This window comes from Pseudarthrobacter sp. HLT1-7 (assembly GCF_059383435.1).
Genome location: NZ_JBWZCH010000005.1, coordinates 57,229 through 172,571 on the forward strand (window position 1 = coordinate 57,229; position 115,343 = coordinate 172,571).

103 protein-coding genes and 2 tRNA genes (1 of these 105 running past the window's edge) are annotated in these 115,343 nt (G+C 67.6%); 70 read left to right on the top strand and 35 right to left on the bottom strand.

Going from position 1 to position 115,343, the window contains the following annotated elements; genetic code table 11:
- From AC50X6_RS06420 to AC50X6_RS06465, 10 genes are all read left to right on the top strand, one after another.
- Positions 1-17, top strand: partial view of a bifunctional methylenetetrahydrofolate dehydrogenase/methenyltetrahydrofolate cyclohydrolase gene (locus tag AC50X6_RS06420; RefSeq protein ID WP_494965419.1) — the final stretch only. It extends 961 nt beyond the left edge of the window; the window shows 17 of its 978 coding nt (coding positions 962-978); its start codon lies off the left edge, out of view; the stop codon is at positions 15-17.
- A gap of 133 nt (positions 18-150) precedes the next feature.
- Positions 151-1,101, top strand: a complete 951-nt coding sequence (locus tag AC50X6_RS06425; protein ID WP_494965560.1) for an ABC transporter ATP-binding protein — start codon at positions 151-153, stop codon at positions 1,099-1,101.
- Positions 1,094-1,996, top strand: a complete 903-nt coding sequence (locus tag AC50X6_RS06430) for an ABC transporter permease (protein ID WP_494965420.1) — start codon at positions 1,094-1,096, stop codon at positions 1,994-1,996. The genes AC50X6_RS06425 and AC50X6_RS06430 overlap by 8 nt, the downstream gene beginning before the upstream one ends.
- Complete coding sequence (locus AC50X6_RS06435; RefSeq protein ID WP_494965421.1) at positions 1,996-2,841, top strand: ABC transporter permease; 846 nt, start codon at positions 1,996-1,998, stop codon at positions 2,839-2,841. The genes AC50X6_RS06430 and AC50X6_RS06435 overlap by 1 nt, the downstream gene beginning before the upstream one ends.
- A 22-nt stretch (positions 2,842-2,863) precedes the next feature.
- The gene (locus AC50X6_RS06440) at positions 2,864-3,220 is read left to right on the top strand and encodes a VOC family protein (protein WP_494965422.1); all 357 of its coding nucleotides are present in this window, start codon (positions 2,864-2,866) and stop codon (positions 3,218-3,220) included.
- Between the two features lie 197 nt (positions 3,221-3,417).
- The gene (locus AC50X6_RS06445) at positions 3,418-3,984 is read left to right on the top strand and encodes a hypothetical protein (protein WP_494965423.1); all 567 of its coding nucleotides are present in this window, start codon (positions 3,418-3,420) and stop codon (positions 3,982-3,984) included.
- Positions 3,985-3,994: 10 nt separating this feature from the next.
- Positions 3,995-4,828, top strand: a complete 834-nt coding sequence (locus AC50X6_RS06450) for an exodeoxyribonuclease III (RefSeq protein ID WP_494965424.1) — start codon at positions 3,995-3,997, stop codon at positions 4,826-4,828.
- Between the two features lie 21 nt (positions 4,829-4,849).
- Positions 4,850-5,893: a tryptophan--tRNA ligase gene (trpS, locus tag AC50X6_RS06455; RefSeq protein WP_494965425.1), complete on the top strand. Its 1,044-nt coding sequence runs from the start codon at positions 4,850-4,852 to the stop codon at positions 5,891-5,893.
- Positions 5,894-5,897: 4 nt separating this feature from the next.
- On the top strand, positions 5,898-6,572 hold the full coding sequence (locus AC50X6_RS06460; protein WP_494965426.1) for a 2'-5' RNA ligase family protein: 675 nt from the start codon (positions 5,898-5,900) through the stop codon (positions 6,570-6,572).
- A complete protein-coding gene (locus AC50X6_RS06465; protein ID WP_494965561.1) occupies positions 6,505-7,683 on the top strand; it encodes a YihY/virulence factor BrkB family protein in 1,179 nt (392 codons plus the stop codon). Before AC50X6_RS06460 ends, AC50X6_RS06465 begins: the two co-directional genes overlap by 68 nt.
- Positions 7,684-7,773: 90 nt before the next feature.
- Here the strand turns inward: AC50X6_RS06465 and AC50X6_RS06470 are convergent, their stop codons facing one another.
- The 4 genes from AC50X6_RS06470 to sdhC all read right to left on the bottom strand — a co-directional run bounded on the left by AC50X6_RS06470 (position 7,774) and on the right by sdhC (position 11,392).
- The gene (locus tag AC50X6_RS06470) at positions 7,774-8,556 is read right to left on the bottom strand and encodes a succinate dehydrogenase iron-sulfur subunit (RefSeq protein ID WP_326967968.1); all 783 of its coding nucleotides are present in this window, start codon (positions 8,554-8,556) and stop codon (positions 7,774-7,776) included.
- 1 nt (position 8,557) lies between these two features.
- On the bottom strand, positions 8,558-10,366 hold the full coding sequence (sdhA, locus tag AC50X6_RS06475; protein ID WP_326967967.1) for a succinate dehydrogenase flavoprotein subunit: 1,809 nt from the start codon (positions 10,364-10,366) through the stop codon (positions 8,558-8,560).
- Between the two features lie 153 nt (positions 10,367-10,519).
- On the bottom strand, positions 10,520-11,008 hold the full coding sequence (locus AC50X6_RS06480) for a succinate dehydrogenase hydrophobic membrane anchor subunit (RefSeq protein WP_494965427.1): 489 nt from the start codon (positions 11,006-11,008) through the stop codon (positions 10,520-10,522).
- Positions 11,009-11,011: 3 nt separating this feature from the next.
- Entirely contained in the window at positions 11,012-11,392 is a 381-nt protein-coding gene (gene sdhC / locus AC50X6_RS06485) for a succinate dehydrogenase, cytochrome b556 subunit (protein WP_494965428.1), read from the bottom strand.
- Between the two features lie 268 nt (positions 11,393-11,660).
- On the opposite strand from sdhC, the gene AC50X6_RS06490 reads away from it, so the two are divergent.
- The 26 genes from AC50X6_RS06490 (at position 11,661) to AC50X6_RS06615 (ending at position 39,762) form a co-directional block, all read left to right on the top strand.
- A complete protein-coding gene (locus tag AC50X6_RS06490; RefSeq protein WP_494965429.1) occupies positions 11,661-12,794 on the top strand; it encodes a mannose-1-phosphate guanylyltransferase in 1,134 nt (377 codons plus the stop codon).
- 94 nt (positions 12,795-12,888) lie between these two features.
- Positions 12,889-14,088, top strand: coding sequence for an amidohydrolase (locus tag AC50X6_RS06495; RefSeq protein ID WP_494965430.1), 1,200 nt, complete (start codon positions 12,889-12,891; stop codon positions 14,086-14,088).
- 442 nt (positions 14,089-14,530) lie between these two features.
- Positions 14,531-14,980 carry a MarR family winged helix-turn-helix transcriptional regulator gene (locus AC50X6_RS06500; RefSeq protein WP_494965431.1) on the top strand — a complete coding sequence of 150 codons (450 nt, stop codon included), beginning with the start codon at positions 14,531-14,533 and terminating at the stop codon, positions 14,978-14,980.
- A gap of 204 nt (positions 14,981-15,184) precedes the next feature.
- A complete protein-coding gene (locus AC50X6_RS06505) occupies positions 15,185-15,616 on the top strand; it encodes an organic hydroperoxide resistance protein (protein WP_494965432.1) in 432 nt (143 codons plus the stop codon).
- Complete coding sequence (locus tag AC50X6_RS06510; RefSeq protein ID WP_494965433.1) at positions 15,613-16,647, top strand: NADP-dependent oxidoreductase; 1,035 nt, start codon at positions 15,613-15,615, stop codon at positions 16,645-16,647. The genes AC50X6_RS06505 and AC50X6_RS06510 overlap by 4 nt, the downstream gene beginning before the upstream one ends.
- Positions 16,648-16,980: 333 nt before the next feature.
- Positions 16,981-18,090, top strand: a complete 1,110-nt coding sequence (locus tag AC50X6_RS06515) for a BMP family lipoprotein (protein ID WP_494965434.1) — start codon at positions 16,981-16,983, stop codon at positions 18,088-18,090.
- A gap of 168 nt (positions 18,091-18,258) precedes the next feature.
- The gene (locus tag AC50X6_RS06520; RefSeq protein ID WP_494965435.1) at positions 18,259-19,878 is read left to right on the top strand and encodes an ABC transporter ATP-binding protein; all 1,620 of its coding nucleotides are present in this window, start codon (positions 18,259-18,261) and stop codon (positions 19,876-19,878) included.
- On the top strand, positions 19,871-21,274 hold the full coding sequence (locus AC50X6_RS06525; protein WP_494965436.1) for an ABC transporter permease: 1,404 nt from the start codon (positions 19,871-19,873) through the stop codon (positions 21,272-21,274). Before AC50X6_RS06520 ends, AC50X6_RS06525 begins: the two co-directional genes overlap by 8 nt.
- Positions 21,271-22,614: an ABC transporter permease subunit gene (locus tag AC50X6_RS06530; protein WP_494965437.1), complete on the top strand. Its 1,344-nt coding sequence runs from the start codon at positions 21,271-21,273 to the stop codon at positions 22,612-22,614. The genes AC50X6_RS06525 and AC50X6_RS06530 overlap by 4 nt, the downstream gene beginning before the upstream one ends.
- Positions 22,611-23,042 carry a cytidine deaminase gene (locus AC50X6_RS06535; RefSeq protein ID WP_494965438.1) on the top strand — a complete coding sequence of 144 codons (432 nt, stop codon included), beginning with the start codon at positions 22,611-22,613 and terminating at the stop codon, positions 23,040-23,042. Before AC50X6_RS06530 ends, AC50X6_RS06535 begins: the two co-directional genes overlap by 4 nt.
- Entirely contained in the window at positions 23,039-24,361 is a 1,323-nt protein-coding gene (locus AC50X6_RS06540) for a thymidine phosphorylase (RefSeq protein WP_494965439.1), read from the top strand. Before AC50X6_RS06535 ends, AC50X6_RS06540 begins: the two co-directional genes overlap by 4 nt.
- A gap of 132 nt (positions 24,362-24,493) precedes the next feature.
- Complete coding sequence (locus tag AC50X6_RS06545) at positions 24,494-25,126, top strand: DedA family protein (protein WP_326967955.1); 633 nt, start codon at positions 24,494-24,496, stop codon at positions 25,124-25,126.
- A gap of 97 nt (positions 25,127-25,223) precedes the next feature.
- Positions 25,224-26,003: a DedA family protein gene (locus AC50X6_RS06550; RefSeq protein WP_494965440.1), complete on the top strand. Its 780-nt coding sequence runs from the start codon at positions 25,224-25,226 to the stop codon at positions 26,001-26,003.
- A 76-nt stretch (positions 26,004-26,079) separates the two neighbouring features.
- Positions 26,080-27,246 carry an adenosine deaminase gene (locus tag AC50X6_RS06555; protein WP_494965441.1) on the top strand — a complete coding sequence of 389 codons (1,167 nt, stop codon included), beginning with the start codon at positions 26,080-26,082 and terminating at the stop codon, positions 27,244-27,246.
- Positions 27,247-27,325: 79 nt separating this feature from the next.
- A complete protein-coding gene (locus tag AC50X6_RS06560; protein ID WP_494965562.1) occupies positions 27,326-27,991 on the top strand; it encodes a MazG nucleotide pyrophosphohydrolase domain-containing protein in 666 nt (221 codons plus the stop codon).
- A 118-nt stretch (positions 27,992-28,109) separates the two neighbouring features.
- The gene (eno, locus tag AC50X6_RS06565; RefSeq protein WP_326967952.1) at positions 28,110-29,390 is read left to right on the top strand and encodes a phosphopyruvate hydratase; all 1,281 of its coding nucleotides are present in this window, start codon (positions 28,110-28,112) and stop codon (positions 29,388-29,390) included.
- A gap of 179 nt (positions 29,391-29,569) precedes the next feature.
- The gene (locus tag AC50X6_RS06570) at positions 29,570-30,274 is read left to right on the top strand and encodes an FtsB family cell division protein (RefSeq protein ID WP_494965442.1); all 705 of its coding nucleotides are present in this window, start codon (positions 29,570-29,572) and stop codon (positions 30,272-30,274) included.
- A 221-nt stretch (positions 30,275-30,495) separates the two neighbouring features.
- Entirely contained in the window at positions 30,496-31,149 is a 654-nt protein-coding gene (locus AC50X6_RS06575) for a DUF501 domain-containing protein (protein WP_494965563.1), read from the top strand.
- Positions 31,146-32,090, top strand: a complete 945-nt coding sequence (locus tag AC50X6_RS06580; RefSeq protein ID WP_494965443.1) for a Ppx/GppA phosphatase family protein — start codon at positions 31,146-31,148, stop codon at positions 32,088-32,090. The genes AC50X6_RS06575 and AC50X6_RS06580 overlap by 4 nt, the downstream gene beginning before the upstream one ends.
- 115 nt (positions 32,091-32,205) lie before the next feature.
- Complete coding sequence (locus AC50X6_RS06585; RefSeq protein ID WP_494965444.1) at positions 32,206-33,618, top strand: S8 family serine peptidase; 1,413 nt, start codon at positions 32,206-32,208, stop codon at positions 33,616-33,618.
- A 38-nt stretch (positions 33,619-33,656) separates the two neighbouring features.
- Positions 33,657-35,126 (top strand): NAD(P)/FAD-dependent oxidoreductase, encoded by a 1,470-nt coding sequence (locus AC50X6_RS06590; RefSeq protein ID WP_494965445.1) that lies wholly within the window; start codon positions 33,657-33,659, stop codon positions 35,124-35,126.
- A gap of 109 nt (positions 35,127-35,235) precedes the next feature.
- Entirely contained in the window at positions 35,236-36,207 is a 972-nt protein-coding gene (locus AC50X6_RS06595) for an N-acetyltransferase (protein WP_494965446.1), read from the top strand.
- 20 nt (positions 36,208-36,227) lie between these two features.
- Positions 36,228-36,304, top strand: a tRNA-Leu gene (locus AC50X6_RS06600).
- Between the two features lie 564 nt (positions 36,305-36,868).
- A complete protein-coding gene (locus AC50X6_RS06605; RefSeq protein WP_494965447.1) occupies positions 36,869-37,678 on the top strand; it encodes a hypothetical protein in 810 nt (269 codons plus the stop codon).
- A 49-nt stretch (positions 37,679-37,727) separates the two neighbouring features.
- On the top strand, positions 37,728-38,264 hold the full coding sequence (locus AC50X6_RS06610; protein WP_494965564.1) for an MmyB family transcriptional regulator: 537 nt from the start codon (positions 37,728-37,730) through the stop codon (positions 38,262-38,264).
- 145 nt (positions 38,265-38,409) lie between these two features.
- Positions 38,410-39,762 carry an ABC transporter substrate-binding protein gene (locus AC50X6_RS06615; RefSeq protein WP_494965448.1) on the top strand — a complete coding sequence of 451 codons (1,353 nt, stop codon included), beginning with the start codon at positions 38,410-38,412 and terminating at the stop codon, positions 39,760-39,762.
- Between the two features lie 315 nt (positions 39,763-40,077).
- On the opposite strand, the gene AC50X6_RS06620 is transcribed toward AC50X6_RS06615, so the two are convergent.
- From AC50X6_RS06620 to AC50X6_RS06635, 4 genes are read right to left on the bottom strand one after another with little or no spacing between them, the layout of a single operon-like run.
- The gene (locus AC50X6_RS06620) at positions 40,078-40,851 is read right to left on the bottom strand and encodes an ABC transporter ATP-binding protein (protein WP_326968204.1); all 774 of its coding nucleotides are present in this window, start codon (positions 40,849-40,851) and stop codon (positions 40,078-40,080) included.
- Positions 40,848-41,933, bottom strand: a complete 1,086-nt coding sequence (locus tag AC50X6_RS06625; RefSeq protein ID WP_494965449.1) for an ABC transporter ATP-binding protein — start codon at positions 41,931-41,933, stop codon at positions 40,848-40,850. The genes AC50X6_RS06620 and AC50X6_RS06625 overlap by 4 nt, the downstream gene beginning before the upstream one ends.
- Positions 41,930-42,898 carry a branched-chain amino acid ABC transporter permease gene (locus AC50X6_RS06630; RefSeq protein ID WP_494965450.1) on the bottom strand — a complete coding sequence of 323 codons (969 nt, stop codon included), beginning with the start codon at positions 42,896-42,898 and terminating at the stop codon, positions 41,930-41,932. Before AC50X6_RS06630 ends, AC50X6_RS06625 begins: the two co-directional genes overlap by 4 nt.
- A gap of 9 nt (positions 42,899-42,907) precedes the next feature.
- Entirely contained in the window at positions 42,908-44,191 is a 1,284-nt protein-coding gene (locus tag AC50X6_RS06635) for a branched-chain amino acid ABC transporter permease (protein WP_494965451.1), read from the bottom strand.
- 523 nt (positions 44,192-44,714) lie between these two features.
- Between AC50X6_RS06635 and AC50X6_RS06640 the strand changes: the two genes are divergently transcribed.
- Positions 44,715-45,602: a Bax inhibitor-1/YccA family protein gene (locus tag AC50X6_RS06640; RefSeq protein ID WP_494965452.1), complete on the top strand. Its 888-nt coding sequence runs from the start codon at positions 44,715-44,717 to the stop codon at positions 45,600-45,602.
- A 184-nt stretch (positions 45,603-45,786) separates the two neighbouring features.
- Here AC50X6_RS06640 and AC50X6_RS06645 read toward each other — a convergent pair whose 3' ends face one another.
- Both AC50X6_RS06645 and galK read right to left on the bottom strand, forming a co-directional pair.
- A complete protein-coding gene (locus AC50X6_RS06645) occupies positions 45,787-47,025 on the bottom strand; it encodes an acetyl-CoA C-acetyltransferase (protein WP_494965453.1) in 1,239 nt (412 codons plus the stop codon).
- A gap of 20 nt (positions 47,026-47,045) precedes the next feature.
- The gene (galK, locus tag AC50X6_RS06650) at positions 47,046-48,197 is read right to left on the bottom strand and encodes a galactokinase (RefSeq protein WP_494965454.1); all 1,152 of its coding nucleotides are present in this window, start codon (positions 48,195-48,197) and stop codon (positions 47,046-47,048) included.
- Between the two features lie 46 nt (positions 48,198-48,243).
- Here galK and AC50X6_RS06655 point away from each other — a divergent pair, with 46 nt between their 5' ends.
- Genes AC50X6_RS06655 through AC50X6_RS06670 form a run of 4 tightly spaced genes read left to right on the top strand, consistent with a single transcriptional unit; the run spans position 48,244 to position 52,523 of the window.
- A complete protein-coding gene (locus tag AC50X6_RS06655; RefSeq protein ID WP_494965455.1) occupies positions 48,244-49,305 on the top strand; it encodes an aldose 1-epimerase family protein in 1,062 nt (353 codons plus the stop codon).
- A 4-nt stretch (positions 49,306-49,309) separates the two neighbouring features.
- Positions 49,310-50,608, top strand: a complete 1,299-nt coding sequence (locus AC50X6_RS06660; RefSeq protein ID WP_494965456.1) for an AI-2E family transporter — start codon at positions 49,310-49,312, stop codon at positions 50,606-50,608.
- 44 nt (positions 50,609-50,652) lie between these two features.
- On the top strand, positions 50,653-51,891 hold the full coding sequence (gene ilvA, locus AC50X6_RS06665; RefSeq protein ID WP_326968213.1) for a threonine ammonia-lyase: 1,239 nt from the start codon (positions 50,653-50,655) through the stop codon (positions 51,889-51,891).
- Between the two features lie 8 nt (positions 51,892-51,899).
- A complete protein-coding gene (locus AC50X6_RS06670) occupies positions 51,900-52,523 on the top strand; it encodes a rhomboid family intramembrane serine protease (protein ID WP_494965565.1) in 624 nt (207 codons plus the stop codon).
- Between the two features lie 388 nt (positions 52,524-52,911).
- Here AC50X6_RS06670 and greA read toward each other — a convergent pair whose 3' ends face one another.
- Both greA and AC50X6_RS06680 read right to left on the bottom strand, forming a co-directional pair.
- On the bottom strand, positions 52,912-53,406 hold the full coding sequence (gene greA, locus AC50X6_RS06675) for a transcription elongation factor GreA (protein ID WP_326968214.1): 495 nt from the start codon (positions 53,404-53,406) through the stop codon (positions 52,912-52,914).
- Between the two features lie 201 nt (positions 53,407-53,607).
- A complete protein-coding gene (locus tag AC50X6_RS06680) occupies positions 53,608-54,066 on the bottom strand; it encodes a DUF4307 domain-containing protein (protein WP_494965457.1) in 459 nt (152 codons plus the stop codon).
- A gap of 204 nt (positions 54,067-54,270) precedes the next feature.
- On the opposite strand from AC50X6_RS06680, the gene mca reads away from it, so the two are divergent.
- The 3 genes from mca (at position 54,271) to AC50X6_RS06695 (ending at position 57,909) form a co-directional block, all read left to right on the top strand.
- Positions 54,271-55,176, top strand: a complete 906-nt coding sequence (gene mca / locus AC50X6_RS06685; protein WP_494965458.1) for a mycothiol conjugate amidase Mca — start codon at positions 54,271-54,273, stop codon at positions 55,174-55,176.
- Between the two features lie 143 nt (positions 55,177-55,319).
- Positions 55,320-55,724, top strand: coding sequence for a hypothetical protein (locus tag AC50X6_RS06690; protein WP_494965566.1), 405 nt, complete (start codon positions 55,320-55,322; stop codon positions 55,722-55,724).
- Positions 55,702-57,909 (top strand): thioredoxin domain-containing protein, encoded by a 2,208-nt coding sequence (locus AC50X6_RS06695; RefSeq protein ID WP_494965459.1) that lies wholly within the window; start codon positions 55,702-55,704, stop codon positions 57,907-57,909. The genes AC50X6_RS06690 and AC50X6_RS06695 overlap by 23 nt, the downstream gene beginning before the upstream one ends.
- 58 nt (positions 57,910-57,967) lie before the next feature.
- Here AC50X6_RS06695 and trhA read toward each other — a convergent pair whose 3' ends face one another.
- Positions 57,968-58,630, bottom strand: coding sequence for a PAQR family membrane homeostasis protein TrhA (gene trhA / locus AC50X6_RS06700; RefSeq protein WP_326968238.1), 663 nt, complete (start codon positions 58,628-58,630; stop codon positions 57,968-57,970).
- A 212-nt stretch (positions 58,631-58,842) separates the two neighbouring features.
- On the opposite strand from trhA, the gene AC50X6_RS06705 reads away from it, so the two are divergent.
- From AC50X6_RS06705 to AC50X6_RS06715, 3 genes are all read left to right on the top strand, one after another.
- On the top strand, positions 58,843-59,604 hold the full coding sequence (locus AC50X6_RS06705; protein WP_326968239.1) for an isoprenyl transferase: 762 nt from the start codon (positions 58,843-58,845) through the stop codon (positions 59,602-59,604).
- A gap of 233 nt (positions 59,605-59,837) precedes the next feature.
- Complete coding sequence (gene phoH2, locus AC50X6_RS06710; protein WP_494965460.1) at positions 59,838-61,277, top strand: RNA 5'-3' helicase PhoH2; 1,440 nt, start codon at positions 59,838-59,840, stop codon at positions 61,275-61,277.
- Positions 61,278-61,542: 265 nt separating this feature from the next.
- Complete coding sequence (locus AC50X6_RS06715) at positions 61,543-62,103, top strand: Dps family protein (protein WP_494965461.1); 561 nt, start codon at positions 61,543-61,545, stop codon at positions 62,101-62,103.
- Between the two features lie 82 nt (positions 62,104-62,185).
- Here AC50X6_RS06715 and lepB read toward each other — a convergent pair whose 3' ends face one another.
- From lepB to AC50X6_RS06740, 5 genes are all read right to left on the bottom strand, one after another.
- The gene (gene lepB, locus AC50X6_RS06720) at positions 62,186-62,665 is read right to left on the bottom strand and encodes a signal peptidase I (protein WP_494965462.1); all 480 of its coding nucleotides are present in this window, start codon (positions 62,663-62,665) and stop codon (positions 62,186-62,188) included.
- A 5-nt stretch (positions 62,666-62,670) separates the two neighbouring features.
- Positions 62,671-64,275 (bottom strand): multicopper oxidase family protein, encoded by a 1,605-nt coding sequence (locus tag AC50X6_RS06725; protein WP_494965463.1) that lies wholly within the window; start codon positions 64,273-64,275, stop codon positions 62,671-62,673.
- Positions 64,276-64,352: 77 nt separating this feature from the next.
- Positions 64,353-64,883 carry a hypothetical protein gene (locus tag AC50X6_RS06730; RefSeq protein WP_494965464.1) on the bottom strand — a complete coding sequence of 177 codons (531 nt, stop codon included), beginning with the start codon at positions 64,881-64,883 and terminating at the stop codon, positions 64,353-64,355.
- An 80-nt stretch (positions 64,884-64,963) separates the two neighbouring features.
- Positions 64,964-65,608, bottom strand: coding sequence for a GNAT family N-acetyltransferase (locus AC50X6_RS06735; RefSeq protein WP_494965465.1), 645 nt, complete (start codon positions 65,606-65,608; stop codon positions 64,964-64,966).
- 46 nt (positions 65,609-65,654) lie between these two features.
- Entirely contained in the window at positions 65,655-66,491 is an 837-nt protein-coding gene (locus tag AC50X6_RS06740) for a hypothetical protein (RefSeq protein ID WP_494965466.1), read from the bottom strand.
- Between the two features lie 57 nt (positions 66,492-66,548).
- Between AC50X6_RS06740 and AC50X6_RS06745 the strand changes: the two genes are divergently transcribed.
- From AC50X6_RS06745 to AC50X6_RS06755, 3 genes are all read left to right on the top strand, one after another.
- Positions 66,549-67,106, top strand: a complete 558-nt coding sequence (locus tag AC50X6_RS06745) for a prepilin peptidase (RefSeq protein ID WP_494965467.1) — start codon at positions 66,549-66,551, stop codon at positions 67,104-67,106.
- Between the two features lie 325 nt (positions 67,107-67,431).
- Positions 67,432-67,821 carry an META domain-containing protein gene (locus AC50X6_RS06750; protein WP_494965567.1) on the top strand — a complete coding sequence of 130 codons (390 nt, stop codon included), beginning with the start codon at positions 67,432-67,434 and terminating at the stop codon, positions 67,819-67,821.
- A gap of 54 nt (positions 67,822-67,875) precedes the next feature.
- Positions 67,876-68,175: an NUDIX hydrolase gene (locus AC50X6_RS06755; RefSeq protein WP_494965468.1), complete on the top strand. Its 300-nt coding sequence runs from the start codon at positions 67,876-67,878 to the stop codon at positions 68,173-68,175.
- A gap of 96 nt (positions 68,176-68,271) precedes the next feature.
- Here the strand turns inward: AC50X6_RS06755 and AC50X6_RS06760 are convergent, their stop codons facing one another.
- A complete protein-coding gene (locus AC50X6_RS06760; protein ID WP_494965469.1) occupies positions 68,272-69,087 on the bottom strand; it encodes a helix-turn-helix transcriptional regulator in 816 nt (271 codons plus the stop codon).
- 73 nt (positions 69,088-69,160) lie between these two features.
- On the opposite strand from AC50X6_RS06760, the gene AC50X6_RS06765 reads away from it, so the two are divergent.
- The gene (locus AC50X6_RS06765) at positions 69,161-69,673 is read left to right on the top strand and encodes a VOC family protein (RefSeq protein ID WP_494965470.1); all 513 of its coding nucleotides are present in this window, start codon (positions 69,161-69,163) and stop codon (positions 69,671-69,673) included.
- Positions 69,674-69,788: 115 nt separating this feature from the next.
- Here the strand turns inward: AC50X6_RS06765 and AC50X6_RS06770 are convergent, their stop codons facing one another.
- The 3 genes from AC50X6_RS06770 to AC50X6_RS06780 all read right to left on the bottom strand — a co-directional run bounded on the left by AC50X6_RS06770 (position 69,789) and on the right by AC50X6_RS06780 (position 72,702).
- The gene (locus AC50X6_RS06770; protein ID WP_494965471.1) at positions 69,789-71,225 is read right to left on the bottom strand and encodes a class II fumarate hydratase; all 1,437 of its coding nucleotides are present in this window, start codon (positions 71,223-71,225) and stop codon (positions 69,789-69,791) included.
- A 72-nt stretch (positions 71,226-71,297) separates the two neighbouring features.
- Positions 71,298-71,912 (bottom strand): carbonic anhydrase, encoded by a 615-nt coding sequence (locus AC50X6_RS06775; protein ID WP_326968229.1) that lies wholly within the window; start codon positions 71,910-71,912, stop codon positions 71,298-71,300.
- A 10-nt stretch (positions 71,913-71,922) separates the two neighbouring features.
- The gene (locus AC50X6_RS06780; RefSeq protein ID WP_494965472.1) at positions 71,923-72,702 is read right to left on the bottom strand and encodes a DUF4245 domain-containing protein; all 780 of its coding nucleotides are present in this window, start codon (positions 72,700-72,702) and stop codon (positions 71,923-71,925) included.
- 238 nt (positions 72,703-72,940) lie between these two features.
- Here AC50X6_RS06780 and glpX point away from each other — a divergent pair, with 238 nt between their 5' ends.
- Together glpX and galE are read left to right on the top strand one after the other, a co-directional pair.
- A complete protein-coding gene (glpX, locus tag AC50X6_RS06785; RefSeq protein ID WP_326968241.1) occupies positions 72,941-73,963 on the top strand; it encodes a class II fructose-bisphosphatase in 1,023 nt (340 codons plus the stop codon).
- A gap of 206 nt (positions 73,964-74,169) precedes the next feature.
- On the top strand, positions 74,170-75,141 hold the full coding sequence (galE, locus tag AC50X6_RS06790) for a UDP-glucose 4-epimerase GalE (protein ID WP_494965473.1): 972 nt from the start codon (positions 74,170-74,172) through the stop codon (positions 75,139-75,141).
- A 163-nt stretch (positions 75,142-75,304) separates the two neighbouring features.
- On the opposite strand, the gene AC50X6_RS06795 is transcribed toward galE, so the two are convergent.
- The 5 genes from AC50X6_RS06795 to AC50X6_RS06815 form a co-directional block, all read right to left on the bottom strand.
- The gene (locus AC50X6_RS06795) at positions 75,305-76,291 is read right to left on the bottom strand and encodes a lipid II:glycine glycyltransferase FemX (RefSeq protein ID WP_494965474.1); all 987 of its coding nucleotides are present in this window, start codon (positions 76,289-76,291) and stop codon (positions 75,305-75,307) included.
- Between the two features lie 4 nt (positions 76,292-76,295).
- Entirely contained in the window at positions 76,296-77,588 is a 1,293-nt protein-coding gene (gene manA / locus AC50X6_RS06800) for a mannose-6-phosphate isomerase, class I (RefSeq protein WP_494965475.1), read from the bottom strand.
- An 89-nt stretch (positions 77,589-77,677) separates the two neighbouring features.
- Entirely contained in the window at positions 77,678-79,324 is a 1,647-nt protein-coding gene (locus AC50X6_RS06805) for an LCP family protein (protein ID WP_494965476.1), read from the bottom strand.
- A 10-nt stretch (positions 79,325-79,334) separates the two neighbouring features.
- Entirely contained in the window at positions 79,335-79,865 is a 531-nt protein-coding gene (purE, locus tag AC50X6_RS06810) for a 5-(carboxyamino)imidazole ribonucleotide mutase (protein ID WP_494965568.1), read from the bottom strand.
- Positions 79,866-79,951: 86 nt separating this feature from the next.
- Entirely contained in the window at positions 79,952-81,100 is a 1,149-nt protein-coding gene (locus AC50X6_RS06815; RefSeq protein ID WP_494965569.1) for a 5-(carboxyamino)imidazole ribonucleotide synthase, read from the bottom strand.
- 323 nt (positions 81,101-81,423) lie between these two features.
- Between AC50X6_RS06815 and AC50X6_RS06820 the strand changes: the two genes are divergently transcribed.
- Positions 81,424-81,987, top strand: a complete 564-nt coding sequence (locus tag AC50X6_RS06820; protein WP_494965477.1) for a GtrA family protein — start codon at positions 81,424-81,426, stop codon at positions 81,985-81,987.
- A 36-nt stretch (positions 81,988-82,023) separates the two neighbouring features.
- On the opposite strand, the gene AC50X6_RS06825 is transcribed toward AC50X6_RS06820, so the two are convergent.
- Complete coding sequence (locus AC50X6_RS06825; protein WP_494965478.1) at positions 82,024-82,728, bottom strand: TIGR03089 family protein; 705 nt, start codon at positions 82,726-82,728, stop codon at positions 82,024-82,026.
- A 349-nt stretch (positions 82,729-83,077) separates the two neighbouring features.
- Here AC50X6_RS06825 and AC50X6_RS06830 point away from each other — a divergent pair, with 349 nt between their 5' ends.
- From AC50X6_RS06830 to AC50X6_RS06840, 3 genes are read left to right on the top strand one after another with little or no spacing between them, the layout of a single operon-like run.
- Complete coding sequence (locus AC50X6_RS06830; RefSeq protein WP_494965479.1) at positions 83,078-83,620, top strand: WhiB family transcriptional regulator; 543 nt, start codon at positions 83,078-83,080, stop codon at positions 83,618-83,620.
- A gap of 29 nt (positions 83,621-83,649) precedes the next feature.
- Positions 83,650-87,042: a glycosyltransferase family 2 protein gene (locus AC50X6_RS06835; RefSeq protein WP_494965480.1), complete on the top strand. Its 3,393-nt coding sequence runs from the start codon at positions 83,650-83,652 to the stop codon at positions 87,040-87,042.
- On the top strand, positions 87,035-88,855 hold the full coding sequence (locus AC50X6_RS06840) for a DUF5719 family protein (RefSeq protein WP_494965481.1): 1,821 nt from the start codon (positions 87,035-87,037) through the stop codon (positions 88,853-88,855). Before AC50X6_RS06835 ends, AC50X6_RS06840 begins: the two co-directional genes overlap by 8 nt.
- A 448-nt stretch (positions 88,856-89,303) precedes the next feature.
- Here AC50X6_RS06840 and AC50X6_RS06845 read toward each other — a convergent pair whose 3' ends face one another.
- Complete coding sequence (locus AC50X6_RS06845) at positions 89,304-89,825, bottom strand: metallopeptidase family protein (protein WP_494965482.1); 522 nt, start codon at positions 89,823-89,825, stop codon at positions 89,304-89,306.
- Positions 89,826-89,931: 106 nt separating this feature from the next.
- On the opposite strand from AC50X6_RS06845, the gene AC50X6_RS06850 reads away from it, so the two are divergent.
- The 5 genes from AC50X6_RS06850 to AC50X6_RS06870 all read left to right on the top strand — a co-directional run bounded on the left by AC50X6_RS06850 (position 89,932) and on the right by AC50X6_RS06870 (position 95,308).
- Complete coding sequence (locus tag AC50X6_RS06850) at positions 89,932-90,321, top strand: DUF3499 domain-containing protein (RefSeq protein WP_494965483.1); 390 nt, start codon at positions 89,932-89,934, stop codon at positions 90,319-90,321.
- 82 nt (positions 90,322-90,403) lie between these two features.
- Positions 90,404-90,652: a hypothetical protein gene (locus tag AC50X6_RS06855; protein ID WP_494965484.1), complete on the top strand. Its 249-nt coding sequence runs from the start codon at positions 90,404-90,406 to the stop codon at positions 90,650-90,652.
- A 224-nt stretch (positions 90,653-90,876) separates the two neighbouring features.
- Complete coding sequence (gene ahcY / locus AC50X6_RS06860) at positions 90,877-92,364, top strand: adenosylhomocysteinase (protein ID WP_494965485.1); 1,488 nt, start codon at positions 90,877-90,879, stop codon at positions 92,362-92,364.
- Positions 92,365-92,492: 128 nt separating this feature from the next.
- Positions 92,493-93,755 carry a L,D-transpeptidase gene (locus tag AC50X6_RS06865; RefSeq protein ID WP_494965486.1) on the top strand — a complete coding sequence of 421 codons (1,263 nt, stop codon included), beginning with the start codon at positions 92,493-92,495 and terminating at the stop codon, positions 93,753-93,755.
- A gap of 197 nt (positions 93,756-93,952) precedes the next feature.
- The gene (locus AC50X6_RS06870; protein WP_494965487.1) at positions 93,953-95,308 is read left to right on the top strand and encodes a TIGR01906 family membrane protein; all 1,356 of its coding nucleotides are present in this window, start codon (positions 93,953-93,955) and stop codon (positions 95,306-95,308) included.
- On the opposite strand, the gene AC50X6_RS06875 is transcribed toward AC50X6_RS06870, so the two are convergent.
- Together AC50X6_RS06875 and AC50X6_RS06880 are read right to left on the bottom strand one after the other, a co-directional pair.
- Positions 95,289-97,118: an AMP-dependent synthetase/ligase gene (locus tag AC50X6_RS06875; protein WP_494965488.1), complete on the bottom strand. Its 1,830-nt coding sequence runs from the start codon at positions 97,116-97,118 to the stop codon at positions 95,289-95,291. The genes AC50X6_RS06870 and AC50X6_RS06875 overlap by 20 nt on opposite strands.
- Before the next feature lie 58 nt (positions 97,119-97,176).
- Complete coding sequence (locus tag AC50X6_RS06880) at positions 97,177-98,904, bottom strand: dolichyl-phosphate-mannose--protein mannosyltransferase (RefSeq protein WP_494965489.1); 1,728 nt, start codon at positions 98,902-98,904, stop codon at positions 97,177-97,179.
- 221 nt (positions 98,905-99,125) lie between these two features.
- Between AC50X6_RS06880 and rsmI the strand changes: the two genes are divergently transcribed.
- Both rsmI and AC50X6_RS06890 read left to right on the top strand, forming a co-directional pair.
- A complete protein-coding gene (rsmI, locus tag AC50X6_RS06885) occupies positions 99,126-99,974 on the top strand; it encodes a 16S rRNA (cytidine(1402)-2'-O)-methyltransferase (RefSeq protein WP_494965570.1) in 849 nt (282 codons plus the stop codon).
- 219 nt (positions 99,975-100,193) lie between these two features.
- Complete coding sequence (locus AC50X6_RS06890; protein ID WP_494965490.1) at positions 100,194-101,714, top strand: NAD-dependent succinate-semialdehyde dehydrogenase; 1,521 nt, start codon at positions 100,194-100,196, stop codon at positions 101,712-101,714.
- A 67-nt stretch (positions 101,715-101,781) separates the two neighbouring features.
- Here AC50X6_RS06890 and AC50X6_RS06895 read toward each other — a convergent pair whose 3' ends face one another.
- Genes AC50X6_RS06895 through AC50X6_RS06905 form a run of 3 tightly spaced genes read right to left on the bottom strand, consistent with a single transcriptional unit; the run spans position 101,782 to position 107,034 of the window.
- Positions 101,782-104,421: a transglutaminase TgpA family protein gene (locus AC50X6_RS06895; RefSeq protein WP_494965491.1), complete on the bottom strand. Its 2,640-nt coding sequence runs from the start codon at positions 104,419-104,421 to the stop codon at positions 101,782-101,784.
- A complete protein-coding gene (locus tag AC50X6_RS06900) occupies positions 104,418-105,875 on the bottom strand; it encodes a DUF58 domain-containing protein (protein WP_494965492.1) in 1,458 nt (485 codons plus the stop codon). Before AC50X6_RS06900 ends, AC50X6_RS06895 begins: the two co-directional genes overlap by 4 nt.
- A gap of 13 nt (positions 105,876-105,888) precedes the next feature.
- Complete coding sequence (locus tag AC50X6_RS06905) at positions 105,889-107,034, bottom strand: AAA family ATPase (RefSeq protein ID WP_494965493.1); 1,146 nt, start codon at positions 107,032-107,034, stop codon at positions 105,889-105,891.
- Between the two features lie 243 nt (positions 107,035-107,277).
- On the opposite strand from AC50X6_RS06905, the gene AC50X6_RS06910 reads away from it, so the two are divergent.
- The 5 genes from AC50X6_RS06910 to AC50X6_RS06930 all read left to right on the top strand — a co-directional run bounded on the left by AC50X6_RS06910 (position 107,278) and on the right by AC50X6_RS06930 (position 113,646).
- Positions 107,278-108,216, top strand: coding sequence for a TatD family hydrolase (locus AC50X6_RS06910; protein ID WP_494965494.1), 939 nt, complete (start codon positions 107,278-107,280; stop codon positions 108,214-108,216).
- Between the two features lie 282 nt (positions 108,217-108,498).
- Entirely contained in the window at positions 108,499-109,704 is a 1,206-nt protein-coding gene (locus tag AC50X6_RS06915) for a resuscitation-promoting factor (protein ID WP_494965495.1), read from the top strand.
- Positions 109,705-109,898: 194 nt separating this feature from the next.
- Entirely contained in the window at positions 109,899-110,738 is an 840-nt protein-coding gene (gene rsmA, locus AC50X6_RS06920; protein WP_494965571.1) for a 16S rRNA (adenine(1518)-N(6)/adenine(1519)-N(6))-dimethyltransferase RsmA, read from the top strand.
- Between the two features lie 78 nt (positions 110,739-110,816).
- Positions 110,817-111,779 carry a 4-(cytidine 5'-diphospho)-2-C-methyl-D-erythritol kinase gene (locus tag AC50X6_RS06925; RefSeq protein ID WP_494965496.1) on the top strand — a complete coding sequence of 321 codons (963 nt, stop codon included), beginning with the start codon at positions 110,817-110,819 and terminating at the stop codon, positions 111,777-111,779.
- A gap of 37 nt (positions 111,780-111,816) precedes the next feature.
- Positions 111,817-113,646, top strand: coding sequence for an ABC-F family ATP-binding cassette domain-containing protein (locus tag AC50X6_RS06930; RefSeq protein ID WP_494965497.1), 1,830 nt, complete (start codon positions 111,817-111,819; stop codon positions 113,644-113,646).
- Between the two features lie 711 nt (positions 113,647-114,357).
- On the opposite strand, the gene AC50X6_RS06935 is transcribed toward AC50X6_RS06930, so the two are convergent.
- Positions 114,358-114,972, bottom strand: coding sequence for a TetR/AcrR family transcriptional regulator (locus AC50X6_RS06935; protein WP_494965572.1), 615 nt, complete (start codon positions 114,970-114,972; stop codon positions 114,358-114,360).
- 191 nt (positions 114,973-115,163) lie between these two features.
- On the opposite strand from AC50X6_RS06935, the gene AC50X6_RS06940 reads away from it, so the two are divergent.
- Positions 115,164-115,235, top strand: a tRNA-Gln gene (locus AC50X6_RS06940).
- The last annotated feature ends 108 nt before the right edge of the window (positions 115,236-115,343 follow it).

Consider the following 115,343-nt stretch of genomic DNA (forward strand, 5'->3'; position numbering starts at 1 on the left):
ATACCCCCCGGACATAACGGAACGGCAATCGTCTGGATTTTTTGCGAATTAACTCTTTCATAGTTCGACCGTTTCCACTACCGTGTTCGGGTGCCTGAACTCGTCTCGAAGCAAACCTCACGCCAGGAAGCCGCACCCAAGGAAGCGCAGTTGAACAGCCCTGCCAACACCGGCCCGCCGCAGTACGTCATCACCGCCGAAAACCTGACCAAGCGCTACGGCGAGGTCACCGCCGTCGACGGCATCTCCTTCTCGGTGCCCGCCGGCGAGGCGTTCGGCCTGCTCGGACCCAACGGGGCCGGCAAATCCACCACCATGAAGATGATCGGCGGGGTGTCCCAGCGCACCTCCGGAAAACTCAGCATCATGGGTCTGGATCCGGACCAGCACGGCCCGGAAGTCCGCGCGCAATTGGGCGTCGTCCCGCAGCAGGACAACCTGGACGAGGAGCTCAAGGTCCGGGACAACCTGCTGGTCTACGGCCGCTACTTCGGTCTGCCCATGAGCTACCTCAAGCCCAAGGCCGACGAGCTGCTGGAGTTCGCCCAACTCACGGACAAGGCAAAATCCAAGGTGGATGCGCTTTCCGGCGGTATGAAGCGCAGGCTCACCATCGCGCGGTCCCTGATCAATGAGCCCCGCATCCTGCTGCTTGACGAACCCACCACCGGGCTGGACCCGCAGGCCCGGCACATCCTCTGGGACCGGCTGTTCCGGCTCAAGGAGCAGGGCGTCACCCTGATCCTCACCACCCACTACATGGACGAAGCCGAGCAGCTCTGCGACCGCCTGATCGTGGTGGACAAGGGCAAGATCATGGCCGAGGGTTCGCCCGCCAGCCTGATCCGCGAGTATTCCACCCGCGAGGTCCTGGAACTGCGCTTCGGTTCCGAACGCAACGGCACCGTCGGAGCCGAGCTCGAAGGTATCGGCGAGCGGCTGGAAACCCTGCCGGACCGGGTCCTGATCTATGCGCACGACGGCGAAGCAGCACTCGAGGAGGTGACCGCCCGGGGACTCCGGCCGGTCACCTCTCTGGTGCGCCGGTCCTCGCTGGAAGACGTCTTCCTGCGCCTGACCGGCAGGAGCCTCGTTGACTGAGCAGTCCGGACCAACGGGGCACGGGGTCACCGGGGCGGCGGGCACCACGACGTCGGGCACCACGACGGCGGCATCGCCGCTGCGCGCCCACTCGCCGGCAGTATCGGCTGCCCGGGCGCGGAAGTGGGGGGCTTTCTACTACGCCGAGCAGGTCCTGCGGGTGATGAAAGGCTACGGCTGGACCATCGTCATGTACGGCGTCGGGCAGCCGGTCGCCTACCTGTTCGCCATGGGCGTCGGACTTGCCACGCTGGTGGACACCAACAGCACGTCGATCTTCGGCGGTGTCAGCTACCTGACGTTCATCGCCCCGGCCCTGCTGATCTCGGCCGCGGTCATGACGGCCGCCAACGAGTTCACCTTCCCGGTGATGGACGGCTTCAAGTGGCGCCGGGTCTATTACGGCCCGCATGCCTCGCCGCTGACGCCGGAGCAGATTGCCCTCGGTCAGATCATCGCCGTCACGGTCCGTTTCTTTCTGCAGTCGGCCATCTACTTCGCCGTCGTGGCACTGTTCGGGGCTTCCCCGAACGGCTGGGGCTGGGTATCGATCCTGGTTGCCACCCTCGCCGGGCTGTCCTTCGGGCTGCCGCTGATGGCCTATGCGGCATCGATCAAGGAGGACAAAGGCCAGTTCGCCATGGTCATGCGCTTCATCGTGACGCCGCTGTTCCTGTTCTCAGGCACGTTCTTCCCGCTGGACACTCTGCCGCTGGCCATCCGGTGGATCGGCTGGATCTCCCCGATCTGGCACGGCACCGAACTGGGCCGGGTGTTCAGCTACGGCTACCAGGAGGCCCCGCTGCTCACGGCAGTGCACCTGGTGTTCCTGCTGGCCCTCACCGCCGCCGGCTGGGTCCTCACCAAGCGCGAGTTCGTGAAGAGGATGGGCTGATGGGCGCGGTCACCCGGAGCCCGGAATCCGGATCCAGCGTCACCGAGGACGCCCGCAACCGGCGCTTCGGACCGCTCTACTCCCGCAACGTCCGCGCCGTCGTCGCCCGCGGGCTGATGGCGACCAAAAGCAGCAACTGGATGGTCATGCTCTCGGGCTTCTTCGAGCCGGTGCTGTACCTGATCTCGATGGGCGTAGGCCTGGGCGCGATCGTCGGCTCGGTGCAGGGTCCCGGCGGCGGGGAGATTTCCTACGCCGCCTACATCGCCCCCGCACTGCTGGCCGTCTCCGCGATGAACGGTGCCGTCTACGACTCCACGTGGAACGTCTTCTTCAAGATGAATTTCGCCAAGCTCTACCAGGGCATGCTCTACACCTCGCTCGGACCGCTGGACGTGGCGATGGGCGAAATCTTCCTGGCCCTGCTGCGTGGCCTGCTGTACGCCACCGGGTTCACCGCCGTGATGGGCATTATGGGGCTGATCACCACGCCGTGGGCCGTTCTAATGATCCCGGCCGCGGTGCTGATCGCCTTCGGCTTCGCGAGCTTCGGCATGGGCATCACGAGCTTCATGAAGACCTTCCAGCAGATGGACTGGATCAACTTCGTGATGCTGCCGATGTTCCTCTTCAGCGCCACCTTCTACCCGCTCAGCGTGTACCCGCAGTACATCCAGTGGTTCATCCAGGCCATGCCGCTGTGGCACGGCGTGGAGCTGCTGCGCCAGATCAGCGTGGGGGTGTTCACCCCGGCGACGGCGTTGCACATCGGCTACTACCTGGTGATGATCGCCCTCGGGCTGCTGCTGACCACCGGACGGCTCCGCCGGCTGTTCCTCAAGTGACCGCCCCCGCAAAAGGAGAACCATGATTGGCATATGGCAAGCCCTCGTCATCGACTGCGAGGACCCGGACACCCTGGCGGTGTTCTACCAGGAGCTGCTGGGCATGATCCGGGTCCAGGAGGACGATGGCTGGATTTCCATCGGCGACGCCGCCGACCGGCCCGCCGTGGCTTTCCAACGGGTGGACCGGCTGGTCCGTCCGGAGTGGCCCGACGCCGAGCACCCGCAGCAGATGCACGTGGACGTGCTGGTCGAGGACCTCGACGCTGCCGAAGCAGAAGTGCTCCGGCTCGGCGCCACTAGCCTCGACGCCGGCACGGCGAGCTTCCGCGTCTACACGGACCCCAGCGGCCACCCGTTCTGCCTGGTGCTGTCCTAGAATCCTCGGACCGGACGGCTCCGCCCGACGGGACATGCCCCGCGCCGGGGCCGGCGGGTGGACATAGTGTCATTGTGCCCAGTTCCGGGTGCGAAGAATGGGCATGTCCCGCGGGACTGGACGGCGGCGCTGGTGCGGAACGTTCGCCCGGGGTGGAAGCGGCCCGGGGCGCAGCGGGGGTTTGCGATAATGGGTTCATGCAATCTTTGGGCAACTCTTCCAGGCCATCCGCGTACACCTCCGCCAAAGGCAAGTTCTCCATGCTCCGCATCAGCGGACCCGCGATGATGGTCTTCATCGTCGCCTTCGTCGTCGCCGTCATCTTTGCGGCCAACCAGAACGACGTCGTGGGCTGGGTCGTGGCGATCATCGCCGGGTTCTGGCTCGCCCTGGCGGCCTTCGTCGTCTTCAGCATCCAGAAGGCCGCCAAGAAGGCCGGCGCCAAACTCAATGAGGCGCAGAACGCCTTCAACGCGGCCACCGGCCGGGCGCCGTCGTCGGTAAGCACCGACGCCGGCGGCACCCGCCCGACGGAGATCCGTCGCGAAGCCGACGAGGTCCGCGACCTGAAACTGGATCACTCCTTCAAAATCGTCCAGGTGCAGGTCCGCGTGGTGGAGCAGGAGCGCGCCAAGGGCGCAGCCTCGGACCAGGACACGATCCGCCGGGCGCTGGAAACCATCGAGATCACGGCAACCAACGCGCGGGACATGATCAAATCCGCCGGCGGTACTGACGAGCCCGTCACCGGAACCATCGTCTAGAGTGGATCCGGTGAGCTCGGCATTGAAGAAGGACCACCTTCGCATCGCATCAGTCAACGTCAACGGCCTACGCGCTGCCTACAAGAATGGCATGGCGGCGTGGCTGGAACCCCGCGGGGTGGACATCCTCTGCCTGCAGGAAGTCCGCGCGCCTGACGCGATCGTCCGGCAGTTGCTCGGCGAGGGCTGGCACATCCTGCACGCGGAAGCCGAGGCCAAGGGCCGCGCCGGCGTCGCCATTGCCTCCCGCGACGAGCCCCTGGCCACCCGGGTGGGCATCGGCGACGACTACTTCGCCACCGCCGGACGCTGGGTCGAAGCCGACTACACCGTGCGCAACGCGGCGGGCGACGCCTCGCAGCTGACGGTCGTCAGCGCCTACGTGCACTCCGGCGAGGCCGGCACCCCCAAACAGGACGACAAGTTCCGGTTCCTCGATGTTATGCTCAACCGGCTGCCAGAGCTGGCTAAACACAGCGACCACGCCCTCGTGGTGGGCGACCTCAACGTCGGCCACACCGAGCTGGATATCAAAAACTGGAAAGGCAACGTCAAACGTGCAGGCTTCCTTCCCGCGGAGCGCGCATACTTTGACCGCTTCTTCGGCGCAGATATCGGCTGGAAAGATGTCCACAGGGGCCTGGCTGGTAACGTTGATGGCCCTTACACGTGGTGGTCGCAACGTGGCCAGGCCTTCGACAACGACACCGGCTGGCGGATCGACTACCAGATGGCCACGCCCGCGCTAGCTGCTGCCGCGGTGTCGGCCGTTGTTGACCGGGCACCGTCCTGGGACACACGCTTCTCCGACCATGCCCCGCTGGTAGCGGACTACCGGCTCTAAGCCCCTGAAGGTCTGCACATCATGACAAGCCCGATCACTCCCGGTACCAAGAAGCGCATTCTCTCGGGAGCGAAGCCCACCGCGGATTCGCTGCACCTCGGCAATTACATCGGCGCTGTCCGCAACTGGGTGGACATGCAGTCGGAATACGACGCCGTGTTTTTTATCCCCGATCTCCACGCGATCACAGTGGACTTCGAGCCGTCCGAGCTTGCCAAGCGCACCCGGGTGGTGGCAGCACAGTACATCGCCGCAGGCATTGACCCGGACCAGAGCATTTTCTTCGTGCAGTCCCACGTTCCCGAGCATGCGCAGCTGGCCTGGGCGCTTAACTGCATCACCGGATTCGGCGAAGCCTCCCGCATGACGCAGTTCAAGGACAAGACCCAGAAATCCGGCGCCGACGCGGCGACGCTGGGGCTGTTTGCCTACCCCACTCTTATGGCTGCCGACATCCTGCTCTACCAGACGGACCTGGTTCCGGTGGGAGAGGACCAGCGGCAACATCTGGAGCTGACCCGCAACCTGGCTCAGCGCTTCAACACCCGCTACGGGCAAACCTTCACCGTGCCCGAGGCCACCATCCTCAAGGCAAACGCCAAGATCTACGACCTGCAGAACCCCACGGCCAAGATGTCCAAGACCGGTGAGTCACCGAACGGCTCCATCCAGTTGCTGGAAGACCCCAGGATCGCAGCCAAACGCATTAAGTCCGCCGTCACCGACACCGGCACGGAAGTCCGGTTCGACGCGGAGGCCAAGCCCGGCGTGTCCAATCTGCTGGCCATCTACTCCACCCTGACCGGTAAGTCGGTGCCGGACCTTGAAACCGAATACCAGGGCAAGATGTACGGTCATCTGAAGGCGGATCTGGCAGATGTGATGGTGGAGTTCATCACGCCGCTGCGGAACCGCACCCACGAACTGATGGCGGATCCGGCCGAGCTGGACAGGCTGCTGGCCCAGGGTGCCGATCGTGCCCGCGAAATCGCGTCGGTAACGCTCGCGCAGGTGTACGAGCGCATGGGATTCCTGCCGTCACTGAGCCTGGCAGGGGTCCGCTAGGCCTATGTCCTCCGTCAGTAGAGCCGCCACGAACCACGCTGTGCGTGCCGGCAGCAACGCAGCTCCGGACACCCAGGACACCCGGGAATCTTCGGCGGGCGGACAGCGGAGCGACGTCATCAGCATCGGTGTCATTCTCGGGTTTCCAACGAGGATCGCGGCGGAACTCCAGCGCTGGCGGGCGTCCTTCGGTGATCCGCTGGCCGGCGTCGTCCCGGCCCACATCACGCTCGTGACCACCACGATGACCCGGGACTGGGAAGCGACGCGGAGTCACGTCCGCGAGGTCGCGCGCAGGCAGGAACCGTTCACCGTCACCATCGCGGGCACCGGGTCCTTCCGTCCGGTTTCTCCGGTGGTCTTCCTGAACGTCGAAGACGGCTTCGGGGACTGTGTGAGCCTGCACCAGCAGCTGCAGGCCGGGCCGCTGGAGTGTGAACTCCCCTTCGCCTATCACCCGCATGTCACCGTTGCGCACGATGTGGCCCCGGAAAGCCTCGATGAGGCCGAAACGGTGCTGAAAGATTACAGGGCCACGTTCCCGGTGGCTAGCATGGGACTCTACGAGCACGACGACAACGGCATTTGGCAGCTACGGGAAGAGCTTGACTTTGGTATCGAACCCAACGACGACGACGGCGGCCCAGACGACCCAAACGGCGCAACAGACGCCCGCTGAGCCGCCGCCGCCCAGCGATCTGGCCCGGCTGAAACTGGAAGTAATCCGCAAGAAGGTCGACTGGGGAAAGGCGCGCCGCTCCGGCGACGGCGGGCCGGCTGCGCTCCTGGCCATGATGCCGTGGCTGCTGGCCCGGCTCAACGCCTTCCGGCCGATGCGCGCCGTCCAGCATTACGGGCGCCAGCACGGTCCGCTGATGAGCGCCGGCATCGGCTTCCGGATGTTCTTCTCCATCACGGGTCTGCTGGCCACCGGCTTCTCGCTGGCCGGCCTGGTCCTCCGCGGACAGCCGGCCCTGCTGGAGCGCGTGGTCAGCAGCGTGGCCACGAACGCGCCCGGCCTCCTAAAGGTCGACGGCAGCGAGGGGCTGGTGGATCCGCAGGATCTGCTGAACCCCAGCGGCCTCGGCTGGGCCGCCGTCATCGCCGCCGTGGTGACCGTGGTGACCTCGCTGGGCTGGATCGACGGACTGCGCGACGGCGTGCGCGCAATGATGCAGCTCGGCCCGCTGAAGATGAACCCGGTCCTGCTCAGGCTGCACGACGCCGGGACCCTGTTGTTGCTGGGCGTCACCCTCGTGATCAGCGCCGGAGCCTCGCTGGTGTTTGGCACAGCCGCGGGCTGGGTGACCGAGCAGCTGAGCCTGGACCCGCTGCTGGCCGGGCCGCTGACCACCTCCGTCAAGATCGCCGTGCCGCTGCTGCTGGGCTGGGCCACGGCCCTGATCATGTTCCGCCTCGCCGCGGGGCTGAGGCTGGCCCGGCGGGCCCTGCTGGAAGGGACCATCCTCGCCGCGGTGGGCACGGCTGTGCTGCAGGTCTTCAGCGCCGAACTGCTGGCCAACGCCGGACGGAACCCCCTGCTGGCACCCTTCGCCATCATCATCGGCCTGCTGATCTGGTTCAACCTGGTCAGCCAGGTCTACCTGATCGCCGCCGCGTGGGCGGCGATCAGGAATGAAGACCTCAAGACGGAGCCCGCCAACAGGACAACGGGGTGGGGCGCCCGCCAGGTGCAGCCTGGCAAGACGCCCGTGGAGTCCGGCGCCCGGAAACGGCCGGCAGCAGCCGGGTTCAGGCGTCGAGGTGCTGCCCGGCCCACGCCGAAATAGTCGTCGAAGCGGGATAACGGCGACGGCGCCCGCACCTGAAAAGGTGAGGAGCGCCGTCGTCGTGGTTCTTCGGTTCCGGAAGAGCAGTGGCTAGATCTTGCGGGACAGAATTGCCTGCTTGACCTCGGCGATCGCCTGCGTGACCTGGATGCCGCGGGGGCAAGCCTCGGTGCAGTTGAAGGTGGTGCGGCAGCGCCACACCCCTTCCTTGTCGTTGAGGATCTCCAAGCGCATATCGCCGGCATCATCACGGGAATCGAAGATGAAGCGGTGCGCGTTCACAATTGCCGCCGGGCCGAAGTACTGCCCGTCGGTCCAGAACACCGGGCAGGACGAGGTGCACGCGGCGCAGAGGATGCACTTGGTGGTGTCGTCGAACCGTTCGCGGTCCTCGGCGGACTGCAGGCGTTCCTTGGTGGGCTCGTGGCCCCGGTTGATCAGGAAGGGCATAACCTCGCGGAAGGACTGGAAGAACGGCTCCATGTCCACGATCAGGTCCTTCTCCACCGGGAGGCCCTTGATCGGTTCCACCGTGATGGGCTTGGACGTGTCCAGATCCTTCAGCAGGGTCTTGCAGGCGAGCCGGTTGCGGCCGTTGATGCGCATGGCATCGGAACCGCAGACACCGTGGGCACAGGAGCGGCGGAACGAGACGCTGCCGTCGATTTCCCATTTAATCTTGTGCAGGGCGTCGAGGACACGGTCGGTGCCGTACATGGTGACCTTGAAGTCATCCCAGGTGGACTCGTCCGAGACCTCCGGGTTGTAGCGGCGCACCCGCAGGTGCACGTCGAAGGAGGGAATATCGCCGCCGCCTCCGATGTGGGCGGGCAATTCAATCTTGGAGGCTGGCTCAGCAAGTTCGGCGGTCATTTTAGTACTTCCTCACCATCGGCTCGTAACGGGTAAAGACCACGGGTTTGGTAGCCAGCCGGATCCCGGCGGTGACTGCGGCGGTCCCCGCCGCCCCCGCAGCCGGAACCTGCTCATCCTTGTACGCCATGGAGTGCTTCATGAATTTTTCGTCATCGCGCTCGGGGAAGTCCTCGCGGAAGTGGCCGCCCCGAGATTCCTCGCGGTGCAGGGCGGCCACAGTCATGACCTTGGCGAGCTCCAGCAGGAAGCCCAGTTCCACGGCCTCCAGCAGGTCCAGGTTGAAGCGCTTCCCCTTGTCCTGGACGCTGATGCGCTGGTACCGCTCCTCGAAGGACGCGATGTCCGTCAGGACCTGGTTCAGCGTGTCCGCGGTGCGGAACACCTGCATGTTGGCATCCATCGTGTCCTGCAGTTCCTTGCGGATTGCGGCGACCTTCTCGGTGCCGTCCGAGGTCCGGACGTGCTCCAGCAGCTCCAGCGTGGAGGCTTCCGGGTCGGCGGGGAGCTCCACAAAATCGGCGGTCTTGGCGTACTCCGCGGCGGCGATGCCGGCGCGCTTGCCGAAGACGTTGATGTCCAGCAGCGAGTTGGTGCCCAGCCGGTTGGAGCCGTGCACGGACACGCAGGCCACCTCGCCGGCGGCGTAAAGGCCCGGGACAACCGTGTTGTTGTCCTGGAGCACCTCGGCGCTGATGTTGGTGGGGATCCCGCCCATGGCATAGTGCGCCGTCGGGAAGACCGGGACCGGCTCCGTGTACGGCTCGACGCCCAGGTAGGTGCGGGCGAACTCGGTGATGTCCGGCAGCTTCGCGTCGATGTGCGCGGGCTCAAGGTGCGTCAGGTCCAGCAGGACGTAGTCCTTGTTCGGGCCGCAGCCGCGTCCCTCACGCACTTCGTTGGCCATGGAGCGGGCCACAATGTCGCGGGGGGCGAGGTCCTTGATGGTGGGGGCGTAGCGCTCCATGAAGCGCTCACCCTCGGAGTTACGCAGGATCGCGCCTTCGCCGCGGGCGGCCTCGGAGAGGAGGATGCCCAGACCGGCGAGGCCTGTCGGGTGGAACTGGAAGAACTCCATGTCCTCCAGCGGAATGCCGCGGCGGAATGCGATACCCATGCCGTCACCGGTGAGGGTGTGGGCATTGGAGGTGGTCTTGAAGACCTTGCCGGCGCCGCCGGTGGCGAACACCACGGACTTGGCCTGGAAGACATGCAGCTCGCCGGAGGCGAGGTCATAGGAGACGACGCCGGCAACGCGCTTCTGCTTGTACGGGGTGCCGTCCTCGCGGACAGCGTCTTCCTCGACGGTCAGCAGGTCCAGGACGTAGTACTCGTTGTAGAACTCAACGTTGTGCTTGACGCAGTTCTGGTACAGCGTCTGCAGGATCATGTGGCCGGTGCGGTCGGCGGCGTAGCAGGCGCGGCGGACCGGAGCCTTGCCGTGGTCGCGGGTGTGGCCGCCGAAACGGCGCTGGTCAATCCGGCCCTCCGGGGTGCGGTTGAACGGCAGGCCCATCTTTTCCAGGTCCAGGACGGCGTCGATCGCTTCCTTCGCCATGACCTCGGCGGCATCCTGGTCAACCAGGTAGTCGCCGCCCTTGATCGTGTCGAAGGTGTGCCACTCCCAGTTGTCTTCCTCGACGTTGGCAAGCGCTGCACACATGCCGCCCTGCGCCGCGCCGGTGTGGGAGCGGGTGGGGTAAAGCTTGGTCAGTACTGCTGTTCGCGCGCGCTGACCTGATTCGATCGCCGCGCGCATCCCGGCGCCACCGGCACCGACGATGACGACGTCGTACTTATGGACCTGCATACCAGACGCTCTTTCTCTCAAAATTCGCTAACAAACCACCGGCAGGCGGAGCCTGCCCGGTGAAACCTCCGCCTGCGCATGGCAGACAGGATCGGTTGCCGTGCGGGGACCCGCAGTACGGGATGTCCCGGCCGGCGGCGCCGCTAGGCGCGGCTACGGCGCGGGGCAGAAGCCGCCGGGCAGCTGGACGCCGTTGACCACGGGGCATGGGTCAAAGGTGAAGATGACCAGGGTGCCCAGGACGATGATGACGGTGGTGGCCGCGTAGAGCACGATCTTCAGCCAAAGACGAGTCGAGTCCTTCTCGGCGTAGTCGTTGATGATGGTGCGGACGCCGTTCGTGCCGTGCAGCATCGCCAGCCACAGCATGGCCAGGTCCCAGGCCTGCCAGAACGGATCGGCCCACTTGCCGGCCACGAAGCCGAAGTCAATGGCCTTGATGCCTTCACCCACGAGCAGGTTGACGGTCAGGTGCCCGAAGATCAGGACCACCAGCACCACTCCGGACAGCCGCATAAAGAGCCAGGCGATCATTTCGAAGTTGCCCCGGGAGGCACCGTTGCGGCGGTACTGCGGAGCAATCCGGTCGCTGCCGACCTTCGCCGCTGCGCTGCGGGGACTCTGGATTTCAGTTGCACTCATGGCTTAGTGACCTCCGAGGGCGAGGGAAAGGTGGCGGATGGAGAAACCCACCATAACGACGACCCAGAGGGCCAGAACCGTCCACAGCATCTGGCGCTGGTACTTGGCGCCTTTCTTCCAGAAATCGACGGCGATGATCCGGAGTCCGTTGAAGGCGTGGAACACAATCGCTGCGACAAGGCCCGTTTCGCCCAGGGCCATCAGAGGGTTCTTGTAGGCGCCGATCACGGCGTTGTAGGCCTCGGGGGACACACGCACCAATGAGGTGTCCAGCACATGGACCAACAAGAAGAAGAAAATCACTACACCGGTAATACGGTGTCCAACCCAGGACCACATGCCTTCACGGCCGCGATACAAGGTGCCAGCTGGTTTTGTCGGCACTGAATAAACCTCCCTGCAACACAGCGGCGCTGGCATGGGATCCACGCGGGGGGAACGCCTGCTGCGAGAGCACTCGTAAGCTCAAGCCTAAATCTAGGCTCCGCCCACAGCTTATTCAATTCAGCCACCCGTCGGTGACGGCGACCGGCGGGGTTTTCGGCCGGTTTTGAGACGAACGCCACATTCCTCTGGGACTGCGGGGGTCCTGCGGCGGTGTCCGGGGCCAGGTTAAAGGGCGTCCCAATTCCGTTCGGCTAAAGTGGCGGTGATGACTACTGACGAAGCGACAAACCAAGATTCACCCCTGAGCCGTTTTATTGCGGTGATTCCGGCGGGCGGTGTGGGGACCCGCCTCTGGCCCCTGTCGCGGGCCGCTGCCCCGAAGTTCCTGCACGACCTCACGGGTTCGGGCAGCACGTTGCTGCGTGCAACCTACGACCGCCTCGAGCCGCTGGCCGGCGAACGCGTCCTCGTGGTGACCGGAACCGCCCACCGCGCGGCCGTCTGCCGTCAGCTTCCCGAGATCCAGGATGCCGATCTGGTGCTCGAAAGCGAGCCGAAGGATTCCGGCGCGGCTATCGGCCTTGCCGCGGCCATTTTGCATGAGCGGGACCCGGACGCCATCATGGGCTCCTTCGCCGCAGACCAGGTCATCAGCCCGGACAACCTTTTCCAGGATGCCGTCCGGGAGGCCATCCACACCGCCGCGGCCGGCAAGATCGTCACCATCGGGATTAAGCCGACCCACCCGTCCACGGGCTTCGGCTACATCCGGGCGGGCCAGAACCTCAGCGTGCCCGGCGCCCCGAGCGCCCAAGCCGTCGTCGAGTTCGTGGAGAAGCCGAGCGAGGAAGTCGCCCAGCAGTACGTGGACAGCGGCGAATACGTCTGGAACGCGGGCATGTTCGTCGCCCCCGTCTCGCTGATGCTCAAGCACCTGGAAGCCAACCAGCCCGAACTCTTTGCCGGGCTGCAGGAAATCGCCAAGGCCTGGGACACGCCGCAGCGCGACGAGGTCACGGCCCGCGTCTGGCCCACCCTCCCCAAGATCGCCATCGACTACGCCGTCGCAGAACCGGCCGCTGCCGCCGGCGACGTCGCGGTGGTCCCCGGAACCTTCCGCTGGGACGACGTCGGGGACTTCGCCTCGGTGGGAAGGCTCAACAGCGCCAAGGAAGTCGATGACGTCACCGTGATCGGCGAGGGCGCCCGCGTCTTTACCGAAAACGCCAGCGGCGTCGTCGTTTCCGACACCAAACGCGTGATAGCCCTGATCGGCATCAAGGACGTGGTCATTGTCGACACCCCGGATGCCCTGCTGGTCACCACCAAAGAACACTCCCAGCGCGTGAAGCAGGCCGTGGACGCCCTCAAGGCCAGCGGCGACACCGACGTCCTCTAGATCCGCGCCGGGTGGATCTGCGCCGGATGTTCCGCAACCCGTAACGCGCCGTAGGCGATGCCGCTATTTGTTGTGCGCTCGCTAGAGTTATGCCGTGCGCAATTACACTACTGAAGCTGAGCCCACCCCTTTGGTGGGGCCGTGGCTGGAGCCGATCCTGCCGGAGCTGATCGCTTTCCGCCGTGACTTGCATGCGCACCCGGAGCTGTCGTTCAAAGAGTTCCGCACCACGGACAAACTCGTGAAGCGGCTCGAGGAAGCCGGGCTTAGGCCCCGCCGGCTCGAAGGCACCGGCCTGACAGTGGATATCGGCGACGGCCCCATCGCCACCGCCCTCCGCGGCGACATCGACGCCCTGCCCATCATCGAGGAAACCGGCCTCGAGTTTGCGTCGAAGAACCACGGCGTCACGCATGCCTGCGGCCACGATGTCCATGCCACCACCATGCTCGGTGCCGCCCTGATCCTGCAGCGCATGCACGAGCAGAAACCACTGCGCGGTTCGGTGCGGATCATCTTCCAGCCGGCCGAGGAAACCATGCCCGGCGGCGCCCAGGCCTGCATCGAGCAGGGGGTCCTCGTGGGCGTGCCCCGCATCTTCGCCCTGCACTGCGATCCCCGGATCGACGTGGGCCGGATCGGCACCCGGATAGGCGCCATCACCTCAGCCTCGGACACGATCAAGATTGAACTGACCGGACGCGGCGGCCATACCTCACGGCCGCACCTGACCGAGGAACTCGTTTTCGCCCTCGCGCAGATCGCGGTCAACGTCCCGGCGGTGCTCTCCCGCCGGGTGGACGTCCGCAGCGGCGTGTCCGTGGTCTGGGGCCAGATCTCCGCCGGTTCGGCACCCAACGCCATTCCGGCCAGCGGGTACATGGCCGGCACCATGCGCTGCCTGGACCGCGACGCCTGGCACAGTGCCGGGAAGATCCTCGACGACGTCGTGCAGCAGATCGCGGCGCCCTACGGCGTCGACGTGCATCTCGAACACACCCGCGGCGTGCCTCCGGTGGTGAACTCGGAACATGAAACTGCCCTGATCGAGGCCGCCGCGCGCGCCGAGATCGGCGAAGGCGCCGTGGTCCTGACCCCGCAGTCCATGGGTGGCGAGGACTTCGCCTGGTTCCTCGCGGACCTTCCGGGAGCCATGATGCGGCTAGGTACCAAGACCCGCGGCGGCGAAGAGTACGATCTGCACCGCGGAGACTATATCCTCGACGAACGCGCCCTGGGACTGGGGATCCGGGTCCTGACAGCCGCGGCCCTCCGGTCCCTCCGCGACCTCTAGCCCCCACCGCCGGTGCCGTAAGTGGCGGGTCTGGCAGCGCCGAGGTGAGAGTTCGCGCCCATTGTTGAACGCTCCATGGGCGCGAAGTCTCACCTCGGCGCCGGACGGCGGCGGCCTGTCACTCCGCTGAAGGAACGCTCGACGGCGGTTCTGCGTCGGGTCATAGGCGTTCCACACCAAAACAACTGCGCATCGGCGTCGCGGGCCTCGCCACATTCGCCACCTCGCCACCTCGCCACCTCGCCACCTCGCCACATTCGCCACCCTTCGCTGCCCCTCGCTGCCCCTCGAGCGTAATCCGCAGGGTGGGACCGGCGCCTGTTGCCGCCGAGGTGAGAGTTCGCGCCCATGGTGCCCGAGAATCATGGGCGCGAAGTCTCACCTCGGCGAACCCTGCCGCAACTCAGTTGTGCACAATTCAATTGCGGGCTATGGTTAGGTCATGACCGACGCCCCCCGCCTCAGCACGCCCCGCCTCAACCGGCAGGTCTGTTTTGCCATGTACTCGGCCTCGCGTGCAGCCACGGCGGCCTACCGTCCACTGCTCGACGAACTGAACCTGACGTACCCGCAGTACCTGGTGATGCTGGTGCTCTGGGAAGACCAGCCCCGCAGCGTCCGGGAACTGGGGGAGGAGCTGGGGCTGGACTCCGGCACACTCTCCCCGCTGCTTAAGCGGCTCGAAGCCCTCGGGTTCGTCGAACGACGGCGGTCCGCCGCCGACGAGCGCCGGGTTGAGGTCTTCCTGACGGAGGCCGGCGCCGCGCTGAGCGCCCGCGCCGCCGCCGTCCCGCAAAGACTCGCCGACGCCGCCGGACTGCCGGCCGCCGAACTGGACCAGCTCCGCGAGACGCTCGGCCGGCTCACCGCGGCGCTGCACAGCGCGCGCTGATTACCCCGCGCTGACCGCCTCCCTGCCTGCACCGCCGATGCGGACGGCGTCGCCGACGCGGCCTGCACCCCTGGCGCGGCCGGCGTCGTGATCGTGGGAGGCGCGTCAAATCGCCGGACGCTTGGCGCGATGCAGCAGGCTTCCGGCTAGTTCCCCGCCCAACACCTTGGCTTCAGCAGATTTTCCCCAACAGATCGGAACCCCTTGAAGACTCTTTACACCGCAGAAGCACTCGCCTCGGGCGAAGGCCGGGACGGCAACGCCCGCACCCGGGACGGCAAACTCAACGTGACCCTGGCCAGCCCAGTGGAACTCGGCGGCAACGGCGAAGGGACCAACCCCGAGCAGCTGTTCGCCGCGGGCTACGCGGCGTGCTTCCATTCCGCGCTGCGGCTCGTCGGACGCAAGGAGAAAGCGGACCTGACGGATTCCGCCGTCGCCGCCAAGATCCACTTTGGTGCCCTCGCCGACGGTGCCGGTTACGGCCTCGCCGCCGAACTCGAGATCGCGCTGCCCGCCGTGGACCGCAGCACCGCGGAATCCCTCGTGGCCAAGGCACACCAGATCTGCCCCTATTCCAATGCCACCCGAGGCAACATGGCAGTCGACATCACCATCCTGGAGGTAGCAGCATGAGCGCCAATACCGGAGAAACCGCCACGATTTCCGCCCTCACCAGGGAGATCCGGCTGGCATCCCGGCCGCACGGCCGCCCCGTGCCGGCGAACTTCCGGCTTACGGAAACCAACCTGCCGGAGCTGCAGGAGGGCCAGGTCCTGGTCCGCAACCTCTACATCTCGGTAGACCCCTACATGCGCGGCCGGATGAACGACGTGAAATCCTACTCGGCGCCCTTCAAACTGGACGAAGCGATGGAGGGCGGCGCCGTGGGCGAGGTCATCGCCTCCCGCTCGAGCGACCGCACGGTGGGGGACACCGTGGTCCATGCGCTGGGCTGGCGCGAATACGCCGTGCTCGATGCGGCCGCAACGTCTCCGGTGCACACCGATCTTGCCCCGGCGTCCGCTTTCCTCGGTGCGCTCGGCATGACCGGCCTCACCGCCTATGCCGGCCTGCTCAAGGTCGCCGAGTTTAAGTCCGGCGAGGTGGTCTTCGTCTCCGGCGCCGCAGGTGCCGTTGGTTCCTTGGTGGGGCAGATCGCCAAAGCCAAGGGCGCCTCCCGCGTCATCGGCAGCGCCGGCTCCGCGGAAAAGGTGGCCCGCCTCCTGGAACTGGGCTTCGACGCCGCATTCAACTACCACGACGGACCCGTTGCCGAGCAGCTCGCCGGGGCCGCCGGGGAACGCGGCATCGACGTGTACTTCGACAACGTCGGCGGGGAACACCTGGAGGCCGCACTGGGGGCGCTCACGGTTGGCGGCCGGGTAGCGATGTGCGGCGCCATTTCGCAGTACAACTCCACCGAACCCACCCCGGCCCCGCGGAACCTGATGCAGGCCATCGGCAAGCAGCTGACGCTCAAGGGCTTCCTGGTGGGCGGCTACTGGCAGCACATGGCCGAGTTTGTCGGGACTATGTCCGGCTGGCTGGCCGACGGAACCGTGCGCTACGACGAGACGGTGGTGGACGGTCTGGACAACGCTCCGCAGGCCTTTATGGATCTGCTGGACGGCGTGAACACCGGCAAGATGCTGGTCCGGATCTAATACGGCGAAGCCGGCCGCCCGGTGTAACCCTCAAGCCTCCCGGCGAAGGCCCCCGGCCCCGTTTCCTCCAAGGATCCGGCGCCGGGGGTGCTTGTGCATCCGCGGACGAAGCAGCGGCGGCTACCGCTTGGTAACAAGTTCTCAACAATCCGGGGGATCACAGTGAACTGTGCTACTTGGACGTGTCCTGGGACACTAAAGTAGCTTGCATCAGTGCGCCTCGGCGCAGTGCTGCGAACTCCATCAGTGAAAACAGCGTTTCAGCGGCAATACCGCCAACAGACACTCATTGAACCCCTGTCGCAGCGCCTACTCTTTCTTCCTGGAGGAAAATTGAAGAACTCACTGCGTGCAACCCTCAAGCGCGGTTCAATGACCGGCGTCGCCACCGCCGGTGCGGCTGCTCTCCTGCTCACCGGTTGCGGGGCCGCCCCGGACGCCGGCAGCAGCGCCACCAAAACGGCCAGCAACTACACGGGCTGCATCGTGTCCGACTCCGGTGGATTTGACGACCAGTCGTTCAACCAGTCCTCCTACGAAGGCCTGAAGAAGGCTGAGAAGGACCTGGGCATCAAAGTCAACGAGGCCGAGTCCAAAACCAACAACGACTTCGAGCCCAACCTGCGCGCCATGGTCACGGCCGGCTGCAACCTGACCGTCACGGTAGGCTTCCTGCTCGGCGACGCCACCAAGGCCCAGGCCACGGCGAACCCGGACAAGCGCTTCGCCATCGTTGACTACAGCTACGATCCCGCCGTCAGCAACGTCAAGCCGATCATCTACGACACGGCCCAGGCCGCCTTTATGGCCGGCTACCTCGCGGCAGGCACCACCAAGACCGGAACGGTTGCCACCTTCGGCGGTATCAAGATCCCCACGGTCACCATCTTTATGGACGGCTACGCCGACGGTGTGAAGTACTACAACGAGAAAAAGGGCAAGAGCGTCAAGGTTCTGGGCTGGGACAAAGCCAAGCAGGACGGCTCCTTCACCGGCGACTTCGAGAAGCAGGACAAGGGCAAGCAGTTCACCCAGAACTTCCTGGACCAGGGTGCGGACATCGTAATGCCCGTCGCCGGTCCGGTCGGCAAGGGTGCCGGCGCGGCGCTGAAGGAAGCCAAGGCAGCAGGCAAGGACGTCAAGCTCATCTGGGTTGACTCCGACGGCTTCCTCACGGCACCGGACTACAAGGACATCATGCTCTCCTCCGTTATGAAGCAGATGGGCGAGGCCGTTGAGGCCGTTGTGAAGGAGGACAAGGACGGCAAGTTCACCAATACCCCGTACGTCGGCACCCTCGCGAACGACGGCGTGCAGCTGGCTCCGTTCCACGATCAGGCGTCCGCCGTTCCGGCTGAGCTGAAGACGGAGCTGGACCAGATCAAGAAGGACATTGCCGACGGCAAGCTGAAGGTTGAATCCGCAGCAAGCCCGAAGGCCTAGCCTCCTCCGTTCAGCGCCACGGCCCGTACGGTCAATCACCGCACGGGCTGTGGCGCTTTTCGTTGAGCGGGCTCCGGCCCGCGCCCGGCCGCAGGCACTAGGCTTGTGCTGCAGCCCCACGTCCCGTCCGGGCCACGTTGTCCGGACACTTCGAGATTGGTCAGAGTTTTGAAACTTGAACTCAAGGGGATCACCAAACGCTTCGGCTCCCTGATAGCCAACGATCACATCGATGTGGTCGTTGAACCCGGGCAGATCCACTGTCTGCTCGGCGAGAACGGCGCTGGCAAGTCCACGCTGATGAACGTCCTGTACGGACTGTACGAACCCACCGAGGGACAGATCCTCGTCGACGGCAAGCCCGTCACCTTCCGCGGGCCGGGGGACGCCATGGCGGCAGGCATCGGCATGGTACACCAGCACTTCATGCTGGTCCCGGTCTTCACCGTTGCCGAAAACGTGGCCCTCGGCGCGGAAACCACCAAAGCCGGAGGATTCCTGAATCTGGCGGACACCCGCCGGAAGATCCGGGAGATTTCAGACCGGTACGGCTTCGACGTCGATCCCGACGCCCTGATCGAGGACCTGCCCGTCGGCGTGCAGCAGCGCGTCGAAATCATCAAGGCCCTGGTCCGCGACGCCAAGGTGCTCATCCTCGATGAGCCCACGGCCGTGCTGACCCCGCAGGACACCGATGAGCTGCTGGACATTATGCGCCAGCTCAAGAGCCACGGAACTTCCATCGTCTTCATTTCGCACAAGCTCCGCGAGGTCAAGGCCGTCTCCGACACCATCACGGTGATCCGGCGCGGCAAGGTGGTCGGCACTGCCAGTCCCGCGGCCTCGACGACGGAACTCGCGTCCATGATGGTGGGCCGCGCGGTCAACCTGACCCTGGACAAGGCACCGGCCCAGCCGCAGGAAAAGACCTTCCAGGTCCAGGACCTCACGGTCATTGCGCCGAGCGGACAGCACGTCGTGGACGGCATCAGCTTCGACATCGCACGCGGCGAGATCCTGGCCGTCGCCGGTGTGCAGGGCAACGGCCAGACGGAACTGACCGAGGCCATCCTGGGCTTGCAGGACCGCGTCCACGGCTCCATCCTGCTGGACGGCGAGGAACTCCTGGGCCTCAGCGTCAAGGATGTCCTCAACGCCGGCGTCGGCTTCGTGCCCGAGGACCGCTCCGTCGACGGCCTGATCGGCACGTTTTCCATCGCGGAGAACCTTATCCTGGACCGCTACGACCAGGCCCCCTTCGCCAAAGGCATCAGCATGAACCCGGCCAGGGTCCTGGAGAACGCGAAGACCCGGATCGACGAGTTCGATGTGCGGACGCCGTCCGGTTCGCTGGCCGCCGGGACCCTGTCCGGCGGTAACCAGCAGAAGCTGGTGATGGCCCGGGAGCTTTCCCGGCCGCTGCGGCTCTTCATCGCCTCCCAGCCCACCCGGGGCGTGGATGTGGGTTCCATTGAGTTCCTGCACAAGCGCATCGTGGCGGAGCGGGACCACGGCACCCCGGTCATGATCGTCTCCACCGAACTGGACGAGGTGATCGAGCTCGCCGACCGGATCGCCGTGCTCTACAAGGGCAAGCTGGTGGGAATTGTCCCGGCCGGCACCGGCCGCGACGTCCTCGGCCTCATGATGGCCGGGCTGTCCCCGGACGATGCCCATGCCGACAGCGCCACCAGGAACCAGGCAACCGCCCCGGCCCCGATCCCGGCGGCCGCCGCCCACCCCGCGCAGGATTCCACCGCCAGCGCCGTAGGAGACGACCTTGACTGACAAGAACCCGCCGGGACACCCGGCTGACCCGGGTCCGGGCGAGTCCCAGGAAACGCCGGCACCGGAAGCACACGTCCCCGGGCAGGAGGCGGCGGCAGCCGGTGCTGCCAACGCCACCTCGCTCGATACCGCAGGCGGCGCAATTCGCCCGTCGGCCGTCCCGGTCTCCGGCCAGAGCGGAACCATCCCCGGCGGCCCGGACTCCGTACTGCGCAAGATCTTCACCGGCAGCGGCATGGTTTCCGTCCTTGCTGTGCTGCTCGCCCTGATCCTCGGCGGCCTGCTCATTGCCAGCACCGACAAGCAGGTCAGTGCCACGGCCGGCTACCTCTTTGCCCGGCCCGGTGACTTCCTGTCCGCCGTCTGGTCAGCCGCCACCCGCTCCTACGTGGCGCTCTTCCAGGGATCCGTGTTCAACCCCCGCGGCGCAACAGTGGCCGGGCAGTTCGCCCCGCTGATGGAAACGCTCACCATCGCCACCCCGCTGATCACCGCCGGCCTGGGGGTCGCCCTGGCATTCCGGGCCGGCCTGTTCAACATCGGTGCGCAGGGACAGATCATCATGGCCGGCATCCTGGCTTCCTGGGTCGGCTTCGCGCTGCACCTGCCGCTGGGTCTGCACCTGCTGCTGGTACTCCTCGCGGGCGTCGTCGGCGGCGCCGTCTGGGGCGGGATCGTCGGCTTGCTCAAGGCCAGGACCGGAGCCCACGAGGTCATCGTGACCATCATGTTCAACTACATAGCGCTCTACCTGGTGCGGTATCTGCTCGACACCCCGGCGTTCCAGCGGCCGGGGGAGACCACCCCGATCTCCCCGATCCTCGATGCGACCGCCGTCTACCCGCAGATTCTGGGCAGCCAGTACCGCCTGCACCTCGGGTTCCTGCTGGCGATCGCTGCCACTGTGTTCGTCTGGTGGCTGCTAAACCGTTCCACGGTGGGCTTCGAATTCCGGGCCGTCGGCGCCAACCCCCAGGCAGCACTGACCGCCGGCATCAACGTTCCCCGCGCCACCATTCTGGTGATGGCTATCGCCGGTGGCCTGGCCGGGCTGTCCGGCGTCGCGCAGGTGGCGGGCACCGAGAAGGTACTCACCGACGGCGTCGCCGCCACCTACGGCTTCGATGCCATCACCGTTGCACTGCTGGGACGCTCGACGCCGTGGGGCACCTTCGCTGCAGGTGTGCTGTTCGGTGCCTTCCGCGCCGGCGCCGTCCAGATGCAGATCCAGACCGGCACCCCGATCGACATTGTGCTTGTGGTCCAGTCCCTGATCGTGCTCTTCATCGCCGCCCCTCCGCTGGTCCGCTCGGTGTTCGGCCTGACCCCGCGAAAGAAGAAGGCCGCATCCGCGGGGAAATCCCAGAAGGCAGCAACCACCGGAGGTGCAGCATGAGCACAACAGCAACATCGCCCGTTCCGGGAAAGCCCCAGCAGGGAAAGCCCCAGCCGGGAAAGTCCCGGCCAGCCCGGGATCACACTCCGGCGGTCTCCGCCAAACCCGTAACGTGGAAGTTGCCCGTGACGCTGCTGGTTCTGGGCGTCGTGGCGTTCATCTTCTTCGGCCTGCTCGGCCCGAACCAGACGGCGAAATTCGGCATCTCCTCCAGCGGCGACTTTTTCCAGTTGCCCGCGATCGAAGTGCCTGCCTTCCTCGCCGGGATTGTGCTTTCCGTGATCATGCTGGGCCTCGCGGGCTACGCCTTGGCCCTGAAAACAAAAAACCAGCGGCCGCCGGGCTGGCTGCAGATCGCGTTCATAGTCCTGTTCGTGGCCGCGTTCCTGATCTGGGTTGTCGGCGGGGCCCGTACCCCGAGCATCTCGCTGGCCGGCCTCATCGCGGGTTCGGTGACCCTAGCCGTGCCGCTGGTCTTCGGATCCCTCTCGGGAGTGCTGTGCGAACGCGTCGGCGTCGTCAACATCGCCATCGAGGGCCAGCTCCTGGGCGGCGCCTTCACTGCCGCGATTGTGGCCACCCTGACGAAGAGTCCGTTCATCGGCCTGATCGCGGCTGCCATTGCCGGTGCGGCCGTGTCCATGGTGCTGGCACTGTTCAGCATCAAGTACGTGGTCAATCAGATCATCGTCGGCGTCGTGCTGAACGTCCTGGTTTCCGGCGTCACCGGCTTCCTGTTCAGCACCGTGATGCAGGCGGACAAAGCGCAGTTCAACTCGCCCGGACGGCTCCCCATCATCGACATCCCGGTCCTGTCCAGCATCCCGGTGCTCGGTCCGATCCTGTTCAAACAGTCCGTCGTGGGCTACCTCATGTACGTCGCGGTCATCGTGGTGTGGGTTGGGCTGTTCAAGACCAAATGGGGCCTTCGCGTCCGGGCCGTGGGCGAGCACCCGCAGGCCGCTGACACCATGGGCATCAAGGTCAACGCGACCCGCTTCTGGAACGTCACGCTGGGCGGCGCGATCGCCGGCATCGGCGGTTCGTTTTTCACCCTCGTGGCGATCGACAGTTTCACCAAGGAGATTTCCGGCGGCCGCGGCTTCATCGCCCTTGCCGCGCTGATCTTCGGCCGCTGGAACCCGATCGGCGCGTTCTTCGCCGCACTGCTGTTCGGCTTTGCCGACAACCTGCAGAGCATCGTGACGATCATCGGCACCCCGGTGCCGAGCCAGTTCATGGCCATGCTGCCGTACCTCGTGACGGTGCTTGCCGTGGCCGGACTCGTCGGCCGCTCCAGGCCGCCGGCCGCCAGCGGCATACCGTACGTCAAGGGATGACGGCGGACGACGGCGGGGCCGGGGACCAGCGCACCGGCGTCGACTGGGGCGCCCTCAAAGCCGCCGCGGTCCACGCTATGAACAACGCCTACGCACCGTATTCGAAGTTTGCGGTGGGGGCAGCAGCCCTCACCGCGGACGGCCGGATCGTCAGCGGCTGCAATGTTGAAAACGCAAGTTACGGGCTGACCCTGTGCGCCGAGTGTGCCCTCGTGGGTAACCTGCAGATGACCGGTGGCGGCCTGCTGCGCGCCTTCTACTGCGTCGACGCCGGCGGCAACGTCCTGATGCCGTGCGGACGCTGCCGGCAGCTGCTCTACGAATTCCGGGCTCCGGACATGGAGCTTATGACCACCCAGGGAATCAGGACCATGGACCAGGTCCTTCCCGATGCCTTTGGACCCCAACACCTGGAGGAACCCCAGTGACACAAACTTCAAACACGACCGAAGCGTTCGACGCCGTCGACATCATCCGCATCAAGCGGGACAAGGGCGTGCTCAGCCCCGCCCAGATCGATTGGACCATCGACGCCTACACCCGCGGCGCCATCGCCGACGAGCAGATGGCCGCCCTGAACATGGCCATCCTGCTCAACGGCATGGACCGGGCCGAGATCTCCCGCTGGACCGCAGCGATGATCGCCTCGGGGGAACGGATGGACTTCTCCAGCCTGCGCCGGCCCGACGGCGGCGTCAAGCCCACGTCCGATAAGCACTCCACGGGAGGCGTAGGGGACAAGATCACCCTCCCGCTGGCACCCCTCGTGGCGGTCTTCGGGGTGGCCGTGCCCCAGCTCTCGGGCCGCGGGCTGGGCCACACCGGCGGCACCCTGGATAAGCTCGAATCGATCCCGGGCTGGCGTGCGGCGCTGAGCAACGAGCAAATGCTGGCCCAGCTCCAGGACGTGGGCGCTGTCATCTGCGCCGCGGGCGCCGGACTGGCCCCGGCGGACAAGAAGCTCTATGCCCTGCGCGATGTCACCGGCACGGTCGAGGCCATCCCGCTGATCGCCTCTTCGATCATGAGTAAGAAGATCGCCGAAGGCACCGGCTCGCTGGTGCTGGACGTCAAGGTGGGCAGCGGGGCGTTTATGAAGAACGTTGCGCGGGCCCGTGAACTGGCCGAGACCATGGTGGCCCTGGGCAAGGATGCCGGGGTCAACACGGTGGCGCTGCTGACCAACATGGACACGCCCCTGGGCCTCACCGCGGGCAACGCGATCGAGGTCGAGGAATCGGTCGAGGTGCTTGCCGGGGGAGGCCCGGAAGACGTCGTCGAACTCACCGTCCGGCTCGCCGAAGAGATGCTCGCCTGCGCCGGTGTCCACGACGCCGACCCCCGGGCAGCCCTGAAGGACGGCCGGGCCATGGACGTCTGGAACCGCATGATCGAGGCGCAGGGCGGGGATCCCCGCGCCAAGCTGCCGGTTGCCAGGGAATCCGAGATCATCTACGCCCCGGCCGACGGCGTCCTGGTGGAACTCGACGCCATGGCCGTCGGCGTCGCGGCCTGGCGTCTCGGCGCCGGGCGTGCCCGCAAGGAAGACCAGGTCCAGGCAGGTGCGGGCGTCCGCATGCATGCCAAGCCGGGCGCCTTGGTGCGGGCCGGGGAACCGCTCATGACCCTGCTGACGGACACCCCGGAGAAGTTCGAGCGGGCCAAGGAAGCGCTGGAGCACGCCGTCGTAATTGCCCCGGAGGGCTCCCGCCCGGCGCAGCAGCTCATCATCGACCGCATCGCCTGAGAAACCCGGCTTGCCCTATCACTTGTGGTCCCCAAACCCGTGGTTTGGCAGCCACAAGTGATAGGGCAACCAGCGGGCGGCCGGCAGTACACTTGTCCCCACAGCAATGCTCCCGGTGTTCGTTAGGAAACAGTGCAGGCAATCAACGATTTCATTCTGGCCGCCGCAGGCCAGCCCTGGGTGCTGCTGGTCGTTTTCGCCTGCTGCGTGATTGACGGCTTCTTTCCGCCGATCCCCAGCGAATCCGTGGTCGTCGGGCTGGCGGCCGTGGCCGCCACGGCCGACGTTCCGAACCCGCTGCTCCTGGCCGCGGTTGCCGCCGCCGGGGCCTTCTTGGGCGACAACACGGCCTATTTGATCGGCCGCGGCACCGGAACGCAGCGCTGGGCCTGGATGCGCGGGCCCCGGATCCAGAGGGCCTTCCGCTGGGCCGGTGCCGAACTGCGCAAGCGGCCGGCGTCGCTGATCCTCGTGGCCCGGTTCGTGCCGGTCGGCCGGGTTGCGGTCAACCTGACGGCCGGCGCCACGCACTACCCGCGGGCCCGGTTCGTGGGGCTGACGGTGCTCTCGGCGGTGCTCTGGGCGAGCTACTCCGTGGCGATCGGGCTTTTCTTCGGCCAGTGGTTCGAGGAGAACCATCTGCTGGGCGTCATTGTCGCCGTCGTCTGCGCGATTGGCCTGGGCATCGCGCTGGACCTTGTCATCAGCAGGGTGCGCGGGAAGCTCCCGCAGGACACGGAGCCCGTCCCGCCATCGGAGCCCTAGAAGCGGACTGAATTCCGCGGCCGGAACGTAGCGGATACCTGCCAGCCGTGGGACACTGAAGAGCGCTTACCGACACTTCCCTAGGAGCACTCCCCGCGTGGAATTCATCAATGAGGCTATCCTCCATGCCGCGGGACAATGGTGGATTTATCCGGTTCTCCTGGTCTTTTGCTTCATTGACGGCTTCGTGCCCATTCTGCCGAGCGAAACTCTGATCGTCGCCCTGGGCGCCCTCTCCGTGACGTCCGGCGAACCCAATATGTGGCTGGTCATGGCCGCCGGCGCCCTTGGGGCCATCGCCGGTGACAATATGGCCTACCTGCTGGGCCGGCACGTCGGCGTCGAGCGCTTCCGCTGGATGCGCAAACCCAAGGTTCAGAAGGCCCTGCACTGGGCCCGTTACGAGCTCGACAAACGCGGCGCGATGCTGATTTTCACGGCCCGCTATATTCCGGTGGGGCGCGTGGCCGTCAACTGGATTGCCGGCACCACCGGCTACCCCCGGCGGCGCTTCATCGTCCTGGACTTTTTTGCCTCCATCACCTGGGTGGCCTACTCGGCGGGCATCGGGGTCCTGGCCGGGAACTGGGTCCACGAACACCCCCTGCTCGGCGTCGGGATCGCCGTCGCCTTCGCCATCGTGCTTGGCATCGTCATTGATCACTTGCTGACCTGGCTGCACCGCTGGCGCGACACCCGCGGCGCCGCCGCGGCCACCAGCCGGGCCGCCGGGCACGCCTCCGACGCGAATGCCACCCACTCCGGGGCGCACCCCGAGCCGGCGCCCGCACCGGCGGCCGCCCATTCGCCGGCACCGGCGCATTCGTCCGCGCCTTTGCACCCGCCCGTGCCGGCCCAGGCCGACGCCGACGCCTGAGTCCGCTCTTCGGGCAAATCCCGATCCAGCCCTTGTCCGGCTGGCATTGCACGCCCTCCGACCCTAAGGTTGGAACGTGACTGAGACTATTCCTGACGCTGCCCCTGACCTCGACTTTGACCTGAAGGGCCTCCCCAAGGTTTCCCTTCACGACCACCTGGACGGCGGACTTCGTCCGGCCACCATCATTGAACTTGCCGAGGCCGCGGGACACACCCTGCCCTCGACGGACCCCGTCGCGCTGGGGGAGTGGTTCCGCGAGTCAGCCGACTCAGGGTCCCTGGTCCGCTACCTCGAAACGTTCGACCACACCATCGCCGTGATGCAGACCAAGGACGGGTTGTTCCGCGTCGCCAAGGAGTTCGTGGAGGACCTGGCCGACGACGGTGTCATTTACGGCGAAGTCCGCTGGGCCCCCGAGCAGCACCTGCAGCAGGGCCTGAGCCTGGACGAAGTGGTCGAAGCGGTGCAGGCAGGCCTCGAAGCCGGCGTGGACGCCGTTGCCGAGACCGGCCGCGATATCCAGGTCGGCCAGCTGATCACGGCCATGCGCCATGCCGACCGCGGCCAGGAGATCGCCGAACTGGCGGTCCGCCACCGCAACAACGGCGCCGTCGGCTTTGACATCGCAGGTGCCGAGGACGGCTTCCTGCCCGCACGCTTCAAGGACGCTTTCACCTACCTGGCCCAGCACAACTTCCCGGCCACAGTCCACGCGGGTGAGGCCGCCGGCCTGGAAAGCATCCAGTCCGCCCTCGTCGACGGCCGTGCCCTGCGGCTCGGCCATGGCGTCCGGATCGCCGAGGACGTCACCGTTGAATTCGACGACGACGAAGGGGCTGCCGAACTCGACGACAGCAGCGACGAGGTCAACGACAGCATCGGTATGGTGACCCTGGGTGAGCTCGCCAGCTGGGTGCGCGACCGCGGCATCGCCCTGGAGATCTGCCCCTCTTCCAACCTGCAGACCGGCGCCGTCGCGGGCTTCGGCGAGGGAATCGAAAGCCACCCGCTGGACATGCTCTACCAGCTCGGCTTTAACGTCACCATCAACACGGACAACCGGCTCATGAGCGGGGTGACGCTGACGGACGAGTTCGAACTGCTGGTGGAGACCTTCGACTACGATCTCGACGACCTGCTGGAGCTGACGCTCAACGCCTCCGAGGCCGCCTTCCTGCCGCTCGAGGAGAAGGAAGCACTCGTCGAATACATCAACGAGGCCTACGCCGACCTTGGCTAACGAGGACATCCCACCCGTCCAGGGGCAGCTGGCAGAGCTGGTCGAAACGATCGCCGCACTGCGCGAGCACTGCCCCTGGATGGGCGCCCTCACCCATGAATCCCTCGTGGAGTACCTCCTCGAGGAGGCCTATGAGGTGGCGGAAACCATCGAGACGGCCGGTGGTGACGCCGAGCTGAAGGCCGAGTTGGGCGACGTCCTGCTCCAGGTGGTCCTGCATGCCCGGCTCGCCGAGGAGCGCTGCGCCTTTGACCTCGGCGACGTCGCCGCCGGCCTTTCCGCGAAGATGGTCCGGCGTAACCCGCACGTCTTCCGCCCCGACGGAACGCTGCAGGATTCCTTCCCGGCGACGGTCGAGGAGATCGTCCGGACCTGGGACGCCGTCAAGCGCGCCGAGAAGGTCCTGCACTCCGGGGCGCCCCCCGCCGGAACTGGCCACCGCGGTGACACTTTTGAGGGCGTTCCTGCGGCGCTGCCGGCCCTGGCCCGGGCCCAGAAACTCCTGGACCGGGCAGAACGCGCCGGCCTCCCGGCGGCCGGCAGGGAAACCGCCGTCGGGATACCGTCTACCGAAGAGGAACTCGGCAATCTTCTCTTCGGCATCGCCGCCGCAGCCCGGGAGGACGGGCTCGACGCCGAACGCGCCCTGCGCGGTGCGATCCGCCGCTTCCAGGAAAGCCCGCCTCCGCCGTCGTCCGGTTCATCCGGCGACGGTGACGTCCGTGCACCGGATAGGTTTCTGTAACTGATCCCACTCTCGACTAGGCTGGGTACCGACGAGGACGTCGGTTTTTCAGCTTGATTCCCAGCTTGATTTCCATTCAGATTCCCAGCAGATCGCTTCACCTAAAAGGAGCCTATCCATGGCGCTTATCGATGCCATCCACGCCCGCGAGATCCTCGATTCCCGTGGCAACCCCACCGTAGAAGTTGAAGTCCTGCTCTCGGACGGCCAGATCGGCCGGGCGGCGGTTCCCTCCGGAGCCTCCACCGGCGAGCACGAGGCCGTTGAACTCCGCGACGGCGACAAGGGCCGCTACCTTGGCAAGGGGGTCCAGAAAGCCGTCGACGCCGTCATCGACCAGATTGCCCCGGCGCTCATCGGCTTCGACGCCACGGACCAGCGCAGCATCGACCAGTCGATGATCGACCTGGACGGCACCGCCAACAAGAGCAAACTCGGCGCCAACGCGATCCTGGGCGTGTCCCTGGCCGTCGCCAACGCCGCAGCGGCCTCCGCCGACCTGCCGCTCTACAAGTACCTGGGTGGACCGAATGCCCATGTCCTGCCGGTGCCCCTGATGAACATCCTCAACGGTGGCTCGCACGCCGACTCCGACGTCGACATCCAGGAGTTCATGGTTGTCCCCCTCGGCGCCGAGACCTTCTCCGAGGGCCTGCGCTGGGGCGTAGAGGTCTACCACGCGCTCAAGGCGGTGCTGCAGGCCAAGGGCCTGTCCACCGGTCTCGGCGACGAGGGCGGCTTCGCGCCGAACCTGCCGTCCAACCGTGCTGCCCTGGACCTCATCCAGGAAGCCATCAGGAACGCCGGCTACACCCCGGGCAAGGACATCGCCCTGGCCCTGGACGTTGCCTCCTCGGAGTTCTTCACCGACGGCGCCTACCAGTTCGAAGGCAAGGCCCTCAGCTCCGCCGAGATGAGCGCCTACTACGCCGAGCTGGTCGCCGACTACCCGCTGGTGTCCATTGAGGACCCGCTGGACGAGAACGACTGGGACGGCTGGAAGACCCTTACCGACGCCATCGGCGACAAGGTCCAGATCGTCGGCGACGACCTCTTCGTGACGAATCCGGAGCGGCTCCAGACCGGCATCGACTCCCGCACCGCCAACTCGCTGCTCGTGAAGGTCAACCAGATCGGGTCCCTGACCGAGACCCTGGACGCCGTGTCCCTCGCCCAGCGCGCAGGCTACACGACCATCACCTCGCACCGCTCCGGCGAGACCGAGGACACCACAATCGCCGACATCGCCGTTGCCACCAACGCCGGCCAGATCAAGACCGGCGCCCCGGCCCGTTCCGAGCGCGTCGCCAAGTACAACCAGCTGCTGCGCATCGAAGAGGAACTCGACGACGCCGCACGCTACGCCGGCCGGAGCGCTTTCCCGCGTTTCAAGGGCTAGCAGCCGCATAAACGACGAACCGGTGGCTATGGTTGAAGGACCACGGCCGCCGGTTCCGTTTACGGTCCCTTCGCAGCTGGCGACTGTTGACCGCCGGCCGGTAACGCCGGTCCAGGCCGCGGTTGTCAGCAGGACAGCAGCACGCCAGCCCGGCAGGGGCCGGGCATGACAGGAGTGACATGGCTACCCGCCGACCCAAGGTTCCCCGGGCGACGCCTGCGGCCCGGAAGCCTTCCGGTACGGGCGACGGCGGCGACGTCATCCTGGCTGACTTCGGCGTCCCCCGTGGCACGGCGGGCACCCCGGCCGGAGCCCGGCAGGATCCGGCCACGACCGCGGCCGGCACAGTCTCCGCGGACTCCCATGCCGCCGGCAAGGCAGCACCGGGTAAGCCCGCCACGTCCCGGCAAGGCACGTCCCGGCACGGCACCGCCACCCGGGCCAAGGACTCCGCCGGGGCGGAATCCGCCGAGGCGGAAGAAAACCTCGGTCCTGTCCCCGCCAAGGCGTTCTCGGGCCGCATGCTGGCCCTGCTCGTCGTCATGATTGCCATCACCATCATGCTGGCCCCCACGGTGAAGATTTTCTTCGAGAAGCGCGCCGAGATCGCCGGGCTGCAGGCGGATATCTCCGCTGAACAGTCGAAGCAGACAGACTTGTCACGCCAGGTCTCCCGCTGGCAGGATCCGAACTACGTGAAGCAGCAGGCACGCGACCGGATTAACATGGTTATGCCCGGAGAGACGGGCTATTGGGTCTTCGGCGGCGATCTTCCCGCCGGACAGCCCGGTGGCGCGGCCGGGGCAGGGTCCGCACAGGACCCGGCCGAGCTGCCATGGGTGGACTCCCTCTGGGACTCCATCCGGCGTTCGGCAACAGACTAAGACGCGGCGCCCGCCGCAGGACTGTCCGCCGGACACTCCGTACAGGGCAGGAAGGCGCCGCGCCAGTGGACGAGAACCCAGTGGACGAGAACCGAGTGCACGAGACCCCCGTGCTCGAGAACCCAGTGCTCGAGAACCCGGCCGCAGGGGATCCCGCGGCTGCGGGCACGGCAGGGACGCCGGCGGAATCCCGCCGGCCCTCGCCGCGCGACCTCGACGTCTTGAGCCGGCAGCTCGGCCGCCCGGTGCGCGACGTCGTCGAGATCCCGGCCCGCTGCCTCTGCGGCAACCCGCTGGTGGCGGCCACCTCGCCGCGGCTCGGCAACGGGACACCCTTCCCCACGGTGTTTTACCTGACCCACCCGGTCATCACCTCCGCCGTATCCCGGCTGGAGGCCGCGGGCCTGATGAACGAGATGAACGTCCGGCTCGGCGTCGATGACGCGCTGGCCGACGACTACCGCGCCGCGCACGGGGCCTACCTGGCGTCCCGCGCCGAGATCGGCGCCCGCTCCGGGATCGGCGCCGTGCCGGAGATCGACGGCGTCTCCGCAGGCGGAATGCCCAACCGCGTCAAATGCCTGCACGTTCTGGTGGGCCACACCCTCGCGGCCGGACCCGGCGTTAACCCGCTCGGCGACGAGGCCCTCGAGGCCATCAGCGAATGGTGGACCATGGACCGCTGTTATTGCGACGGCGCCTGGGACACCGGCGGCAAGGTTCCTTCGCAGGACCTCAGCAGGCACGGACCGCAGGGCCTGCCGGAGATCGTGGGCCGGCCGGCCCCGGTCCGGACGTCCCGCACCGCGACCGCCGAAGGCATGGCCGCCGGAAGCGCGGCCGCCAAAACCGCGACCGCCGGAGCCGGCCAATGAGCCGTGTGGCCGCGATCGACTGCGGCACCAACTCCATCAGGCTGCTGATCGCCGACGTCCAGCCCGGGGCAACGCCGCGGCTGACGGACATCGTCCGCGAAATGCGGGTGGTCCGGCTGGGCCAGGGCGTCGATGCCACCGGAGAGTTCGCCCAGGAGGCCCTGGACCGCACCCTGGCGGCGACGGCCGACTTCGCGGAGCTGATCCGCCGGCACGGCGCCCGCACGGTCCGCTTCGTGGCTACCTCGGCCACCCGGGACGCGCGCAACCGGCAGGTCTTCATCGACGGCGTCCGCGAACTTCTCGGCGTCGAACCCGACGTCATCACCGGGGACGAGGAAGCAGCCCTGTCCTTCGCCGGCGCCAGCAGCGTGCTCCCGTCCCGAGGCCAGGACCCGGTGCTCGTGGTGGACCTCGGCGGCGGCAGTACCGAATTCGTCCTGGGCAACGCCGGCGGTGTTACGGCCGCCTTCTCCGTCGACGTCGGCTGCGTCCGGATGACCGAACGGCACCTGCGCGACGACCCGCCGACGGCGGCGCAGATCGCCGCCGCGGAGGCCGACGTCGACGCCGCCATCAGCGAGGCGGCGAAGACCGTCCCCCTGGAGCGGACCACCGCCGTCGTTGGTGTCGCAGGCTCCGTCACCACCATCACCGCGCACGCCCTGGACCTGCCGGAATACTTGCCGCAGGCCATTCACGGCACGGAGCTGCCGCTGGAAGCCGCACGGCGCGCCTGCACCGAGCTGCTCGAAATGTCCCGCGCAGAACGGGCGGCCCTGCCCTACATGCACCCGGGCCGGGTGGACGTGATCGGGGCAGGAGGACTCGTCTGGCGGCGCGTGCTGGAACGACTGGCCGAGGTCACGGAAGGCAGGGTCACCACGGCAGTCACCAGCGAACACGATATTCTGGACGGCATTGCCCTGAGTATCAGCTAGCGGCCCAGCCAGCAGCATCAGCTCGCCGCATCAGCTCGATCGAGCGGAACCGACCATCCTTGCCGCCGCCCCACCGCGGGGCCAGCCCACCAGCCATACCGCCGATAGGACCCGAATGACCAGAGCAACAGCCCGGCCCCGCCGGACCGCCTCCGCGATGATGGCCTTAGCCCTGGCTGCAGGCAGCCTTTCGGCAGCGCTGACTGCTGCCCCCGCCGCCCACGCGGACGGCTGGCGCGACAAGGAATACTGGCTCGCCGAGTATGGCATCACCAAGGCCTGGGAAGTCTCCAAGGGAGCCAATGTCAAGGTCGCCGTGATCGACAGCGGAGTGGACGGCAAACACCCGGACCTGGCCGGTGTGATGGCCGGGGGAGTCGACATCTCGGGAGCCGGCAGCCCGGACGGCCAGAAAAGCATCGGCGCCAGACCCGAGCACGGGACTCTGGTGGCCACGATGCTTGCCGGCCGCGGCCACCAGCCCCCCAGCCCCAGTCCTACCGCCAGTCCCGGCGCCAGTGCCACCCCCAGCGCCACCCCCGGTCCCGCCGTCGGCCCGGACGGGATCGTAGGCGTGGCGCCGGAGGCCCAACTGCTGTCCGTCTCCACCTGGCTCGGATCGGCCAACCCCGGCGGCAAGAGCGATCAGGACCAGATTCCGCAGGCGGTCCGCTGGGCCGTGGACAACGGTGCCCGCGTCATCAACATCTCGCTCGGCAGCACCTCCCCGGAGTGGCCGCAAAGCTGGGACGCGGCCTTCCTGTACGCCGAACAGAAGGACGTGGTGATTGTCGCCGCCGCGGGAAACCGGGTGGGCGGCAATGTGCAGGTCGGGGCGCCGGCCACCATTCCCGGTGTGCTGACCGTCGCCGGGCTGGACCGCAAGGGGGCTGCCAGCATCGACTCGTCCTCCCAGGGCATCAGCATCGGCGTGGCGGCCCCCGCGGAAAACCTCATCGGGGGCATGCCCGCCGGCGGCTACGCCGAATGGGCCGGCACCTCGGGCGCCACGCCGATCGTCGCCGGCGTTGCCGCCCTGATCCGATCCAAATGGCCGGAGATGACGGCGAGCCAGGTCATCAACCGGATTGTCAGCACCACAAGGGACGCCGGGGCGCCGGGGAAGGACCCACTGTACGGCTTCGGGATACTCAACGCCGAGGCAGCCCTCAAGGCCGATGTCCCGGACACCAAGGCCAACCCGCTGGGCTCGATTTCGGACTGGGTCAGGGTCCACCGGCGCGGAAACCTGGCGACGCGGCCGGCCGCACCCGCGGCCACCCCGTCCAGTGCCGCGCCGGCGCTGCCGGAGGCCACCGTGCCGGAGGCAGAGCCGCCCTCGCAGCTGGACAGCGCCGTCCCGGCGATGGTCGTCCTGGGTTTCGGCGGGCTGTTCCTGGGCATCCTGGGGACTGCCGGTTTCCAGCTTCGACGGGCCGGCCGGACGCCGCCGACGGGGGGTCCGGACGGCCCCGGTGGGCCCGAAACAGGAGTCCTGGATGCGGTGGACCCGGACGGCAAACCCTAGTTAGTGAAGTTTTTCACAAACTACGGTATTCTTGGGGAATGGCATCCTCACCCCAGCTCCAGGACCGTCCCAGGGTACTCGTCGTCGGCGGCGGGTACGTCGGCCTGTACGTGGCCCTCAAACTGCAGAAGAAGATCGCGAACGCCGGCGGCATCGTCACCGTCGTGGATCCCCTGCCCTACATGACGTACCAGCCCTTCCTTCCCGAAGTTGCCGGCGGCAACATCGAGGCGCGCCACGCCGTCGTATCGCACCGCAAGCACCTCACGCAGACGGAACTCATCCAGGGCCGCGTTACCTCGATCGACCACGCCAACCGCACGGCCGTGGTTGCCCCGGCCGACGGCGGCGAGAACTTTGAAGTTCCGTATTTCGACGTCGTGGTGGCCGCCGGCGCGATCACCCGCACCTTCCCGATCAAGGGACTCGCGGACAAGGGCATCGGCCTCAAGACCATTGAGGAAGCCGTCGCCCTGCGCAACGGTGTCCTCGAGCGGATTGAAGCCGGCTCGCTCATGGTGGACCCGGTGGCCCGCGCCCGCGCCTTGACATTCGTCGTCGTCGGCGGCGGCTTCGCCGGCATCGAGTGCATCACTGAGATGGAAGACCTGGCCCGGGCCGCGGTCAAGAAGAACCCGCGCATCCAGCAGGAGGAAGTCCGCTTCGTCCTGGTCGAGGCCATGGGCCGGATCATGCCAGAGGTCACCGCTGCGCAGGCCGAATGGGTGGTGGAGCACCTCCGCAGCCGCGGCATCGAGGTTCTGCTCAACACCTCGCTGGACAACGCCGAAGGTTCCCTGAAGCTGATCAACCTGCCTGACAAGACCCCGGCGCAGGAATTCGAGGCGGACACGCTGGTCTGGACCGCCGGTGTGCAGGCCAACCCGATGATCCGCTCCACCGACTTCCCGCTCGAGCCCCGCGGACGGGTCCGGGTCCTCCCGGACCTGCGCATCGCCGGGGACGAAGGCATCGTCGAGAACGCCTGGGCCGCCGGAGACATTGCGGCCGTACCGGATCTCTCGGGCAGCGGCCTGCCGGACGGTACCTGCGTCCCGAACGCCCAGCATGCCCTGCGCCAGGCCAAGCGCCTCGCCAAGAATCTGTGGGCCTCCCGCTGGGACAAGCCGCTCAAGGACTACAAGCACAAAAACCTGGGCGCCGTAGCAGGCTTCGGCGAATGGAAGGGGGTGGCCAACATCAGCCTGATCGGCCGCATCGGCCTCAAGGGTCCCCTTGCCTGGCTCGCGCACCGCGGCTACCACGGCCTGGCCATGCCCACTTTCGAGCGGAAGATCCGCGTTGTATCCGGCTGGTTCTGGGCCCTTTTCCTGGGACGCGACACCACCCAGCTGATCGACCTGGACAACCCGCGCGGCGCGTTCGTCGCCGCCGCAACGCCGGCTCCGAAGCCGGCCGCGGTTCCGGCCGCCACTCCGGCTCCGAGGCCGGCCGCTGAGGCTGACAGGGCTGAGACCAAAGAAGCTGTCCCGGCCGACTCCAAGTAGTCCGCAACAGTATTCGACGGCGGCCGTTCCCCTTTTCAGGGGCGCGGCCGCCGTCGTCGTTCCCGGGAAGCCGGACGCCCGGCGTCGGGTCCGCGAATAGACTGACTCCATGACAGCTGAAAAGGACCTCCACACTCTGCTGGCCAGTATGCGCCCCGAGCTCCGCGACGGCGAATTCGTCTATGTCGTGTGGCCGGCCGGCAGACCCCTGGCCGGAGCCATCGAAGCCGCCGTCCGTGAGGCCGAGGGGCTCACTGTCGTGCTGCCGCGGACCGAAGCGGACAGCCTGGGGCTGTCCTATGACTTTGTCGGGGCCTGGATCACCCTCCAAGCGCACTCCTCCCTCGAGGCGGTGGGCCTGACCGCTGCGGTCAGCGGCGCCCTGACCGAAGCCAGGATCAGCTGCAACGTCCTGGCCGGCTTTCACCACGACCACCTGCTGGTTCCCGTGGTTGATGCCGACCGCGCGCTGGAAGTGCTGCACGAACTGGTAGGCGCCAGTGGCGGGCACACGCCGGCACCGGAGCTCGTGCTGCGCAACGAACAGCCCGCAGACCGGCCCGCCATCCTGGCCCTGACCGCCGCGGCCTTCGCTGTCTCACCGGTCACTGGACTGCCCGTCGAGGGCCAGCCGGAGGAGGTCGAGCTCCTCGCCCGGCTTTTCGAGTGCGGGGACTACCTGCCCGGGCTCAGCCTCGTGGCGGAACTCGACGGCGAGATCGTCGGGCACGTGATCAGCACCCGCGGCTGGGCGGGCGAGCTGGCGCTGTTGGGGCTCGGCCCCCTCGGAGTGGTGCCGCGGCTGCAGCGCCACGGCATTGGATCCGCGCTGATGAAGGAAATGATTGGCCGGGCCAACGCCGCGCGGGAGCGGGGGATCGGGCTGCTGGGCAGTCCGGAGTACTACGCGCGCTTCGGTTTCGTGGCGTCCACCTCGCTCGGCGTCGAGGCCCCTGACCCTGCCTGGGGAACCCACTTCCAGCTGCTTCCGCTGGCCGTCTGGCCCGGCGGCGTGAGCGGGACCTTCCGCTACGCCGGGCCGTTTGGCACGCCGCCGGTTGTGGCGGACGGGGCAGCGTGACGGGATAGCATGGACCGGGCGCCCCAGTAGCCCAATTGGCAGAGGCAGCGGACTTAAAATCCGCGTGTTGTGGGTTCGAGTCCCACCTGGGGCACCAATGGCCGTCACGGATTCCGTGACGGCCATACCCTTGTCGGCTTCTCAATTTGGACGGGCCGGCGGCCCGTCAGGCCGATAGGGTCCGGCTCTGGCCAAACTTTCGCGGCCGCGGGCTTCTCAAACGGCCTAAAGAAGGCCATCATTCAGGCTAAGTCGGTCCGGAATTGGCAGCGGTCTCATGTTGAGGGGAGGAGGCTGAACCCACCTTCATATCCTTTCCCCGGTGATCACCCCGTGAGATCGCAATCCGCGTGCCGTTCGAGTGATTTCGTTCAGCTCGGCAGAGGCGCGGTTCGCCAGCGTAGCCCTGCAGATCGGCTCCATAACGTTGCCGGGTCAGCCGCTGGAAGCCACAACATTCCAACAGCGAAAGGCCACTTAGATGTTCCGCTCACACGAACGACTAAACGCGCTGGGTTCCGCTCTCATACTGGGTCTGACAATGTCCACGGTGGCGTCCTGTACCGCACCAAACGCGGCCCCGGCCACTTCCACACCGGCCACGGACACGGGCTCGCCATCGCCATCGCCAACGCCAACGCCCACGCCCACAGTGGCGCCGGTGCTCGCAGGGCTCTGCGGGCCAGGGACCGCCCTCACCTTCGACCGCAGCGCCTTCCCGGCGTCACCGACGATAGACAACAAGTGGTTTCCGCTGACGCCGGGCATGCAGTACACGACGACGGGCACGGTGATCGACGCGGAAGGCACTACGGCGCGCACCGTGACCCACTCTGTGACCGGACTTACCAAGGTGATAGACGGCGTCAAAACCCAGGTTATGTGGGACCGCGACTACGCCGATGGAGAGCTGGTGGAATCCGAATTGGCTTTTTTCGCCCAGACGGATAAGGGAGCCGTCTGGCTCTTCGGGGAGTATCCGGAAGAGTTCGAAAACGGCGAATTCACCGGCGCACCCGCCACTTTTCTTAGTGGCATCTCTGGAGCCCAGGCGGGGATAGCGATGCAGGCCGAGCCCCGGACCGGCACGCCGAGCTACGTGCAGGCTCACGCCCCTGCGGTGAATTTCCTGGACTGCGGGGGCGCGGTTCAGGAGAATCAGCGGGTGTGTGTCCCCACCGGGTGCTACGACGATGTGCTGGTTATTGACGAGCACAATCCGGCCGAACCGGCGGTAGGCCACCAGCAGAAGTTCTATTCGGCAGGCACGGGTCTGGTGAAAGTGACGGCCGTGGGCGGCGACAGGCAGGAGACCTTGGATCTTGTCAAGGCGGAAAAGCTCTCCGACGCCCAGCTGAGGGACATCAACCAGCAGGCACTGATACTCGACCAGCACGCGTACCAGGTCAGCACCGACTACGCCAGGACCCCCAATGCCGAGGTTGCGACAGACAGCTCCGGCGCCAAGTGAGAGGCTTCGGAGCGAACATGACTCAATGAAGTGCCACACCTCACTGCACATGAGGAGAGGCCCCCGATTCCCTTGGCACCAGGGGAACCGGGGGCCTTTACTCTGTTCTGCGGCAGCACCAGAGTATGGACCTGTGTCCGTACACGGCCACGTCCCGCAGACACCCGCCGAAGCCCCCGCCCCAGCGGCTCGGCTGCGCCTCGCACTCGACATGCACGCCAATCCGGCACGTCCGGCCCACCACGCCGCGGTTCATCCAGTCCGACCACCGCCCCGCCTGTTCGCTGCAAACTGGGGCCGGTCAGCCGATGGCACCGCCGCGATCCTGCGCACTGGAGCCGGCCGGAACCCCAACAATCGTGCCCTGACAGGGCTGGTCGGTGAATCATCCATCCGCAGCCAGGAGGTCCGCACCCGGAGAGCAGAACACAACGTGCGCCAGCACGTCACCGGCGTGAAGCACTTTCACAACTTGATCGCCGGCGGGCTCTGCCTGTTGTCGAGCCCGCCACCTGTCCAGCCCGACACCGACGGGTCCTGGCCGCGCGGGCAGGCGCCGTCGTCAGCCCCTAACCGCGCCGACTAGATTTCCTCTATGCAACGACTGTTATAAGGATGTGACCGTAGTCACTTACGTTCGGGGTGGATTTGCAATAGTTTGAAGATAACTCAGGAACACCTGATCATTCGCATCAAAGGCCGTTCGCACCTTTAGATCGAGGAGATTGTAAATGACTTCATTCCCCCAGGTGGCGCCCCGCATCGCTAAGCTGACAGCGCTTGGCATCGGCGTCGCCCTTCTGGCTACGGCTTGTGGTGGCACGTCCACCCCGACGTCGACAGGATCCGCTTCCGTCAAGGCAGCGGGCATCGCCTGCCCGGCCCCCGGCGCCGGCGCCGGAGCCAGCACCCAGGCCGCAGGCAACGCCGGTCCTGTCCCGGCCGCCACCACAACCACCCCCACCGCTCTGAAGATCGGCTCGCTTCTGCCGACCACCGGGTCGCTTGCCTTCCTCGGCCCGCCCGAAATCGCGGGTGTCAACCTTGGCATCAAGGAAGTCAATGATGCCGGCGGCGTGTTGGGCAAACCTGTTGAGGTCACGCACCGTGACTCCGGTGACACCAAGACCGATATCGCCACCCAGTCCACCACGGCACTGCTTGGCTCAGGTGTCAGCGCAATCGTGGGTGCCGCCTCATCGGGCGTCTCCAAGACCGTTATCAGCCAGATCACCGGCGCCGGCGTCATCCAGTTCTCCCCGGCCAACACCTCGCCGGACTTTACCGCCTGGGACGACAAGGGCCTCTACTGGCGCACCGCACCCTCGGACGTTCTTCAGGGCAAGGTCCTCGGAAACTACATGGCTACCTGTGGCGCCCAGACCGTTGGCATGATCGTCCTGAACGACGCCTACGGAACCGGCCTTGCAAAGAACGTGAAGTCGGCGTTTGAGGCAGCAGGCGGCAAGGTTGTCGCAGAGGAACTCTTCAACGAAGGTGATTCCCAGTTCAGCAGCCAGGTTGACAAGGTCATCGCGGCCAAGCCGGATGCCATCGCCCTGATCACCTTCGACCAGGCCAAGAGTATCGTTCCGCTGATGACGGGCAAGGGCATCAAGCCCACGCAGCTCTTCCTCGTGGACGGCAACATGTCCGATTACAGCAAGGACTTCACGGCAGGAACCCTGAAGGGCGCCCAGGGCACCATCCCGGGCACCTTCGCCAAGGATGACTTCAAGAAGAAGCTGCTGGCGATCGATCCCGCGCTGAAGGACTACAGCTACTCCGGCGAGTCCTACGACGCCGTGAACCTGATCGCACTGGCCTCCGAGGCTGCCAAGAGCACCAAGGGTGTGGACATCGCCAAGCAGCTCAAGGCGGTCTCCGAAGTCGGCGAGAAGTGCAACACCTTCCCGTCCTGCGTTACCCTGCTCCGCAACGGCAAGGACATCGACTACGACGGCCAGTCCGGCCCCGTAACGTTCTCCGACGCCGGGGACCCCACGGAAGCCTACGTCGGCATCTACGAGTTCCAGGATGACAACACCTATAAGGCGTCCAAGGAAGAATTCGGCAAGCTGTAAAGCCGCCCTTCCCTAGCCACAAGAAACCCCCGTCCGCTCCGGACGGGGGTTTTTTGCGTGCGGGGGCATTGCCGATGGATGTCACGGCGGGCCCGCCCGTCACGCACAGCAGTCTTTTGGTGTGCCGAGGAGTGTCCGACGGCGGAAACCCGCCTCAACCCGCTGTGTGCCCGCCCATAACCCTGCGCCGCGTGACGCCGTCGTCGATCTGTGGGGGCCCGGTGGGCAAGAACACCGACTGGAAGCATGCCGGGCACGCAAAAGGGCCGCCACCGGCTGGTGACGGCCCTCCTGCTGGGGATACGGCCCGAACGGCTACTCGACCGTGTCGGCCAGGGTGCCCAGGTACAGCTGGATGACCTTGGGATCCTTCATGAGCTCACGGCCGGTGCCGGTGTAGGCGTCCTTGCCCTGGTCCAGCACGTAGCCCCGGTCACAGATCTGCAGGCAGCGGCGTGCGTTCTGCTCCACCATGATCACGGAGACGCCGGCCCGGTTGATCTCGTGGACCCGGAGGAAGGTCTCATCCTGTTTGACCGGGGAGAGGCCCGCCGACGGCTCATCGAGTAGCAGCACGGCCGGATCCATCATCAGGGCCCGGCCCATGGCCACCATCTGGCGCTCGCCGCCGGAGAGTGAACCGGCCCGCTGGGCACGCCGCTTGCCAAGTTCCGGGAACAGGCCCGTGACGAAGTCGAAGCGCTCGGCGAAATCCTTGGGCCGCTGGAACATGCCCATCTGCATGTTTTCCTCGATGGTCAGGGCCGCGAACACATTGTTGTTCTGCGGAACGAAGCCCACGCCCCTGCTGACCAGCTTGTTGGCCTTGAGCCCTGTGATGTCCTGGCCACGGACCACAACGGAACCCGAGTGGACCTTGACCAGCCCGAACATCGCCTTCAGCAGCGTCGACTTGCCGGCGCCGTTGGGGCCGATGATGCCGATCAGCTCACCCTTTCGGGCCTCGATGCTGCAGCCGTTGAGGATGTTGACGCCGGGGATGTAGCCGGCCACCAGATCAGTGACCTTGACGACCGAGTCCTCATCATGGACGGGCTTGGCGGCGGGGGCCGCGCTGGTGGCGCTCATTCTGTGTCCTTCTCTGTGCGGTTGGGCTCGTCGGCGCTGCGCCTGCCATGCGTCGTCCCGTTGGTCTCCGGCGCAGCCGCCTCGGCCGCGATGACGTCGGCGGCGATGAGGCCGGCGTTGTCGGTGCCGACGATCGAGTCCTCGTCGGCCTCGAGTTCGGCGGCGAGCTCCTTGATGCCCTCCGCGTCGCCCAGGTCCACGTCGTGGTGGGCGCCCAGATAGGCGTCAATCACGGCCGGGTTCTTCATCACCTCGGCGGGCGGTCCCTCGGCCACGATCTTGCCTTCCGCCATCACCACCACCCAGTCGGCGATGTGACGGACCATGTGCATGTCGTGTTCGACGAACAATACGGTCATGCCCTCGGCCTTGAGGTTCTTGATGTGGTCCAGCAGGGACTGCGTCAGGGCCGGGTTCACACCGGCCATCGGCTCGTCCAGCATGACCAGCTTGGGCCGCACCATAAGCGAACGGGCCATCTCCAGCAGCTTGCGCTGGCCGCCGGAGAGAGACGCGGCGTAGTCGTCCTTCTTGGCATCGAGCTTGAACTTCTCCAGCAGCACGTTGGCTTCTTCGGTGATCCTTTTTTCCTGGCCGCCCCAGATTCCCTTGAACAGGGCCTTGGAGAGCCGTTCGCCGGACTGTTCGGAGGCGCCGAGGCGCATGTTCTCCATGACGGTGAGCTTGCCCATGACCTTGGTCAGCTGGAACGTGCGGACCATGCCCATGCGGGCAACCTTGTACGAGGAGACGCCGGCAATGCTGTTGCCTTCGAACTGCCACTTGCCCGAGTTGGGCGTGTCGAAGCCGGTTAGCAGGTTGAACAGGGTGGTCTTGCCGGCGCCGTTGGGGCCGATAAGCGCCGTGATCTTGTGCCGCGGAATTTCAAGGTATTCGACGTCGACGGCGTTGATGCCGCCGAAGCTGCGGGTGACGTTCTCCGCCACCACGATCGGATCGCGTTTCTTGCAGCCGGGCGCTATCTCCCCGGCGGCAATCGGACGCGTATCCGTCATGTAGTCAATTGTCTCAGTGCTGCTTGTGGTGCCTGTATTGCCGAATTCTTCGCTCTGCGTGCTCATGCGAACGCCAGCTCCTTCTTGTTGCCGAAGACGCCCTGGGGCCGGAAGATCATCAGCAGCATCAGCGCGATACCCACGAGGATGTACCGCAGCTGGCCGGCCTGGACTGTGTTCAGCCAGGTCACGGCGCCGGATTCGATCAGGCCATACAGGACGCCCTGTGTGAGGGACAGCACCACCCAGAAGATCATGGCGCCGACGACGGGCCCCAGCACCGTGCCGAGGCCGCCGAGCAGCAGGCAGGTGTAGAGAAAGAACGTCAGCTCCGTGCCGTAGTTGGCCGGCTGGACCGCGCCGCGGGGGAGCGTAAAGACCATGCCCGCCAGCGCGCCGAGCACACCGCCGATGATGAGGGCCTGCATCTTGTAGGCGTACACGTTCTTGCCCAGGGAGCGGACAGCGTTTTCGTCCTCGCGGATGCCCTTGAGGACACGGCCCCACGGGCTGCGCATCAGGAGCCACACCAGGGTGCAGCAGATGATGACGACGATCCAGGCGACGACGCGGATGAAGAAGTCCCTGTTGTTCATGCCCAGGTAGGAGCCCTCGGGGAAGGGGTTCATGGCATAGAACCCGCCTTCGAAGGCGGCAAGGCCGTTGGCCGAGCCGGTCACGGCGGTCAGCTGGTTGGTGGTGACGATGTAGCGGACGATTTCCGCCGCGGCGATCGTCACGATGGCCAGGTAATCGGCGCGCAGCCGGAGGGTTGGAATACCCAGGAGCAGGGCGAAGATGGCCGAGGCGACCACCGCGATCAGCAGCCCCACGAAGAACGGGGCGCCGAAGGTCAGAGTGGAGATGGCGAAGCCGTAGGCACCCACCGCCATGAAGCCGGCCTGGCCGAAGTTGAGCAGGCCGGCGTAACCGAAGTGAACCGCAAGGCCGAGCGCGGCGAGGGCGTAGGCCGCCGTCGTCGGGCTGAACAGTTCGCCTGCAGCGCTTGAAAAAATGAATCCGAAGTCCATGGCTGTCTCCTAACCCACGCGCTCGCGACGGCCCAGGATACCCTGGGGCCGGATCAAGAGGACAATAATCATGATGAACAGTGCTCCCACGTATTTGAGGTCGGCCGCGAGGCCGAACACGGTGGTCAGCTCCACGAAGATGCCGACGATGATGGATCCGAGCAGGGCGCCCCAGACCGTGCCGAGACCACCCAGGGTGACGCCGGCGAAGATGAGCAGCAGGATCTGCGAACCCATGTCGAAGGTGACACCGGGCCGGTAGTAGGCCCAGAGGATGCCGCCGAGGGAGGCCAGCATGCCGCCGGTGACCCAGACGATCCGGATGACTGAGTCGACGTCGATGCCGGAGGCCGCTGCCAGGGCCGGGTTGTCGGCCACCGCGCGGGTGGCTTTGCCGAGCCTGGTTTTGAGCAGGACAACACCAAGGATGGCGATAACGACGGCGCTGATTACGAGGGACCAGAGGTTGTTGGGGGAGATGGAGACCGGGCCGATCTGGATTTCCGCGCTCTGGGCGAACGGCAGCTGTTGTGTGGCGCCGCCGAAGAAGAACTGGATCACGTAGCGGACGGCCAGGGCGAGGCCGATGCTGACGATCATCATCGGAACCAGGCCGGTGCCGCGGCGGCGCAGCGGCTTCCACAGGCCGGCGTCCTGGGCGTAGCCGAAGAGTCCGCCGCCGAGCAGGGCAAGCACGATCGCCAGCCAGAACGGCAGATTCATGGCGTTGAAGGCGAAGACCAGGACAGCGCCGAGGGTGACCATTTCACCATGGGCGAAGTTGGTCAGGCCCGTGGTGCCGAAGATCAGCGAAAGGCCCACCGATGCGAGGGCGAGCAGCAGCCCGAAGCTCAGGCCCGCGACAAGGCGGTTGATCAGGTTTTGGCCGAAATCCTGTTGCTGCACTACGATGCCCTCGCCGAAGGCGAAGATCACGGAGAGGTTGGAGGTCTGGCTGAAGGTGACCTTGCGGGGGTTTTCCTGGCCGTCGGCGAGCTTGATGCCATCCGGAAGCGTGGAATCATCCAGCTTGACCTCATAGGTGCCCTGGGTGGGGACGCCGATGGTCCAGGCGCCGTTGGCACCCGACTTGGCGGTTCCCGTGAAGTCACCGCTTGTGGCGGAGATGGTGACGTCAGCGATCGGCGCACGGTCATCGCCGCGCAGGAAACCGCTGATGCTGTTCTGGAACGTGGTTGCCGACGGGGATGGTGCCGGCGAGGGGGTCGTGGCCGCTGATGCCGGGGCGACGATCAGCAGTAGCGCTGCCACGGCGGCGAAAACAGCCCCCACAGCTTTCAGCAGTCTGCCGCGCCGTCTCAGCGACAGGCCTCTCGGTGTACTTCTCAAAATGAAAACCTCCACAGGGGGGTGGTGTGGGTTGCGCCTTTGCAACCGCTGCGAACAGTCAGGGTGACGAGGGGTGGTGCGTCATGCGATGCGGTTGGAGCGGTACAGCTTGTGATATCCGTCACCCTGCTTGGCCAATGTTACAGCCCGTTCAGAGCAAAGAATGCCGTCGCGAGCAGGCAGAACGTCGCGATCGGATAACAACCGTGAAGCCCTGCGTCCGGCACATTTTACCAGCGCTAAAGAAAACTTTTGTTGATTCCGAGTATGCCTAAACATTCGCCCTGCGCAAGGGGCTGCCCCCGGGAAAAGGGCAGCGGGCAGATCACGGTTGGGTTGCGGCAGGTCCTTCCCGGGAACTAACACTGCCGGTCAACCGTGGAAATTGGTAGCGTGGGATGTAGGCAATCGCCCGCAGTTCACCACCGGAACATCATCCACCCCCTTTATTTGGAGGACACCAGTAATGGCACTTGGCGGAAACCCAGTCTTCAACGGAAAGAATTTCCGTGGAGCAACCCAGGCACCGCCTGCCCCGCAGGCCTACGGCCAGGCCCGGCCGGGCCCGGTCATGGACGCCCAGACCGGCTGGAACGCAACCCGGCATGGCATGGCCCAGGACCAGCTCCAGGACATGTACAACCGACCCGCCGCCGGCCCTGCCGACACGGGACGCATGACCTACGACGACGTCATCGTCAAGACCGCGGTCTGCCTTGGCGCCGTGATCGCCGGTGCGGCCGTTACCCTCGTGGTGGCGCCCGGCCTGGCCAATCTGCTGATGATCGTCGGCGCGCTGGGCGGCTTCGCGCTCGCCCTCGTCAACACCTTCAAGAAGCAGCCCTCACCGGCGCTCATCCTGGCCTACGCCGCACTTGAGGGCCTTTTCCTCGGCGGCCTGACCCGGATCCTCGACGGAATGTTCCCGGGCGTCGGCCTGCAGGCTGTGATAGGCACCCTGTCCGTGTTCGCCGTGACTCTGGTGCTCTTCAGGAGCGGCAAGGTCCGGGCCACCCCGAAGGCCATGCGTTTCTTTATGATCGCCATGATCGGCTACGCCGTCTTCGCGCTCGTCAACATGGTCATGGTGTGGACCGGCGCTGTTAAATCCCCCTTCGGCCTGAGCACCAGCGTCGAAATCTTCGGCATCCCGCTGGGCGTCTTCATCGGCGTGCTGGCGATCGGCCTGGCCGCGTTCTCGCTGATCATGGACTTCACCAGCATCGAAGCCGGCGTCCGCAACGGCGCCCCGCAGCGCTTCGCCTGGACCGCAGCCTTCGGCCTGACGGTGACGCTGGTCTGGCTCTATGTGGAGATCATCCGTCTGCTCTCAATTCTCCGCGGCAACGACTAACAACCGCGGGTAACCGCTAGCCACAGACAGAGAGGGCCCCCGAGACGGCGGGGCCCTCTCTGCTTTTGTCCGGTTTGCGCTTGACCGTCCCGCGCTGCACCGGCCCGAGCTTGACCGGCCCACGGAATCATCCGCGCTACACCGGCCCACCCGCGGACTCGTCCGCGCCGGGGAGGAACCAGGCTCAGCTCAGCCGCTCCAGCACCACCGCCATGCCCTGCCCGCCGCCGACGCACAGGGTGGCAAGGCCCAGGTTCGCGTCCCGTTCCCGGAGCCCGTTCAGCAGGGTGGTGGCCATCCGGGCGCCGGTCATGCCGAACGGGTGGCCCAGAGCGATGGCACCGCCGTGGATATTGAGCTTGTGGTGATCGATCCCGAGTTCCCTGGCGCTCGCGACCACCTGGACGGCGAAGGCCTCGTTGAGCTCCACGAGGTCGATGTCCCCGATGCCCAGGCCGGCAAGCGACAGCGCCCGCCGGGTCGCCTCGACCGGGCCCATGCCCATGAGCTCGGGGGACAGGGCACTGACGCCGGTGGAGACAATCCGTGCGAGCGGTTCCAGCCCGAGTTCGCGGGCCCGCACATCGCTCATCACGACGACGGCGGCGGCGCCGTCGTTCAGCGGGCAGGCGTTGCCGGCGGTGACCGTGCCCGCGCCGCGGAAGACGGGCTGCAAGGCGCTGACGGACTCGAACGTGACGCCCGCCCGGGGAGAATCGTCCCGGTCCACCACGGTGCCGTCCTTGCGGGTGTAGGGCGTGATTTCCCGGGCGTAGAAGCCCGCGGCGATGGCCGCTTCGGCCCGGTTCTGGCTCAGCACCGCCCAGGCGTCCTGGTCCGCCCGGCTGATGCCGTAGCTCGTGGCGACATTCTCGGCCGTCTGGCCCATGGAAAGGTAGATGTCCGGTATCCGCCCGCCCAGCCGGGGGTCGGTCCACGGCGTGTTGGCGGCGGCCCGGGCTGCGGTGCGTTGCCGGGCGGCGTCGAAGAGCGGATTGTGGGTGCCGGCGCCGGTTTCCCCGGCCCCGGCCCAGTCGCGGTAGCGGGACACTGCCTCCACCCCGGCGGAGACGAACGCGTGCCCCTCGCCGGCCTTGACCGCGTGGAACGCCATCCGGAGGGTCTGCAGGCTGGAGGCACAGAAACGGTTGATGGTGGCGCCGGGGACGTTGTCCAGTCCGGCCAGGATGGTCACCACGCGGGCCATGTTGGAGCCGGCTTCCCCGCTTGGCTCGGCACAGCCAAGATAGAGGTCATCCAGGCCGCGGCCGGTGGGGTCCGCAGCGTCGAAGGACGGGATCCTGGCCAGGGCCGCGGTCACCATCGCGGCGGCCAGGTCGTCGGGCCGCTCGTCTTTCAGCGTGCCCTTGAAGGCGCGCCCGATGGGGCTTCTGGCAGTGGAAACGATCACGGCGTCGGGCATGCGCCCAGCCTACGCCCCGGTCATGCCACGCGGACGGCACCCGCCGCCGGGCGCACGCCGAAGATGTCCGGTGCGGCGTACCCTGCCCGGGCGAAGGCGCGTTCGACGGCGGCCCGGACCCGCTGCTCCGCGTCCACCGGGGTGAGCGCAATCGCCGAGCCGCCGAAACCGCCCCCGGTCATCCGGGCGCCGATCGCGCCGGCGGAGCGCGCGGTCTCCACCGCAAGGTCCAGCTCGGGGCAGGAGATGTCAAAGTCGTCCCGCATTGAGGCGTGGCTGGCATCGAGCAGCGGGCCGATCGCCGTCGGACCTGCGCTGCCGAGGAGCTCTACGGCCTGCAGCACGCGGTCATTCTCCGTGACCACATGCCGCACACGGCGGAACGTCACGGGATCCAGCAGGGCGCTGGCGTCCCCCAGATCCGCGGGCCGGACGTCGCGCAGGGCCTGGACCCCCAGCGCCCCGGCGCCCAGTTCGCAGGATGCGCGCCGGGAGGCGTAGCCGCCGCCGGCATGGGAGTGCGACACCCTGGTGTCGATCACGAGCATGACCAGCCCGGCGCTTTCGGCGTCGAACGGCACCAGGCGGAGGGACTGGTCCCGGCAGTCGAGGAAGATTGCGTGGCCCGCCGCGCCGCGCAGGGACGCTGACTGGTCCATGATGCCCGTGGGGGATCCGACGAAGTCGTTTTCCGCGCTCTGCGTGGCCAGGACCATGTCCTCGGCGCCGAGCCCCGCAGCAGTGAGCTCGTTGAGCGCGGAGATGACGGCGCACTCGATGGCGTGGGAGGAGGACAGCCCGGCGCCCCGGGGGACATCGGAGTCCAGCAGCAGGTCCAACCCGGGGATGCGGACTCCGCGCTGCTGCAGGGCCCACAGGACGCCCAGTGGGTACTTGGTCCAGCCGCGCGCCGCAGCGCGCTCCAAGGCGCCGGCGTCCGCCGTCGTCAGTCCCTGGTTGCCGAAGGTGGACAGCAGCCGCAGCGTGGAGTCCGGCCGGACGCGGACCGCCACCCGGGCGGCCCTGTCAATGGCGAAGGGCAGCACGAAACCTTCGTTGTAGTCCGTGTGCTCGCCCATGAGGTTGACGCGGCCGGGTGCCCGCCACACGCCGTCGGGCGCCGCGCCGAAGACGGATTCGAAGCGGGCCGCAAGGTCCTTCGTGCTGGTCATGGCTCCAAGGTATACGGCTCGGTGTGCGGCTCGGTACGGTGGTGCCATGGACCTGACAAACTCATCCTCCCCTCACGCCGCTGAAAGCGGGGCCCCCGGCAGCCACAGCGGCCCGGGCGGCCTCCGCGCTGCCGCCCTCGGAGGCTCCCCGCGGCGCTACGCCTCAGGCCGGCAGTACGAGCTGCGGCGCGGCGACGCGCTCGCCGTCGTCACCGGACTGGCCGCCGGCCTCCGGCTGTACAGCCGCGGCGGCACGCAGCTGACCGAAAGCTACGGTGACGAGGAGATCCCGCCGGGCGCCACCGGGATCACGCTGGCGCCGTGGGCCAACCGGGTGGAAGACGGCGTCTGGCACCTCAACGGCAAGAAGCAGCAGCTGGACATCACCGAGGTCGCGAACAACAACGCCAGCCACGGGCTGCTGCGCAATTCCTCCTACGACCTCGTGGACGAGTCCGAATTTTCCGTGACACTGGAAGCGGCGGTTTTCCCGCAGCACGGCTACCCGTTCCTGCTGCGCCACCGGGTGCGCTATGAACTGGCCGACGACCTCGGCCTGGTGGTCCGGCAGACGCTCATCAACGACTCGCAGGAGCCGGCGCCGTTCGTCCTTGGCGCCCATCCCTACCTCCGGCTGGGCGACGTGCCGAGCGAGGAACTCGCCGTGACGGTCCGCGCCCGGACCCGGCTCGTGACGGATGACCGCCTGATCCCGCGCGGTACCGAACCTGTGGGCGGCGACTTCGACCTGCGCGCCGGCCGGCCCGTAGCCGGTCTGGACCTCGACTCCGCCTTCACGGACCTGGAGTTCGACGGCGGCCTCGCCCGGCACACGCTCCGCGCCCCGGACGGGCGGAGCGTGACCCTGTGGCAGGACGCGGCCTGCGGCTACGTCCATGTCTTCGTGACCGCAAACTTCCCGGGCCGGCCCAAGGCGGTGGCGATCGAGCCCATGACCGGGCCGGCCAACGCCTTCAACAGCGGCGACGGCCTGCGCTGGCTGGACCCGGGGGAGCGGTTCACCATGACCTGGGGAATCAGCGCTTCCCTGGATCAGCGCTTCCCTGGATCAGGGGTTTCACATCCAGGCGCCGCTGGTGAATCATAGGGCTATGACGCCAGCTGACGACGCCGCCCCGCAACGCCTTGCAGATACGGCCCAGGTTCCCCGCCGGGCACTCACGGACAGTGAGCTGGACCAGGACATTCCCTACGGCGTGCGGATGGCGGCCTCCTGGGCCTGGCGGATCGGCCTCATCCTGCTGGTAGCCGGTGCGCTGATCTGGCTGCTCGGCAGGGTGAGCTTCCTGATTATCCCGGTCATGGTGGCAGCCCTGCTGGCGGGCCTGCTCAGCCCCGTTACGCGCTGGCTGACACGGCACCGGGTGCCCAGGGGCCTCTCCGTCGCGGTCACCGTCCTCGGGTTCCTCGGAGTCATCGCCGGCGCGCTGACACTCGTGGGCCGGCAGCTTGCGACCGGATTCGGCGAACTGTGGACAGAGGCGCTCGCCGGAGTCCAGCAGGTCCAGGCCTGGCTCTCCGAGGGCCCGCTGCACCTGACGGCGGCCCAGATCGACCAGTACATCAAGGAAGCCTCCGCGGCGCTGCAGACCAACAGCAGCAGCATCCTGAGCGGGGCGCTGAACTTCGGCAGCACCGCAGGACACTTCGCCGCCGGCCTGGTCCTGGCGTTGTTCGTCCTGATCTTCTTCCTGCTCGAAGGCGACCGGATCTGGGCGTTCATCGTCCGCCTGCTGCCCCGGAAGGCCCGTGCCGCCGCGTACGGGGCCGGCCGCAAGGGGTGGACCTCGATGGTCAGCTACGCGCGGATCCAGATGTTCGTGGCCTTCGTGGACGCCATCGGGATCGGTGCCGGTGCCGCCATCATTGGTGTTCCGCTGGCACTGCCGCTGGGCGTCCTGGTGTTCCTGGGCTCCTTCATCCCGATCGTCGGCGCTCTCGTCACCGGCGCTGTTGCCGTTCTGCTGGCCCTCGTGGCCAACGGCCCGGTCAATGCCCTGATCATGCTGGGGATCGTGCTGCTGGTGCAGCAGTTCGAGAGCCACATCCTGCAGCCGCTCGTGATGGGCAAGGCCGTGTCCCTGCATCCCGTCGCCGTGATCCTGTCCGTCGCGGCCGGCTCCTACCTCGCCGGTATCCCTGGGGCCCTCTTCTCCGTGCCGATCCTGGCCGTAGCAAACTCGTCGATTCGCTACATTGCCGGCAGAACGTGGGAACATGATGAGGTGCTGGCGGCCGCGGGTCTTCAGGCCGTCCTTGCCCCGGTAGCCGGTACAGACAACACAGTGCGGGACGTCCGCCTGCCGGGTCAAGCCCCCGGCCGCGGCGATGGCGCCGCACAGCACCGCGGTGCCCCGGGCGGCGATGCCGGACGGGACACCGAGGCCTGACGTACCATCCGGGCCAAAGCCTGATCCGAGAAGGAGACTAGTTCGTGAACAACCTTGAGAGCCTGCCCGTCACGCTGGACGATGTCCTGGCGGCGCAGAAGCTGCTCGACGGGATCATTACCCGGACGCCGGTCGAATCCTCCCGGGCCCTCGGGACCATGGTGGGCGCCGAGGTCTACCTCAAGTGCGAGAACCTGCAGCGCGCCGGCTCCTTCAAGGTCCGCGGCGCCTATGTGCGGATGGCTAAACTTTCCCCGGCGGAAAAGAAGCGCGGCGTCGTCGCGGCCTCTGCCGGCAACCACGCCCAGGGCGTCGCGGTCGCGGCGAAGAGTCTCGGCATCAAGGCCCGGATCTACATGCCCCTCGGTGTTGCCCTGCCCAAGCTCGCGGCCACCCGAAGCCACGGGGCTGAAGTGGTGCTGCACGGCCATAACGTGGACGAGGCCCTCGCCGAGGCGAAGCGCTACGCCGATGAGACCGGCGCCGTCTTCGTCCACCCCTTCGACGACGTCGACGTCGTTGCCGGCCAGGGCACGGTGGGCCTCGAAATCCTCGAACAGATCCCCGACGTGGACACCATCCTGATGGGCGTCGGCGGCGGCGGGCTGCTCGCCGGCGTGGCCGTGGCCGTCAAGGCCAGGGCCAAGGAACTCGGCCGTGAGATCCGGATCATCGGGGTCCAGGCCGAAAACGCAGCCGCCTACCCGCCGTCGCTCGCCGCGGATGCGCTGGTCCCGCTCAAACGCGTCTCCACCATGGCCGACGGCATTGCCGTCGGCCGGCCCGGCCAACTGCCCTTCAGTATCATCCGCGAACTGGTCGACGACGTCGTCACCGTCAGCGAGGACGCCCTGGCCCGCGCGCTGATCTTTCTGCTGGAACGCGCCAAGATGGTGGTGGAGCCCGCCGGCGCCGTGGGCATCGCTGCGCTGATGGAAGGCAAGATCGAGCGTCCCGGAACCGTCGCCGTGGTCCTCTCCGGCGGCAACATCGACCCGATGCTGATGCTCAAGGTCATCCAGCGCGGGCTCTCCGCCGCCGGCCGCTACATGACCGTGCGGATGATGCTGGACGACCGTCCCGGTTCGCTGGCCACGATCGCCCGGATCATCGCCGAGAACGACGCCAACGTCACCGGTCTCGACCACACCCGGGTGGGCGGGTCCATCAGCATGGGCGACGTCTCCATCACGGTGAACCTGGAAACCAAGGGCCACGAGCACTGCGAGCAGGTCCTCGCGGCACTCCGGGCCGAAGGCTTCCAGCCGATCGTGGTTCACTAGGGTCCATGATGCTTTACTCCACGCGCAGCGGCAGGCCCTCGTCCGGCGAAACGACCGCGGGGCGTGCCCGGAAGGGCCTGCTGGTGGTGGGCTCGTTCGTGCTGCTGCTGTATCTGATCGAAATCATCAATACCCTGATGCTGCATACCCTTAACGGGACCTTCGGGCTGCGGCCGCGGCGGCTCGACGGGATTCTGGACATCCTGACGTTTCCGCTGCTGCACGCCAATCTGGCGCACCTCTTCTCCAACACGCTGCCGCTGATCATCTTCGGCTTCCTCGTGTTCCTGTCCGGCCGGCGGGTGTTCGCCACGGCTCTGGCCTCGAGCTGGCTGGGATCCGGGGTGATGGTATGGCTGATCGGCGGCTTCAACATCACCGTGGGGGCGTCCGGCCTGGTCTTCGGACTGTTCGCGTTCCTGCTGGTGCGCGGCTTTTTTAACCGGAACTGGTGGCAGATTCTGCTGTCCGTCGTGCTGTTCCTAAGCTACGGAGGCATCCTCTTCGGCATCCTGCCGTCCGTGGCGAGCTTCGTTTCCTGGCAGGCGCACCTCGGCGGCGCCATCGGGGGCGTCCTGGCCGCCCTGCTCCTGAGCAGCCGGCGCGCCGGAACGCAGCTCAGCAGGCGGTAGCACAACGACGCCGACCCGCCGGCTGGTGGGCATTTTCTTCAGTTCGTCGGGGGTCCGGGCGCGGTGGCCGGGCTCTGGGACATGCCCCGCGCCGGGGGCAGCGGGTGGACATAGTGTCATTATGCCCGGTCCCGGGTGCGAAGAATGGGCATGTCCCGCTGGACTGGACACCGCCCCAAAGGGACATGCCCCGCGCCGGGGCCAGCGGGTGGACATAGTGTCATTGTGCCCGGTCCCGGGTGTGAAGAATGGGCATGTCCCCCGGCCCGAAGAGGTCCAGGCTCCGTCTGACCCCCGACGAACCAACAAAAATGACCGCGAGGGCCGGGGAAAGCAGAAAGTCCCCGCCGTGGCAGGGACTTTCTGGTGGGACCGGCCGCGGCGGTTGTCAGCCGGCGTACGGCTTGGCGGAGATGATCTCCACCGGGATGACCTTGCCGTTCGGGGCGGTGTAGCTGAGCTTGTCGCCCTGCTGGTGGCCGACGATGGCCGCACCCAGGGGGGACTTCTCACTGAAGACATCGAGGTCTGAGTCGCCGGCGATTTCACGGGACCCGAGCAGGAAGGTCTCCTGCTCGCCGGCGATCCTGGCAACGACGAGCATCCCGGGCTCGACGATGCCGTCATCAGCCGGGGATTCGCCCACATGCGCGTCCCGGAGCAGCGCGGTCAGCTGGCGGATCCGGGCCTCGATCTTGCCCTGCTCCTCCTTGGCCGCGTGGTAGCCGCCGTTCTCCTTGAGGTCGCCTTCCTGGCGGGCCGCTTCGATCTTCTGAACGATTTCCGCCCGGCCGGGGCCGGAGAGGTGGTCCAGCTCTGCCTTCAGGCGGTCAAAAGCTTCCTGGGTGAGCCAAGCTGCAGTTGCGCTGTTGGTGGTAGACACGGACTTCTCCTTATGGTCAAACAAGCAAAGACCCCGCCACAGCGGCCACTTTTGGGACTCAGCAACCAGCTCGGCGGGGGAAAGGTATTGATCCATTGTAGTCAATCCTGTGGATATACCAAAGAACCCTGCGGTGTGGATCACACCGTGGTGCCCGCCACTGCGGCAACCCTTGTCGGCGTCGGGGTCGGGGCGGCGGGGCTACTCGGCGGGGTCGGGAAGCCAGCAACTGTCGACGACGCCGGAAACGGCCTGGGATTCCGTGCGGACCAGCGCCCGGTGGGCTGTGGTGCGGCCGCCGTCGGAGCCGGCGTCGGTGGCATTGGGGGCGATGTCCACGACTTTCCAGCCGACCACCGCGAACTTGGCATCCAGCGCCTTGACGGCGCATCTGGCATCCGTTGCCGGTTCCTTGGTGACCTGGAAATCAATCTCTGTCACGGTGGCGTCCGGAGTGCTATAGCCGATGTCCTTAAAGGTGATGCTCTCCGTGGCATTCGAGGTCGAGATCCAGGCCATGAACCCGATTCCCAGCGCGAGGGCGGCAACCAGGATGGCCCGCCTGGCGCTGCCGCCCAGGGCGCGCTTTTGGCCGCCGTAGCGATTGGCTAGGCTGGTAGATGCCGGCGCGGGCGCGGCAGGCTGATCCTTGGAAGTCACCAGTCCAGTTTAGGCTGGATCGGGACGGGCATTGTCCGCGCAGCCGATGCGGCCCGTATTCCCGCCAGAAGACCCGCAGCTTCCCGCCAGAAGACCCGCAGCAGTAGTTTCGCATTCGAAGTCCCGCAGTCGCAGTTCCGCAGTCGAAGTCCCGCATCAGCAGTCCCGCGCACGAAAACCCGTAGAAAGAGGAGCCGTCCCACGATGACAGCGTCTCCCAGCCCGTCCGCGCCGCTTCGGCTGCTGGCCGTCCACGCCCATCCCGACGACGAGTCCAGCAAGGGCGCCGCCACGATGGCGATGTACGCTGCGGCCGGCGTCGACGTCCTGGTGGCGACCTGCACCGACGGCTCCCGCGGTGACATCCAAAACCCCTCCATGGAGGACCAGCCGCACCCCAAACGCGACATGGCCGGGGCCCGGCGGCTCGAGATGGACCGCGCCGCCGGGGTCCTCGGCGTCAGCCAGCGCTGGCTCGGCTTCGTCGATTCGGGGCTGCCGGAAGGCGATCCGCTGCCGCCGCTGCCGGCGGGCTCTTTCGCGACGCTGCCGCTGGAGCGGGCGGCTGCGCCCCTGGTCCGGCTGGTCCGGACGTTCAGGCCGCAGGTGATCCTCAGCTACGACGAAAACGGCGGGTATCCGCACCCGGACCACATCATGGCGCACCGCGTCGCGGTCGAGGCCTTCGAGGCGGCCGGCGATCCGGCCCGGTACCCGGGAACCGGCGAGGCCTGGGCGCCCAGCAAGCTCTACTACGACCGCGCCTTCAGCCCCGAACGCTTCCGCGCCCTGCACTACGCGCTGGAGGAGTCCGGGCTCCAGTCGCCCTACGCCGAAAGGCTCGCCGCCTGGCTTGAGACCGACGCGGAAGGCCACACGCCGCCGGCGCCGACCCACCCCACCACCACGCAGATCGACTGCGGGGACTTCTTTGAAGCCCGGGACGACGCCCTGCGCGCCCACCGCACCCAGGTGGACCCGGGTGGCTTCTTCTTCGCCGTGTCACCGGCGATGCAGCGCCGCGTCTGGCCATGGGAGGACTACTCGCTGATCCAGTCCAGGATCCCTGCCGATCTGCCCGAAAAGGACTTCTTCGCCGGGCTAAGATAGACCCGGCAGGCAATTTACATGCCGCGTGGAACTGCGTAGCAGGGAAGTTGCAGCGAGCCGGAACAGCAGTCGTCCAGAAGTAGCACCGAAGCCCCGGCCTCGGGCCGCCATCAGTCCCACAGAAGGTTTTATCCGTGCATTCCATGCTCATCGCTCTGGCAACAGCCCCGGCGCCCGCCCCTTCACCGTCGCTGCGTCCGGGACTTTCCCAGGACCAGGTGACACCCGGCCTCCTGGGCTTCCTGCTGACAGCCTTCATCGTGCTGCTGACGGCGCTGCTGATCGTGGACATGGTGCGGCGCATCCGCCGGGTCCGCTACCGCGCCCAGGTCGAAGAAGAGCGGACCGCCGCCGAAGCGGCAGAGCCCCACGACGCCGCCCGGGACCGGCAACCACAGTCCAGGGACGTAAGGTCCCCGCAAACGCAGTACCCCGGCGCAAAGTCCCCGGATGTTAAGGCCCCGGGGCTCCAGTCCCCGCAGGATTCTGCCGGCACCGCCGGCAGCCGGCCGGAAACCAACGGCGATGCAGGGCCCGGGACCCGCTGACCGGGATCCGTCCCCGGTTTTCCCCGGGGCGGCAAACGCCCTGGGCGGGGAACCCTCTGCCTATTTGCGGCAGCACGCAGGGAACCCGGTGCACTGGCGGCCCTTCGGGGATGAGGCGTTTGCCTTCGCCGCCGCCCGCGATGTCCCCGTGTTCCTCTCGATCGGCTACGCAGCCTGCCACTGGTGCCACGTTATGGCGCATGAATCCTTTGAGGACCAGGGCACCGCGGACTACCTGAACGCCAGCTTCGTCGCCGTCAAAGTGGACCGCGAAGAGCGGCCCGACGTCGACGCCGTCTACATGGCCGCGACCCAGGCGATCACCGGGGAAGGCGGCTGGCCGATGTCCGTCTTCCTGCTGCCGGACGGCCGGGCCTTCCACGCAGGAACCTACTTTCCGCCCCGGCCGCTGCCGGGCAGACCCTCCTTCCGGCAGGTCCTCGAGGCCGTGACCGAAGCCTGGCTCGAGCGCCGCGACGCGCTGGTACAGAATGCCGACAATCTGGCCCGCGGCCTTGCAGCCGCGCAGTTCGGCTCCGCGGTGCGGCTGGACGGCCCTCCCGACCCCATCGGCGCGGCCCTGCTCTCCGACGCCGTGCACGCGCTGGCCGGTGCCGAAGACCCCTCCGGCGGAGGATTCGGCACCGCACCGAAGTTCCCGCCCTCCGCAGTCCTGGAGTTCCTGGTCCGGCATGCCGCCGCAGGGTCCGGTACCGCGGACGCAGCCCGGGAGATGGCCGGCCGCACCCTCGCCGCGATGTCCCGTTCGGCCCTGTTTGACCAGCTGGACGGCGGCTTCGCCCGCTATTCCGTCAGCCGCGACTGGTCCGTCCCGCACTTCGAGAAAATGCTTTATGACAATGCCCAGTTGTTGCGCGTCTACGTCCACTGGGTCCGGCTCGGCGGAGCCGCAGAGTACCCCGCGGCCGAAGCCGCCGACGTCGCCGGCCGCACCGCCGACTGGCTCCTCGCATCGCTTGGACTGACAGTGCCGCCGGAACCGGGCACGGACAATTCTGGGCCCGCGTCCCATCCCGGGGCGCTGGCGTCCTCCCTCGACGCCGACACCGTGGTGGACGGGGCGCACACCGAGGGGGGCACCTACCTCTGGACCGCCGCGGACCTCGCCCGGCTGCTGGGGTCCGGGGACGGCGCCGCCGTCGCCCGCCTGATGAACGTCACGGCCCGCGGCACCGTCACCGCGGACGGCTCCCCGCTGCATCCCGGGCGGGCCCTGGACGCCGCGGACACGGCGCTTTGGCAGCGGGTCCGGCCGGTGCTCCTTGCAGCGCGCTCACACCGGCCGCAGCCGGCCCGCGACGACAAGGTGGTGGCCGGCTGGAACGGGCTGGCCGTTGCGGCGCTGGCCGATGCCGGCGCCGTGCTGGAACGGCCCGGACTCGTGGCGGCCGCGGAACGCATTGCGGCTTACCTCGAGCGGGTGCACTGGAGCGCCGGATCCGGGGGAGCACCCGGCACCCTGATGCGGGTCTCCCACCAGGGACTGGCCCGGGGGATCGGCGGGCTGCTGGAGGACTATGCCTTCTGCGCCGAGGGCCTATTCGCGCTTTACGCCGTCACCGGCAGGGCGCGCTGGTACCGGCTGGCCGAGGAAATCATTGCCGCCGCCGTCGCGCGGTTTGCCTCGGACGGGGCCCTGCGCGACGCTGCGGGGGAGTCGGAGCAGGTATTCAACGCCCAGGGCCGGCGTGCGGCGCTGGACCCCTTCGATGGTGCCACGCCGAGCGGCGCCGCCGCCTTCGCGGGTGCGCTGCTGTCCTCCGCCGCACTGTCCGGCTCCGGCGAACACCGGTCCCTGGCCGGCAATGTCCTCGCCCTGCTGCCCCCGCTGGCGGCCAGGGCTCCCAGAGCGGCCGGCTGGCTGCTCGCGACGGCACAGTCCGCCCTGGCAGGCCCGGTTGAGGCCGCCGTCGTCGGCCCGCCCACGCCGGCGCGGGCGGCACTGCACCGGGAACTGCTGCTCTCGCCGAGCCCAGGACTGGTGATTGCGATCCAGGGCCGGGAAGGGGAATCCGCCGCCGAGGGTGCGGTGCCCCTGCTGCGCGGCCGCGAGGCGGCGGCCGACGGCTCGCCGCTGGTCTTCCTATGCCGCGGGATGGTCTGCGGGCTTCCGGTCGGTTCCGCCCGGAAAGTGCGGGAGCGCCTGGCTGCCATGGCGGAATGAAGCGCCCAGGGGTGCCGAGCGACAGGGCGTACCTCGCGGGGCCGAGCTTCGCCTGAGGTCAGCCGAGGACGGCGATGGCAATGGCGATGTAGTGCACGGCGAAAGCCACGACCGTCAGGGCGTGGAACAGTTCGTGGAAGCCGAAATGCTTATAGCTGATGTTGGGCTTCTTCAGGGCGTAGAAGACGGCGCCGGTGATGTAGAGGGCGCCCCCGACGCATATCAGCACGGCCGAGGCCACGCTGGCGGCGAAGAACTCGGGCAGGAAGAACAGGGAGCCGCAGCCCAGCGCGATGTAGATCGGCACGTACAGCCAGCGCGGGGAATCCGTCCACAGCAGCCGGAACAGCACCCCAAGGATGGCCCCGGACCAGATGACCCATAACAGCAGCACGGCCTTGGGCCGCTCCAGGAGGGCCCATGCCAGGGGGGTGTAGCTTCCGGCTATCACCAGCATGATGTTTGTATGGTCCAGCCGCTTCAGCACGATCTTGACGCCCGGGGACCAGTTCCCGCGGTGGTAGATGGCGCTGATGCCGAAGAGCAGGACACCCGTGAAGACATAGATGGCTGAGGCAATTTTCAGCCCCGGCGTCGGGGCCAGTGCCACGAGCACGATGCCGGCCGCCAGCGCCAGCGGAGCCGTCACGGTGTGGATCCAGCCGCGCCATTGCGGCTTGATCATCAGGAGTTCGGCCAGCCGGACCGCGGCATCGTCCATCGGGCCCGATTTTGGGTCTGCAGGCTGTTCCGGCCGCGGCTCAGGAGTGTTGCTTTCCATCCGGCCATAATATCCTACGGACAAGTAAGTTACCCGCGGGTAACGGCTCCGCGGGGGACATCCGGCCCGGCCGTGCCCCCGCCCCGCCCTCCGGCAGGTAGCCTAGGATCTGCACAGCAGTCGTCCTTCTAGGAAGCCAGGTGAATCTCCGGATGGAAATGCCAGGGTTCCTCTATGGCTTCTACGAGCGCAGGCTCCAGCGGTCCTTGGACCCGGAGCGGATCCCCAAACACATCGGCGTCATGGTGGACGGCAACCGGCGGTGGGCCCGCCAGTTCAACGCCCCCACGAGCCAGGGGCACCAGGCCGGGGCCGACAAGATCCACGAGTTCCTCGGCTGGTGCCAGGAACTGGGCGTCAAGGTGGTCACCCTCTACATGCTCTCCACGGACAATATGAACCGCTCGGGCGAAGAACTCGATCTGCTCATGGGCATCATCGCCAATACCCTGGACCGGCTGGACGAGGACGCCGACATTTCGGTGCACGCCATGGGGGCGCCGGAGCTGCTGCCGGACTACCTCGCCGAGCGGCTCAACAGACTCACCGCGCGCACACCCGTGCGGGAGAAGATCCACGTCAATGTCGCCGTCGGCTACGGCGGACGGCGGGAGATCGTCGACGCCGTCCGCGAACTGCTGCACGACGCCGTCGACCGCGGCGCGGACATCGGGACACTGGCCGACGGGCTGACCGTGGACGACATTTCACGGTTCCTCTACACCCGCGGCCAGCCCGATCCGGACCTTGTGATCCGGACCTCGGGTGAGCAGCGGCTGTCCGGTTTTCTGATGTGGCAAAGCGCCTACAGCGAGTTCTATTTCTGCGAGGCCCTCTGGCCCGCTTTCCGGAAAGTGGACTTCCTCCGTGCCCTCCGCGACTACGCCGGCAGGCAGCGGCGCTTCGGGTCCTGAGACGTTCACCCGCGGTTCACCTGACCGCAATAAGAATCGCCGGAAAATAGACACCGAATCGCCGCACCGGGGCGTACGTTGATCTCATCAGCAGGCACACCGCCGGCTGATCGGGGAGGCCGGTACATGGAGCGGAAATTCGCACCGGGTGTATGGGAGGCCGCGTCCGGCCTCACGGCCGAGCCGCCTCACCACTAACAATTCCGGGCATGTGCCCCGGGGCTGGAGTCGATGTGGCTATTTCTGAACAACTGCCCGACGTCGTGACCGACCAGGGACAGAAAGCTACCTCTCGCGCCAAGCGAGCCACCCAAAAGACCGGTGCAGCGGATTCCGCTGCGGCCGGTCTTGCTGTTTCCGGGGAAGGGATAGCAACCAGGGAACCGGCCCGGAGCTTCGTGATCGACACCTCGGTGCTGCTCTCGGACCCGCGGGCCCTGCTCCGCTTTGCGGAACACGAAGTCATCCTGCCGATCGTGGTCATCACCGAGCTCGAGGGCAAACGCCACGATCCTGAGCTCGGCTACTTCGCCCGCAAGGCGCTCCGGCTCCTCGATGACCTGCGGGTGGAGCACGGCGGACTGAACCGGCCGATCCCGCTGGGCCACGACGGCGGCACCCTGATGGTGGAACTGAACCATATTTCCGCCGAGGTCCTCCCGGCCGGTTTCCGCGGCGGGGACAACGACAGCCGGATCCTCGCCGTCGCCAAGAGCCTCGCCAATGAGGGCCGGGACGTGACGGTGGTATCCAAGGACCTTCCGATGCGGGTCAAGGCCTCCGCTATGGGGCTGCAGGCTGACGAATACCGCAACGAGCTGGTCAAGGACTCGGGCTGGACCGGGGTTGCCGAGATTGACGCGACCGAGCAGGAGGTCGCCGCGCTCTACGGCCACGAGCCGGTCTTCATCCCGGAGGCGGCCGAGCTGCCGACGAACACCGGCCTGGTCCTACTCTCCAACCGGGGGTCCGCCCTGGGCCGGGTGGGAGCGGACAAGCAGGTCCGTCTCGTGAAGGGCGACCGCGACGTCTTCGGACTGCACGGACGCTCCGCCGAACAACGACTGGCGATCGACCTGCTCATGGACCCGTCCGTGGGCATCGTCTCCCTCGGCGGACGTGCCGGCACCGGAAAGTCGGCGCTGGCCCTGTGTGCCGGCCTCGAGGCCGTGCTGGAACGCCGGGAGCACCGCAAGGTGATCGTCTTCCGCCCGCTCTACGCCGTGGGCGGCCAGGAGCTCGGCTACCTGCCCGGCTCCGAGGCCGAGAAGATGAACCCGTGGGCCCAGGCGGTCTTTGACACCCTGGGGGCGCTGGTCAGCCAGGAAGTCGTGGAGGAAGTGATGGGCCGGGGCATGCTCGAGGTGATGCCGCTGACCCATATCCGGGGACGTTCGCTGCACGACGCCTTTGTGATCGTGGACGAGGCACAGTCCCTTGAGAAGAACGTCCTGCTCACCGTCATGAGCCGGATCGGCCAGAACTCGAAGATCGTCCTGACCCACGACGTCGCCCAGCGCGACAACCTCCGGGTCGGCCGGCACGACGGCGTTGCCGCCGTCGTCGAAACGCTTAAGGGGCACCCGCTCTTCGGCCACGTGACCCTGACCCGCTCGGAGCGCTCGCCGATCGCGGCCCTGGTGACGGAGCTGCTGGAGGGGGCGGAGATCTAGGCCTCTGTCGTCGGTTGGCAGCCGTGGTCCGGTTCGCCGGGCCACGGCCCGTCGCCGTCGCTTAGCGCGGGGGTCGCGGGGCGACCTTCGGGGCCCGACGTGCCGCGATGCGCAGTGCCGCGCCGGACTCTTCATAGGGCGTCGCGTAGCGCCAACCGTGTGGTTAGTGACATCGCCTCTCGGAACCAGGGCGTAGACGGTACCGCCCCGGATTGTTACCGTGGAGTATCCGCCGGCACGCGGCGGCGGGAAACGGGAGGCTTATATGTCCGGCAAGAAGAAGGAACTGGCAGGATTTACCGTACCGGGTCTGGAGCTGAAGGAGGGCCACAAGGTCGCAGTCATCCTCCAGTCACGGCTTCATGCCCTCAACGATCTGCAGCTCACCCTCAAGCACGCCCACTGGAATGTTGTTGGCCGGGATTTCATCGGAGTCCATGAGATGCTGGACCCGCAGATCGCACTGGTGCGGGCCATGGTAGATGAAACTGCCGAACGCATGGCCACACTGGGGGTTTCGCCCAACGGGCTTCCCGGCGCCATGGTCAAGGCCCGCGACTGGGACGACTACTCCATCGGCCGGGCCAAAACCGCCGAGCATCTGGCCGCACTCGATCTGGTCTACAACGGCGTGGTGGCAAGTCACCGGACGGCGATTGAAGAAGTCGGGCCCATCGATCCGGTCACCGAGGACATGCTGATCGGCCAGACCGGCAAGCTGGAACTGTTTCAGTGGTTCATGCGCGCCCATCTGGAGGACGGCTCCGGCGCCCTCGCCAACGCCGGCGCCCACACGGAGAAATCCGCAGCTTCGAAAGCGAAATAGGAGTCGACAGCAGACGGCAGTCGCGATGTAATGTGTCGAATCCTCGAAACCGGGAGCTCGACAGGCTCACCGGGACGGGCGCTCACCGGCCCAGGACCGTGCCCACGACTGTGGCGGCCGGGATCGGGCCGAAGTCGCGCGAGTCTATGGAGGTCTCGCGGTTGTCGCCCAGGACGAACAGCTGGCCGGCCGGGACCGTCACTGTGCCGAAGTAAACGCCGTCGATGGTGCGCTGGTCGACGTAGGGTTCCCGGGCGGGCGTTCCGTCGACGAACAGCACGCCGTCCTTCATGGCGACGGTCTGACCGGCGCGGGCCACCACCCGCTTGAGCAGGAATCCGTCCGAGCGTTCGCCGACCTCGGGCTCCGGAAAGACCACAAGCTGGCCGCTCTCAATATCAGCGAGGCGGGGCGCGGCCTTGTTCAGCCAGACCATGCTGCCGGACGGAATCGTCGGCTCCATACTGACCGAGCTGACCGTGATCGGTTCAAGCACGAGCAGCCGGAGCGCCAGGACGGCGCCCAGGCCGATACCGGCCCAGCCCAAGTCCCGCCGTCGCACGCCGCTCAGTCCTGTTCCGTGTCCCACACCGCGGGAGCTGCCCCGATCGGGTCGTTGGGATCTGCGTCATTCTCGCCGAGGCCCACCCGGAACTGCAGCATCATGGAATGGTCCTCGTGGGTCAGATTATGGCAGTGGAGCATGTATCGGCCCTTGTTCGGGCCGAAGTGGACCAGCACGCGGACCGTTTCACCCTCGCCCACATAAACCACGTCCTTGGGCCCCTTTTCGTAGGGAAAGGGGGGCTTGCCGTTGCGGCTGAGGATCTGGAAATCGACCAGATGCATGTGCATGGGATGGTGCCAGCCGCCCGAAGTGTTCCGGAACTCCCAGATTTCCACGGCGTTCAGGGCCGGGTTGGCCATCGCCTTCCGGAACCCGCTGGCGATGACCTCTTCCCAGGTCATGTCATTGATGGTCCAGATGTTGGTCACGTCGTCGTGCTTGATCCGGAAGCTGCGGGTCTTGGTTGCGGCGGCGGCCGTGAGGTCCATCGGATGGCTTCGGGCCAGGGCCGTCGGTATCCGGTTCCAGGTCGGATCCGCGGTGTCGACGGGGTCGGCCACAACGTCGAAGGCCATAATCTTTCCGGTGTTGTCGAAGTCGCGGTTGTTGTTGTTGGAGAGGTTGCGCAGCTCGATCCGCTTCCCGGGGGCGTAGTTCCGGAAGTCAATGAGGATTTCGTAGCGTTCGGCGCTGGCGTGCCGCCAAGAGCCGATGGTCTGCGCCACCGGGATGAGCCCGGCGTCTGTGGCCACCACGGTGACGGGATCGCCGGTGCTCAGCGTGAAGCGGTAGGAGCGGGAGATCGAGGCATTGAGGACCCGGAAGCGGTAGACGCGCCGCTGGACCTTCATCACGGGCCAGGGCTTCCCATTGACCAGGATGACGTCACCCCACAACCCGGAGCGGTCCCGGTCGTCAAAGCCCAACGAGCCGTCTGCCGCGAACATGGCATCGCTGATGATCAGCGGGACGTCGAAATTGCCTTGGGGGAGCAGGGCCCTCTCCTCCGGATCGCTGATAAGGTACTGGCCGGCGAGTCCTGAGTAGACGTTCTGGGCGGTGAAGTGAACCGAGTGGTCGTGATACCAAAGGGTCCGGGCCGGCTGGTAGTTCGGGTACTGGTAGTCCTTGTAAAATCCGGGCATCGTAAGGTCGTTCGCGTAGCCGTCGAACTGGGGCAGCGATGCGGAGCCGTGCAGGTGCGTTGAGGTGGGCATAGCGTGGCCGAGCGCCGGATGCCGGGCCGGCAGCTGGTTCCTCATGTGGACCACGGCGCGGATGCCCCGTTCGATCCGGAGGGTGGGCCCGGGGAAGATGCCGTTGTAGCCCAGGATCGGGGTGGTCAGCCGGGGCAGGATCTGCGCTGTGCCCAGTTTCTGCGTCAGGGTGTAGCGCCGGACGGGGAGCCCGTCGGCGCCGACGATGGTCGTGTACGGGAGTTGGGGGGGCAGCGTCAGGGGCGTCCGGTAGGGCCGGGGCATATCCCTGTCGTTGAGCTTGCTCGCGGATTTAGCGGTGACCCCGGTAATCGGGACGGTCACGAGACCCGCCCCGACCAGGCCGAGGCCGCCGAAAATAAGTGCCTGACGCCGTGAAACGGACATAGTGATCAGCCTTCCCTTTTACCTACAATGTCTTCCGCCAGCGTGCGACCTCGGGCTTGGGAAAACCCTCGGGCGGGCTAGCCGCTGTGGTGGGCCAGTCCCATGGAGAGCCGGGAGCTGCCGGGGCCTTCAAGCACCAGCGCGACGGCCCGGTCCGGGACTTCAAAGATCAGCGTTGTTCCGTTCGATTCGCCCTGCCGCAGCGCGATGTCCGGCGCGGAGCTCCAGATCGGCTGAGCCTTGAGGGAACCCAACCCGGTCACGGTGAAGCCGCCGGCAGTCACCTGCACGCCTGCGGCGTCCAGCGCGGTGAGCCGGACCACGAGCCGGACGCGGTGGCTTCCCCCGGGCGGGGTGCCGGCGAGTGCGGCGCCGCCCGCACCGGGCTGCCAGCCGTCCGCTTCCAGCGGGACGATTTCGCTGATGCTGGCCATTCCCCCCGGGATGAGGGCCGACGCGCCCAAAGGAACGCTCGGGGCCGGTCTTGCCGTCAGGAACAGGAAGGACAGGGCGAGCCCGATGGCGAGCAGCAGCGTCAGCGGGATCAGCAGGGCCCGGCGCCGTCCCGGGGACGTGCGGGGCGTGATCTCGATCGCTGTTCCGGACATACTGACAGCCAAGCCGGTCCGGCTTGGGAAAAGCCTGTGGCCGGGGTTCGGCGTGGTGCCGTGCAGGCCGGCCGCAGGCCTCAGATTCCTAGATACTTTGCGGTTGCTTCGTGGCCTTCCACCTGCAGGGTCCAGCCGGGGCGCTTGAAGGTGGCGGGCGTGAGGCGGACTTTCTGGACGTCCTCTGCCGTGCCGCCCCACGAGGCGCGGGCGACGCCGTTGAGCTCGTAGCCGAGCGACCGGGAGACGCCGAGTGACTGCTGGTTCCAGGCGGCGGCCTCGGATTCCGCCACCTCGGCGCCGAGCCAGTCGAAGGCGTAGAGGGAGATTGCGGCGCGCATTTCCTTGCCGAGTCCCTGGCCCTGGGCGTTCCGGCGGAGCCAGGAGCCGCTGCTGACGGTCTTGAGCGTGGCGAAACTCTTGCCCTCGATGTCCTGGCAGCCGACGAATTCGCCGTTGTGCCAGACTCCCAGCAGGAGGAGCCATTCCTGCGGGGACATGGTCCCGCGGCACCGCCAGTACCACTGCGCCATGTTCGGGCCGAGCTCCCCGGCGGGGGATTCGGCCCAGGGACGGCTGAAAGGGCTGCGTCCGGGCTCGTGGATCCCGCTCAGGGCCGCCTGCACCGCGGCCGGGATGTCCTCATCGCGGATGGGCCGCAGTACCAGGCGGGGTGTGGTCAGGGTGAGGCCGAAAGGCGGCCAGTAGCGATCAAGCGCAGTCATCCCGGCAGCTTAGCGGCGCGGACGCCGGCCGGCCAGTCACACGGTTTCAGCCTGCCGCGACGTCCCAGCTGATATGCCGGCGGACGTCGGTGAGGTTCATGGATTCGGCGAGGAACAGGTCATCCAGCATGTACTCGTCCACGGCTACAATCCGAAGCCAGTGGCCGTAGCTCTCACGGCTATCCCCGGCCCCCTTCAGCCAGCGGCTCGCGACGCAGACGCCGGTGCCGGTGTCGATCCGCACCAGTGTGCCGCCCGGCCGGCAGAGCGGCGCGTCGGGATCGGCGGGGCGGTAGCCGGGATTGGGGGTGACGGTGGTTTCGAGCGCGGGACGGCCCTCGTGCTCCACCTCCGTGATGGGACCCAGTTCCACGGCATTGGACTTGGGGAATTCGAGCGGGACCGGGGCGTTTCCTGCCAGCTCCACGGGGTCCAGGGCGGCGGCGAAGCGGCCATTGCCGAAGCAGGGTTCGCCGTAGGCTGCTTCCGGGCGGCGCCGGACCCGCCCGCCGTCGTCGTAGACCGGGGTGACGAGGTGCGGCGGCAGCAGCCAGGTCTTCCGGGTGGAGCTGACGTAGAAGACGTCGCGGGAATCGTTGATGCCCGTGGTGCTGTGCAGGACCAGCCCGGCCGCGGTCTCGAGCCGCAATGCCCCCGGGCGCCGCAGCCACGCCCGGACCAGGTCGGAGGCACCCGCGGCAGGATCGCCGGCCATGTTCGCGTCCGCGTCCGTGGCAGCCGAGGGCCGGTCGAGGTATTCAAAGCGCAGGGATTGCCATTTCCACGGCGAGGAACGGCACAGGTTCCGGAACGCGGCCGCCATTTCCGCCGGGTCCCCGGGGGTGCGCGGCCCGGGCCGGTTCCTGCTGTCCCATGCGGCCATATCCACAGCTTACGCGGGCCTGGCCACGGCAGCCGGAATTTCAAGTAGCATCCGAGGATGATCCAACGACTCGGCGCGCTGGGCGAAGGGGCCCCGCTGGCCTTCTGGCTGGCGGCGGCGGCCTGCGCCTATTTCGCGGTCATGGCCGTCCGGCTCACGGTGATCGACGTCCGGCACCACCTGCTGCCGGACCGGATCATCTTCCCCTCCTACGCTGCCGCGGGGGTCCTGCTGATCGGCGCCGCGGCCAGTTCCTTTCTCACGGGTGGCACACATACGGCCCTGCCAGGCGGCGGTGCCGGGCTCCTGGGCGTGCCGGGGCTGCGCATCCTGGCCGGGGGAGCGGCGCTCTGGCTCTTTTATTTCCTGCTCCGGGCCGCCTACCCGCCGGGCATGGGATTCGGCGACGTCAAGCTCGCCGGCGTGCTCGGCATGTATCTGGGCTTCCTGGGCTGGTCGCATGTCTTCGCGGGGACGTTCGCCGCGTTCCTGTTCGGCGGTCTCTGGAGCCTGGGGCTGCTGGCCGTCCGGCGGGGCACCCTGAAATCGAGCATCCCGTTCGGGCCGTTCATGCTGGCCGGCGCTGCGGCCGCGATGCTCCTGCTGCCAGCCTGACGGCCTGGCTAGCCAAAGCCGAACCGTAAGCCGGCTGCGCTTCCCTGCGGGCATTTTCCAGAGCAGACTGGGCGCAGCGACCACGCCCAGCCGACGCCGCATCCATGCAAAGGGGGACTCGATGACCAACCACAGCCGGCTGCAGGCAGTACTGGCAGTGCCGCTCCTGGCGGCTGTCCTGGGAGGCTGCGGCGGATTACCAGGGGCCCCTTCTCCCAAGGAGACCGCACCACCCACAAGTACCGTCGCGGGTTCGCTCCCTGCGGCACCGGACGCGCCCCAGGATTCCGGCGGGCCCGCGACTCCGCAGCCTAACGAACCAGCGATGCCGCTTCCGTTCTGCGAGGGCGGGCCGTTCGGGTGCCGTTCGTATCAATCAGTCGGCGGCCGTGATTCTTCCGGTGAGCTTGCCTGGCTGCAGTCCCAGCCGCTTGTGGTGTCGACGGTTTTTGTGAACGGAACCTGGACTGTTGGAGTCAAGACGCCGTGCAATGGCCTGGGAGTCGAGGTTGATCTCCAAGGGGACCAGTTGATCCCCGGTGAAATTATCGCCACAGCCGTGGGCTGCCTTGGACCGGAGAGCGGATATGAGGCCTGGACCCATGAACTTTTTAGGCTAGCCGTCACCTGGACGCGGGACGGTCAGTCTCTGGTCCTGCAGAACAGTCACGGCACCGTGGAGTTCCGGGACTCGGGGCCGAATCCCAATCTGTGAGATATCCGGCCGGCAGCTTCATGGCTGAAGCCGGCGGCCGGATGGGATGGCCACATGCCTGCACCGGGAATCGGGCGGGAGATTCTCGAAGAAGCCGCTGTGGTGGCGGAGGCAGAGCGTGTTGTTTCGGTGGGCACGGTGGGGCCGGTCACGTTCCCTAACGGCGACATGTGCGAATTCCTTGATGTTGTCTTCCGCTGCCGCTGCGTCTCAGGTGAGGCCCGCGTCAATGACGATGAGTCACTGGCGGTGGGCTGGTTCAGCCTGGACGGACTTCCGGACCTTATGCCTGGTCACCTCACAAGCATCCACCGCGCGACCTTGCCGGACGAGGGTGCCCACTTCGAGCCCTGAACGGAACAGCCCGGGGAGTTGTGAGCCCCAAGCCGGCGCCCTTGGGTCGCCGCCCCGCAGCCTGATAGACGAGTACGAGCCGTATCAGACCGTCAGTTACCCATCATGGTCGTGATCCATGGGTTGGTCTTGGTGGACTGATTGTCGATATTTACTTGGCGTGAATCCCAGAAACTTTCGGAAGTCGTTTGTCAGGTGGGCATGATCGGCGTAGCCGAGTTCGGCAGCAATCGCCGCGAGGTCTGTCGCTGGGTCGGTCCGTGACCGATCGGCGGCCTCTTGCAGGCGGCGTCTCCGGATAAGCGTGGACGGGCTAAGACCGACGTATTTCTTCGCGACTCGTTGAAGGGTTCTCGGCGAAACAAATAGACGCGCCGCAACGTCTTCAATGCGGGTCACGTCGGTGCATGTTCCGATGATGTCCATCATCGCGTTCGCCAGTTTGCCCTCCTCGGACACCTCCGGACACTGCGTTACGAGCCAGCCAGTGAAAGCCTCGACCGCGCATCGTCGACGTTCCTCTGGATTGGTCCCGCTCATCGCCTCCGACACTGAGGCATGCAGATCCGCGAGCGGCAGTGGCATCTGGGCATCTCTCAGGCTTCCCGGATCATCGGTGAAACGCGGAACCAGCGCGGGACGCAGGAGCGCCCCAACCACCCAGCCCCGGCCTGTGAGATCGCGATGCGCTCGACGAGTTGTTGGGCCTGCGAACTCAACGAGATCCTTCTGAACCACAAGGTTGGACGTCGGGAACGCGATCAGGTGCTGGCGTGAGCTGTGCCCTGGCTCAAAGTCCCATTCGGGGATCCAAAACCACTGCACCAGGTTCGTGACGGCCTCGGGCGCTGGCACGCGGTGAAAAGTGGGAAGTCGGGCTGGGTAGAGGATTCCCTTGAACGAACCCACCATGGGAGGACCCTCCGTAGCCATGCTGTCGCGATTCTCCAAGCCTCGTTGCGCACGTGTGCGTACCGTGGAATCCATGACTCATACTACAAGCCCCGAACTGACCACAGCCGCCGATGGCAGGCACACGAGATTCGGTACCCCGCATGGCTTCACGAGCCTGACGCCGTTTCTTGCCATTGCCTCTGCCAAGGAGGCGATCGCCTTCTACCGGGACGTTTTCGGCGCGCGTACCGTGAACGTCACCGAGGTCGGCGGAGTCGTCGTGCACGCCGAACTTGACTTCGGTCAGGGGCGGCTCCAAATTGGTGAGCCCAACCCCGACTATCACCTCGTCCCGGCGCCCAACGGGGACGATGATTGCTACTCTGTCGGCCTCTACTGCGCCGATGCGGACGGTCTCGTTGCGCGCGCGGAGCAGTCAGGAGCCACCATTAGGGAGCCGCTGTCCACGTTCGTATCGGGAGACCGATTCGCAAGCATCCGAGACCCGTACGGTGTGCGCTGGTCCATCATGACGCGCGTCGAGGACCTCTCCGAGGAGGAAAGCACGCAGCGCGTCGCCGACTGGGCCTCCAAACAAGGCTGAACCGAACACATGGCGCACTCTCCCGCATCAACTCGGGGTTCCGTCACGAAGGACGGCCGGTGCCTTTCGCTGGGAAAGGGGCCGGCCGCCGTCGGACGTCAGTGGTGCAGGGGACCTATGCCTTGTGCGGCGGACGCGTCATGGACATCACGTCCAGGGCGATGTCCAGCTGCTCCCCGGTCAGTTCGCCGCGCTCAAGGAAGCCCATGGCCACCACGGTCTCGCGGATGGTCAGGCCCTCGGCCACGGCCTTCTTGGCGATCTTGGCGGCGTTCTCATAGCCGATGAACTTGTTCAGGGGGGTGACGATGGACGGCGAGGCCTCGGCCAGGAAGCGTGCGCGCTCGACGTTGGCGGTGATGCCGTCGATCATCTTGTCCGCCATGACGCGGCTGGTGTTGGCCAGCAGACGGACGGATTCGAGCAGGTTGGCGGCCATTACGGGGATGCCGACGTTGAGCTCGAACGCGCCGTTGGTGCCGGACCAGGCGATGGCGGTGTCGTTGCCGATGACCTGGGCGCACACCATGATGGAGGCTTCGCAGATGACCGGGTTGACCTTGCCGGGCATGATCGAGGATCCCGGCTGCAGATCCGGGATGGAGATTTCGCCGAGGCCGGTGTTGGGGCCGGACCCCATCCAGCGCAGGTCGTTGTTGATTTTCATGAAGGAGATCGCGATGTTGCGCAGCTGGCTCGAGGCCTCGATCAGGCCGTCACGGTTTGCCTGCGCCTCGAAGTGGTCGCGGGCCTCGGTCAGCGGCAGGCCGGTGCCGGCCGCGAGAAGTTCGATCACGCGCTCCGGGAAGCCAGCCGGGGTGTTGATGCCGGTGCCCACCGCGGTGCCGCCGAGGGGAACCTCGGCGACACGGGGGAGGGAGGCATTGATGCGTTCAATGCCGTAGCGGACCTGGGCGGCGTAACCGCCGAACTCCTGGCCCAGAGTCACCGGGGTGGCATCCATCAGGTGGGTGCGGCCGGACTTCACAACGTCCTTGAACTCGACGGCCTTGCGGCCCAGCGAATCCGCCAGGTAGCCGAGGGCCGGGATGAGGTCGTTGATCAGGGCGGACGTGGCGGCCACGTGGACCGAGGTGGGGAACACGTCGTTGGACGACTGTGAGGCGTTGACGTGGTCGTTCGGGTGGACCACCTTGTCGCTGCCGGCGGCTTTGAGTGCGCGGGTGGCGAGCTCTGCGATGACCTCGTTGGTGTTCATGTTCGAGGACGTGCCGGAGCCGGTCTGGAAGACATCGATGGGGAAATCGCCGTCGTACTTCCCGGTGGCAACCTCATCGGCGGCATCGGCAATCGCCTGGGCCAGCTCGCCGTCGAGCACGCCCAGTTCCGCGTTGGCCTGCGCAGCGGCCTTTTTCACCTGCGCGAGGGCCTCGATGTGGGTGCGTTCCAGGGTCTTGCCGGAGATCGGGAAATTTTCTACCGCACGTTGCGTCTGGGCGCGGTACAAAGCGTTCACGGGGACCCGGACTTCGCCCATCGTGTCGTGCTCAATGCGGAACTCTGCGGTGTTCAACTCTGCTTTGGAAGTCATGGGGCTAGCTTAGGGCGCGAGGGCGTTCCATCGAAAACCGTGATCCGCCGGCGACAGGCACCGCCGCGGCGCTCAGAGTTCGCCGACCCCGGAAACGACGTCCGCCCTGCCGTCTGCGAGGCTGTACGCGAGCCCGATCACGGCGGCCCGGCCGCCTGCGACCGCGTCCGAAATCACCCGGGAGCTGTCCACCAGGCGCTGGGAGGTCTGCTTGACGTTCTCGACCACCATGTCGTTAATCTCGGGCTGGTTGTTGCGCAACGAGGTCAGCACGGACGGGGTGATGCGTTCGACCAGGCTGCGCATGAAGCCGACGGGCATCTGACCGGTTTCCACGGCGTTCTTGGTGGCGGTGACCGCGCCGCAGCTGTCATGGCCGAGCACCACGATCAGCGGAACGCCAAGCACGCTGACGCTGTACTCCAGCGAACCGAGCACCGCGTCGTCGATCACCTGGCCGGCCGTGCGGACGACGAACGCGTCTCCAAGGCCCAGGTCAAAGATGATCTCGGCGGCGAGCCTTGAATCGGAGCAGCCGAAGATCACGGCGAAAGGGTGCTGGTTTTCCACGAGGGAGGACCGGCGCGAGGCATCCTGGTTGGGGTGCGAGGATTCGCCGGCAACAAAGCGTTCGTTTCCTTCGCGGAGGCGGCGCCAGGCGAGGGCAGGAGTCAGATAAGTGGCCACGGAATTTACCTTACGGCGAAGGGACGGCTGAGGGGGAAATTGTTACCCCCGGCGTGCCGGCCGGAATGCTCGCCGGCGCGTTGGCCAGCGTGTCGGCGGCGGGGGCAGCGCTGGCGAGGGACGCCACGACGGCGGCGGCGAGCACGGAGAATTCGTCAAGCTGCGCCGTGCCCGTCAGGATGACGGTGGTGCCGCTGTCCACGAGCACCATGCTTTTCTCCCCCTTGCCGCTGTCCCGCAGCTCCCAGTCGCGGCCGCCGGCGTTCCGGGTCCCGGTCACGGGGGCGCTGTTCACCTGCTGCAGCAGCCAGGTCGGATTGGGCTGCCGCGTCTGCACGAGGCCGATGAAGGATTCCTTCGGCGTGAGGTAGCCGACCTCCCAGGTCGGGACGCCGTTTCCGGTTCCGGACTCCCAGCGCGCGTAGTTCGGGCGGAATGTGTCGCCGGTCGCCGGAGTGACCGGTGTGAATCCCGCCACATCCGCGGCGTACCGGGCGATCTCACTGACGTTGATGTCGGGGCGGTAGCCGTCGGACTTCGGCGAAGGGTTCATCAGGACGATTGGAAGAAACGTGCCGATGCTCAGGGCCAGCGCAATGAACATCCCAATCACGGAGGCATTCGCCCGCTTCGCCGCACCGGGGCGGAGGACGGGCCTGACGGGCGGCTGGCCTGCCCCGACGGTGGCTTCCTGGCCGGCGCGGGCTTCCAGGCCGGCCCGGGCTTCCTGGCCGGCGCGGGCAGCGGGGATTGCCGGGGTTGCTGCGGACGTGTCCTGCAATTCACTCACCCCTCTATAGTCGCCCATAACCGCGCTGATCTCACATTCGGTAGCATCGGCGGGGACGGAGCGGGACGTTTCACGGATGGTTACCCCGCGACGCATGTTCCCGCCGCGACTATGATCGTTAGCAGACGGATCATTAACAGCCGAGATCGTAGTAGACGCACACCGCGACGGATCGACCTTGGCCGTCCGGGTTCGATGATCGCCACTCGAAGAAGAGGTTCACGTGACACCAGCGCCAATGACCCAGAAGTACTCCACGCTTTCCCCGTCCCTCGCCGTCGGGATCGACGAGCCGGACCGCAACCTTGCCCTGGAACTGGTCCGCGTCACCGAAGCCGCAGCCATCGCCGGCGGCCACTGGGTTGGTTTCGGGGACAAGAACAAGGCAGACGGTGCCGCCGTCGACGCCATGCGTTCCTTCCTCCAGACCGTCCACTTCAACGGTGTTGTTGTCATCGGTGAAGGCGAGAAGGACGAAGCCCCGATGCTCTTCAACGGCGAGAACGTCGGCGACGGCACCGGCCCCGAGTGCGACGTCGCCGTCGACCCGATCGACGGAACACGGCTGGCAGCGCTCGGCATCAACAACGCCCTCGCCGTCCTGGCCGTCGCCGAGCGCGGCTCCATGTTCGACCCCTCCGCCGTGTTCTACATGGAGAAACTCGTCACCGGCCCGGAAGCGGCCGACATGGTGGACCTGCGCCTGCCGGTCAAGCAGAACCTGCATCTGATCGCCAAGGCTAAGGGCGTCAAGGTCAACCAGCTCAACGTCATGATTCTGGACCGGGACCGCCACCGCGGGCTCGTGGAGGAAATCCGCGAAGCCGGAGCGCGCACCAAATTCATCATGGACGGCGACGTCGCCGGCGCCATCGCTGCCGCACGCGCCGGGACCGGCGTTGACGCCCTGATGGGGATCGGCGGCACGCCGGAAGGCATCGTCTCGGCCTGCGCCATCAAGTCCCTCGGCGGCGTGATCCAGGGCCGGCTGTGGCCCACGAGCGACGACGAGAAGCAGAAAGCCATCGACGCCGGCCACGACCTGGACCGGGTGCTCTCCACCAACGACCTCGTCTCCAGCGACAACTGCTACTTTGCCGCCACCGGCATAACCGACGGCGACCTCCTCAAGGGAGTGCGCTACTCCAAGGACAAGGTCCTCACCCAGTCCATCGTGATGCGCTCCAAGTCCGGCACCATCCGCTTCGTGGACGGCGAGCACCAGGCCAGCAAGTGGGAAGGCTACGCCCGCAGGGCTTAGCTTTCCGAACGAAAGGCACCACCGGATCCCGGGGACGCGTTTTGCGCCCCGGGATCCGCTGCTTTGGCCCCGCGATCCGCTGTTTTGGACCAGCGATCCGCTGTTTTGGCGGTTCCCGGTGACCGGTCCCCGGCTCTGGACGGCTGCCGTCGTCGTCGGATTGCTGCCGTTGTCCTTGCTCGGCTGCCATTGGATAGGGTGGAGCCATGACTTGGCTTGTTACTGGTGGTGCAGGATATATCGGTTCGCATGTGGTTGCCGCGTTGCGCGCGGCCTCGATCCTTCCGGTGGTGATTGATTCGTTGTCCAGCGGACATCGGGAGTTCGTCCCGGCGGGGGTGCCCTTTGTGCACGGCAGCATCCTCGATGCCGATCTGGTGGCCCGCACCATGCTGGACCACGGCGTCACCGGGGTGATCCACCTCGCCGGGTTCAAGTACGCGGGCGTCTCGGTGCAGGAGCCGCTCCTCACCTATGAACAGAACGTCACCGGCACCGCTGCGCTGCTCAAGGCGATGGAACTTTCCGGCGTCGACAAACTGGTCTTCTCCTCCTCCGCAGCCACCTATGGCACCCCTGCCGGCGCCGTCGTCACGGAGTCCACGCCCACGCTTCCCGAGTCGCCGTACGGCGAGAGCAAGCTCATCGGCGAATGGCTGATCCGGGACCAGGGACGGGCACGGGGCCTGTTGCACACCTCGCTGCGCTACTTCAACGTCGTCGGCTCCGGTTCGCCCGAGCTCTACGACACTAGCCCGCACAACCTGTTCCCTATCGTGCTCCGCGCGCTCACGGCAGGGAAGACGCCCCGCATCAACGGCACCGACTACCAGACCGAAGACGGGACCTGCGTGCGGGACTATGTGCACGTGGCCGATCTCGCGACCTCACATGTGGCCGCTGCCCGGGCCCTCGCCGCCGGCAGGCCGCTGGAACGCGTATACAACTTAGGTTCCGGTGACGGGCTGTCCGTTCGTCAGATCATGACGGCGATGGCTAAGGTGACGGGAATCGGCTTTGAACCGGAGATCGGCCCCCGGCGGACGGGCGACCCGGACCGGATCGTCGCAGACGGCACACTGGCCGCCCGTGACCTGGACTGGAAGATGCGGCACTCCGTCGATGACATGGTCGCCAGCGCCTACGAAGCGCAAAAGAAAGCCGCTTCCGAAAGATAGGAACAGGCGCGGTGGTGTCGGCAGGGGGACATGTCCAGTCTTCGTGCCAGGGAATGCGCATATTGGGACTATGTCCACTCGCCGGCCTGAGCGTGGGGCATGTCCCGTAGAGGCAGGGAGTCAGGCAGGCGGGAACGCGGGAAGGCGCGCGGGCAGGCGAAAACTAGCGGTGGAACCGGGTCCGCAGCCCATTCACGAGCTTCTTTGCCGTCTGGGCGGCCTCTCGGGCCACCTGGTAGGCGCCGTAGCGAAGTTTGTTCACCGGCAGGTCCCAGGTTCCCGGGTACGCGATTTCGCGGCCACCGAAGGACTTCTTGAACGCGGTGAAACCGGCCCACGTGTGCTCCGGCTGGTCCGCGGGCGCCACGCCCCAGAGATCCACGTGCTTCAGGCCCTTTTCCTTGGCATCGGCGATCAGGGTAACCAGGAGCGGGATACCGGCGCTGAGCTTCCGGTGCGTGTCATCCAGCGCGGCGTGGGCGTAGGTGCGGGTGTCCGCGGAGTCGTAGGCCAGGGCGGCGGCGATCGGTGCACCGGCGAGCTCGGCGACGAAGAGGGTCGCGGCACCGGCGGGCATCAGTGAGCGGGCCACCTGGCTGAGATACTCATCGCTCTGCGGCTTGAAGCCGTTGCGGGCCGCCGTCATGTTCAGGAATTCCAGCAGTACCGAGATCTCGGCCGGGTCCTGGCTGGAGCGGAACGTCACGCCCTTCTTATGGACGTTGCGGTACAGGTTGCGGTTGACCGGCTTCATGTCCGCCAGGACGTCCTTGAAGTCGCGGTCCAGGTCCACGATCCAGCTCAGTTCGGGCTGCTGGTTGGCCGGCGCGGGACGCAGGCCCCGGCTGCGCAGCACAGCGTCGGCCGCCGCCATACCGGCGTCGACCGCCGCAATCCCGGCGTCGACCGGTTCGATCCGGACGAACACGGCCCCGCAGCGGCGGGCCAATTCCGTCAACGCCGCCAGCGCGGCGTCAAATGCCGGCAGGGACGCGGCGACCGGCCCGTAGGGCACGTAGAGCAGCTTCCCCGCCGGGTTCGACTCCTCGACGGCCAGGAAGCTCCAGCCCGGACCGGACTGTTCATGGACGGTGCGGCCCAGGGCGCGCTGGAAGCCGGCCCAGACCGGGCTGTGCAGGAAATAGTCCACGTTCTCAGGCTTTCAGGGCAGTGGTGACGGCAAAGGCCAGGGCGGTTCCGGTGGCGCCGGACACGGGGTGCACGTTGACCGGCGCCTCGGCGGCGGGCAGGAAAGCGCTCGCGCCGCGGCCCAGCCGGAGATCGCCCTTGGGGGAGTCGAGGAGCACGGAGCCGGAGACCACAATGATCACGGCCGCTCCGGACTGCGCCAGCGGAACGGGCTCCGCACCGGGTTCAAGCGCGATCCGCTGCAGCTGGAATTCCCGGAACGGCGGCCTGAAGAGTTCCTGGCCCAGCATCGTGGTCTCGGGGCTGAGCGCCGGCACGCCGACGGCCTCGAACGCGACGGTCCGAAGCAGTTCGGGCACGTCCACGAACTTCGGGGTCAGCCCGCCGCGGAGCACATTGTCCGAGGAGGCCATCACCTCGATGCCGAGGCCGCGAAGGTAGGCGTGCACGTTGCCGGCGGGCAGGTACACAGCCTCGCCCGGCGCCAGCGAGATCCGGTTAAGCAGCAGCGAGATGAGCACTCCGGGGTCGCCGGGATATTCGCCGTTGAGGTTGATCACGGTCGAAAGCTCCGTCTGGTGCGGGGCCATCGGCGCACCCGAAATGAGGGCCGCGACGATCATCGCGGTCGCGTGCGAGACGCCCTCTCCGCCGGCAATCAGCCGTTCGAACGCGGCTCGCAAGGCGGCGTGCTCATCGGGTTGGGCCAGGTCTGCCAGCAGATGGGGAAGCAGCGGGGGAATTTCGAGCCCGGCCAGGTCAAAGCACGCCGCCAGGTGCAGGAAGACGCGGCGGGATTCCACCGCCGGCCGGAAGCCGCACAGCGCCTCGAAGGGGGTCAGCGCGAAGAGCATTTCGGGCTTGTGGAAGGCGTCCTTGTAGTTCCGCTCGGCGGCGGAACGGTCGACGCCGGCGGCTTCCTCCCGGGCGAAACCTGCCCGGGCCTGGCCGGGCGTGGGGTGCACCTGCAGGGAAAGCGGGCGTTCCGCGGCCAGGACCTTGAGCAGGAACGGCAGCCGGGGGCCGAACTCGGCGATGCTGTCACTGCCCAGGTGGCGCACCGGATCTTCCGCGATCAGCTCATCCAGAGGCCGGCGTCCGCCGTCGTCGGATCCTGCGGCGTGCGCCCCGCGGGAACCGGACGCGGCGTACGACAGCGCCACGGATGGTGAGTCCGGGTGGGCGCCGATCCACAGCTCCGCCTCGGGCCCGCCCGAAGCGGGCCGGCCGAGCAGCCCGGCGATGGCGGTCGTGGAGCCCCAGGCGTAGGGCCGGAGGACGTTCTCAAGTTCGTGCACTGCCTGGTCCTTATCTGGTCACTGAAGTTCGGTCATTGGAGGTCGGACATTGATGCCCGTCGCTGACGCCGAGCCTGTCGTTGCGCAGCCTAGAGCGGGGCGCACTGGCCGTTGGTGGCGACCAGTTCGCGGATCGACTGTTCGTCGCCCTGGCGCTTGAACTGGTTGAGCATCTCTTCGGTGATCGGCTCGCCGTCGGGCGTTGTGGTCACCGGAGTGAAGTCCGAGGTCGGCGGAGCGGGCTGCGTGCCGGGCTGGGCGAAGCGCGCCGTGCCGGCGGCCGAGAGCGGCCCGGGCGCGGTGCCCGGCTGGAGGATGCCGTCCTCCGCTGACCCCGAGGCCTGGGGCGCAAGGAGCTTGTCCACTTTTTCGTGGATCTGGTCGAAGTCCGGCACCGTGGAGAAGGAGGCGTCGAAGTCGGGGGGCCCGATGGTCAGCCGGCTCGTCTCCTGGCCTTTGGCCTTCATCGCCAGGTCAACAAAGCTGCCGAGCTGGCCGGCGGAGATGTTGGAGTCCACCACCTTGGTGCCGGCTTTCACGATGTCCTCGAACTTCGACAGCAGGGTCCCCGGGTCCAGCTGCTTGAGCATCGCCTGCTGGACGCACTGCTGCCGCGCGATGCGGGCGTAGTCGTCCACGAATTCGCGGGAGCGGCCGTACCAGAGGGCGTGGTAGCCATCGAGGGTAGTGTCGCCGGCCGGGATCCAGCCCAGCGGCATGCCGTGGATGCCGTTGGCCTCGTCGATGGTCTCGCCGCTGATGGGGACCCAGCCGCCGGCCTTGATCCGGATGCCGCCCATGGCATCGATGAGCTTGGCGAAGCCGTCCATGTCCACCAGGACGTAGGCCTGCACCTTGATGCCCAGCGAACCGGATACGGCTTCCAGCGTGGCCTGGGCGCCCGGGTCTGCGACACCGGGGTAGAGGTCCTTGTGTTCGTTGGTGACCTCGGTGTTGATGGCGTTGATGAGGCATTCGTCGCCGCAGTCGTAGCCGTCGGGGTAGATCTGGCGCATCGGTGAGCCCTCGCTGAACTGCGCGTTCTGGAGGTTCCGGGGTACCGAGATGATGGCGGTCTTGCCGGTCTTGGCGTCCACGCTGATCACGGAAAGGCTGTCCGGCCGGCGGCCGGTGCGGTCCGCACCGGCGTCGCCGCCCATCATCAGGAAGTTGTAACGGCCCTCGGATGGCTCCATGGTGGGTCCGTTGGAGAAGATGCTGCCGATGGCGGTGCGGCCGACGTTGAGCAGGTAGGCGGCGTAGCCCAGCGAGCCGCTGCTGAGGATCATGGCGAACACGAGGCTTACAACGACGGCGGCGCGGATCCGGGGCGCAAGCATCACCGGGCGGATCAGGCGCAGGGTGTTGATGAACAGGCCGGCCCAGCCGACGGCCAGCGCCGCCAGGCCGATGACCAGCAGGAGCGAGGCAACAGGGTCGGTGAGCAAGGTGATCAGCGTTGAACGGGACGCCACCAGGAGGAGGACCACCGCGAGGGTCACGGCCCAGACCGTCAGCGTGATGCGCAGGGCAATCCGCCCGATCCGCCGGTTGCCCGCGACAGTCTGCGCGCTGCCGGGGACCAGCAGCGTCATCAGGATCAGCAGGAAGGCACGCTTGTTCAGGACCGGCGCCGCCGCCCCCGAGGGGTAGCGGACCGGGTCTGTCAGGGTCTGGCCCGGCTGCTGCCCGTTCTGCCGACCCGGCCGGCGGGAGGGGGCGTACCTGTTGGTCATCTGGGAATCCCTAACGGCTGCCCCGGGTGGCTGTGCTTCCGTTTTCTTCGGAGAACACTTCACTCACCTTGTGCCGCAGCCTGGCGCCCTTGCGGGTGGCGGCGTCGTTGAGTTCCTGGGCGAAGTCGAGGAGCCCGGCCCGGAGCCGGGCGGCGGGGGCATCGGTTCCGGAGGCGAGAATACGCACGGCGAGGAGTCCGGCGTTGCGGGCCCCGCCGATGGAGACTGTGGCGACCGGAACCCCGGCAGGCATCTGCACGATGGACAGCAGGGAGTCCATGCCGTCGAGGGTCTTCAGCGGCACGGGGACGCCGATCACCGGCAGCGGGGTGACGGAGGCAAGCATGCCGGGCAGGTGGGCGGCGCCGCCGGCACCGGCAATGATGACCCGCAGACCGCGGGCCTGCGCGGTCTGCCCGTATCGGATCATTTCGGCGGGCATGCGGTGCGCGGAGACGACGTCGGCCTCGAACGGGATGCCGAACTCCGCGAGAGCCTCCGCGGCGGCCTCCATGACCGGCCAGTCCGAGTCCGATCCCATCACGAGGCCCACGATCGGGGCAGTGTCCAAGGAGTCCTGCGTCAGCGGGGACTGGGCTGCCGGGGGCGGGGCTGCGTTGCTGGCGCTCATGCGTTCTCCTCGGAGATTCCTGATGCGGTGCCGGACTGGGCCCGGCCGTTCCGGATCATGTTAGCTACGGTGCTGGCCCGCTCCCGGACGGAATTGACCTCGGCCGCGGAACCGCCGACGAGGTTGACGTGGCCCAACTTGCGGCCCGGGCGGACGGCCTTGCCGTAGCAATGGACCTTCGCAGCGGGTTCGCTGGCGAGGGCAGCGGGGTAGGCGGAGAACAAATCCTGGTTCGCTCCGCCGAGGAAATTCTTCATCACAACGACGGGACCGAGCAGGTCCGTCGCGCCGAGCGGAAGGTTAAGGATGGCCCGGAGGTGCTGCTCGAACTGGCTCGTGACGGAACCGTCCTGCGTCCAGTGGCCCGTGTTGTGCGGGCGCATGGCAAGTTCGTTGATGAGGAAGCCTGGCCCGATGCCGGGGGTCTCGAACAATTCCACGGCCATGACGCCGGTGACGCCGAGTTCGTTGGCGATCCGGATCGCGGCGTTCTCGGCAGCGGCGGCCACCTCAAGGGGGATGTCCAGCGCGGGGGCGATGACTTCGTCGCAGACACCGTCGACCTGGATCGTGTGCACCACCGGCCAGGCACGGCACTCCCCGTCAGGGGTCCGTGCAACCAGGGCGGAGAGCTCGCGGCTGAAATCCACCCTGGCTTCGGCCAGCAGGGGAGACATGGCCTCGAACCACTCCGCGGTGGCCCCGGCCTCCTCAGCCGAGCCCACGATCCGTACGCCCTTCCCGTCGTAACCGCCGCGGGGAGTCTTCAGGACCACCGGCCAGCCGATGTCATCGCCGAAGGCAATCAGGCCGGCCACATCGTCGACGGACGCCCAGCGCGGATTGGGCAGCTCCAGCCGGTCGACGGCGGCCCGCATCACGAGCTTGTCCTGGGCGTTAAGCAGGGCATCCGGGCCCGGGTGGATATTGACGCCGGACTCGAGCAGGGAGCGGAGGTGGCCGGTGGGGACGTGCTCATGATCGAAGGTCAGGACGTCCAGGCCGCGGGAGAACTCGAGCAGATGGTCCAGATCGGTGTAGTCACCCACCGGGGCGTTGGCCACGGCGGAGACGGCGGAGACGTCCTCACCTTCGGCAAGGACGCGGAGCTCAAAGCCCAGGGCGGTGGCCGCCGGGGCCATCATTCGGGCAAGCTGGCCGCCGCCAACAACACCGATCACAGGAAAAGTCACAAGTCCCAGCCTACCGAAAACCTCAGCACAACCGGGCTTTGGGGACTTCCTGCGCCGGTCCGGTGCGGCATTTGGGCGCATTTTGGCAGTGTGGCCGCAGTGTTGCCGCAGGGGTCAGCGCCGGCTTCCCGCCGGGGGTGACGCCGTCTTCCCGGCGGTGACAGAGCAACGCCTGGACAGCCGTCGAGCCGCCGGGCGGGCCGCGCTCACGGCAATCGGCGCTAAAATGGGCCGTTGGCCCACTGGCCGACAGTTCCAACACGCCACGGAGGGTCATGAATACTACACTTGCTGAGCGCTTGCGGGGCCTTGCCTCGCTCTTCTGGCGAGAGGTGGCCAAGTTCGGTGCGGTGGGCGGTGTTGCGTTCATCATTGACAATGGGCTCACGTACTACCTGATGCACGGCCCGATGACGGACAGCGAAGCCAAGGCCCGATTCGTGGGAGCCAGCATCGCGACCGTATTCTCCTGGATCGCAAACCGTTTCTGGACCTTCCGCCACCGCCGCCAGGACAACGTCATCCGCGAGTTCCTGATGTTTATCCTGATCAACGGCATCGGCATCGGCATTTCCACCGGGTTCACGGCCCTGGCCAAGTACAGCCTCGGTGTTACCGACAAAAACACGCTCTTCGCCGCGGGAATCGTCGGTATCCTCGTCGCAACCGTGGTGCGGTTTTTCGCCTACCGCTTCCTGGTCTTCAACAAGGAACTCGACGACGAGCCGGAGTTCTCCCACGACCACGAGATTCTCGAACGCCACCCGCACACCCAGCCGGGCGTCCGGGTGCCGGAGCAGTCCGTCAAGGATCCGGAACGTCCCGGCCCTGCCGCCTAGCGGCAGGCCTCCTGGCCCGACGGCGCGCCTGCAGGCTCAGTGTCCGCGGATGCGTTCGCCGCTGAGCAGCTTCTGCGTCACTTCGACATCGGGGTGCACCAGCACCACCGACCCATCGCTCTTCCACGCCCCCAGAGACTGCGCCAGCGCCGATTCCAGGCCGTCACCGGCCGGTACCAGCAGGCGCGGCCCGTCGTCGTGGGCTGCCGCGAAACCGTTCAGCAGTTCGCCGTGTGTGTGCGCCGTGCCGGCGGCGGTCCGGACGGCCCGCCGCGAAGCCTCCGGATCGGCGTGCGCCAGATAGACGTCGCCGTGGGAGCGGACTTCGGCGGCATAGTCAACGACGCCGCTGGGCAACCCGCCAGGCCAGCGCATGGCCAACGCCGGCAGCGCCACCGCCACCACGGCGTCGAAGGCCCCCTGCGCTGCGGCGGGTCCCGGATCCGCGGTGGCCAGCAAATCGGCGTCGGCGTCGTCGAGCACTAGTTCCATGCCGAGCTGCCACGCCGCCAGGGCAAGAATCACGGACTTCCAATGGGCGGGCAGGTCAAGCCGCAGGCGGGTCCCCGGTTCGGCGTCCAGCTCGTCCTGCAGGAGGTTGCTGGTCTTCGCCACCCAGTTGTCCAGGACCCGGCCGGACAGCTCGACGCGCTCCGAATCCGGTCCGTACCAGGTCAGCCGGGGCGAGGTGGACTGGCCGGAACGCAGGGCTGTCATCAGTTCAATTGCCGGGATACTCATGGAATCATCCTGCCACGGCGCCGTCGTGTGTGATCTCCCTCACACTCCCAGCGGCACGGTTCCCTGGCGCCCCGGGTGTTCACCGAAAATTCCCCGGGATTTCGGCAAATACGGCCGGGAGTGCTCAGTACCCTTATTATTCCGCGGAATTTTCGCGCTGCGGCCAAAAAAATCCGGGCGTGGCGTGCCGCAATTCCTTGTCTCAAGTTGATTATTATCTCCGCCGTGGCTTGACTCGGTGATACTTACACGCGTGTAATTAGGTATCGAAAGCCAATGCGCAGAAACCGGCACATAACCGAGTGTCCAAGTGTCAGGCAAAGGCTGCAAAATCAGAGAGGAAACGCCAATGGGGCTAGCAGAGCGTATCCATGAAGATGCCGTCGTTGCCGGCCAGGCCACGGCAAAATACCGTTCGCGCGGGGTGCCGAGCGACTGGTACGTGGATCCGGCCGATCCGGATGCAGCGGACCGTTACAACGAACACACCAGGGACTCCCTGCAGGAGGCGGCCACCGCCTTCCTCGCGGCGCACGATGAACTTCTGGCCGGACCGGACGAGGAGAACGATCTCCACGATCCGCCGATGGAACTGCAGACGCTCCACGCGGGCACCACCGCGCAGCCGGTCTGGATCGGATTGCCCTCCCAGCAGGACTTCGACGATGAAGGCGAGCTCGGATGGCAGACGGATGCGCTGTGTGCGCAGACGGACCCGGAGGCATTCTTCCCCGAGAAGGGCGGCTCCACCCGCGATGCCAAAAAAGTCTGTGGGGCGTGCAATGTGCGGTCGCAGTGCCTCGAATACGCCTTGTCAAACGACGAGCGGTTCGGTATCTGGGGCGGTCTCTCCGAGCGCGAGCGGCGCCGGCTTAGGAAGCGAGCAATCTAATTCTTCAGGATGTACGAGTCACCGCCGTCGTGGTCTCCCACGACGGCGGCGGCTTTCTCCCCAGGACCCTCGCGGCGCTGGCGGGCCAGACCCGGCCGGCGGATGCCCTCATCGGGGTAGACACCGGCTCCCGTGACCACTCGGCAGCCCTCCTCGAACAGGCTTTCGGTAAGGCCAACGTCACCGTTTTCGACAAGACCAGAAGCGGTATGGGCGGCGCGGTCAGGGCCGGGCTCAAGGCCCTCGCGCCCTGGCCCGGCAACCCCGGAACGGCGCCGGAAAGCAGCGCCCCGCGCTCCGAATGGATCTGGCTCCTGCACGACGACGCAGCACCTGGCCCCGAGGCCCTCGCCGAGCTGCTGCAGGCCGTGGAGCGGGCACCGTCCGTCACCGTGGCCGGCTGCAAACAGCTGGACTGGCACGCCGAAAGGCGCCTGATCGACGTCGGACTCTCCACCAGCCGCTGGGCTGAGCGGCTGACGCTTATCGACGCCGACGAACTGGACCAGGGGCAGTACGACGGCCGCAGCGACACCTTCGCGGTCAACTCTGCCGGCATGCTTGTCCGCCGCGACGTCTGGGAAGACCTCGGCGGCTTCGACCCTGCGCTGCCGGGCAGCGGCGACGACGTCGACTTCTGCTGGCGCAACCGGCTCGCCGGACACCGCGTGGTGGTAGTCCCCAGCGCCAGGATGTTCCATGTGTCCCACCGACCGCATGCCCTAGGCAATGCGACGGCGGCCCGCAAGGCCCAAGTCCACCTGCGGCTCAAGCACTCCGCCGCCTGGAAGGTGCCGCTGCACGCCGTGGGCGCCCTGCTGGGGAGCCTCTTCAAGCTTGTCCTGAGCATCGCGGTCAAAGACCCGGGGCACGGGTTTTCCCAGCTGCTGGCGACTTTCGCTGCGCTGGGACGCCCCGCCGCCGTGTTCCGGGGCCGGCGCAATGCCGCCCGGACCCGGCGGATCCGCCGTTCCGTCATCAAGGGACTGCAGGCACCCCGGCGTGAGGTCTGGGCCCACCGGCGCTCCCTGATGGAGGCCCTCGGCAGTGACGGTTCCAGCGAGGGGCTCTCCGGCCACGACCCGCTGGACGAACAGCCCAGCGGTGACTCTTCCGACGACTTCGCGGCCCTGACCACGTCCGAGCGCAGCTGGGTGGGCAACGGTGCGCTTCTCGCCGTGCTCCTCACCGCCGCGGCGTCCCTGATCGGCCTGCCGGGCCTGTGGCGGGCCGAGGCCGTCTCGGGAGGCGCCCTGATCCCGGTCTCCCTCCGGCTGTCCGAGATCTGGCACCATGCGTCCGGCTGGTGGATCACGCTGGGCGGGGGGCTTCCCGGCCATGGCGACCCTTTCGGCTACGTGCTGTGGGTCTTCGGTGTACTTGGCGCCGGCGATGCCAATGGCGCGCTGACCTGGCTCCTGCTACTGGCCATGCCGCTGTCCGCCCTCGGCGCCTGGTTCGCGGCCGGCGCCCTGACCCAGCGGCGCCGGCTCCGGGTGGCCGCAGCTTTCGTCTGGGCCGGCGCGCCGGCCCTTCAGGTGGCACTCAACCAGGGGCGCGTGGGCGCGCTGCTGGCCCACCTCATGATTCCGCTGCTGGTGCTCGCGCTGCTGCGGGCCACCGGTACCGCCGCCGGCCGCGGCCGCTACGCGGTTCCCGCCCCGGGGGAGCGGCGTTTCACCGAGGCGCCGCCCGCCAAGCCCGGAATAAACGGTACGCCCTCGTGGACCGCCGCAGCCGCAGCCGGCCTCGCGCTGGCCGTCGTCACGGCCGCAGCGCCTTCCCTGCTGGTGCCTTTCCTCATCCTGGTGGCGCTCTGCGGAGTCCTCCTGGGCCGCCGCGGCCGGACCGTGTGGTGGGCGTTGCTGCCGAGCCTCGCATTGTTCGTGCCGTTCCTCCTCTCCACCCTCGACCGGCCCCGGGCTCTGCTTACCGACCCCGGACTGCCGCTGGGCTTTGACGCGGCCCCGCTCTGGCAGCAGGCGCTCGGCCAGCCGCTGCACTTCGCTGCCGGCGGCGGCCTCACCGGGCTCCCGGTATTCGGCGGCTCCGCCGGGGCGCCGGCCGTGCCGTGGGCGCTGCTGCTCGCTTTGCTGGTGGGCGTGCCGGTCCTGCTGCTGGCCCTCGCCGGCTTGTTCAGGCCGGGCCGGCGTGCCAGGATTGCCCGCAGCCTGTGGGCCGCCGCGGTCCTGGTGCTGGCCGGCGGCTGGCTGGCCGGACACTTCGGGTCCGGCGTCAGCGGCAGTATCCTGGTCACTCCGTTCACCGGACCGGCCGTGTCCGCGGCCGTGTTCGCCGTCCTGGGCGCGGGGCTGATCGGCGCCGAGGGCCTGTTGGACTCCGCCGACCGGGCTGCCGCGGCGACCACCGGCCGTAGGATCCTGACCCGCTCCGCTGCGGTCACGGCCGTGGTCCTGCTGCTGGCCGGACCGCTGGCCGGACTTACCGTGTGGGCCGCGCAGAACCTCGTGCAGCCCGCCGCACCGGACGCAACCGCGGCGGACGCGTCCTCTCCAGCGACGCCTCCTCCCGTCGCAGCCGCCGGTTCGCTCGGCACACCGCGGCTGGTGCAGCCCACCAAGTCCCGCACACTCCCGGCCACGGCGATCGACCGCGGCGAGGGACCGGAACAGTCGCGTACCCTCCTCATCTCAACCGGCGAGAACGGTGCGTACGACGCTTCGCTGATGCGTGGGGCAGGTACAACCCTCGATGCGCTTTCCGCCATCGCCGCGGCGCGTCCCATCATGGGGGCCCCCGGACAGGAAACAATCCGCGGTGACGACGCCGTCGCCGGTTCCCTCCGCGGCGTGGTGGCCACAATCGTGGCCGGCCAGGGCGTTGATCCGCGCGAAGATCTGGAACGGCTCGGGGTCGGTTTTGTGGTCCTGCGGGCCACGGACACAGCAGCCCAGCTGACGGCGAGCCGGATGGATGCCGTCCCGGGACTTGTCGCCGTCGGCAAGACGGACGTCGGCTGGCTCTGGCGGATCAGTCCGCTGAACCAGCCGGTGATCAAGGCGGCCGACGTCGCGCACCGCGTACGCATCGTCGACGGCGGCGGGGCCACAGTCGGGCTCGTCCCCTCCGGGGCAGTCTCGGCCGACACCGCGGTGCCGGCCGGGCCGGAAGGACGCCTCGTCGTCCTGGCCGAGCGTGCCGATCCGGGCTGGAGCGCCTGGCTGGACGGCCGGCGGCTGACCTCCACCAGCTCGGACTGGGCGCAGGCGTTCACGCTGCCCGCCCAGGGCGGCCAGTTGAGCCTCCGCTATGAATCGCCGTGGGCCCTCTGGGCCGGAATCAGCCAGGCCGTCGTGATCGGCCTGACCGTGCTGCTGGCCATCCCCATGCCTGCCCGTCGGCCGAACACCGGACTCTCCAGGGACGAAGGCTCCCTTCGTAAGGAACACCAGCATGCATAAGGACGACAATTCCAGCGTTGACCACAAGCTGAGCTCCGGCGCGGACGCCGGTACCGGCCCAGGCGCCGCAGGCCCTGGCGGCACCGCAACACCGCCTGAGCCGGCCACTCCGCCTGAGCCGGCCACTCCGCCGGAGCCGGCCACTCCGCCTGAGCCCGGCACTCCGCCTGAGCCCGGCACGGCCGGCCGGATCCGGTCGCGGCTGAAAGTGCTTCCGCGCGCCGGCCGGGTGGCCGGAGTGCTGTCCGCCCTCGTCCTGGTCGCCGCCGGCGGCGGGCTCGTCTCGGCGGTGGCGCTCTCACCCCAGGGGCCCGGCAGCAGCCGGCAGCTTGAGGTGCCGCTGGCGTCCGTGCCCGCCGGCAGCAGCGTCGGCGTGTGCCCCGGGCCGGCCCGGCTGCTGGAAGGCTCGCCGGTGGGCACCGATCCGCAGTTCAGCCCGGAATCGGCCACCGCCAGGAGCCTCGTCAACGCCGTTGTGCTCAGCTCAAGCGCCGGGGTCCTACCCGGCAGCCGGCTGTCCTCGCTCACCGGCAGCACCCTGGTGGAGCTCGCCAAGGGCACCCCGGCGCCGGGCCCGCAAGGCCCCTCGGCCGCCGCGGCCAGGCCTGCGGCCGGACCGCCGGTGCTGCTGGCGGGCGTGGTGCCCCAGCGAGGCGTCGACGCCGTGAGCGTCATCAGCGCCGACGCCCAGGCGGACCGGCAGGCCTCAGCCGGCGCCGTCATGAGCTACACCGCCAGCGACGGGGACCTGCGCGGCTCGGCAGCTGCCGCCTGCCAGCAGCCGGCCAACGATCTCTGGCTCGTCGGCGCCAACACCGCCGTCGGCCGGACAGCCGTACTCAATATCAGCAACGCCTCCAGCACCCCGGCCACCGTGAGCCTGGACCTCTTCGGCGCAAAGGGCCCTGTTCCGGCCCCGGGCAGCCGCGGGCTACTCGTGGCTCCGGGCAGCACCCGGTCCATCATTCTGGCCGGTCTGGCCCCGGGGCAGGAACGTCTCAGCGTCCGCGTGCGAAGCGCCGGCGGCCCGGTCGCCGCGGTGATCCAGCAGAGTGTGCTGCGCGGGCTCACGCCCGGCGGTGTCGACTTCATTGCCCCGGGTGCGGCGCCGGCGATCCGCCAGGTGATTCCCGGCGTCGATGTCCAGGATCCCGCCAGCCTCGCGGCGCTCACCGTGAAATCCGGATTCGCCGATGCCGCACCGGCATTGCAGGTCACGGTGCCCGGCTCCGCCGACGCGGTCGTTGCCATCAAGCTCTACGGGCGCGACGGCCAGAAGCCGCTGCCGGGCGGCGGGGTCGTCACGGCCAAGGCCGGCACCGTCACCGAAGTCCCGCTGGCAGGCGTTCCGGCCGGCCCCTACACCGTGGCATTGAGCTCGGACGTCTCCTTTGCCGCCGCCGCCCGTCTCACGAGGGGCGCCAAGGCAGAGGACGCCTCCGACCTCGCATGGTCACCGGCCTCGGCCAGGCTCGGAAGCCAGCACGTGGTTCCGGTGCCGGGGACGGGCGACCGGTTCCTCGTGTTCGGGGCCCCGGAAGGCCGCGCCAGGATCTCTTACACCCCGATCACCGCCGACGGCAAGATCCGGGCCGCCGCAGCCGCCGACATCGCCGGTGCTACCACCGTGTCCATCCGGGTGCCGGCCGACGTAGACGGCTCGCCGATCGTTGGCTACCTGGTGTCCGCCGCGGGTGACCCGGCCTATGGCGCCGTGCTGCTGCAGCAGGACGGTACGCAGGATGTGTCCACCGTAGCCGTCGCCCCGGGGGTGGCAGGGCAGGAACAGGTTCCGGTCACACTGGGGTATTAGCGGGCAACTTCGATGGGCCCTCGGGGGTCCGGCTCCCGGGGCGTGGGAAGCCCGGGCCCAGGGACATGCCCCGCGCCGGGGCCAGCGGATGGACAGATTGGCATTAAGCCCGGTCCCGGGTGCGAAGAATGGGCATGTCCCCCCTGCGCGGCGGAGCAGCCCGGCTTTGCGGCTCCGGACCCGCGTCACGCCTGACTGGACATGCCCCGCGCCGGGGCCAGCGGATGGACAGATGGGCATTATGCCCGGTCCCGGGTGCGAAGAATGGGCATGCCCCGCGCAGGGGCCAGCGGATGGACAGATGGGCATTATGCCCGGTCCCGGGCGCGAAGAATGGGCATGTCCCCCTGGCGCGAAAAGGCTGTGGCCCCGCTTGGACCCCGACGAACTGACGAAAATGACCGCCAGTCCCGCCGTGAGATCCCGCCGGACCAAGCTGTGCTGCCGGCTAGTAGCGGCGGCGGTATACCGGATCCAGTGATTCGGGCGGCACGCCGAGCATCTCGGCCGTGTGCTCCACCACGACGTCGTGCACAAGGTCCTGGAGTTCCTCCCTGCTGCCGCAGGCGTGCTCGACAACCCGCCGGTACAGCGTGATCACCGGGCCTTCCTCCGCCGTCGCGGGTGCGTAGGAGCCCATCGGAGCGGGCGACCCCTCCGCCACGAGCCTTTCCAGGCCCGGCGGGATTTCGTCCACGGCAAAGCGGACGCCGTCCAGCGGCTTGCCCCAGATATCGTGCAGGCGCTCGGCCGAGTCCAGCACAAAGTCGTCGAAGCGGTCCGAGCGGGTCCGGTAGCCGGGCAGGGTGGACAGCATAAGCTCGCCGCGGAGACCGCGGCCGTGCCTGTTCCTGCGGCGTTGGCGGAAGCCTCTCGGCACAACGGCCAAGCCGGGGCTGCCGGACAAGGGACCGGCGTCGGGGTCAGCCATCCGGACCGTAAAACCGGGATCTTGGCGCGATGACTGCATATCTCGACTCTAAACCCGGCGGATGATTTGCGCGATATGGGCTCCGCGACCCGCCGTCAGCGCGTCGGACGGCGGCTGGCGGACCGGGGGAGTAGTCTGTGATGTCGTGGGTGCAATCCGTCTTTGTTCAAGGTCAGCCTGCCGCAATTCGGCGGTGGCCACTTTGACGTACGTCTATGCCGACTCCACCGCCGTCCTGGGGCCGCTGGCAACGTACGCCGAACCGCACTGTTATGACCTGTGTGACCAGCACGCCGGATCGCTGACCGTTCCGCGCGGTTGGGAAGTATTGCGGCTAGCCATGCCGGCCGTCCCCGCCGGACCCGGGCCCGATGACCTGCTGGCGCTGGCCGACGCCGTCCGTGAGGCCGCTGTCCGGCCCGCCGTCCCGGAGCCTGGCCACGTGCGGCGGAGCGTGCACGCCGCGCTGGAGGCACCGGCCGCCGCCGACGGCGCCCGCCGGGGGCACCTGCGCATCCTGCGCGAACCTTCCTGAGCCGCAAGTGGCGGTAGGCTGGGAACTGCAAAATCCGTCAGCCGCCGGCGCCTGCTGCGGTTCACATCAGGGAGCGTTCACCATGCCGAAGATCAGTGCCGAACTGTTATCTGTCCTGAGATGCCCCGTCACCGGGTCCGCGCTCGTGCAGGACGGCGAGGAACTCGTCACCATCACGGCGGGCGGAACCGGCGAGAAGCTGCGTTACACGATCGAAGACGGCATCCCGCTGTTGCTGCCGCCGGAGCTGCTCCCCGCGGCCGCCGCGGCCCGCGCCGATCAGCACGACGCCAATCAGCCCGACGCCGGGCCCCGCCGCATCGCTGAATAGACTCCGCCGATAGGCTCCGCGGAATGGTCGCCGCACAGCCCCATCTGCCCGCCGTTCAGCACCGAATTGCCAGTTAGTCACCGACACACAAGATCACCGACACACAAGATCACCGACACACAAGATCACCGACACACAAGATCACCGACACACAAGGTCACCGACACACAAGATCACCCAATGCAGGCCACCGGCCTCCCCGCCGGCCACAACGAAGGATTTTCATGACTTTCGACTACAAGATCGCGGACATCTCCCTGGCCGAGGCGGGCCGCCACCAGATCCGCCTCGCCGAACACGAAATGCCCGGACTCATGTCCCTGCGCGAGGAGTTCGGCGCCGGCCAGCCCCTGAAGGGTGCCCGCATCGCCGGTTCCCTGCACATGACGGTCCAGACCGCCGTGCTGATCGAGACGCTCACCGCCCTCGGCGCCGAGGTCCGCTGGGCTTCCTGCAACATTTTCTCCACCCAGGACGAAGCCGCCGCCGCCGTCGTGGTCGGTAACGGAACGGTCGAGGACCCGCAGGGTGTTCCCGTGTTCGCCTGGAAGGGCGAGACGCTTGAGGAGTACTGGTGGACCGCCCAGCAGATCCTGACCTGGCCCGGCGCGGACAGCAACCCGGATCTGGGCCCGAACATGATTCTCGACGACGGCGGCGACGCCACGATGCTGGTGCACAAGGGCGCCGACGTCGAAGCCCTCGGCGCCGTGCCGTCCGCCGCCGCGGACGAGTCCGAGGAAGGCCGTGTCTTCCTCGACGTGCTGCGCGCGTCGCTGCAGGAGGACCCGCAGAAGTGGACCCGCATCGGCTCCCGCCTGCTCGGCGTCACCGAGGAAACCACAACCGGCGTCCACCGCCTCTACCAGCTCGCCGAGCAGGGCAAGCTGCTGTTCCCGGCGATCAACGTCAACGACTCGGTCACCAAGAGCAAGTTTGACAACAAATACGGCATCCGCCACTCCCTGCCGGACGGCATCAACCGCGCCACGGACGTTCTGATGGGCGGCAAAGTCGCTGTCGTCTGCGGTTACGGCGACGTCGGCAAGGGCGCCGCGGAGGCGTTCCGCGGCCAGGGTTCGCGTGTGATCGTCACCGAAATCGACCCGATCTGCGCGCTGCAGGCAGCCATGGACGGCTACCAGGTGGCGAAGTTGGAATCCGTCCTCATCGAGGGCCACATTTTCATTACCACCACGGGCAACAAAGACGTCATCATGGCCGAGCACATGGCCGGCATGCGGGACAAGGCCATTGTGGGCAACATCGGCCACTTCGACAACGAGATCGACATGGCCGGCCTGGCCCGGATCCCCGGCGTCAAGAAGGTCGAGATCAAGCCCCAGGTCCACGAGTGGGTCCTGGCGGCGGACCCGGCCACGGGGGAGGACAGCCGCTCCATCATCGTCCTCTCCGAGGGCCGGCTCCTGAACCTCGGCAACGCCACCGGACACCCGTCCTTCGTCATGAGCAACTCCTTCGCCAACCAGACCATTGCGCAGATCGAGCTGTTCACGAAGCGCGACCAGCCGGAGGGGGAGCGTGAGTACGGCAAGCAGGTGTACGTGCTGCCGAAGATCCTCGACGAGAAGGTGGCCCGGCTCCACCTGGATGCCCTCGGTGTCGAACTGACCGAGCTGTCCAAGGACCAGGCCGAGTATCTGGACCTTGACGTGGCCGGCCCGTACAAGCCGGAGCAGTACCGCTACTAAGGGAGCCGTGCAACTTCAGCCACCACGGCGGCGGGCCGCAGCAAATGTTCACCTATGCTGGAATATGGACATCGTGAGCTCTGATGTGGGCTCGGAGGAAAAGCAGTGGGGGAACACAGGAAATGGCCATGACTGAAGACAGCGGTCGTCGACGACGGCAGCCCGCACGTCGTGCGCGCGGCGCCAGCAAGATGCTCGCCGTTCTCGCCCTCTGCGCCGTCGTCGGTGCGGGCGGAATCGGCATCGCGACGGCTCCCGGCCGGGCCGAAGCGAAGATGTCCTCGGAGTCTTCGGCGCCGATGCGGAACGTTTCCGGCCTCGCGGCCCCGGTGGTGAAACCCGTTGAACTCGGTGTGACCCCGAACGACGGGGCGCAGGGCGTCAACCCCGCGGCCCTGCCCGCGGTCAAGGCCGTCAACGGCGTCGTGAAAGACGTTGTGCTGGAGCCTGCGTCCGGCGGCGACCGCGTGCGCGGAACAACCAGTCCCGACGGCTCGACCTGGACTGCGGAGGATCCGCTCGAATTCGACACCAAGTACAGGTACAGCTTTACGGTCGCCGACCAGGCCGGACGGGAAACCAAGAAGGCGCAGACCTTTGCCACCGTAGCGAAGGCCAACGAGGCGGATGCCGCCGTGTACCCGCTGAACGGCACAACTGTCGGTGCCGGACAACCCATCGAAATTGTCTTCAGCGAGCCTGTGCTGAACAAGGAGGCCATGGAGAAAGCCGTCGCCGTGACTGTTTCCTCCGGCCAGGCCGTGGCGTGGCACTGGTATTCGGACCGGCGCGTCCGGATCCGGCCCGAGGCATTCTGGGCCGCGAACAGCCAGATCGGCGTGGACCTGAAACTCTTCGGCGTGGACTTCGGCAACAAGATGGTCGGCAATTCCGACACCAAGGTCTCCTTCAAGGTGGGGCCGCAGCGGCTCGCCGTCGTCGACGACACAACGAAAACGATGAACGTCTACTTCGACGGGCAGCTGGTCCGGACCGCTCCTGTCACGCTGGGCGACGCGGACTGGCTCTCACCCACCGGCTTCGCCGTCATCATGGAGCAAGAGCGCACTTCCAAGTTCAACGCCGGCAGCATCGGTCTGAAGCCCGGTGACAAGGGCTACTACCCGCCGCTGACCGTTGAATATGCGAACCGGCTGACCACGTCCGGCGTCTACGTCCACCAGGCCCTCGAATCGGCCTGGGGTGCGGTCGGCAGGTTCAACGTCTCGCACGGCTGTGTGGGCCTGCTCCCGGCCGACGCCACCTGGTTCTTTAACAATATGAAGACCGGAGACGTGGTGCAGACCCTCAACACCGGCGCCCCGCCGGTGGAGCCGCTGGAAGGCTTTGGCGACTGGAACATACCCTGGGCGCAGTACGCCAAACGCTGAGCCCGCGGGCCGGCTGGCTGTCCTGCCCGAGGGCCGGCAGGCCGCCGGCGGCCGCCCGGAATTTGCCGGCCGAATCCCGGCGGCCTGCGGGGTGGCATCTCGCCCGTCCCGAGGCTCTGGCGGTAGGCTCGGAGGCAGATAATGAGCGTCGCCCGGTTCAGGCCCGGCGGCGCGGAAGCCTACGGAAGCGAAACGCAGTGACTGACAAGAGTTCCACCCCGCCGAACCGGCAGGATCCGCAGCTGGATCCCGCCGACGATTCCGACGAACCCGCCTTCGAATGGATGAAGCCCGCCGCCGCGGGAAGGAATTCCGACATCGCGTCCGGTGGCAGCGCGGCAGCGACGGGGACTGCAGCAGCGGAGGCTGCAACGAAGGGGGCCGCTACGCCGGAGGCTGCCGCACCCGTCCGCCGCCAGCCCGGCGGTCGGGCCGACCGCCGGGCCGCGGAAGCCGCCGTCGAATCGCCCGGCACCGAGACGGCCAGGGGACCGGACAGCGGGAGCGACGCGGTCTTCAGTGAGCCGCTGGCCACGTCGGCGCTGCAGATCCGGCCTCCGCAGGAAGAGGTGGAGCGCCGGAACGCCGAACGCGAGCACGCGGCGAACGCCAAACCCGTTGCCCCTCGGGTCATGCAGATCCTGCTCGCCGTCTGCTTCCCGATCATCCTGCTGGTGCTGGCAGTCCGCGCCGTCGCCAGCCCCCTGTTCCTCTGGGTGGAGTACAACCGCCCGGGCTTCCCGGGTGACGGCTACGGGTTCAGCACGGACGACCGGATGACCTACGGTTCTTACGCCGTGGACTACCTCAGCAACTGGTCCGGCCCGCGCTACCTCGGGGAGCTCGTGAACCGCAGCGGGGACAAGCTCTTTATGGACGGCGAAGTCAGCCACATGGCTGACGTCAAGCTCGTCATCATGTCCGCGTTCGGGGCCGGAGCCCTGCTGATGCTGCTGAGCCTCATCGCAGTGATCTACCTGCGGCGCCGCAGCACCGGGGGAGTGCGCCGGGGCCTCTTTGCCGGCTCGGTGGTCACCCTTGCGGTCATCATCGGGCTGGGAACCCTGGCCGTGCTCGGCTGGGAGCAGTTCTTTACCCAGTTCCATGCCGTTTTCTTCGCCAACGGCACCTGGACGTTCTCCCTGCAGGACACCCTGATCCGGTTGTTCCCGGGCCAGTTCTGGGTCGATGGAGGCATCACGATCGGCGGGCTCGTCCTGCTCGTCTCGCTCGGCACCCTGATCCTGACCTGGCCGACCCGCAAGCGCCGCGGCCTGCCAAAGCGGGGAACCGTCGACGGCGGCCCGGCCGGGGATGCTGCGGCTGTTGCCGCTGCGGACGCCCCGGCGGAGGATGCAGCAGATCCCGCCGCGGTGAAAGGATCCCGGTTCCGGCGGGCCAAGGCCCGGAAAGCTGCGGCCCGGAAGGGAGGGGCCGACGCCGAAGGCGAAGCCCAGGGTGCGGTGGCTGTTGAGGTAGCCCCGGCTGGTGTGGGCGCGGCGGCGCAAGACTCCGCCGATCCGGCCGACGGCGTCAGCCGTAGATCCGGTTGATGCGTGCCTCGTAGTCCCGGACGACGGCGGCACGCTTGAGTTTGAGCGAGGGGGTCAGGTGCCCGGATTCCACGGTGAAGTCGGCGGCCAGGATCACGAAGCTGCGGATGGACTCGGCCGTGGACACGAGCGAGTTCGCCTCGTCCACGGCGCCCTGGATGGCCGCCCGGACCAGCTCATTGCCGGTCGCCTCGGCGAGGCCCATCGCCGCAACCTTGTGGGTGGCACACCAGTTCGCCAGACCTTCCGGATCAAGGTTGACGAGGGCCGAAACGAACGGCCGGCCATCGCCGATCAGGATCGCCTGCGCCACCAGCTGGTGTTCGCGGATCTTTTCCTCGAGCGGCCCGGGGGCGACGTTCTTGCCGCCGGCGGTCACCAGGAGGTCCTTCTTCCGCCCCGTGATCGTCAGGAAGCCTTCCTCGTCGAGGGATCCGAGGTCCCCGGTGCGGAAGAAGCCGTCCACAAATGCCTCGGTGTTGGCCGTGGCGTTGGAGTGGTAGCCCTTGAAGACGCCGATGCCCTTAACCAGGATCTCGCCGTCGTCGGCAATCCTGATGGTGGTCCCGGGCACGGGAATGCCGACGGTGCCCACTTTGGTCCGGGTCGGGGTGTTCGCCGTGCACGGCGCCGTCGTCTCGGTGAGGCCGTAGCCCTCGAGGACGGGGATGCCGGCCCCGCGGAAGAAGTGCGCGTCGTGTGAGCTCAGCGGACTCGCACCGGACACCGTGTAGCCCAGTTGACCGCCGAAGGCCTGCCGCAGTTTCGGGTACAGCAGCCGGTCGAAGACCGCATGCTTGGCGCGGGTGACCAGGCCCGGGCCCGCGGCTTTGCCCTGCGCGGCAGCATCGAGGGCCTTCGAGTAGTCGATGGCGACGCCGGCGGCCGTCTCGAACACCCGGGCTTTGCCGGCGAGGGCTGCCTTGTGCGCTGCGCCGGCGTAGACCTTCTCGAGGATCCGTGGCACCACCAGCAGAAACGTGGGCCTGAAGTTGCCCAGGTCTGCCAGCAGCTCCTTAGCGTTGGAGGTGTGGCCCAGCGTAGTGCCGGCGCTCAGGCAGACAACCTGGACGGCGCGGGCGAGGACGTGGGCGAGCGGCAGGAACATCAGCGTCCTGGATCGGGGCTGCAGCAGGATCTCGGGCAGGAACAGCACGATGTTCTTGGCAACGAGGGCGAAGTTCCCGTGCGTGATCTGGCAGCCCTTCGGCCGGCCGGTGGTGCCTGAGGTGTAGACCAGCGAGGCGACGTCGGCGAGTCCCGCCGCGGAGCGGTGCCGTTCCAGCTCGGCGTCGCCCACGCCGGCCCCGGCGGCGGCGAGGCTGGCCAAGTTCGGGGCGCCGCCGTCGTCGTCCATCCGGATGACCGGAAGCATCCGGTCCCCGAGGAGGCCGGAGCTGTCCAGTATGCCCTGGACGAGGGCTGCCGTGGCCTGGTTCTCGGCGAAGACGCGCCGGGCGCCGGAATCGTGCAAAATCCACTCGACCTGGCTGGCGGAGGACGTTTCGTAGATGGGGACGGTGATGCCGCCGGCAAACCAGATGGCGAAGTCCACCAAGGTCCATTCATAGCGGGTGGCGGACATTACTGCGACCGTTTCACCAGGGGTGATGCCGCCGGCGACCAGGCCCCTGGCCAGCGCCGTGACCTGGTCCAGGAACTGCTGGGCGGGGATATCGGCCCATCCGGCGGGGCCTTTGCGGGAGTAGAGCGCATGCACAGGATCCTTGGCATGCTGCTCCAGGAGCAGATCCGTCACATTGCTGTCCGGGTCCAGCTCCGCGAGCAGTCCGGTGCTTGCTTCTCTCACAGCCTGGTCTCCGTTCCGGGTTTGCCTGATGGTGGCTGACGTCCCTAGCAATCCTGCCTTAGATCCAGGACGGCATCCACATCCGGAACCGCCAGTCCTGGTAGCTGATGGTCTCGGCGGTCCAGACCGGGTAGAAGAACGCGGAGATGACCACGGCCGTGACCACGAAAAGCGTCACGAGGTACAGTCCGGAGCGCCGCCGCCAGGGCGGGTCCGTCCGCCGCCCCAGGACCAGGCCCAGGCAGTACACCAGAGCCAGCACGAGGAAGGGCTCGAAGGACACGGCATAGAAGAAGAACATGGTGCGTTCGGGGTACAGGAACCAGGGGAGGTAGCCCGCCGCCACGGCGGAGAGGATGGCCCCCGCGCGCCAGTCGCGCCGGCCGGCCCACCAGAACAGCAGGATGCCAAGGCAGGCTGCGGCGCTCCACCAGATCAGCGGGTTGCCGACCGAAAGGACGGCCGTGGTGCAGCTGGCCGCGTCGCAGCCGGGGCTGCCCTGTTTGGGCGACTCGTAGAAAAACGAGGTGGGTCGGCCCAGGACCAGCCAGCTCCACGCACTGGCCTCGTACGGGTGGTCCGAGCTGAGGCCCTGGTGGAACTTGTAGGCCTCGAGATGGTAGTGGGCGAGGGACCGGACGGAGTCCGGCAGCCAGCCCCATTCGGCGGAGGGGCTGGTCTCGGCCCAGCGCCGGAAGTAGGCGTCTTTGGACCGGAACCAGCCGGTCCAGGAGGCGGCGTAGACCAGGGCGGCCACAGGGACGATGCTCAGGAAGGCCACAATGCCGTCCTTGAGAATGCCGCCGCTGATCCAGCCGTGGATCCCGGCGATCCGGCGTGCGCTCAGATCCCAGAAGACGGTCAACAGCCCGAAGCCGGCGAGGAAGAACAGCGCGGACCACTTGGTGCCGACCGCCAGGCCCAGGCACACCCCGGCGGCAAGGCGCCACCAGCGCATGCCGAGCCAGGGACCGGCGGCCAGCTGGAGCGAGGTGGGCCGGCCGCCGGGGGAGGCCAGGGCCTGCCGGCAGAGCCGCTTGGCGAGCCGGCGCCGGCCGTCGTCACGGTCCATCAGCAGCGCGCCGAACGCCGCGAGGATCCAGAACATCAGGAAGATGTCCAGCAGAGCGGTCCGGGACATCACGAGGTGGTGGCCGTCCACTGCCAGCAATACTCCGGCCACCGCCCCGAGGGTCAGCGAGCGGAAAAGCTTCTGCGCGATCAGCGCCAGCAGGAAGATGGACAGGGTGCCGGTCAGGGCCGCGCCGAACCGCCAGCCGTAGGCGTTGTCCGGTCCGAAAAGCCACATGCCCGCGGCGATCATCCACTTGCCCACCGGCGGGTGGACCACGTATTCGGGCGTGTCCAGGAGCACACCGGGGTTCCCGGCGATGAAGGAATCGTTGGCTTTCTCCGGCCAGGCCCGTTCGTAGCCGCTGACCAGGAGGGAATAGCCGTCCTTGACGTAGTACGTCTCGTCGAAGACCAGGGTGCGGGGTGTGTCCAGCCGGACGAAGCGCAGCAGCCCGCCGATTGCTGCGGTGATGGTGGGGATCAGCCAGAACCACAGCCGGAGCGACGGCGGATAATCCCGCCAGCTCCGGATGCTGCCTGTCAGGCGCTCTCTGAGGGCCTCGGCGGTGAACGCCTCCGAGGGGCGGCTGATCCAGCGGTGCCCCTCAAGATTGCGTCCGGGGCTGGTGCTGCCTGTACCGGTGGCTGGGGGCGCCGATCCGGCGGAACCGGTCTCGGCAGGCCGCGTGGGGGTCTGCGTCACGTTGCCCATGCTACCTTTCGCCGCCGTCTTCGTTGGTCCGTTCGGCGGTCCGCGCCTGAGCCTGCCTGCGCCGGCAGTAGGCTGGACGTGTGGACCATGAACCCAGCACCTCCCCGATTCTTTCCGACGCCGGCGGCGGACCCGCCATCGGCGTAAGCGACGGCGTAGGCGTCGGCACCGGCACCGGGGCCGGCACCGCACGGGACGAAGTCCAGGATCAGGAACCGGATCTGGAGTGGGCCGGAGGCCCGGGGCGGATCGTGCTGGCCGCGACTCCGATCGGCAACGCCGGAGACGCCACCTACCGGCTGATCGAACTGCTGAAGACGGCTGACATCGTTGCCGCCGAGGATACCCGGCGGCTGCACCGGCTCGTCACGAACCTCGGCATTACCGTGGCGGGCCGGATCATCAGCTATCACGAGCACAATGAGGTGGCCAAGACCGGCGAACTCCTGGACCAGGTACGCTCCGGGAAGACCCTCGTGATGGTGACCGACGCCGGCATGCCGTCCGTCTCGGACCCCGGCTTTCGCCTCGTTGAGGGCGCCGTGGCTGCCGGGCTGACGGTCACCGCAGCCCCCGGGCCCTCTGCCGTGCTGACGGCTCTGGCGCTGTCGGGGCTGCCGACGGACCGGTTTTGCTTTGAGGGGTTCCTTCCCCGGAAGGCCGGCGAACGGTCCTCCCGCCTCGTGGACCTCGACGCCGAGCGGCGCACCATGGTGTTCTTCGAGGCCCCGCACCGCCTGGAGCCGATGCTCCGCGCCCTGCGCGAACGCTTCGGCGCCGACCGGCGCGCCGCCATCTGCCGTGAGCTGACCAAAACCTACGAGGAAGTCATCCGCGGCACCCTGCGCGAACTGCTCGAATGGGCCGAGAGCAGCGAGGTGCGCGGCGAGATCGCCGTCGTCGTGGGCGGCGCCCCGGAACGGGATCCCGGCAAACCCGAGGACCATGTGGCCGCGGTCAATGCGCTGATAGGGCAGGGCATCCGGCTCAAGGAGGCCGTTGCCGCCGTCGCCGAAGAAGCCAGGGTCAGCAAACGGGAGTTGTACTCCGCCGTTCTCGCCGCCCGGTAACCGTGCGGTAGCCGTGCGGTAGCCGTGCGGCCGGCGGGATCCGGGGCCGGGGGTGCGGTTGTGCAGCTGCACAGGGCTTTCGGCAGGTTGTAGTGCGTACCGGCGTAGACACTCCGGAGCGCCCGGCGGTACCGTGGCAGTAAATTCAGTGCGTCATCGGGTGGCGGGAGACCGTTGAACGAAAGACCGTGCTGGCATCCGATCCGAATTCACACCGAAATGCCGACGAGGGAGTCAATTGTGACTGTAACCGCCCAGCCCACTGTCACCGCCGAGCGCGAAAGCTCGCTGCTGGCTTCTGTTCCCACCGGCCTGCTGATCAACGGGCAGTGGCGTCCGGCCGCCTCCGGGAAGACTTTCGACGTCGAGGATCCGTCCACGGGCAAGGTGCTGTTGAGCATCGCCGACGCCGGTCCGGAGGACGGGGCCGCAGCGCTGGATGCCGCGGCCGCCGCCCAGGAGTCGTGGGCGAAGGTTCCGCCGCGGGAGCGCGGGGAGATCCTGCGCCGGGCCTTCGAACTCGTCACCGCACGGGCCGAGGACTTCGCGCTGCTGATGACGCTGGAGATGGGCAAGCCGCTGGCCGAGGCCCGCGGCGAGGTCACCTACGGGGCGGAGTTCCTGCGCTGGTTCTCCGAGGAGGCCGTCCGTGCTTTTGGCCGCTATTCGGTGTCCCCGGATGGCAAGTCCCGGCTGCTCGTGACGAAGAAGCCGGTGGGCCCGTGCCTGCTGATCACACCCTGGAACTTCCCGCTGGCCATGGCCACCCGTAAGATCGCCCCGGCCGTGGCCGCCGGCTGCACCATGGTGCTGAAGTCCGCGAACCTGACGCCGCTAACGTCCCAGCTGTTCGCCGCGGTGATGCTGGAGGCCGGGCTGCCAGCCGGCGTGCTGAACGTGATCCCCACGTCCACGGCCGGCGCGACCACCGGTCCGCTGATCAAAGACTCCCGGCTCCGCAAACTGTCCTTCACCGGTTCCACCGAGGTGGGCCGCCGGCTGCTCTCGGACGCCTCCGAAACGGTCCTGAGGACCTCGATGGAACTCGGCGGCAACGCCCCGTTCGTGGTGTTCGAGGACGCCGACGTCGACGCCGCCGTCGCCGGGGCGATGCTGGCCAAGCTGCGCAATATGGGCGAGGCCTGCACCGCCGCGAACCGCTTCATCGTCCACGAGTCCGTGGCCGCCGAGTTCGCGGAGAAGTTCGCCGCGAAGATGGCGGAGATGACCACGGCCCGGGGCACCGAAGCCCACTCCAAGGTGGGCCCTCTGATCGATGCCAAGAGCCGCGACAAGGTCCACGAGCTGGTGTCCGACGCCGTGTCCGCCGGCGCGGTCGCGGTGATCGGCGGCGCCGCCGTCGAGGGCCCGGGCTACTTCTACCAGCCGACCATCCTCACGGGTGTCACGGAAGGGACCCGGATCCTGTCCGAGGAAATCTTCGGCCCCGTCGCCCCGATCATTACCTTCGACACCGAGGAGGAGGCCGTGCGGCTCGCCAACAACACCGAGTACGGCCTCGTGGCGTACGTCTTCACAAAGGACCTCAACCGGGGCATCCGGATGGGCGAACGGCTGGAGACCGGCATGCTGGGCCTGAACGCCGGCGTGGTCTCCAACGCCGCGGCCCCCTTCGGCGGGGTCAAGCAGTCCGGTCTGGGCCGCGAGGGCGGCCTGGAAGGCATCGAGGAATATCTCTACACGCAGTACATCGGGATCGCCGACCCCTACGCCGGCTAAGTGCTAAAGAATCAGCTAGCCAAAGTAAGGAATTCTCGCACCTCGGCGCGGCAGCGGCGCTGAGCCGCTAGCTGCGGCGCCCCCGGCGGAGTCCGTCGCGGATCCTCGACCAGGATCGCGCGGCGCCCCGCCGGGTGAGCTGTGCTGTGCGGGCCAGGGCACGGTAGGGCGCGGTGATGGCGCGGCGCGACCGCGACATGGTTGACGGCGGCAGCCAGACTGCACGCGCACGCATGAGGGGCCTCGCGTTGGCCCGCAGGGAAGTCCGCACGGCGGCGATCCTGGCGGCGGCGGTGCTGGCTTCCTTGCCGCCGCCCTCGTCGTCCCGCCCGTCCCGCCCGTCCCCGCCGTCCCGCCCGTCCCCGCCGTCCCGCCCGTCCCGCCCGTCCCCGCCGTCCCGCCCGTCCCCGCCGTCCGCCGGGGCGGGGCGTCCGTACTGCCGGCGCTCGAAGTTTGCGGTCAGGGCGCCCACGGCCTGGTGCCCGGCGGCGTCGGGGCCGTCCGGTTCGCCCAGTGCCGAGGACGTGCGCAGCCGGCCGGAGAACTGCCGCGGGGTCTCGCTGGTGTGCGGCACCACGCCGTAGTCGGTGGCGAGGTCGCGCAGTTCGGCCCAGGCCGGCAGGGCTGTTCCGATGCCGCCGGACGCCCCGGAACCGTTCAGCCGCCGGCGCCGGAGACCGGCGCGGGCCAGCTGGGGCGATGCCAGGAGCAGGGCCAGGAACGCGAGCGCGCCGGCACCGAACAGCACGGGCAGCAGGCTGCCGCCGGCGTCCGCCGGGCCGGCGCCGCCCGGAAGGGGCAGCGGGGCGGCGCCGGGCAGCGGTGTGGAGGTGGGGCCGGCACTCGGAATCAGCCCGTCGTTGCTTTCATTGGTGCTGGCTCCGCTGGGGGCGGCGCCCTCGGTGGCGTACGACGGGACGACGCCGCGGGACGGGGTCGGTTCGAAGGGGACCCAGCCCACGCCCTGGAAATACAGTTCCGGCCAGGAGTGGGCATCCCGGGCATCCACCTCGAATTCGGGCAGTGCCCCGTGGCCTGCGATCGAGACGGTGGCGCCCGTGGGCCGGCCGGGGGCGTAGCCGACGGCTATCCGGCTGGGGATGCCCTCCAGCCGGGCCATCACGGCCATTGCTGCGGCGAAGTGGATGCAGTAGCCGCTCTTTTGGGTCAGGAAGTCCGCCAGCACCGAGAGTCCGTTGCCGTCGTAGCCGCCCTGGACAGGGGATTGCAGGGAGTAGCTAAAGTTCGGTGAGCGCAGGTACCGCTGGATGGCCATGGCCCGGGCGTAGGGGGTGGTGCTTCCCGCCGTGACCGAGGCGGCTGTCTTCCGGACGATGTCCGGAACGTTGTCCGGTGGACGGATGAACTGCTCCGGGATTCCCTGCACCGGCCCGGAGGCCTGCTCGAGCACCTCCGGTGTGAGCTGCGGGGCAACGGACAGGACCAGGTACTGCTGGTCGCGGGAGTTGGTGTCGACTCCCTTGACGCTGAGGGTGGCCGGGTCCCAGCTCCAGCGGCCCGTCAGCCCGTTGACGGCCTCCGGGGCGTAGGGCGCCGGAAGATACGGGCTCGTGAACTGGCCGGTGTTGATGGCTGTGACCACCCGAAGCTCCGTCGCGGTGGATTCGAGCCCGGTACCCATCCGCCCGGTGCCCATCCGCCCGGTGCCCAGACGCCGGCTGTCCTCGCGGTCATCCGGTGCCCAGGAATCACCGCTGAAGCTGTCCACCGTCACGGACCGCAGGTACGGGGTGGTCGGCGAGTTCGTGGCAAAGGTGATCCGGCCGTCGCCGGAGGGGCTGCGGAGGCTGTTGCCCAGGCTGATCATCGGGTTGAGCCCGGTGGCGCTGCCAAAGGGGTTCAGCCTCGAGCCCTGCGGGAAGGCGCCCTGGTCGAAGCCCGGGACAACCAGCTGGAGCAGCACCGTGACGGTCAGCGCCAGCGCGCCCGTCAGGCCGGCGCGCCGGAACTGGCCGGGGTTGCGGGCGGTGTCGGCCCCGGTGCGGGGATCGGGGGCAAACCAGTGGCTGCAGCCGAGGATCATAAGATAGCCGACGGCGGCGCCGGCGAACCCGAGCACACCGACGCTCTGCGGCTTGACCATGGCCGGGACGATGAGGATAGCCAGGATTCCGAGGCCGCTCGTTGCCGGCAGGGCCAGCGGGAAGGCGAGTGCATCCACGAGGATCACCAGCAGCCCCAGCACGGCGCAGATGAGCAGGACGATCCCGGCGTTGGGGGCCACGGGGGCGCTCTCGGCGAGGACCGTCTCGCTGGCCCGGCGCAGATACCGGCCCAGCTGCGTCATGGTGGCCCCCGAGGGGATGAAGCCGATGATGCTGTGCGGACGGAAGAAGGTGAACGTCAGGATCATCACCAGCGACGCCAGGCCGCCGAGCTCAACAAAGACGGTGCGCCAGCGCAGGGCCCGCAGCCCGGCCATGGTGACAGTGACGGAAATGACAATCGAGAGTATCGGGGAGTACCACGCCCAGCCCCTCAGCACGCCGTTGAGGCCAAGCGCGGCACCGGCGACGGCGGTTGCGACGGCGAGCGCCATCAGCCATGGCCGGGCGCCCACCCCGGCCCGCGGGGGGCCGGAAACCGGTGCGGGGACCGCGGCGCTCCCGGTACGGGAACCGGCGGCGCCGCTCTGAGCGCCAGTATCCGAGCCGGTGCCGGTGCTGCGCTGCGGGGTCAGAGTCATCGCCGGCCCCCGACGCCGCGCCGCACCTCGGCGGCGGCCGGCAGCGGCGCCTGGCCCTGATCGAACGAGCTCCAGGCCGCCGGGAGGGACGTACTGGCGGAGACGGCGACGGCCCGCCAGCCGCCACGGCGGAGGGTCTCCAATACCTCGCCGCTGCCCTGGGCCTGAGCCGTGATGACGATGGCAAAGGCATTCGCTCCGAATCCGGCAGCCGGGGACAGGGCCCGGGCCTCACCCGGGGAGAGGTAGCCCAGGATGGCCAGGACGGGACCCCGCAAGCGGTGGGCGGCGAGCTTGTCCATGAGCCGGTCATCGAAAGGCAACGGCCCCGGCTCCGTGCCGGCGGGCGTTCCGCGGCGGGAAGAGTCTTTGGCTTCCCCGTCGCTGTGCCGGTGGCGGCGGGTGTAGTGCGCTCCGGACAGTTGGATGGCGGCCAGGCTCTCTGCGACTGACTGCAGTCCGGAGGTCCCGATGTATTCCTCGGCCTCCGGCTCCGGGGCGGACCGAGAATGGCGGAAGGCGGGCTCACCTGCGGCATCGAGGAAGCGCAGGGCATAGTTGCGCTCCGAGAGGTGGGCGCCGATGGACATCGCCGCCGTCACGGCCCACTCGAAGGCGTCGCTCGTGACCAGCTCGTGGCCGCCAGCCGCGGACGCCGGGCCGTGAGAGCCCGCTCCGTGGAAAAAACTGCCATTGGGAAAGGCCGCCAGACGCTGGTCCAGGATGATGGTCGCTTCGGGAGTGGTGACGGACTCCTCCTGGCGGACCATCAGCTCCCCGTGACGTGCTGTCGCCGCCCAGTGCACGCGGCGCATCGGATCCCCGTGGCGGTATTCGCGGGTCATCACGTCGTCGTCGCTCGGGTTGGCGCGGATCCGGCTGGCGGTGACGCCGTCGTGCCCGCGGGCGCCGGCCAGCCCCGTCACGGGAAGTTCGACGGCGGCCGGCGTGACGGTGAGGGTGTCGCCGTCGTCGATGGCATGGCGGTGCAGCGAGAGGCCGAAGGGATCGCTGAACTCGGCCGTCACCGGACCGATCAGGAACTGGCCGCGCTTCCCGGAACGGAGGTGATATTCATAGCGGCTGGGCCCGCCCGCCGCCGACCGTGCCGGGAACCGGAACACGGGGGACTCGCCGAACCGGGCCGGCAGCTGCTCTTCCATGACCGCGTGCCCGGCACCGATTCCGGTCCGGGCGACGGCCAGCCGGACGGTCGTAGTCGCGGCGGTTTCCACGGCGGAGGGGTTGAACTCCCGGTACACCTGGAAACTCGGCTTGAGCACGCGGGTGCCGGCCAGGGAGAGCAACGGCAGGACCAGCAGCAGGATCGCCAGCGCCAGCAGGTCGCGGCGTCCCATCACCTGGGCGGCCAGCAGGAAGACGGAGCCCGCGGCAAGCAGGCCCCAGCCGCGCGTCGTGAAGATATGTCTGGGGAACCGGTCCATCAATGCCACGGCGGTGCCATCCCTAGCGGTGGTTCGGGAGCCTGGACGGCGAAGCCGCTGCGGTCTTCGCACGGGCGGCACGGGCCGTGCCGGCGGAGGCCGCCGCCACATCGGGGCTGACCTGGATTGTGGCCAGGACGGACCGGATAACGCCCTGCGGTGTTTGGCCCGTGCTGGCGGCTTTACGGTCCAGGATGATCCGGTGCGCCAGGACGAATTCGGCCACGCTGGCTATGTCGTCCGGCAACACAAAGTCCCGGCCTTCCAAAGCGGCCGTGGCCTTCGCCGCGCGCAGCAGCTGGAGCATGGACCGGGGGCTGGCGCCGAGCCGCAGCAGGCTGCTCTCCCTCGTGGCGCGTCCCAGGGACACGGTGTATTCCTTGATCGATTCGGAGACGTAGACCTGCTGCACCGCGGCGATCATGGCGGCGACTTCGCCGGCGGTGACGACGGCGGTCACCCGGGTCAGCGGGGACGTCGCCTGGTGGGTTTCCAGCATTTGCATCTCTGACTCCTTGTCCGGATAGCCCATGGAAATCCGCGCCATAAAACGGTCCCGCTGCGCCTCCGGGAGCGGGTACGTCCCCTCCATCTCGATGGGATTCTGCGTGGCCACGACCATAAAGGGCTCATCCAGCCGGTAGGACTTCCCGTCCACGGTGACCTGGTGCTCCTCCATGCACTCCAGCAGGGCCGACTGGGTCTTGGCGGAGGCACGGTTGATTTCGTCGCCGATGACGATGTTGGCAAACACCGCCCCGGGGCGGAACTCAAAGGACCGCGATGCCTGGTTGTAGATGGATACGCCGGTCACGTCGGAGGGCAACAGATCAGGGGTGAACTGGATCCGGCTCACCGAGCAGTCGATGGTGCGGGCCAGCGTCTTGGCCAGCAGCGTCTTGCCGACACCGGGGACGTCCTCAAGCAGCAGGTGGCCCTGCGCCAGGAGGACGGTCAGCGCCAGCTTCGCGGCCTCGGCCTTGCCATCGATCACGGTGTTGATGGCCGTCAGGATGCGCTCGCTGGCGGCATGGAACGCCTCGGCATCCATGGCCGCGGGCTTCTGCGCCAGCCGCCTCGCCGCTGCGTTTCCCCCCACGGCGGAGCCATCCTGGAAACCCTGGCCTTCGGGGCGGACTTCGTCTACGGAGGTGCGGTGGTAGTCCATCGGCAGCCTTTCAGCCCTGGTGGGTCCCCGGGACGGATCGGCATGAAATGCCGTGCCCTCATCGGGTATGCGTCTGTCTTCCTATCAGAGTACTAACACAACCGCCGGACCTGACAGAGAGTTGCGGGGAAATCTCCGCAGGTCCGCTGGACGCCACGTAGCACGGTGCGGTTAAATCGCGGCATTGCTCCGGGCGCGGCTCGCCGGTGCCCGCGCGGCGGAGACCCCGGTTAAGGTGGAACGATGTGCAATCCCCTCACTCCCGTCCCGTTCCGTGCAAGCGGCAGCGGTCGCCCCGGCTACCCGCCGGCGCCGGAGCCTCTTCCTGTTCCGGTCATGGACAACCACACGCATCTTGACTTTCCCGACGCCGGCTCTCCCGACGCCGGCTTTCCCAACAGCGACTTTCCCAACAGCGACTTTCCCAACAAGGGGTTGGCGGTCAGCGTTACGGATGCCCTCGACGCCGCCGCGGCCGTGGGGGTCCAGGGCGCCGTGCAGGTGGGGTGCGACCTCGAATCCTCCCGGTTCACGGTCCGGGCCGTCGAGCTGGACACCAGGCTGCTGGGCGCCGTCGCGCTCCATCCGAACGACGCTCCCCGCTACGCCGCCCGGGGCGAATTGGAGGCTGCCCTGGCCGAGATCGAAGCCCTGGCCGCGCACCCGAGAATCCGGGCGATCGGCGAGACGGGCCTGGACTTCTTCCGGACCGAGGCGGAGGGACTGGCCCCGCAGCGGTACTCCTTCCGCCGCCATATCGACATCGCCAAGCGTCTCGGCCTGACGCTGCAGATCCACGACCGGGACGCCCACGACGACGTCGTCCAGGTCCTGCGCGAGGAGGGCGCCCCTGACCGGGTGGTGTTCCACTGTTTTTCCGGTGGGGAGGAGCTGGCCCGGGTCTGCAACAGCGAAGGCTGGTACATGTCCTTCGCCGGGACGATGACCTTCAAGAATGCGTCGGATCTGCGCGCCGCCCTGGCCATCGCGGAGCCGGAGCGGGTCCTCGTTGAAACCGATGCCCCGTTCCTTACGCCGCACCCGCACCGCGGGCGCCCGAATGCCAGCTACATGGTCCCGTATACCGTCCGGGCCATGGCGGATGTGACCGGGACGGAGCTCTCCGCGCTGTGTGCCAGGATCGCCGAAAATACCCTGCAGGCCTACGGATCCTGGGACTGAAAGCGGCTCCTTAAGTCCTCCACCGAGAATACCGGGTATGTACAAATTCTTGGTTGCTTTATAACGCTCCGGTTACAGTGGACAACTATTAGCCGGGGTCGGGGAAGGCCTTCGGAAAATATCACTCCGTCAGGGTGCGCACTGTGGCCAAAGAACCATATGCGCGCTCTCGTTTATGAGTGTGGCAGTGCACGCATCTGCCGCGAACAATCCGGACCCGTTCCGGTGCTGCCCCCGGGGCGTTTGCGGAGGATGGCCCCGTGCGCTTTTCCCCGTGCCCGGATGGTCCAAGAGATACGGGCAATCGTGGTCAAGTTCTTTACATCGGACGGCAAGTTCAGCTTCGTCAAGGTCGGTACGCAGCTGGTGGTGCTTGTCGCCCTCGTGCTGGGCCTTGTGGCCTTCGTCGGCAACAACAAAACAGTCACGCTCAATGTCGACGGGAAAGTGAGTTCCGTGCAGACATTCGGCGGCACCGTCGGACAGGTCGTCAAGGGCGCCAAAGTCGAACTCCAGCCATCCGACAGGGTGTCGCCCGCTGCGGACTCCTATGTACAGGACGGATCCGTCATTAACGTCAACCTGGCCAAGGCCGTCAAGGTTAGCCTGGATGGCGCGGAGCGGACCGTCAGCACCACCTCGCCCACCGTTGACGCCCTGGTGAGCGAACTCGGCGTGGCGAGCTCCTCCGAAGTATCCGTCCCGAAAGACGCCCAGCTCTCCGTCTCCGGTTCCTTCGTGTCGATCTCGACGCCGAAAACCGTGAGCATCGTCGCGGACGGCAAGGCAGCCACGACCAGCACGACGTCGGCCACCGTCGGCCAGCTGCTCACCGACGCCGGCATTTCGCTGGGCGTCAGCGACCGCAGCTCGCAGCCCGGCAATGCCCCCGTCGTGAATGACATGGTCATCAAGGTCTCCCGCGTGGACGTCAGCAAGACGGCGGAATCCACCGAAGCCGTCCCGTTCGAAACCCTCACCACCGAGAATGCCGGAATGCTCAAAGGCGAGAAGACCGTGACGCAGGCCGGCGTGGCCGGAACCATGGGCAAGAGCTTCAAGCTGGTCCTCGTGGACGGCCGCGAAGCATCCCGCACCCTCGTGTCACAGTCCGTCACCGCCCCGCCGGTCACCGAGAAGGTCACGGTCGGGACCAAGGAAAAGCCCAAACCTGCGGCCGCCCCGGCCGCCGCGGCAGCCCCGGCCGCCGGTGCCAACACCGGTGCCGGAGCACCAGCCATGATGAACGAAGCCATGTGGGACAAGATCGCCCAGTGCGAATCCACCGGCAACTGGTCCATCAACAACGGCAACGGCTACTACGGCGGACTGCAGTTCGATATCCGGACCTGGCTCGGATCCGGCGGCGGCGCCTACGCCCCGAACGCCAGCCTTGCCTCCAAGGCCCAGCAGATCGACATCGCCAACCGTGTCTATGCCCAGCGCGGCCTCCAGCCCTGGGGCTGCGGCTGGGCTGCCTCCCGCTAGGGACCGGCACCGACTGACCGGCGGCGTTACCGCAGCGGCTGACCACGGCTGCGGCGGCCGGCAGAGGCCGGGCCCGGTTCTCCCGGGCCCGGCCTCTGCCATGTCCGGGATAGGATACCTAGGTGACTGAACCGACCCCCTCCGCGCCAGGCTCCACGTCCGGAAAAGCGTCCGGCAGTGCGCCAGCGCCACTGATGGGCGCCTCCGACATCCGCAGGCTGGCCGAGGAAATCGGGGTCCGTCCCACCAAGACCCTGGGCCAGAACTTCGTCATCGACGGCAACACCATCCGGCGGATCGTCGCCACCGCGGACATCCACCCCGGGGAGACGGTCCTGGAGGTCGGGCCGGGGCTCGGCTCACTCACCCTGGGCCTGCTGGACGCCGCCCGGACCGTCGTCGCCGTCGAGATCGATCCGGTGCTTGCGGACAAGCTTCCGGCCACGGTCGCAGCGTGGCGCCCCGACGCGGTGCAGAACTTCCACCTCGTCCTTGCCGACGCCATGCGGGTCACGGAGCTCCCGGCGGAGCCGACCGCGCTCGTGGCCAATCTTCCGTACAACGTGGCGGTCCCGGTGGTCCTGCATCTGCTGCAGCACTTCCCGAGCCTCCGCCACGGCCTGGTCATGGTGCAGGACGAGGTGGCGGACCGGCTGGCCGCCGGCCCCGGATCCAAAACCTACGGTGTCCCCTCGGTCAAGGGGGCCTGGTACAGCAGCATGCGCAAAGCCGGCGTGATCGGCATGAACGTCTTCTGGCCCGCCCCCAAGATCCACTCCGGCCTCGTCGCCTTCACCCGCCGGGAACCGCCGGTCACCACCGCCAGCCGGGAACAGGTTTTCGCCGTGATCGACGCGGCCTTCGCGCAGCGGCGCAAGACCCTGCGCGCCGCGCTGGCAGGCTGGGCCGGAAGTGCGGCGGAAGCCGAACGCTGCCTGCGGGCCGCCGGCGTCGACCCCTCCGCCCGCGGTGAAGTGATCGATATCGCGGCGTTTTCCCGGATCGCCGAAGCACGCGGGCTGCCGGACGCATGAGCCCTGCCGGCGTCCCGGACCGGTGGCGCCCGGCGGGAGTGCTTGGAGCCTGACCCTGCCATGCCATAGCGTGGAGCCATGAACGCAGTGAGAGGGCGCTTTGCCGCGAGGACCGTCCGGGTCAAGGCTCCCGGCAAGGTAAACGTCTCACTCGACGTAGGATCCCGGCGTGCCGATGGCTATCATTCCGTGGCCAGCGTCTACCTCGCGGTCTCCCTCTATGAGGAAGTAGCCGCCACCAGCACGGACACCGGCGGCATCACTGTCAGCATCAGCCCGGCGAGCACCCTCGACCTCGACGGCGTCGACATCCCGCTCGATGAACGCAACCTGGCCTACAAGGCCGCCGCCATTATGACGGATGTCTCGGAGCACTCCACGGGCGTCCACCTCGAAATCACCAAGCGCGTGCCGGTCGCCGGCGGCATGGGCGGCGGCTCGGCGGACGCCGCCGCCACCCTGCTCGCGTGCGATGCGCTGTGGAACAGCGGCCTGTCCCGCGACGAACTGGCACACCTGGCCGCGGAACTCGGGGCCGATGTGCCGTTCTCCCTGCTCGGCGGCACCGCCGTGGGGCTGGGTGTGGGCGACGATCTTTCCCCGGCCCTCGTCAAAGCCCAGACCGACTGGGTCCTCGTCACCGCGGACTTCGGCCTGTCCACGCCTGAGGTATTCCGGACCCTGGACCGGCTGCGCGCAGCCGAAGGCGCCGAGATCGAGGAACCCACCGCCGTCGATCCCATGATCCTCAAGGCCCTGCGCAGCGGGGATGCCGATGCCCTCAGCCGGGTCCTGGTCAACGATCTCCAGCGCGCCTCGATCGAACTGGCGCCCGGGCTCCGGGACACCCTGGGGCTCGGCGAATCCTGCGGCGCGATCGCCGGCCTGATCTCCGGCTCCGGCCCCACCGTCGCGCTGCTGGCCCACAGCCCGGCCGCCGCCGAAGGCCTGGCCGCAGACCTCCGCCACCACGGCCTCGAGGCCATGGCCGTCCACGGCCCGGTTCACGGGGCGCGCATCATCTCCGATACGCTCCTTTAGTAGCTTTGACCAGACAAACCTAGGAAAGCAGTTCCCTGTGGCACACCTGCTCGGCGGCGAGAACCTCACGGTCTCGTATGCAACCCGCACCGTTCTCGACGGCGTTACCCTCGGACTCGAAGAGGGCGACCGGATCGGCATGGTGGGCCGCAACGGCGACGGTAAATCGACGCTGATGCGCCTGCTGGCGATGCGCGCCACCCCGGACACGGGCCGCGTGACCAAGCGCAGCGAAGTCAACACCGGCTACCTTGACCAGAGCGATGTGCTCGACGGCGACCTCACGGTCGGAGCGGCCATCGTCGGCGACCAGGCCGACTACGAATGGGCCCGCAACCCGCAGATCCGCGAGGTGATGGGCGGACTCGTATCCGACGTCGACTGGCACGCCAATGTGCACGCCCTCTCCGGCGGGCAGAAGCGCCGTGTGGCGCTGGCCAAGCTGCTGATCGAGGACCACGACGTCATCATGCTCGACGAGCCGACCAACCACCTCGACGTCGAAGGCGTCGCCTGGCTGTCCCGGCACCTCAAGACCCGTTGGCGTGCCAACCAGGGCGCCTTCCTCGTGGTCACCCACGACCGCTGGTTCCTCGACGAAGTGTGTACCAAGACCTGGGAAGTCCACGACGGGATTGTGGACCCGTTCGACGGCGGCTACGCAGCCTACGTGCTGGCCCGCGCCGAACGCGACCGCTCCGCTTCCGTGGTGGAAAGCAAGCGCCAGCAGCTCGTGAAGAAAGAACTCGCCTGGCTGCGCCGCGGCGCCCCGGCCCGCACGGCCAAGCCGAAGTTCCGCATCGAGGCAGCCAACGAACTCATCGCGGACGTCCCCGAACCGCGCGACTCGATGGCGCTGAGCAAGATGGCCACCGCCCGGCTCGGCAAGGACGTGCTGGACCTGGAAAACGTCTCCCTTGACTTCCTTGGCGGTGAGCCCGGCCAGAAGCTCTTTGACAACATCACCCTGCGGCTTGCCCCGGGTGAGCGGCTGGGACTCGTGGGCGTCAACGGCGCCGGCAAGACCACCCTGCTGAAACTCCTCAATGGCGAAATCCAGCCGACGTCCGGGAAAGTGAAGCGTGGCAAGACAGTCGTCACCGCCGTCCTCACCCAGGAGGTCAAGGAACTCGACGACGTCTCGGACCTGCGCGTGATCGAAGTGATCGAGCGTGAAAAGCGGTCCTTCAACGTTGGCGGCAAGGAATTCAGTGCCGGCCAGCTCGTGGAACAGCTTGGCTTCACCAACGAGAAGCAGTGGACCCCGGTCAAGGACCTCTCCGGCGGCGAACGCCGGCGCCTTCAGCTCCTGCGCCTGCTTGTGGGGGAACCGAACGTGCTGATGCTCGATGAGCCCACCAACGACCTCGACACCGACACCCTGGCCGCCGTGGAGGACGTGCTGGACGGCTGGCCGGGCACGCTCGTCGTCGTCAGCCACGACCGCTACCTGCTTGAGCGCGTCACCGACCACCAGATGGCGCTCCTCGGAGACGGCAAGATCCGCGCCCTGCCGCGCGGCGTGGACCAGTACCTCGAACTGCGCGAAGCCGCCCTGGCCGGCTCCACTATCACCGGCGGCGGCAACCCCGTCATCTCCCCAAGCTCAGGCTCCGCCCCCGCCGCAAGCGGCCCCTCGGAAGCCGAGAAGCGCGAGGCCCGCAAGGCCAAGAACCGGATTGACCGCCAACTGGGCAAGCTCAAGCAGCAGGAAGACAAGCTGCACGCCCAGATGACCGCCGCCGCAGCCGACGCCTCGGCCGTGGGCCAGTTGGCCGGACTCAACAAGAAGCTCAAGGACCTCGCCGGAGAACGCGAAGGCCTTGAACTCGAATGGCTGGGAGCCTTGGAGGTGCTGGGGGAGTAGCTGCCGGGGCAGACGGGCCAGCAACCCGATTCGTGCTCTTTCAGGGCGATATGAAAGGTACCGGGGGGCATGGCCAGTGTGTCGCTGCATGGCTGGACGTGTCCCTTGGGCCACTGGAATCCCGCGGGACATGTCCCTTGGTGCCGCCCGGGAGTGGACATGCCCCTTGGGCCACTGGAATCCCGCGGGACATGTCCCTTGGTGCCGCCCGGGAGTGGACATGCCCCTTGGGCCACTGGAATCCCGCGGGACATGTCCCTTGGTGCAGCCCACGAATGGACATATGGGTGACATGTCCGTTCTTTGAGGCCCCGGTGGGGCATGTCCCGCGGGGCGCTCAGTGACTTCGTCGCCGGCCGTGGTTCGTGAGGTCCCTTGCTGCCGCCCACGAGTGGACGTGGCCAATGTGTTGCGGCATGGCTGGACATGTCCCTTGGGCCAGCCCGGGAATGGACATGCCCCTTGTGCCACTGAAATCCCCCGGGACATGTCCCTTGGTGCAGCCCAGGAGTGGACATATGGGTCATATGTCCATTCTTTAAGGCCAGGGGAGGGCATGTCCCGCGGGGGGCTCAGCGCCCTCAGTGTCTGGCCTCGGGCGCAAGCGATCGCCGACCAGCCCCCGACCAGCCCCCGGACAGCCCCCGGCTGGCGGCCCAGCGCCACTGTCGCGCCGTGGTGGGAGAAGGTTGCCTTACGTTCGTGTTCGTATTAGTCCTCGCTGCGGAGCTCGGGGTCCTTTTGCAGGCCGGTCAGGCCGTTCCAGGCGAGGTTGACCAGGTGCGCGGCGACTTCGCGCTTGTCCGGGGTTCGGCTTTCCTGCCACCACTGGCCGGTCATTGCGACCATCCCGACGAGCATCTGCGCGTACATGGCGCCGTCGGCCGAGGTGAAGCCGCGGCGGGCGAATTCGTCGGCCAGGATGTGTTCCACCCGCGCCGTGACGTGCGAGAGCAGAGTGGCGAACGCCCCTTCAGGCTGCGTCGGCGGGGCATCGCGCATGAGGATACGGAAGCCGTCCGTGCGGTCCTCGATATAGCTCAGGAGGGCCAGGACCGCCCGCTCCACCAGCACCCGCGGCCTGGCGTCGTCGGGCAGGGCGTCGTCGGACAAGGCGTCGCTGATGGCGGTGAGCAGGATCCGGAACTCGCATTCGACCACCCGGGTATACAGGCCTTCCTTGGAACCGAAGTGCTCATAGATCACCGGCTTGGAGACGCCGCCGGCCGCGGCAATCTCCTCGATGGTGGTGCCGTCCAGGCCCCGGAGGGCAAACAGCCCGCGGCCGACGCTGATCAACTGGCTGCGGCGCTGGGGGCCGGTCATCCGGGGCCGGGGGACGTAGCCAGGGGCCCTTGCCGGCCGTCCGCTCCGGCGGTCTGCCCCACCGGAAACCCCTGCACTGTTGCTCACAGCTCCATCATGCACCAGATGGGGCGCACTCGCTCTTCGCACTTCACTGCGGCACAGTATGGCAGAATTGACTCTCGTGCCACCGGCTTGCCGCCGAGGCACGGTCCGCCCTGGTGTAATGGCAGCACCCCGGCCTTTGGAGCCGTGGAGTATAGGTTCGAGTCCTATGGGCGGAACTGTCTGGCGTCGTCGGGACCGGAACAGTCCCGGCGGACACGGTCCGGCGTGAGTCCAGTAGGATGAATCTGCGCCGTGACCGGAATCTGGTCCGGCCAGGCCGCGCG

Bases quoted from the DNA above. Each gene is read 5' to 3' on its own strand.
- AC50X6_RS06435 (WP_494965421.1), top strand. From the start codon at position 1,996: ATGGGCGCGGTCACCCGGAGCCCGGAATCCGGATCCAGCGTCACCGAG.
- AC50X6_RS06440 (WP_494965422.1), top strand. From the start codon at position 2,864: ATGATTGGCATATGGCAAGCCCTCGTCATCGACTGCGAGGACCCGGAC.
- AC50X6_RS06445 (WP_494965423.1), top strand. From the start codon at position 3,418: ATGCAATCTTTGGGCAACTCTTCCAGGCCATCCGCGTACACCTCCGCC.
- trpS (WP_494965425.1), top strand. From the start codon at position 4,850: ATGACAAGCCCGATCACTCCCGGTACCAAGAAGCGCATTCTCTCGGGA.
- AC50X6_RS06460 (WP_494965426.1), top strand. From the start codon at position 5,898: ATGTCCTCCGTCAGTAGAGCCGCCACGAACCACGCTGTGCGTGCCGGC.
- AC50X6_RS06470 (WP_326967968.1), bottom strand. From the start codon at position 8,556: ATGACCGCCGAACTTGCTGAGCCAGCCTCCAAGATTGAATTGCCCGCC.
- sdhA (WP_326967967.1), bottom strand. From the start codon at position 10,366: ATGCAGGTCCATAAGTACGACGTCGTCATCGTCGGTGCCGGTGGCGCC.
- AC50X6_RS06480 (WP_494965427.1), bottom strand. From the start codon at position 11,008: ATGAGTGCAACTGAAATCCAGAGTCCCCGCAGCGCAGCGGCGAAGGTC.
- AC50X6_RS06490 (WP_494965429.1), top strand. From the start codon at position 11,661: ATGACTACTGACGAAGCGACAAACCAAGATTCACCCCTGAGCCGTTTT.
- AC50X6_RS06500 (WP_494965431.1), top strand. From the start codon at position 14,531: ATGACCGACGCCCCCCGCCTCAGCACGCCCCGCCTCAACCGGCAGGTC.
- AC50X6_RS06510 (WP_494965433.1), top strand. From the start codon at position 15,613: ATGAGCGCCAATACCGGAGAAACCGCCACGATTTCCGCCCTCACCAGG.
- AC50X6_RS06530 (WP_494965437.1), top strand. From the start codon at position 21,271: ATGAGCACAACAGCAACATCGCCCGTTCCGGGAAAGCCCCAGCAGGGA.
- AC50X6_RS06535 (WP_494965438.1), top strand. From the start codon at position 22,611: ATGACGGCGGACGACGGCGGGGCCGGGGACCAGCGCACCGGCGTCGAC.
- AC50X6_RS06560 (WP_494965562.1), top strand. From the start codon at position 27,326: ATGGGCGCCCTCACCCATGAATCCCTCGTGGAGTACCTCCTCGAGGAG.
- eno (WP_326967952.1), top strand. From the start codon at position 28,110: ATGGCGCTTATCGATGCCATCCACGCCCGCGAGATCCTCGATTCCCGT.
- AC50X6_RS06570 (WP_494965442.1), top strand. From the start codon at position 29,570: ATGGCTACCCGCCGACCCAAGGTTCCCCGGGCGACGCCTGCGGCCCGG.
- AC50X6_RS06580 (WP_494965443.1), top strand. From the start codon at position 31,146: ATGAGCCGTGTGGCCGCGATCGACTGCGGCACCAACTCCATCAGGCTG.
- AC50X6_RS06585 (WP_494965444.1), top strand. From the start codon at position 32,206: ATGACCAGAGCAACAGCCCGGCCCCGCCGGACCGCCTCCGCGATGATG.
- AC50X6_RS06590 (WP_494965445.1), top strand. From the start codon at position 33,657: ATGGCATCCTCACCCCAGCTCCAGGACCGTCCCAGGGTACTCGTCGTC.
- AC50X6_RS06595 (WP_494965446.1), top strand. From the start codon at position 35,236: ATGACAGCTGAAAAGGACCTCCACACTCTGCTGGCCAGTATGCGCCCC.
- AC50X6_RS06610 (WP_494965564.1), top strand. From the start codon at position 37,728: ATGAGGAGAGGCCCCCGATTCCCTTGGCACCAGGGGAACCGGGGGCCT.
- AC50X6_RS06615 (WP_494965448.1), top strand. From the start codon at position 38,410: ATGACTTCATTCCCCCAGGTGGCGCCCCGCATCGCTAAGCTGACAGCG.
- AC50X6_RS06620 (WP_326968204.1), bottom strand. From the start codon at position 40,851: ATGAGCGCCACCAGCGCGGCCCCCGCCGCCAAGCCCGTCCATGATGAG.
- AC50X6_RS06625 (WP_494965449.1), bottom strand. From the start codon at position 41,933: ATGAGCACGCAGAGCGAAGAATTCGGCAATACAGGCACCACAAGCAGC.
- AC50X6_RS06630 (WP_494965450.1), bottom strand. From the start codon at position 42,898: ATGGACTTCGGATTCATTTTTTCAAGCGCTGCAGGCGAACTGTTCAGC.
- AC50X6_RS06640 (WP_494965452.1), top strand. From the start codon at position 44,715: ATGGCACTTGGCGGAAACCCAGTCTTCAACGGAAAGAATTTCCGTGGA.
- AC50X6_RS06645 (WP_494965453.1), bottom strand. From the start codon at position 47,025: ATGCCCGACGCCGTGATCGTTTCCACTGCCAGAAGCCCCATCGGGCGC.
- galK (WP_494965454.1), bottom strand. From the start codon at position 48,197: ATGACCAGCACGAAGGACCTTGCGGCCCGCTTCGAATCCGTCTTCGGC.
- AC50X6_RS06655 (WP_494965455.1), top strand. From the start codon at position 48,244: ATGGACCTGACAAACTCATCCTCCCCTCACGCCGCTGAAAGCGGGGCC.
- AC50X6_RS06660 (WP_494965456.1), top strand. From the start codon at position 49,310: ATGACGCCAGCTGACGACGCCGCCCCGCAACGCCTTGCAGATACGGCC.
- AC50X6_RS06670 (WP_494965565.1), top strand. From the start codon at position 51,900: ATGCTTTACTCCACGCGCAGCGGCAGGCCCTCGTCCGGCGAAACGACC.
- mca (WP_494965458.1), top strand. From the start codon at position 54,271: ATGACAGCGTCTCCCAGCCCGTCCGCGCCGCTTCGGCTGCTGGCCGTC.
- AC50X6_RS06690 (WP_494965566.1), top strand. From the start codon at position 55,320: ATGCTCATCGCTCTGGCAACAGCCCCGGCGCCCGCCCCTTCACCGTCG.
- AC50X6_RS06695 (WP_494965459.1), top strand. From the start codon at position 55,702: ATGCAGGGCCCGGGACCCGCTGACCGGGATCCGTCCCCGGTTTTCCCC.
- trhA (WP_326968238.1), bottom strand. From the start codon at position 58,630: ATGGACGATGCCGCGGTCCGGCTGGCCGAACTCCTGATGATCAAGCCG.
- AC50X6_RS06705 (WP_326968239.1), top strand. From the start codon at position 58,843: ATGGAAATGCCAGGGTTCCTCTATGGCTTCTACGAGCGCAGGCTCCAG.
- AC50X6_RS06715 (WP_494965461.1), top strand. From the start codon at position 61,543: ATGTCCGGCAAGAAGAAGGAACTGGCAGGATTTACCGTACCGGGTCTG.
- AC50X6_RS06725 (WP_494965463.1), bottom strand. From the start codon at position 64,275: ATGTCCGTTTCACGGCGTCAGGCACTTATTTTCGGCGGCCTCGGCCTG.
- AC50X6_RS06730 (WP_494965464.1), bottom strand. From the start codon at position 64,883: ATGTCCGGAACAGCGATCGAGATCACGCCCCGCACGTCCCCGGGACGG.
- AC50X6_RS06735 (WP_494965465.1), bottom strand. From the start codon at position 65,608: ATGACTGCGCTTGATCGCTACTGGCCGCCTTTCGGCCTCACCCTGACC.
- AC50X6_RS06740 (WP_494965466.1), bottom strand. From the start codon at position 66,491: ATGGCCGCATGGGACAGCAGGAACCGGCCCGGGCCGCGCACCCCCGGG.
- AC50X6_RS06745 (WP_494965467.1), top strand. From the start codon at position 66,549: ATGATCCAACGACTCGGCGCGCTGGGCGAAGGGGCCCCGCTGGCCTTC.
- AC50X6_RS06750 (WP_494965567.1), top strand. From the start codon at position 67,432: ATGCCGCTTCCGTTCTGCGAGGGCGGGCCGTTCGGGTGCCGTTCGTAT.
- AC50X6_RS06755 (WP_494965468.1), top strand. From the start codon at position 67,876: ATGCCTGCACCGGGAATCGGGCGGGAGATTCTCGAAGAAGCCGCTGTG.
- AC50X6_RS06760 (WP_494965469.1), bottom strand. From the start codon at position 69,087: ATGGTGGGTTCGTTCAAGGGAATCCTCTACCCAGCCCGACTTCCCACT.
- AC50X6_RS06765 (WP_494965470.1), top strand. From the start codon at position 69,161: ATGACTCATACTACAAGCCCCGAACTGACCACAGCCGCCGATGGCAGG.
- AC50X6_RS06770 (WP_494965471.1), bottom strand. From the start codon at position 71,225: ATGACTTCCAAAGCAGAGTTGAACACCGCAGAGTTCCGCATTGAGCAC.
- glpX (WP_326968241.1), top strand. From the start codon at position 72,941: ATGACCCAGAAGTACTCCACGCTTTCCCCGTCCCTCGCCGTCGGGATC.
- galE (WP_494965473.1), top strand. From the start codon at position 74,170: ATGACTTGGCTTGTTACTGGTGGTGCAGGATATATCGGTTCGCATGTG.
- AC50X6_RS06805 (WP_494965476.1), bottom strand. From the start codon at position 79,324: ATGACCAACAGGTACGCCCCCTCCCGCCGGCCGGGTCGGCAGAACGGG.
- purE (WP_494965568.1), bottom strand. From the start codon at position 79,865: ATGGGATCGGACTCGGACTGGCCGGTCATGGAGGCCGCCGCGGAGGCT.
- AC50X6_RS06815 (WP_494965569.1), bottom strand. From the start codon at position 81,100: ATGATGGCCCCGGCGGCCACCGCCCTGGGCTTTGAGCTCCGCGTCCTT.
- AC50X6_RS06820 (WP_494965477.1), top strand. From the start codon at position 81,424: ATGAATACTACACTTGCTGAGCGCTTGCGGGGCCTTGCCTCGCTCTTC.
- AC50X6_RS06825 (WP_494965478.1), bottom strand. From the start codon at position 82,728: ATGAGTATCCCGGCAATTGAACTGATGACAGCCCTGCGTTCCGGCCAG.
- AC50X6_RS06830 (WP_494965479.1), top strand. From the start codon at position 83,078: ATGGGGCTAGCAGAGCGTATCCATGAAGATGCCGTCGTTGCCGGCCAG.
- AC50X6_RS06840 (WP_494965481.1), top strand. From the start codon at position 87,035: ATGCATAAGGACGACAATTCCAGCGTTGACCACAAGCTGAGCTCCGGC.
- AC50X6_RS06845 (WP_494965482.1), bottom strand. From the start codon at position 89,825: ATGCAGTCATCGCGCCAAGATCCCGGTTTTACGGTCCGGATGGCTGAC.
- AC50X6_RS06855 (WP_494965484.1), top strand. From the start codon at position 90,404: ATGCCGAAGATCAGTGCCGAACTGTTATCTGTCCTGAGATGCCCCGTC.
- ahcY (WP_494965485.1), top strand. From the start codon at position 90,877: ATGACTTTCGACTACAAGATCGCGGACATCTCCCTGGCCGAGGCGGGC.
- AC50X6_RS06865 (WP_494965486.1), top strand. From the start codon at position 92,493: ATGACTGAAGACAGCGGTCGTCGACGACGGCAGCCCGCACGTCGTGCG.
- AC50X6_RS06880 (WP_494965489.1), bottom strand. From the start codon at position 98,904: ATGGGCAACGTGACGCAGACCCCCACGCGGCCTGCCGAGACCGGTTCC.
- AC50X6_RS06890 (WP_494965490.1), top strand. From the start codon at position 100,194: ATGCCGACGAGGGAGTCAATTGTGACTGTAACCGCCCAGCCCACTGTC.
- AC50X6_RS06895 (WP_494965491.1), bottom strand. From the start codon at position 104,421: ATGACTCTGACCCCGCAGCGCAGCACCGGCACCGGCTCGGATACTGGC.
- AC50X6_RS06905 (WP_494965493.1), bottom strand. From the start codon at position 107,034: ATGGACTACCACCGCACCTCCGTAGACGAAGTCCGCCCCGAAGGCCAG.
- AC50X6_RS06910 (WP_494965494.1), top strand. From the start codon at position 107,278: ATGTGCAATCCCCTCACTCCCGTCCCGTTCCGTGCAAGCGGCAGCGGT.
- AC50X6_RS06915 (WP_494965495.1), top strand. From the start codon at position 108,499: ATGGTCCAAGAGATACGGGCAATCGTGGTCAAGTTCTTTACATCGGAC.
- rsmA (WP_494965571.1), top strand. From the start codon at position 109,899: ATGGGCGCCTCCGACATCCGCAGGCTGGCCGAGGAAATCGGGGTCCGT.
- AC50X6_RS06925 (WP_494965496.1), top strand. From the start codon at position 110,817: ATGAACGCAGTGAGAGGGCGCTTTGCCGCGAGGACCGTCCGGGTCAAG.
- AC50X6_RS06935 (WP_494965572.1), bottom strand. From the start codon at position 114,972: ATGACCGGCCCCCAGCGCCGCAGCCAGTTGATCAGCGTCGGCCGCGGG.